At 71.3% G+C, this 111,319-nt stretch carries 107 protein-coding genes, 1 tRNA gene and 2 pseudogenes (1 of these 110 cut by a window edge); 69 read left to right on the top strand and 41 right to left on the bottom strand.

Going from position 1 to position 111,319, the window contains the following annotated elements; all coding sequences use genetic code 11:
• Nucleotides 1-354: 354 nt before the first annotated feature.
• Nucleotides 355-1,071 carry an IclR family transcriptional regulator gene (locus FLX08_RS06775; protein WP_142617350.1) on the bottom strand — a complete coding sequence of 239 codons (717 nt, stop codon included), beginning with the start codon at nt 1,069-1,071 and terminating at the stop codon, nt 355-357.
• 140 nt (nt 1,072-1,211) lie between these two features.
• Between FLX08_RS06775 and leuC the strand changes: the two genes are divergently transcribed.
• The 7 genes from leuC to FLX08_RS06810 all read left to right on the top strand — a co-directional run bounded on the left by leuC (nt 1,212) and on the right by FLX08_RS06810 (nt 7,968).
• A complete protein-coding gene (leuC, locus tag FLX08_RS06780) occupies nt 1,212-2,597 on the top strand; it encodes a 3-isopropylmalate dehydratase large subunit (RefSeq protein WP_142617351.1) in 1,386 nt (461 codons plus the stop codon).
• Between the two features lie 32 nt (nt 2,598-2,629).
• Nucleotides 2,630-3,217 carry a 3-isopropylmalate dehydratase small subunit gene (gene leuD, locus FLX08_RS06785; protein ID WP_142617352.1) on the top strand — a complete coding sequence of 196 codons (588 nt, stop codon included), beginning with the start codon at nt 2,630-2,632 and terminating at the stop codon, nt 3,215-3,217.
• A complete protein-coding gene (locus FLX08_RS06790; RefSeq protein WP_142617353.1) occupies nt 3,196-3,456 on the top strand; it encodes an SCO5555 family protein in 261 nt (86 codons plus the stop codon). Before leuD ends, FLX08_RS06790 begins: the two co-directional genes overlap by 22 nt.
• Before the next feature lie 53 nt (nt 3,457-3,509).
• Nucleotides 3,510-3,806 carry an HU family DNA-binding protein gene (locus FLX08_RS06795; RefSeq protein WP_142617354.1) on the top strand — a complete coding sequence of 99 codons (297 nt, stop codon included), beginning with the start codon at nt 3,510-3,512 and terminating at the stop codon, nt 3,804-3,806.
• A 286-nt stretch (nt 3,807-4,092) separates the two neighbouring features.
• A complete protein-coding gene (locus tag FLX08_RS06800) occupies nt 4,093-6,117 on the top strand; it encodes a SpoIIE family protein phosphatase (protein WP_244312463.1) in 2,025 nt (674 codons plus the stop codon).
• 268 nt (nt 6,118-6,385) lie between these two features.
• Nucleotides 6,386-6,757: a YciI family protein gene (locus FLX08_RS06805; protein ID WP_142617356.1), complete on the top strand. Its 372-nt coding sequence runs from the start codon at nt 6,386-6,388 to the stop codon at nt 6,755-6,757.
• Nucleotides 6,754-7,968 (top strand): RNA polymerase sigma factor, encoded by a 1,215-nt coding sequence (locus FLX08_RS06810; protein WP_142617357.1) that lies wholly within the window; start codon nt 6,754-6,756, stop codon nt 7,966-7,968. Before FLX08_RS06805 ends, FLX08_RS06810 begins: the two co-directional genes overlap by 4 nt.
• A gap of 10 nt (nt 7,969-7,978) precedes the next feature.
• Here FLX08_RS06810 and FLX08_RS06815 read toward each other — a convergent pair whose 3' ends face one another.
• On the bottom strand, nt 7,979-8,161 hold the full coding sequence (locus tag FLX08_RS06815) for a hypothetical protein (RefSeq protein ID WP_142617358.1): 183 nt from the start codon (nt 8,159-8,161) through the stop codon (nt 7,979-7,981).
• A gap of 486 nt (nt 8,162-8,647) precedes the next feature.
• Here FLX08_RS06815 and FLX08_RS43220 point away from each other — a divergent pair, with 486 nt between their 5' ends.
• Nucleotides 8,648-8,980 (top strand): SDR family NAD(P)-dependent oxidoreductase, encoded by a 333-nt coding sequence (locus tag FLX08_RS43220; protein WP_341874313.1) that lies wholly within the window; start codon nt 8,648-8,650, stop codon nt 8,978-8,980.
• A pseudogene (locus tag FLX08_RS43225) lies at nt 8,929-9,369 on the top strand (SDR family oxidoreductase); the annotation flags it as partial. The gene FLX08_RS43220 and the pseudogene FLX08_RS43225, both read left to right, overlap by 52 nt.
• A 27-nt stretch (nt 9,370-9,396) precedes the next feature.
• Here the strand turns inward: FLX08_RS43225 and FLX08_RS06825 are convergent.
• A complete protein-coding gene (locus FLX08_RS06825; RefSeq protein ID WP_142617359.1) occupies nt 9,397-9,597 on the bottom strand; it encodes a hypothetical protein in 201 nt (66 codons plus the stop codon).
• 71 nt (nt 9,598-9,668) lie between these two features.
• Here FLX08_RS06825 and FLX08_RS06830 point away from each other — a divergent pair, with 71 nt between their 5' ends.
• Nucleotides 9,669-10,928: an MFS transporter gene (locus FLX08_RS06830; RefSeq protein WP_142617360.1), complete on the top strand. Its 1,260-nt coding sequence runs from the start codon at nt 9,669-9,671 to the stop codon at nt 10,926-10,928.
• On the opposite strand, the gene FLX08_RS06835 is transcribed toward FLX08_RS06830, so the two are convergent.
• Entirely contained in the window at nt 10,925-11,668 is a 744-nt protein-coding gene (locus FLX08_RS06835) for a TetR/AcrR family transcriptional regulator (RefSeq protein WP_142617361.1), read from the bottom strand. The genes FLX08_RS06830 and FLX08_RS06835 overlap by 4 nt on opposite strands.
• Nucleotides 11,669-11,867: 199 nt before the next feature.
• Here FLX08_RS06835 and FLX08_RS06840 point away from each other — a divergent pair, with 199 nt between their 5' ends.
• A complete protein-coding gene (locus FLX08_RS06840; RefSeq protein ID WP_142617362.1) occupies nt 11,868-13,331 on the top strand; it encodes an MFS transporter in 1,464 nt (487 codons plus the stop codon).
• 150 nt (nt 13,332-13,481) lie between these two features.
• Here FLX08_RS06840 and cofC read toward each other — a convergent pair whose 3' ends face one another.
• Nucleotides 13,482-14,120 (bottom strand): 2-phospho-L-lactate guanylyltransferase, encoded by a 639-nt coding sequence (gene cofC, locus FLX08_RS06845; RefSeq protein WP_142617363.1) that lies wholly within the window; start codon nt 14,118-14,120, stop codon nt 13,482-13,484.
• 78 nt (nt 14,121-14,198) lie between these two features.
• Here cofC and FLX08_RS06850 point away from each other — a divergent pair, with 78 nt between their 5' ends.
• The 3 genes from FLX08_RS06850 (at nt 14,199) to FLX08_RS06860 (ending at nt 17,282) form a co-directional block, all read left to right on the top strand.
• A complete protein-coding gene (locus tag FLX08_RS06850; protein ID WP_244312464.1) occupies nt 14,199-14,996 on the top strand; it encodes a lysophospholipid acyltransferase family protein in 798 nt (265 codons plus the stop codon).
• 53 nt (nt 14,997-15,049) lie between these two features.
• Nucleotides 15,050-16,057, top strand: a complete 1,008-nt coding sequence (locus FLX08_RS06855) for an NAD(P)H-dependent glycerol-3-phosphate dehydrogenase (protein ID WP_142617364.1) — start codon at nt 15,050-15,052, stop codon at nt 16,055-16,057.
• Nucleotides 16,058-16,166: 109 nt separating this feature from the next.
• A complete protein-coding gene (locus FLX08_RS06860; RefSeq protein ID WP_142617365.1) occupies nt 16,167-17,282 on the top strand; it encodes a D-alanine--D-alanine ligase family protein in 1,116 nt (371 codons plus the stop codon).
• On the opposite strand, the gene FLX08_RS06865 is transcribed toward FLX08_RS06860, so the two are convergent.
• Together FLX08_RS06865 and FLX08_RS06870 are read right to left on the bottom strand one after the other, a co-directional pair.
• On the bottom strand, nt 17,283-17,738 hold the full coding sequence (locus FLX08_RS06865; protein ID WP_142617366.1) for a DUF3515 domain-containing protein: 456 nt from the start codon (nt 17,736-17,738) through the stop codon (nt 17,283-17,285).
• Nucleotides 17,739-17,761: 23 nt separating this feature from the next.
• The gene (locus tag FLX08_RS06870; RefSeq protein WP_142617367.1) at nt 17,762-17,995 is read right to left on the bottom strand and encodes an Lrp/AsnC family transcriptional regulator; all 234 of its coding nucleotides are present in this window, start codon (nt 17,993-17,995) and stop codon (nt 17,762-17,764) included.
• A gap of 47 nt (nt 17,996-18,042) precedes the next feature.
• On the opposite strand from FLX08_RS06870, the gene FLX08_RS06875 reads away from it, so the two are divergent.
• From FLX08_RS06875 to thiD, 3 genes are all read left to right on the top strand, one after another.
• Nucleotides 18,043-19,011, top strand: a complete 969-nt coding sequence (locus FLX08_RS06875) for a thiamine-phosphate kinase (protein WP_142617368.1) — start codon at nt 18,043-18,045, stop codon at nt 19,009-19,011.
• Between the two features lie 344 nt (nt 19,012-19,355).
• The gene (locus tag FLX08_RS06880) at nt 19,356-20,579 is read left to right on the top strand and encodes a hypothetical protein (protein WP_142617369.1); all 1,224 of its coding nucleotides are present in this window, start codon (nt 19,356-19,358) and stop codon (nt 20,577-20,579) included.
• Nucleotides 20,580-20,788: 209 nt separating this feature from the next.
• Complete coding sequence (thiD, locus tag FLX08_RS06885; protein ID WP_142617370.1) at nt 20,789-21,586, top strand: bifunctional hydroxymethylpyrimidine kinase/phosphomethylpyrimidine kinase; 798 nt, start codon at nt 20,789-20,791, stop codon at nt 21,584-21,586.
• A gap of 150 nt (nt 21,587-21,736) precedes the next feature.
• Here thiD and FLX08_RS06890 read toward each other — a convergent pair whose 3' ends face one another.
• Nucleotides 21,737-22,579: an NAD(P)H-binding protein gene (locus FLX08_RS06890; protein WP_142617371.1), complete on the bottom strand. Its 843-nt coding sequence runs from the start codon at nt 22,577-22,579 to the stop codon at nt 21,737-21,739.
• 122 nt (nt 22,580-22,701) lie between these two features.
• The gene (rpmB, locus tag FLX08_RS06895) at nt 22,702-22,887 is read right to left on the bottom strand and encodes a 50S ribosomal protein L28 (protein ID WP_030506042.1); all 186 of its coding nucleotides are present in this window, start codon (nt 22,885-22,887) and stop codon (nt 22,702-22,704) included.
• Nucleotides 22,888-23,094: 207 nt separating this feature from the next.
• Between rpmB and FLX08_RS06900 the strand changes: the two genes are divergently transcribed.
• The 12 genes from FLX08_RS06900 to ftsY all read left to right on the top strand — a co-directional run bounded on the left by FLX08_RS06900 (nt 23,095) and on the right by ftsY (nt 36,905).
• Entirely contained in the window at nt 23,095-24,663 is a 1,569-nt protein-coding gene (locus tag FLX08_RS06900) for a DAK2 domain-containing protein (protein ID WP_142617372.1), read from the top strand.
• Between the two features lie 36 nt (nt 24,664-24,699).
• Nucleotides 24,700-26,862 carry an ATP-dependent DNA helicase RecG gene (recG, locus tag FLX08_RS06905; protein WP_142617373.1) on the top strand — a complete coding sequence of 721 codons (2,163 nt, stop codon included), beginning with the start codon at nt 24,700-24,702 and terminating at the stop codon, nt 26,860-26,862.
• Nucleotides 26,863-27,186: 324 nt separating this feature from the next.
• Nucleotides 27,187-27,756: a 16S rRNA (guanine(966)-N(2))-methyltransferase RsmD gene (gene rsmD / locus FLX08_RS06910; protein WP_142617374.1), complete on the top strand. Its 570-nt coding sequence runs from the start codon at nt 27,187-27,189 to the stop codon at nt 27,754-27,756.
• 17 nt (nt 27,757-27,773) lie between these two features.
• Entirely contained in the window at nt 27,774-28,250 is a 477-nt protein-coding gene (gene coaD, locus FLX08_RS06915; protein ID WP_142617375.1) for a pantetheine-phosphate adenylyltransferase, read from the top strand.
• A 70-nt stretch (nt 28,251-28,320) separates the two neighbouring features.
• Nucleotides 28,321-28,875: a YceD family protein gene (locus tag FLX08_RS06920; RefSeq protein WP_142617533.1), complete on the top strand. Its 555-nt coding sequence runs from the start codon at nt 28,321-28,323 to the stop codon at nt 28,873-28,875.
• A 1-nt stretch (nt 28,876) separates the two neighbouring features.
• Nucleotides 28,877-29,056 (top strand): 50S ribosomal protein L32, encoded by a 180-nt coding sequence (rpmF, locus tag FLX08_RS06925; protein WP_030506036.1) that lies wholly within the window; start codon nt 28,877-28,879, stop codon nt 29,054-29,056.
• A 269-nt stretch (nt 29,057-29,325) separates the two neighbouring features.
• Nucleotides 29,326-30,075: a ribonuclease III gene (gene rnc, locus FLX08_RS06930; protein WP_142617376.1), complete on the top strand. Its 750-nt coding sequence runs from the start codon at nt 29,326-29,328 to the stop codon at nt 30,073-30,075.
• Between the two features lie 16 nt (nt 30,076-30,091).
• Nucleotides 30,092-30,973 (top strand): bifunctional DNA-formamidopyrimidine glycosylase/DNA-(apurinic or apyrimidinic site) lyase, encoded by an 882-nt coding sequence (gene mutM / locus FLX08_RS06935; RefSeq protein WP_142617377.1) that lies wholly within the window; start codon nt 30,092-30,094, stop codon nt 30,971-30,973.
• A 47-nt stretch (nt 30,974-31,020) separates the two neighbouring features.
• The gene (locus FLX08_RS06940; protein ID WP_142617378.1) at nt 31,021-31,290 is read left to right on the top strand and encodes an acylphosphatase; all 270 of its coding nucleotides are present in this window, start codon (nt 31,021-31,023) and stop codon (nt 31,288-31,290) included.
• A 188-nt stretch (nt 31,291-31,478) separates the two neighbouring features.
• Nucleotides 31,479-31,673 carry a hypothetical protein gene (locus tag FLX08_RS06945; RefSeq protein ID WP_142617379.1) on the top strand — a complete coding sequence of 65 codons (195 nt, stop codon included), beginning with the start codon at nt 31,479-31,481 and terminating at the stop codon, nt 31,671-31,673.
• 257 nt (nt 31,674-31,930) lie between these two features.
• On the top strand, nt 31,931-35,653 hold the full coding sequence (smc, locus tag FLX08_RS06950) for a chromosome segregation protein SMC (protein WP_142617380.1): 3,723 nt from the start codon (nt 31,931-31,933) through the stop codon (nt 35,651-35,653).
• 70 nt (nt 35,654-35,723) lie between these two features.
• The gene (gene ftsY / locus FLX08_RS06955) at nt 35,724-36,905 is read left to right on the top strand and encodes a signal recognition particle-docking protein FtsY (protein ID WP_142617381.1); all 1,182 of its coding nucleotides are present in this window, start codon (nt 35,724-35,726) and stop codon (nt 36,903-36,905) included.
• 127 nt (nt 36,906-37,032) lie between these two features.
• Here ftsY and FLX08_RS06960 read toward each other — a convergent pair whose 3' ends face one another.
• Nucleotides 37,033-38,103 (bottom strand): PLP-dependent cysteine synthase family protein, encoded by a 1,071-nt coding sequence (locus tag FLX08_RS06960; protein WP_142617382.1) that lies wholly within the window; start codon nt 38,101-38,103, stop codon nt 37,033-37,035.
• 329 nt (nt 38,104-38,432) lie between these two features.
• Between FLX08_RS06960 and FLX08_RS06965 the strand changes: the two genes are divergently transcribed.
• Nucleotides 38,433-39,026, top strand: a complete 594-nt coding sequence (locus FLX08_RS06965) for a sigma-70 family RNA polymerase sigma factor (protein ID WP_142617383.1) — start codon at nt 38,433-38,435, stop codon at nt 39,024-39,026.
• 27 nt (nt 39,027-39,053) lie between these two features.
• Here FLX08_RS06965 and FLX08_RS06970 read toward each other — a convergent pair whose 3' ends face one another.
• Entirely contained in the window at nt 39,054-39,893 is an 840-nt protein-coding gene (locus FLX08_RS06970) for a DMT family transporter (protein ID WP_142617384.1), read from the bottom strand.
• Nucleotides 39,894-39,958: 65 nt separating this feature from the next.
• On the opposite strand from FLX08_RS06970, the gene FLX08_RS06975 reads away from it, so the two are divergent.
• The 5 genes from FLX08_RS06975 (at nt 39,959) to FLX08_RS06995 (ending at nt 44,200) form a co-directional block, all read left to right on the top strand.
• Nucleotides 39,959-40,642 (top strand): helix-turn-helix domain-containing protein, encoded by a 684-nt coding sequence (locus FLX08_RS06975; RefSeq protein WP_142617385.1) that lies wholly within the window; start codon nt 39,959-39,961, stop codon nt 40,640-40,642.
• Nucleotides 40,643-40,788: 146 nt separating this feature from the next.
• The gene (locus FLX08_RS06980) at nt 40,789-41,094 is read left to right on the top strand and encodes a hypothetical protein (protein WP_142617386.1); all 306 of its coding nucleotides are present in this window, start codon (nt 40,789-40,791) and stop codon (nt 41,092-41,094) included.
• 34 nt (nt 41,095-41,128) lie between these two features.
• Nucleotides 41,129-41,953 carry a polysaccharide deacetylase family protein gene (locus tag FLX08_RS06985; RefSeq protein WP_142617387.1) on the top strand — a complete coding sequence of 275 codons (825 nt, stop codon included), beginning with the start codon at nt 41,129-41,131 and terminating at the stop codon, nt 41,951-41,953.
• Nucleotides 41,950-43,491: a helicase HerA-like domain-containing protein gene (locus FLX08_RS06990; protein WP_142617388.1), complete on the top strand. Its 1,542-nt coding sequence runs from the start codon at nt 41,950-41,952 to the stop codon at nt 43,489-43,491. The genes FLX08_RS06985 and FLX08_RS06990 overlap by 4 nt, the downstream gene beginning before the upstream one ends.
• 82 nt (nt 43,492-43,573) lie before the next feature.
• Nucleotides 43,574-44,200 carry a DUF2461 domain-containing protein gene (locus FLX08_RS06995; RefSeq protein ID WP_142617389.1) on the top strand — a complete coding sequence of 209 codons (627 nt, stop codon included), beginning with the start codon at nt 43,574-43,576 and terminating at the stop codon, nt 44,198-44,200.
• Between the two features lie 27 nt (nt 44,201-44,227).
• Here the strand turns inward: FLX08_RS06995 and FLX08_RS07000 are convergent, their stop codons facing one another.
• A complete protein-coding gene (locus FLX08_RS07000) occupies nt 44,228-44,911 on the bottom strand; it encodes a superoxide dismutase family protein (RefSeq protein ID WP_142617390.1) in 684 nt (227 codons plus the stop codon).
• A gap of 296 nt (nt 44,912-45,207) precedes the next feature.
• On the opposite strand from FLX08_RS07000, the gene FLX08_RS07005 reads away from it, so the two are divergent.
• The 5 genes from FLX08_RS07005 (at nt 45,208) to FLX08_RS07025 (ending at nt 50,078) form a co-directional block, all read left to right on the top strand.
• Nucleotides 45,208-45,741 carry a 2,4'-dihydroxyacetophenone dioxygenase family protein gene (locus tag FLX08_RS07005; RefSeq protein ID WP_142617391.1) on the top strand — a complete coding sequence of 178 codons (534 nt, stop codon included), beginning with the start codon at nt 45,208-45,210 and terminating at the stop codon, nt 45,739-45,741.
• A 30-nt stretch (nt 45,742-45,771) separates the two neighbouring features.
• Entirely contained in the window at nt 45,772-47,055 is a 1,284-nt protein-coding gene (locus FLX08_RS07010; protein ID WP_142617392.1) for an MFS transporter, read from the top strand.
• The gene (locus FLX08_RS07015; RefSeq protein ID WP_208761298.1) at nt 47,052-48,239 is read left to right on the top strand and encodes a 2,3-butanediol dehydrogenase; all 1,188 of its coding nucleotides are present in this window, start codon (nt 47,052-47,054) and stop codon (nt 48,237-48,239) included. The genes FLX08_RS07010 and FLX08_RS07015 overlap by 4 nt, the downstream gene beginning before the upstream one ends.
• Nucleotides 48,236-48,985: an SDR family NAD(P)-dependent oxidoreductase gene (locus tag FLX08_RS07020; protein WP_208761299.1), complete on the top strand. Its 750-nt coding sequence runs from the start codon at nt 48,236-48,238 to the stop codon at nt 48,983-48,985. The genes FLX08_RS07015 and FLX08_RS07020 overlap by 4 nt, the downstream gene beginning before the upstream one ends.
• Nucleotides 48,986-49,103: 118 nt before the next feature.
• Nucleotides 49,104-50,078: a helix-turn-helix domain-containing protein gene (locus tag FLX08_RS07025; protein WP_142617394.1), complete on the top strand. Its 975-nt coding sequence runs from the start codon at nt 49,104-49,106 to the stop codon at nt 50,076-50,078.
• An 83-nt stretch (nt 50,079-50,161) separates the two neighbouring features.
• Here FLX08_RS07025 and FLX08_RS07030 read toward each other — a convergent pair whose 3' ends face one another.
• On the bottom strand, nt 50,162-51,322 hold the full coding sequence (locus tag FLX08_RS07030; RefSeq protein ID WP_142617395.1) for an FAD-dependent monooxygenase: 1,161 nt from the start codon (nt 51,320-51,322) through the stop codon (nt 50,162-50,164).
• Nucleotides 51,323-51,428: 106 nt separating this feature from the next.
• Between FLX08_RS07030 and FLX08_RS07035 the strand changes: the two genes are divergently transcribed.
• Nucleotides 51,429-52,007: a PadR family transcriptional regulator gene (locus FLX08_RS07035; RefSeq protein WP_142617396.1), complete on the top strand. Its 579-nt coding sequence runs from the start codon at nt 51,429-51,431 to the stop codon at nt 52,005-52,007.
• A gap of 202 nt (nt 52,008-52,209) precedes the next feature.
• Here the strand turns inward: FLX08_RS07035 and typA are convergent, their stop codons facing one another.
• Nucleotides 52,210-54,063 (bottom strand): translational GTPase TypA, encoded by a 1,854-nt coding sequence (typA, locus tag FLX08_RS07040; RefSeq protein ID WP_142617397.1) that lies wholly within the window; start codon nt 54,061-54,063, stop codon nt 52,210-52,212.
• A 277-nt stretch (nt 54,064-54,340) separates the two neighbouring features.
• Between typA and FLX08_RS07045 the strand changes: the two genes are divergently transcribed.
• Nucleotides 54,341-55,096 carry an alpha/beta hydrolase gene (locus tag FLX08_RS07045; protein WP_244312466.1) on the top strand — a complete coding sequence of 252 codons (756 nt, stop codon included), beginning with the start codon at nt 54,341-54,343 and terminating at the stop codon, nt 55,094-55,096.
• 166 nt (nt 55,097-55,262) lie between these two features.
• Here FLX08_RS07045 and FLX08_RS07050 read toward each other — a convergent pair whose 3' ends face one another.
• Both FLX08_RS07050 and FLX08_RS07055 read right to left on the bottom strand, forming a co-directional pair.
• Nucleotides 55,263-56,699, bottom strand: a complete 1,437-nt coding sequence (locus tag FLX08_RS07050; protein WP_142617398.1) for an aldehyde dehydrogenase — start codon at nt 56,697-56,699, stop codon at nt 55,263-55,265.
• Nucleotides 56,700-56,821: 122 nt separating this feature from the next.
• A complete protein-coding gene (locus tag FLX08_RS07055; RefSeq protein ID WP_142617399.1) occupies nt 56,822-59,884 on the bottom strand; it encodes a M14 family metallopeptidase in 3,063 nt (1,020 codons plus the stop codon).
• Nucleotides 59,885-60,096: 212 nt separating this feature from the next.
• Between FLX08_RS07055 and FLX08_RS07060 the strand changes: the two genes are divergently transcribed.
• Entirely contained in the window at nt 60,097-60,999 is a 903-nt protein-coding gene (locus tag FLX08_RS07060) for a coiled-coil domain-containing protein (protein ID WP_142617400.1), read from the top strand.
• On the opposite strand, the gene FLX08_RS07065 is transcribed toward FLX08_RS07060, so the two are convergent.
• Nucleotides 60,981-62,261 (bottom strand): GH1 family beta-glucosidase, encoded by a 1,281-nt coding sequence (locus FLX08_RS07065; protein ID WP_142617401.1) that lies wholly within the window; start codon nt 62,259-62,261, stop codon nt 60,981-60,983. The genes FLX08_RS07060 and FLX08_RS07065 overlap by 19 nt on opposite strands.
• A 76-nt stretch (nt 62,262-62,337) precedes the next feature.
• Between FLX08_RS07065 and FLX08_RS07070 the strand changes: the two genes are divergently transcribed.
• On the top strand, nt 62,338-62,982 hold the full coding sequence (locus tag FLX08_RS07070) for a TetR/AcrR family transcriptional regulator (RefSeq protein ID WP_142617402.1): 645 nt from the start codon (nt 62,338-62,340) through the stop codon (nt 62,980-62,982).
• 509 nt (nt 62,983-63,491) lie between these two features.
• Here FLX08_RS07070 and FLX08_RS07075 read toward each other — a convergent pair.
• Both FLX08_RS07075 and wrbA read right to left on the bottom strand, forming a co-directional pair.
• Nucleotides 63,492-63,806: a YciI family protein gene (locus FLX08_RS07075; RefSeq protein WP_142617403.1), complete on the bottom strand. Its 315-nt coding sequence runs from the start codon at nt 63,804-63,806 to the stop codon at nt 63,492-63,494.
• Nucleotides 63,807-63,814: 8 nt separating this feature from the next.
• Nucleotides 63,815-64,423: an NAD(P)H:quinone oxidoreductase gene (gene wrbA, locus FLX08_RS07080; RefSeq protein WP_142617404.1), complete on the bottom strand. Its 609-nt coding sequence runs from the start codon at nt 64,421-64,423 to the stop codon at nt 63,815-63,817.
• 120 nt (nt 64,424-64,543) lie between these two features.
• Here wrbA and FLX08_RS07085 point away from each other — a divergent pair, with 120 nt between their 5' ends.
• Entirely contained in the window at nt 64,544-65,179 is a 636-nt protein-coding gene (locus FLX08_RS07085) for a TetR/AcrR family transcriptional regulator (protein ID WP_142617405.1), read from the top strand.
• Here FLX08_RS07085 and FLX08_RS07090 read toward each other — a convergent pair.
• The 5 genes from FLX08_RS07090 to FLX08_RS41945 form a co-directional block, all read right to left on the bottom strand.
• Nucleotides 65,100-66,902: a hypothetical protein gene (locus FLX08_RS07090; protein ID WP_142617406.1), complete on the bottom strand. Its 1,803-nt coding sequence runs from the start codon at nt 66,900-66,902 to the stop codon at nt 65,100-65,102. The genes FLX08_RS07085 and FLX08_RS07090 overlap by 80 nt on opposite strands.
• Complete coding sequence (locus tag FLX08_RS07095; protein WP_142617407.1) at nt 66,887-67,642, bottom strand: ABC transporter ATP-binding protein; 756 nt, start codon at nt 67,640-67,642, stop codon at nt 66,887-66,889. The genes FLX08_RS07090 and FLX08_RS07095 overlap by 16 nt, the downstream gene beginning before the upstream one ends.
• Nucleotides 67,639-67,797: a hypothetical protein gene (locus FLX08_RS40450; RefSeq protein ID WP_167530301.1), complete on the bottom strand. Its 159-nt coding sequence runs from the start codon at nt 67,795-67,797 to the stop codon at nt 67,639-67,641. Before FLX08_RS40450 ends, FLX08_RS07095 begins: the two co-directional genes overlap by 4 nt.
• A 162-nt stretch (nt 67,798-67,959) precedes the next feature.
• Entirely contained in the window at nt 67,960-68,871 is a 912-nt protein-coding gene (locus FLX08_RS07100) for an aldo/keto reductase (protein ID WP_142617408.1), read from the bottom strand.
• 45 nt (nt 68,872-68,916) lie between these two features.
• Nucleotides 68,917-70,632: a pentapeptide repeat-containing protein gene (locus FLX08_RS41945; protein WP_142617409.1), complete on the bottom strand. Its 1,716-nt coding sequence runs from the start codon at nt 70,630-70,632 to the stop codon at nt 68,917-68,919.
• A gap of 150 nt (nt 70,633-70,782) precedes the next feature.
• Between FLX08_RS41945 and FLX08_RS07110 the strand changes: the two genes are divergently transcribed.
• The gene (locus tag FLX08_RS07110; protein ID WP_142617410.1) at nt 70,783-71,181 is read left to right on the top strand and encodes a MerR family transcriptional regulator; all 399 of its coding nucleotides are present in this window, start codon (nt 70,783-70,785) and stop codon (nt 71,179-71,181) included.
• Nucleotides 71,182-71,342: 161 nt separating this feature from the next.
• Here FLX08_RS07110 and FLX08_RS07115 read toward each other — a convergent pair whose 3' ends face one another.
• On the bottom strand, nt 71,343-73,247 hold the full coding sequence (locus FLX08_RS07115; protein ID WP_142617411.1) for an ABC transporter ATP-binding protein: 1,905 nt from the start codon (nt 73,245-73,247) through the stop codon (nt 71,343-71,345).
• Between the two features lie 230 nt (nt 73,248-73,477).
• On the opposite strand from FLX08_RS07115, the gene FLX08_RS07120 reads away from it, so the two are divergent.
• The 3 genes from FLX08_RS07120 to FLX08_RS07130 all read left to right on the top strand — a co-directional run bounded on the left by FLX08_RS07120 (nt 73,478) and on the right by FLX08_RS07130 (nt 76,616).
• On the top strand, nt 73,478-74,761 hold the full coding sequence (locus FLX08_RS07120; RefSeq protein WP_142617412.1) for an ABC transporter substrate-binding protein: 1,284 nt from the start codon (nt 73,478-73,480) through the stop codon (nt 74,759-74,761).
• An 80-nt stretch (nt 74,762-74,841) separates the two neighbouring features.
• Nucleotides 74,842-75,726: a carbohydrate ABC transporter permease gene (locus FLX08_RS07125; protein ID WP_341874316.1), complete on the top strand. Its 885-nt coding sequence runs from the start codon at nt 74,842-74,844 to the stop codon at nt 75,724-75,726.
• The gene (locus tag FLX08_RS07130; protein ID WP_142617414.1) at nt 75,723-76,616 is read left to right on the top strand and encodes a carbohydrate ABC transporter permease; all 894 of its coding nucleotides are present in this window, start codon (nt 75,723-75,725) and stop codon (nt 76,614-76,616) included. Before FLX08_RS07125 ends, FLX08_RS07130 begins: the two co-directional genes overlap by 4 nt.
• A gap of 47 nt (nt 76,617-76,663) precedes the next feature.
• Here the strand turns inward: FLX08_RS07130 and FLX08_RS07135 are convergent, their stop codons facing one another.
• Nucleotides 76,664-77,659 carry an ArsR/SmtB family transcription factor gene (locus FLX08_RS07135; RefSeq protein ID WP_244312467.1) on the bottom strand — a complete coding sequence of 332 codons (996 nt, stop codon included), beginning with the start codon at nt 77,657-77,659 and terminating at the stop codon, nt 76,664-76,666.
• Between the two features lie 80 nt (nt 77,660-77,739).
• Here FLX08_RS07135 and FLX08_RS07140 point away from each other — a divergent pair, with 80 nt between their 5' ends.
• On the top strand, nt 77,740-79,323 hold the full coding sequence (locus tag FLX08_RS07140; RefSeq protein ID WP_244312468.1) for an MFS transporter: 1,584 nt from the start codon (nt 77,740-77,742) through the stop codon (nt 79,321-79,323).
• On the opposite strand, the gene FLX08_RS07145 is transcribed toward FLX08_RS07140, so the two are convergent.
• Both FLX08_RS07145 and FLX08_RS07150 read right to left on the bottom strand, forming a co-directional pair.
• The gene (locus tag FLX08_RS07145; protein WP_244312469.1) at nt 79,265-80,311 is read right to left on the bottom strand and encodes a LacI family DNA-binding transcriptional regulator; all 1,047 of its coding nucleotides are present in this window, start codon (nt 80,309-80,311) and stop codon (nt 79,265-79,267) included. The two genes, FLX08_RS07140 and FLX08_RS07145, sit on opposite strands and share 59 nt — an antisense overlap.
• A 193-nt stretch (nt 80,312-80,504) precedes the next feature.
• Nucleotides 80,505-81,296: an IclR family transcriptional regulator gene (locus tag FLX08_RS07150; protein WP_142617416.1), complete on the bottom strand. Its 792-nt coding sequence runs from the start codon at nt 81,294-81,296 to the stop codon at nt 80,505-80,507.
• 141 nt (nt 81,297-81,437) lie between these two features.
• On the opposite strand from FLX08_RS07150, the gene FLX08_RS07155 reads away from it, so the two are divergent.
• Entirely contained in the window at nt 81,438-82,802 is a 1,365-nt protein-coding gene (locus FLX08_RS07155) for an MFS transporter (RefSeq protein ID WP_142617417.1), read from the top strand.
• On the opposite strand, the gene FLX08_RS07160 is transcribed toward FLX08_RS07155, so the two are convergent.
• The 4 genes from FLX08_RS07160 to FLX08_RS07175 form a co-directional block, all read right to left on the bottom strand.
• Nucleotides 82,803-83,540, bottom strand: coding sequence for a Uma2 family endonuclease (locus tag FLX08_RS07160; RefSeq protein WP_142617418.1), 738 nt, complete (start codon nt 83,538-83,540; stop codon nt 82,803-82,805). It lies immediately after the preceding gene.
• Nucleotides 83,541-83,590: 50 nt separating this feature from the next.
• Nucleotides 83,591-84,151, bottom strand: coding sequence for a cysteine dioxygenase (locus FLX08_RS07165; protein WP_142617419.1), 561 nt, complete (start codon nt 84,149-84,151; stop codon nt 83,591-83,593).
• On the bottom strand, nt 84,148-85,056 hold the full coding sequence (locus FLX08_RS07170) for an amidohydrolase family protein (protein ID WP_142617420.1): 909 nt from the start codon (nt 85,054-85,056) through the stop codon (nt 84,148-84,150). The genes FLX08_RS07165 and FLX08_RS07170 overlap by 4 nt, the downstream gene beginning before the upstream one ends.
• Before the next feature lie 99 nt (nt 85,057-85,155).
• Nucleotides 85,156-85,527 (bottom strand): phage holin family protein, encoded by a 372-nt coding sequence (locus FLX08_RS07175; RefSeq protein ID WP_142617421.1) that lies wholly within the window; start codon nt 85,525-85,527, stop codon nt 85,156-85,158.
• A gap of 200 nt (nt 85,528-85,727) precedes the next feature.
• On the opposite strand from FLX08_RS07175, the gene FLX08_RS07180 reads away from it, so the two are divergent.
• The 8 genes from FLX08_RS07180 (at nt 85,728) to nhaA (ending at nt 96,133) form a co-directional block, all read left to right on the top strand.
• Nucleotides 85,728-86,003 carry a hypothetical protein gene (locus FLX08_RS07180; RefSeq protein ID WP_030505988.1) on the top strand — a complete coding sequence of 92 codons (276 nt, stop codon included), beginning with the start codon at nt 85,728-85,730 and terminating at the stop codon, nt 86,001-86,003.
• 53 nt (nt 86,004-86,056) lie between these two features.
• Nucleotides 86,057-86,803, top strand: coding sequence for a response regulator transcription factor (locus tag FLX08_RS07185; protein ID WP_142617422.1), 747 nt, complete (start codon nt 86,057-86,059; stop codon nt 86,801-86,803).
• Complete coding sequence (locus tag FLX08_RS07190; RefSeq protein ID WP_142617423.1) at nt 86,800-87,873, top strand: sensor histidine kinase; 1,074 nt, start codon at nt 86,800-86,802, stop codon at nt 87,871-87,873. Before FLX08_RS07185 ends, FLX08_RS07190 begins: the two co-directional genes overlap by 4 nt.
• Before the next feature lie 4 nt (nt 87,874-87,877).
• Nucleotides 87,878-88,264, top strand: coding sequence for an OsmC family protein (locus tag FLX08_RS07195; protein WP_142617424.1), 387 nt, complete (start codon nt 87,878-87,880; stop codon nt 88,262-88,264).
• 1,203 nt (nt 88,265-89,467) lie between these two features.
• Nucleotides 89,468-90,067 carry a hypothetical protein gene (locus FLX08_RS43230; protein WP_142617425.1) on the top strand — a complete coding sequence of 200 codons (600 nt, stop codon included), beginning with the start codon at nt 89,468-89,470 and terminating at the stop codon, nt 90,065-90,067.
• A 70-nt stretch (nt 90,068-90,137) separates the two neighbouring features.
• A tRNA-Lys gene (locus tag FLX08_RS07205) sits at nt 90,138-90,214 on the top strand.
• A 1,222-nt stretch (nt 90,215-91,436) separates the two neighbouring features.
• A complete protein-coding gene (locus FLX08_RS07210) occupies nt 91,437-94,511 on the top strand; it encodes an HNH endonuclease signature motif containing protein (protein WP_142617426.1) in 3,075 nt (1,024 codons plus the stop codon).
• 320 nt (nt 94,512-94,831) lie between these two features.
• A complete protein-coding gene (gene nhaA, locus FLX08_RS07215) occupies nt 94,832-96,133 on the top strand; it encodes a Na+/H+ antiporter NhaA (RefSeq protein ID WP_142617427.1) in 1,302 nt (433 codons plus the stop codon).
• Between the two features lie 247 nt (nt 96,134-96,380).
• Here nhaA and FLX08_RS07220 read toward each other — a convergent pair whose 3' ends face one another.
• On the bottom strand, nt 96,381-97,556 hold the full coding sequence (locus FLX08_RS07220) for a cytochrome P450 (RefSeq protein ID WP_142617428.1): 1,176 nt from the start codon (nt 97,554-97,556) through the stop codon (nt 96,381-96,383).
• A gap of 371 nt (nt 97,557-97,927) precedes the next feature.
• On the opposite strand from FLX08_RS07220, the gene FLX08_RS07225 reads away from it, so the two are divergent.
• The 3 genes from FLX08_RS07225 (at nt 97,928) to FLX08_RS07235 (ending at nt 100,044) form a co-directional block, all read left to right on the top strand.
• Nucleotides 97,928-98,164, top strand: a complete 237-nt coding sequence (locus tag FLX08_RS07225; protein ID WP_142617429.1) for a hypothetical protein — start codon at nt 97,928-97,930, stop codon at nt 98,162-98,164.
• Nucleotides 98,165-98,287: 123 nt separating this feature from the next.
• Nucleotides 98,288-99,226, top strand: a complete 939-nt coding sequence (locus FLX08_RS07230; RefSeq protein ID WP_142617430.1) for an aldose 1-epimerase family protein — start codon at nt 98,288-98,290, stop codon at nt 99,224-99,226.
• A 350-nt stretch (nt 99,227-99,576) separates the two neighbouring features.
• A complete protein-coding gene (locus FLX08_RS07235; RefSeq protein WP_167530302.1) occupies nt 99,577-100,044 on the top strand; it encodes an ATP-binding protein in 468 nt (155 codons plus the stop codon).
• Nucleotides 100,045-100,148: 104 nt separating this feature from the next.
• Here the strand turns inward: FLX08_RS07235 and FLX08_RS07240 are convergent, their stop codons facing one another.
• The gene (locus FLX08_RS07240; protein ID WP_208761301.1) at nt 100,149-100,667 is read right to left on the bottom strand and encodes a shikimate kinase; all 519 of its coding nucleotides are present in this window, start codon (nt 100,665-100,667) and stop codon (nt 100,149-100,151) included.
• Nucleotides 100,668-100,754: 87 nt separating this feature from the next.
• On the opposite strand from FLX08_RS07240, the gene FLX08_RS07245 reads away from it, so the two are divergent.
• The 4 genes and pseudogenes from FLX08_RS07245 (at nt 100,755) to FLX08_RS43345 (ending at nt 101,992) form a co-directional block, all read left to right on the top strand.
• Nucleotides 100,755-101,012 (top strand): DUF6458 family protein, encoded by a 258-nt coding sequence (locus FLX08_RS07245; protein ID WP_142617432.1) that lies wholly within the window; start codon nt 100,755-100,757, stop codon nt 101,010-101,012.
• 44 nt (nt 101,013-101,056) lie between these two features.
• Complete coding sequence (locus tag FLX08_RS07250) at nt 101,057-101,449, top strand: ChaB family protein (protein ID WP_142617433.1); 393 nt, start codon at nt 101,057-101,059, stop codon at nt 101,447-101,449.
• Nucleotides 101,449-101,679 (top strand): annotated as a pseudogene (locus FLX08_RS43340) (hypothetical protein); the annotation flags it as partial. The gene FLX08_RS07250 and the pseudogene FLX08_RS43340, both read left to right, overlap by 1 nt.
• Before the next feature lie 145 nt (nt 101,680-101,824).
• Nucleotides 101,825-101,992 (top strand): hypothetical protein, encoded by a 168-nt coding sequence (locus FLX08_RS43345; RefSeq protein ID WP_208761302.1) that lies wholly within the window; start codon nt 101,825-101,827, stop codon nt 101,990-101,992.
• Between the two features lie 12 nt (nt 101,993-102,004).
• On the opposite strand, the gene FLX08_RS07260 is transcribed toward FLX08_RS43345, so the two are convergent.
• The 5 genes from FLX08_RS07260 to rfaE2 form a co-directional block, all read right to left on the bottom strand.
• Nucleotides 102,005-103,843: a transketolase gene (locus tag FLX08_RS07260; protein WP_142617434.1), complete on the bottom strand. Its 1,839-nt coding sequence runs from the start codon at nt 103,841-103,843 to the stop codon at nt 102,005-102,007.
• Between the two features lie 135 nt (nt 103,844-103,978).
• Nucleotides 103,979-104,254, bottom strand: a complete 276-nt coding sequence (locus FLX08_RS07265; RefSeq protein ID WP_244312470.1) for a hypothetical protein — start codon at nt 104,252-104,254, stop codon at nt 103,979-103,981.
• Between the two features lie 33 nt (nt 104,255-104,287).
• Nucleotides 104,288-105,280: an SDR family oxidoreductase gene (locus FLX08_RS07270; protein WP_142617540.1), complete on the bottom strand. Its 993-nt coding sequence runs from the start codon at nt 105,278-105,280 to the stop codon at nt 104,288-104,290.
• Nucleotides 105,281-105,290: 10 nt separating this feature from the next.
• Nucleotides 105,291-105,539 (bottom strand): hypothetical protein, encoded by a 249-nt coding sequence (locus tag FLX08_RS07275; RefSeq protein ID WP_142617435.1) that lies wholly within the window; start codon nt 105,537-105,539, stop codon nt 105,291-105,293.
• Nucleotides 105,540-105,549: 10 nt separating this feature from the next.
• Complete coding sequence (gene rfaE2 / locus FLX08_RS07280) at nt 105,550-106,995, bottom strand: D-glycero-beta-D-manno-heptose 1-phosphate adenylyltransferase (protein ID WP_142617436.1); 1,446 nt, start codon at nt 106,993-106,995, stop codon at nt 105,550-105,552.
• Between the two features lie 187 nt (nt 106,996-107,182).
• Here rfaE2 and FLX08_RS07285 point away from each other — a divergent pair, with 187 nt between their 5' ends.
• Entirely contained in the window at nt 107,183-108,244 is a 1,062-nt protein-coding gene (locus FLX08_RS07285; RefSeq protein WP_142617437.1) for a glycosyltransferase family 9 protein, read from the top strand.
• Nucleotides 108,241-109,383, top strand: coding sequence for a DNA topoisomerase IB (locus tag FLX08_RS07290; RefSeq protein ID WP_142617438.1), 1,143 nt, complete (start codon nt 108,241-108,243; stop codon nt 109,381-109,383). Before FLX08_RS07285 ends, FLX08_RS07290 begins: the two co-directional genes overlap by 4 nt.
• A 165-nt stretch (nt 109,384-109,548) precedes the next feature.
• Here FLX08_RS07290 and FLX08_RS07295 read toward each other — a convergent pair whose 3' ends face one another.
• Both FLX08_RS07295 and FLX08_RS07300 read right to left on the bottom strand, forming a co-directional pair.
• Nucleotides 109,549-110,757 carry a glycosyltransferase gene (locus FLX08_RS07295; RefSeq protein ID WP_142617439.1) on the bottom strand — a complete coding sequence of 403 codons (1,209 nt, stop codon included), beginning with the start codon at nt 110,755-110,757 and terminating at the stop codon, nt 109,549-109,551.
• A gap of 46 nt (nt 110,758-110,803) precedes the next feature.
• Nucleotides 110,804-111,139 carry a hypothetical protein gene (locus tag FLX08_RS07300; protein ID WP_142617440.1) on the bottom strand — a complete coding sequence of 112 codons (336 nt, stop codon included), beginning with the start codon at nt 111,137-111,139 and terminating at the stop codon, nt 110,804-110,806.
• Between the two features lie 165 nt (nt 111,140-111,304).
• On the opposite strand from FLX08_RS07300, the gene FLX08_RS07305 reads away from it, so the two are divergent.
• On the top strand, nt 111,305-111,319 hold the 5' portion of the coding sequence (locus FLX08_RS07305) for a BON domain-containing protein (protein ID WP_142617441.1). It continues 231 nt past the right edge of the window; the window shows 15 of its 246 coding nt (coding positions 1-15); its start codon is at nt 111,305-111,307; its stop codon lies off the right edge, out of view.

Here is a 111,319-nt window from a genome sequence, read left to right on the forward strand (position 1 = left end):
TTAATGTCGGCTCCTGCGTGAGTCGATCAAGAACAGGGGCGGCGTTCGCTGCCCTCATCCCCGATCGGCGCGCTCTCCCGCCACCTGAAGCGCGTCACCATCTCCGATCCGCTGTCCGACCTGCCCGCTCTAAGGCGCGTATCGTGTTGTGATCAAGTTTTGGGATTCGCCCTTACAGCCGGCCTGATCCGGTTCGGCGCCTGGCCGGCCGTGCACAACCGCTTCCGCCGATGCAGGGCCGCCGACTTCTTCGAAGCCCTGCTGAAGGACGTGATTGCTTAGGCCGCCAGGGGCGGGGAGTCTGGATCAGAGACCTGACCTGGACCACCCCTTGATCACAACCACCTACGCGCCCTAGTTCGCGCGGCGCATGGCTTCGGTGATCCGCTCGGCGGCGGCGACGACGGGGGCGGCGTGCATCCGGCCGGGCGTACGGGTCAGCCGCTCGATGGGACCGGACACGGAGACCGCCGCGATCACCTTGCCGCCGGCGCCGCGGATGGGCGCGGAGACGCTCGCCACGCCCTGCTCGCGCTCGCCGACGCTGTGGGCCCAGCCCCTCCTGCGTACGCTCGCGAGCGTGGCGGCGGTGAACTTGGCCCCCCGCAGGCCGCGGTGCAGCCGGTCGGGCTCCTCCCAGGCGAGCAGGATCTGCGCGGCGGAGCCCGCGGTCATGGGGAGCGCGGAGCCGACCGGAACCGTGTCGCGCAGCCCGCTGGCGCGCTCGGCGGCCGCCACGCAGACCCGCTCGTCGCCCTGGCGCCGGTAAAGTTGAGCACTCTCCCCGGTGAGGTCGCGAAGCTGGGTGAGCACCGGGCCGGCGACGGCGAGCAGCCGGTCTTCGCCCGCGGCTGTGGACAGTTCCGACAGGCGGGGGCCGAGGACGAACCGGCCCTGCGTGTCGCGGGAGACGATGCGGTGGTGCTCCAGCGCGACGGCCAGCCGGTGGGCCGTCGGCCGGGCCAGGCCGGTCGCCTGGACGAGCTGTGCCAGGGAAGCCGGGCCCGCCTCCAGGGCGTTGAGTACGAGAACCGCCTTGTCGAGTACTCCGACCCCGCTAGAGTTGTCCATACCCCGATACTGCCGTCTCGCCATACGAGATGCAAACGCAATGTTGGGAAACTCCAGATACAGTGTCCATATCCCGATATTTCCGTCTCATCATGAGAGACACGACCGCGGGGGTCTGAACGCGAGGAGGCGTCACAACCATGGGTCGCACACTGGCTGAGAAAGTCTGGGAGCAGCACGTCGTACGGCGTGCCGAAGGCGAACCCGACCTGCTCTACATCGACCTGCACCTCATCCACGAGGTGACCAGCCCGCAGGCGTTCGACGGCCTTCGCATGGCCGGCCGCACCGTGCGTCGCCCCGAGCTCACGATCGCCACCGAGGACCACAACGTCCCGACCGTGCTCGGGCCGATCTCCGACCCGGTGTCGCGCACGCAGGTCGAGACGCTGCGCAAGAACGCCGCGGAGTTCGGCATCCGCCTGCACCCGATGGGCGACGCGGGTCAGGGCGTCGTGCACATCATCGGCCCGCAGTTCGGGCTGACCCAGCCCGGCATGACGATCGTCTGCGGCGACTCGCACACCTCGACGCACGGGGCGTTCGGCGCCATCGCGTTCGGCATCGGGACCTCCGAGGTCGAGCACGTGCTGGCCACGCAGACGCTGCCCGCCTACCGGCCCAAGACGATGGCCATCGAGGTCAAGGGCGAGCTGCCGGTCGGCGTGACCGCCAAGGACCTGATCCTCGCGATCATCGCGAAGATCGGCACCGGCGGCGGCCAGGGCCACATCGTCGAGTATCGCGGCGAGGCCGTGCGCAAGCTCTCCATGGAGGGCCGCATGACCGTCTGCAACATGTCGATCGAGGCCGGCGCGCGGGCGGGCCTGATCGCCCCCGACGAGACCACGTTCGAGTACCTGCGCGGCCGTCCGCACGCGCCCTCCGGCGAGGACTGGGACCGGGCCGTCGACTACTGGAAGACGCTGCGCACCGACGACGACGCCGTGTTCGACAAGGTCGTGGAGATCGACGCCGCGACCCTCACGCCGTTCGTCACATGGGGCACCAACCCGGGCCAGGGCGCGCCGCTCGGCTCCGCCGTGCCGTCGCCCGAGCAGTTCGCCGACCCGGTCGAGCGGTCCGCCGCCGAGCGGGCGCTGGAGTACATGGGCCTGACTGCGGGCACGCCGCTGCGCGACATCCAGGTGGACACCGTCTTCGTCGGCTCCTGCACCAACGGCCGCATCGAGGACCTGCGCGCCGCCGCCGAGATCCTGCGGGGCCGCAAGGTCGTCACCCGTACGCTGATCGTCCCGGGCTCCATGGGGGTCAAGAAGGCGGCCGAGGAGGAGGGCCTCCACGAGGTCTTCAAGGCGGCCGGGGCCGAGTGGCGCGAGGCCGGCTGTTCGATGTGCCTGGGCATGAACCCCGACACCCTGAAGCCGGGCGAGCGCAGCGCCTCGACCTCCAACCGCAACTTCGAGGGCCGCCAGGGCAAGGGCGGGCGCACCCACCTGGTCTCGCCGCAGGTGGCGGCCGCGACCGCGGTGACCGGCCGGCTGACCGCCCCCGCCGACCTCTAGTCCGCCCGCCCCAGTCCCAGGAAGAGATCATCATGGATGCCTTCACCACTCACACCGGCCGGGCCGTGCCGCTGCGCCGCAGCAATGTGGACACCGACCAGATCATCCCGGCGGTCTGGCTGAAGCAGGTCAGCCGTACGGGCTTCGAGAAGGGCCTGTTCGCCGCCTGGCGCGAGGACCCGTCCTTCGTGCTGAACGACCCGGCGTACGAGGGCGCGTCGATCCTGGTGTCCGGGCCCGACTTCGGCACCGGCTCCTCGCGCGAGCACGCCGTCTGGGCCCTCCAGCAGTACGGCTTCCGCGTCGTGATCGCCTCGCGCTTCGGCGACATCTTCCGCAACAACTCCACGAAGATGGGCCTGCTGCCGGTCGTCCTGCCCGAGGACGTCGTCAAGCGGCTGCAGGACGCGGCCGAGGCCGACCCGAAGACGGAGATCACCGTCGACCTGGTGGAACGCCAGGTGCGTTCGGGCGACCTGGTGGCCTCGTTCGAGATCGACGACTACACCCGCTGGCGGCTGCTGGAGGGCCTCGACGACATCGGGCTGACCCTGCGTCACGCGGACGCCATCGAGGAGTACGAGAATGGACGGCAGCCATGGCTGCCGACGACCGTCTGAACGATCCTCAGACCGTAGATGAGCTGCTGGCGCGGCGACTGCGTGATGCGCATCGCCGCGTCAGAGCGTTAGCCTTACCACAGGAGGAGCAGGCCCGCCTGGCGCGACGGCTGCTTGCTATCTGTGACGTGGCAAAGCGGGACATAGCCCATGCGGCCGCCCGGCTGGACGCCTTCATCGCCTATCTGGACGGCACATTCGACACGCCGAGCAGGCGAAACATGCCCCCCGGTGATTGAAGTCCCGCGACCTCGTCCCCTAATTTCAAGCGCGTAAGGGGGAGGAAACCGAAATGAACAAGAAAGAACTCGTCGACGCGATCACGGATCGTGTCGGCGACAAGAAGACGGCTACCGAAGCCGTCAACGCTGTCCTCGAGGCCATCCAGAACGCTGTCGCGAGCGGGGACAAGGTCTCGATCACCGGCTTCGGCGCCTTCGAGATGGTGCACAAGCCGGCTCGTACGGCCCGCAACCCTTCCACCGGGGATCCGATCAAGGTGGAGGAGAGCTGGATGCCCAGGTTCCGGCCCGGGGCAGATTTCAAGGAGCAGGTCAACGCGGGTGGCAAGGCTGCCAAGAAGAAGTAGCCGGCCCCACCCCGCACCAGTGGACGGCGCTCGGAGCCCCCGGGCGCCGTTCGTCGTTTCCGGACCCGCTGCGCCGCATGAGGTCCCTGTGGCGCAGCGGTGCGAGGACCACGCCTTCCTCCCTCTCTGACCTGGGTAAACGTGTGTAATCTCAGGTAAGCGGGTCGTAGGGCGGGTATGCGGGGGAGCCCTCGATCGCGTGCACACGGTCGGACCGGGGGAACAGGCAGTGCAAGTCGGTCAAAAGTTTGAGACGGCGGCAGCGCGAAAACGCGGGTCCAGCCGGGTGCCGCTGGACGTGTTCGACCGGGCGCCGGTCGCGGTTCTGGTGACCGGCGGAGACGAGCATCGACTGCGCTACACGAACGACGCCTTCCTGGCGATGTTCGGGCACCGGCCGATCGGGGCGCCGGTGTCGGAGGCCCTCCACGACCTCGTGGGGCACGACACCCTCGCCGCGTTCGACGAGGCGCTGGCGACCGGGGAGACGGTGCGCCTCGACGAGGTCTCCGCGACCGCGGACAGCGGCGACGGACCGCACGAGCGCCTCTTCCGGGTGAGCCTTTCCCGAGTGCCCCTCCAGGGTGACGAGCGGGGACTGCTGGCGCTGGTCCAGGAGGTCACGGCACAGGCCGCCGCCACGCGGCGGTTGCAGGCCATGGAGAAGGAGCTGCACCGCCTCCGGCGCCGTTACGAGAGCATCATGTGGGCGGGTGTGCACGGCGTGTGGGTGACCGGCCCGCATGGCGAGTCCAAAGAGAGCCAGGGATGGCAGCGGCTGACGGGACAGACGCTGGAGGAGAGCCTCGGCCGCGGCTGGATGGAGGCCCTGCACCCGGAAGACCGCGTGCACGCCGGAGAGTGGTGGGACAAGGCCCCCGAACAGGAGGCCTCGTTCTACGAGGCGATCCACCGCGTCCGCACCCGCTACGGCGTCTACCGGCACATCCGGTTCCGGGCCGTGCCGGTGCGCGAGAACGGCGAGGTGGTGGAGTGGGTGGGCACCTCCACCGACGTCGAGCAGGAGTGGCAGGAGGAGCGCCGCGGCCGGTTGCTGGAGCGCGCCGCGGACGCCGTGAGCGACATCACCAACCTGGAGGAGATGTGCCAGGCGCTCGCCGAGGTGGTCGTGCCCGAGCTCGCCGACACCTGCGACGTCCACCTGCTGCGTGAGCCGAACGGCGGCCTTCCGTACGCGCACGCCATCGTCGCCGAGCGCCTCGGCTGCGCCGTACGTGAGGGAATACCGAGGCTGCCGATGCTGCAGGAGCACTACTGCGCCGAGGTGCTGCGGCAGGCGGTGGGGCAGCGCCGCCCCGCGTACCTGTCCTTCCCCCACGGACGTCCTCCGTTCCTCTACCCGGAGGCGATCAGCACGTGGCTCGCCGAGATCGAGGCGCACAACGTGGTCATCCTCCCGATCGTCGTCGAAGGCGAGGTCGCGGCTGTGGTCACGGCCTGCGCCTGCGGGGACCGGCCTCCGATCAGCCAGGCCGACATCGACCTGATGGGGCAGATCCTCGACCACACGCACGCCGCCATCAGCAATGCCCTGCGCTTCCGGCGCACCCAGCGGGTGGCGCTGGCCCTGCAGCACAGCCTGCTGGCCGATCCGCCCCATGTCCCCGGTCTGGAGCTCGCCGCGCGCTACCAGGCGAGCCCGACCGCCGCCGAGATCGGCGGAGACTGGTATGACGCGTTCCTGCTGCCCGGCGGCGCGGTCGAGCTGGTGATCGGCGACGTGGCCGGGCACGACCTGGCGGCCGCCGTCCGCATGAGCCAGGTGCGCAACATGCTGCGGGCGCTCGCCGTCGACCGCGACGAGTGCCCCGGCGACGTCCTGCGGCGGCTGAACTGCGCCCTGGAGGCCCTGAACGGCGAGACCACCGCCACCTGCGTCCTGACCAGCGTGGAACGGGACGTGGAGGGCGTGTGGCGGCTCGCCTACTCGGCGGCCGGGCACCCGCCGCCGTTGCTGGTGACCGGCGAGGGGGAGGCCCGCTTCCTCCAGGACGCGGGCAACCCGCTTCTCGGCCTCCGCTACGAGCAGCCGTGGATCAGCGCCATCGAACCGTTGCCGCCGCACAGCACGCTGCTGCTCTACACCGACGGCCTCGTCGAGCGGCGCGGAGAGGATCTCGGCGACGGACTCGAACGGCTGCGGCGACGCGTGGAGCCGCTCGCTCGCGAACCGCTGGGCCGGTTCTGCGACCAAGTGCTCACCGGGATGCCGGTGACGGGAGAGGACGACGTCGCCATGATCGCGCTGCGGGTGCCGCAGGAAGGCCGCTATCAGGGAGTCACCCCATGACGCGGGAAGGTGCCGGCCGGCGGCGACCGCGCCGGCCGGCGAGCCGGACGTGCCGTCCATCCGGCCGCGGTAGACCACCGCGGCCACCACACCGAGCAGCCACGCCCGGTTGACGCGCACGTCGGAGCTCCCTGTTCTCTCGATGTCCCGCCGGTTGGCCGGAGCGGCCGGGAGTTTTCGACGCGGGTGTGTGTCAAGACGGCCGAGTCGGCTCCGACCACCCGGTGGAAGTGCCCCGAGGGGGCTCGCGAACGACGAGGAGAACACGATGAAGTTCCTGATCGGCCTGCACATCAACCCGGCCGTGCTCGACGCGCTCACCGACGAGGAGAGGGCGGCGATCGGCGAGGGCCACGGCAGGTTCATCGAGGCGCTGAAGCGGTCCGGGGAGCTGATCACGACACAGGCGCTGGTCGACCCGTCGCAGGCCGCGGTGGTGTCCGTGCGCAACGGCCAGCCGGTGGTCACCGACGGCCCCTTCCTGGAGGCCAAGGAATATCTGGGCGGCTTCTACCTGATCGACTGCGAGAGCAGGGAGCGGGCGATCGAGCTGGCGGCGCAGATCCCGGACACCGCGATCGAGGGTCTCGGCGTCGAGGTGCGGCAGGTCATGTTCGCCGACGGACAATTGGAGGCATGACAGCACCGGTCATCGAGGACCTGCTGCGTGAGCTCACGCCGCAGGTCCTCGGCGCGCTGGTACGGCGGTACGGCCGGTTCGAGGGGTGCGAGGACGCCGTGCAGGAGGCCGTTCTCGCCGCCGCCGTGCAGTGGCCGGCCGAGGGAGTGCCGGACAACCCCCGTGGCTGGCTGTCGACCGTCGCGTCCCGGCGGCTCATCGACCAGATGCGCAGCGATCATGCGCGCCGTGAGCGGGAGTCGGCGACGGCGGCCGTCGAGGTGACGCCCGAGGACGTGCCGGACACCGACGACACGCTCGTCCTGCTCTTCCTGTGCTGCCATCCCACGCTGACCGCGGCCTCCCAGGTCGCCCTGACGCTGAGGGCGGTCGGCGGCCTGACCACCGCCGAGATCGCCCGCGCGTTCCTGGTGCCGGAGGCCACGATGGCGGCCAGGATCAGCCGGGCCAAGCAGCGCATCAAGGCCGCCGGCAGTTCGTTCGGCATGCCGGACGGCGCGGAGCTCCAGGAACGGCTCCGGGTCGTCCTGCACGTGCTCTATCTGATCTTCAACGAGGGCTACACCGCCTCCTCGGGAAGCGCGCTGCACCGCGCCGACCTCGCGCACGAGGCGATCCGGCTGACCCGGACGGTGCACGCCCAGTTGCCCGGCGACGGCGAGGTGACCGGGCTGCTCGCGCTGATGCTGCTGACCCATGCCCGCCGGGAGACCCGTACGACCCCGGCCGGCGACCTGGTGCCGCTGGACGAGCAGGACCGCACGAAGTGGGACCGCGGGCTGATCGACGAGGGCATCGAGCTGATCAAGTCGGCGCTCGCCGGCCCGGCGCTGGGGCCCTACCAGTTGCAGGCCGCCATCGCGGCCACGCACGCCGACGCGGCGACGGCCGACGAGACCGACTGGCCGCAGGTGCACGCCCTCTATCTGATCCTGGAGCGGATCGCGCCCAACCCGATGGTCACCCTCAACCGGGCGATCGCGCTCGCCGAGATCGAGGGTCCGCAGGCCGGGCTGGCCCTGCTGTCCACGCTGGACGGGGACGAGCGGCTGGCCGGGCATCACCGGCTGCTGTCCGTGCGCGCGCATCTGCTGGAGAAGACCGGCGACACGGCCGCGGCGTACGAGCACTACCGGCGCGCCGCGAAGGCCACGGCCAGCATGGCCGAGCAGCGCTACCTGGAGTCCCGGGCCCGGAGGGTGCGGCCGTAGCCGCGTCCCCTCAGGCCCCCAGGAGGTGCCGGAGGACCAGCAGCCCGATCTCCAGCCCCACCTGCAGGCCGATGCCGGCCTCGGCGGAGCCCAGCAGGGCGAGGGCGAGAGGCATCAGGACGGGGAACAGGACACGAGCCGTCCGGCGCAGGATCTGCGGCAGCGCGAACGGAACGGAAATCGTGATCGTCATGACGGACCTCCTGTCTCGTGCCGGGAGTGCGGCACGGATGAGAACCCGTCACCTCGCGTGACAGCGGGCGGCGACCGCCTCGACGACGCCGGGGCTTCGCGTCGCGCCGGGGAAGGCGCCGGGGAAGGCGACGGGATGGGATGGTTCTGGACTACTGCCGGACGTCATCCCGACCACCTCCTCGAAGTCGTACGGCGGCGCGTAGAGCCTCTCCAGTAGAACCCCGGCCGGCTGATCCGGTCAAACCCGCCCAGGTCAGGAGGATGGAGACGGGGAGAGCGTCTCGCGCCTGAGCGGTCAGGCGATGACCGGCGTGCCGGGGGAGCCGAACCCGCGCAGCAGGGTGTCCACGACCCGGGTCGCGAGGGCCTCGGCCTCCCCGCCTCCGAACGTGTCCCCGGACCCGCCCCCGGCCGCGCCCTCAGGCCCGCCTCCGGACGAACGGCGCTGGTCACGGGTGCCAGCCGGGGCATCGGGCTGGCGGTCGTGGCGGCGCTCGCCGCGGAGGGCGTCCGCGTGGTGGCGGCGGCGCGGAACGTCGGCGCGGAGCTGAAGGAGACCGGTGCGATCGCCGTTCAGGTGGACCTCTCGACGCCCGAGGGCCCGGCGCACCTGGTCGAGCGCGCGGTCGCCGAGCTGGGGGAGGACCTCGACCTGCTGGTCAACAACGTGGGCGGCGGGGATCCCGGGGTGAACGGCGTCCGGGATTCCTCGGCTTCGCGGACGACGAGTGGCTCTCGTGGTTCGACCTCAACTTCTTCGCCGCCGTCCGCACGACCCGCGCCGCGCTGCCCGGGGTCGTGCGCCGCCGCGGCGTGATCGTGAACATCTCCTCGAACGGCGCCCGCATGCCGCATGTGGGCCCGCTGCCGTACACCACGGCGAAGGCGGCGATCACGGCGTTCGGCAAGGCCCTGGCGGAGGAGTTCGGGCCGCAGGGGGTGCGGGTGAACACGGTCTCACCCGGTGCGGTCCGCACCGCGATGTGGGAGGCGCCCGACGGATACGGCGCCGAGCTGGCGGCGGCGCTGGGAGTGTCACACGAGCAGTTGCTGGCCGGGCTGCCGGGCCGGGCGGGCATGACCACGGGACGGCTGGTCGAACCGGCGGAGGTGGCGGCCCTCGTGACCTACCTCGCCTCACCGCACGCGGCGAGCGTCAACGGCGCCGACCTGGTGATCGACGGAGGAGCGATCAAAACGGTCTGACGCGCCGACACCGGAAACGCAGGTAGCTCAGGGCGTCGGGAACGTGGAGAGCGTCACGTAGGTCACGCGGTCGTCCGCCATGACGAGGGCGACCCGCTGGCCGGGGCGCAGGTGCCGCAGCGGCCCGGCGTCGAACGCCTCGCCGTCGAACGGGATCCGGGTGCCGTCGTCGAGGAAGACCCAGCCCGAGCGGGTCGCGGGGTCGAAGCTCTGCACCGTCGCCTGCACGCCGCAAGCCTACCGCCGGGTGCGGAAAATCCTTTGACCGGTCATTCCACCGGCTGCCAGCATGGCCCGCCATGACCGAGGCAGTGGTGAGGAGCCTGTGGCGCGTGCGTGACTTCCGGCGATACGCCGGGGCCGACGCGATCAGCAAGCTCGGCAGCGAGGTCTCCCTGGTCGCCCTGCCGCTCACGGCGGCGCTCACCCTGCACGCGAGCCCGTTCCAGGTGGGGCTGCTCACCGCCGCCGAGATGGTGGCGTTCCTGGTGGTCGGCCTGCCCGCCGGAGCGTGGGTGGACCGCATGCGGCGTCGTCCGGTGCTGGTCGCCGCCGACGCGGTCCGCGCGCTGGCGCTGCTGTCGATCCCGGCCGCGGCAGTGCTCGGCGTGCTCGGCCTGCCGCAGATGTACGCCGTGGCCTTGGTGAACGGGCTGTGCACGGTCTTCTTCGACGTCGCCCACCAGAGCTATCTCCCGTCCATCGTCGGACGGGAGGATCTCGCCCGCGGTCACGGCACGCTCGCCGCGAACCAGTCGCTCGCCCAGCTCTCCGGTCCGGGGATCGGCGGCTGGCTGGTGCAGGCGCTCACCGCCCCGATCGCGGTGGTCGCCGACGCCCTCAGTTACGCGGGGTCCGCGCTGCTGCTCCTCGGCGTACGCGCGGACGAGAAGCCCGGCAGAGACGCCAGTGAGAGAGACCTCAGGGGCAGGGGTGCCGGGGGCGGTGCCCGGCTGTGGCCGGAGATCGCCGAGGGGCTCCTGTTCGTCGCCGGGCAGCCCGTCCTGCGCCGGGTCGCCGCGGTCGGGGCGCTGATGATGCTGTCGTTCGGCCTGTGGTCGGCCACGGTGCCGCTCTACCTGGTCCGCGAGGTCGGCGTCGGCCCCGGCACGTACGGCATGCTGCTGTCGGCCGGCGCGGTGGGCGGGGTGGCCGGCGCCTGGCTGGCTCCGCGGATCGCGGCCCGCCTGGGCACGGGCCGGGCCATGTACGCCGCGGCGTGGGCGGCCACGGTCTGCACCGCCCCGCTGGCGCTGACGGCGGCGGGCCCGCGCCTGCTGATCCTGCCGGCGGCCCTGGCGGCCAGTGGGGTGGCGACCACCGTGTTCAGCGTGGCGCAGGGGGCCTACCGCCAGTCGATCTGCCCGCCGCACCTGCTCGGCCGGCTGAGCGCCACCATGCGGTTCCTGATGTGGGGCCCGATGCCGCTCGGGGGCCTGCTGGCGGGCACGCTGGGGCAGCTGGCCGGGGTGCGCGTCGCGTTCTGGACCGCCTGCGGGGCCTACACGCTCGCCCACCTGCCGGTTCTGCTCGCCCCGCGGATCCGCGCGGTCTCCTAACCCTCCTCGCGCTCCTCGCCGGGGTCCGGCTCGCCGATGTAGGACGCGAGGCCGCGCAGGATGATCTCCAGGCCGAGCTCGAACCGGTGGTCGGTCGACTCCTCCATCATGATGTCGGCGAGCGCGACCAGGTGCGGGAACCGGTCGGGCGGCAGCGAGGCGAAATATCCGTTGATCTCCTCGCGCAGCTTGTCCCACGAGCCCTGCGACTCGCGGTAACGCTCCTGCCAGACGCTCTCCTCCAGCGCGAACCCGTTGATGTACGTGGACAGCAGGTCGCCGGAGACGGCCAGCACGTGCCGCGGCATCCCGGAGGAGGCGAAGACGGCCAGCAGCCGTTCGACGTAGGGGAGCAGCTCCGGGGTGAACGGGACATGGCCCATCGCGAGCTTCGGCAGGTCGCGATGGCTCAGCATCCGCTCACGCGCCTGGCGGGCGAAGTCCTTGACCTGCTCCCGCCAGTGCTCGGGGTCGGGCTCGGGAACGTCGTAGCCCTCGAACATGCGGGTGTACATGAGCTGCAGCAGGTCGTCCTTGTCGCGTACGTGGACGTACAAGGCCGAGACGGCGACGCCGAGCTCGGCGGCCACCTGCCGCATGCTCAGCCGGTCGTAGCCCTCCCTGTCGAGGACCGTGAAGGCGGCGTCGACGATCCGCTCGCGGGTGAGGGGCACCCTGGCCGGCGTACGTCGCCTGGGCGGACGCTCCCACGGCGGTGTGGGCATGTCCGGCTGCGTCATGAAGGACCTCCCGCTGTTCCGCCCATGCTAATGAACACCGCTCCGCTTCCACGAACACCGCTCTCTCAACGAGATATATCTTGTGTGCCGGGAAAACGAGATATATCGTGGTGAACATCGAACTTGGCGCTGAACACTGATCGGTGGTAGAACAGCGCTCACTTTACTATGAACACTGTTCAGTTTTCAGGGAGGGATGATGTCGGAACCCAGCACGGCTACCGCGCCGGCGTCGCCGGTGGCGGGGGCGCCGTACCGCTGGCGTTGGGCGGCGCTCTTCGTGATCCTCGCCGGAGAGGTCATGGACCTTCTCGACGCGATGGTCACCAACATCGCGGCGCCCGAGATGCGCGCCGACCTCGGCGGCTCCGAGGCCGTCATCCAGTGGCTCGGCGCCGCCTACACGCTCTCGATGGCCGTGGGGCTGATCACCGGCGGGCGGCTCGGGGACATCTTCGGCCGCAGGCGCATGTTCCTGATCGGAGCCGCCGGGTTCACCGTGGGTTCCCTGCTGTGCGCCGTCGCCCAGTCGCCCGAGGTGCTGATCGGCGCCCGGGTGATCCAGGGCCTGTTCGGCTCGGTCATGCTGCCCCAGGGCCTCGGCATGATCAAGGAGATGTTCCCGCCCGCCGAGATGGGCCGGGCGTTCGGGATGTTCGGGCCGGTCATGGGGCTGTCGGCCGTCGGCGGCCCGATCCTCGCCGGCTGGCTCGTGACGGCCGACTTCTGGGGCACGAGCTGGCGGATGATCTTCCTCATCAACCTGCCGCTCGGCCTGGCCGCGCTGCTCGCCGGGATGCGCTTCCTGCCCGAGTCGCGCTCGCCGCGGCCGCCGCGGCTCGACCTGGCCGGGGTCGCGCTCGCGTCCGTGGGCGCCTTCCTGGTGATCTACCCGCTGGTGCAGGGCCGCGAGAACGACTGGCCCGCGTGGGCGTTCGTCATGCTCGCCGCCTCGGTGCTCGTGTTCGCCGTCTTCGGCTGGTTCCAGTCCCGCCGCAGCCGCGCGGGCGGCGACCCCCTGATCGTGCCGAGCCTGTTCCGCAAGCGCGCGTTCACCGGGGGCCTGTTCACCGGCATGGTGTTCTTCTCCGGCATGGCCGGGTTCATGCTGGCCTTCAACCTCTACTGCCAGCTGGGGCTCGGCTACTCGCCGCTCAAGGCGGGGCTCGCGATGGTGCCCTGGTCGGGCGGCATGATCCTCGGGTTCGGCCTCGCGCAGGGGCTGCAGAAGTTCGGGCGCAGGCTGCTTCAGGGCGGCACCCTGATCATGACGCTGGGCGTGCTCGGCGTCCTGCTCACGCTGAACCTCGCGGGCATGCACGTCACCCCGTGGCAGCTCACCCCCGCGCTGATCGTCAGCGGCATCGGAATGGGCCTGCTGATGTCGCCCTTCTTCGACATCGTGCTCGCCGGGGTGGAGGAGCACGAGACGGGCTCGGCGTCCGGCACGCTGACGGCGGTGCAGCAGCTCGGCAACGCGTTCGGCGTGGCCCTGCTCGGCACGGTCTTCTTCGACCTGCTCGGCGACGTTCCCACCGCCGGGAGCTTCGACCAGGCCATGAAGATCACCCTGTGGGTGGTCGCCGGAATGCTCCTGCTGACCTTCGTCGTGGCCTTCCTCCTGCCCAAGCAGGCCCGCGAGAACGCGGAGGCGGCGCACTGACACGAGATCACGGGTGGCCACGCCGGAGCGGGGGCTCGGCGTGGCCGCCCTTTTGCCGTCCGGGCCGCGGGGCCGTCAGGGGCGCGGTGTTTCAGGGCACCGGTGTCTCAGGGGCGCCGGGACGTCCGGGGCGTGGGGCCGTGAGGGTTGCTAAGCCGTGCCGAGGATCAGGGCCGCGACCTCGGCGGTCGCGGGGCCGACGCCCAGGGCGAGGGCGTCGCGCAGGTCCTCCACGGTGTCCACGTCCCTGCGTACGGACGTGATCCCCGGCGGGGTCAGCTCCTTGGCCCCCCGGGACAGGTGCCTGGCCCGGGACTCGCCGCCGAACCCCGGCCGGAAGGGCACGCCCGGCCGCACGCCGTAGAAGGTCGTCCCCACCTCGGCGGCGTCCGGGACGAACGCCTGGTCGAACTCCAGCGCCGCCGCGAGCACCGTCTCCAGCTCCGCGGGCCGCAGGGCGGGCAGGTCGGCCTGCAGGGCGCCGACGGCGTCGCCGGGCGCGAGCCGTACGGCCTCCTCCGCCCCGGTCCGCAGGGCGGTGTTCAGCCCCCGGTCGGGGTCGGCCACCACGTGGGCCCCGAGCGCGGCCAGCCGCCGCGCGGGCAGCGGGTCGGCCGTCACGACCACCACGCGCGCCACCAGCGGGCACCGCAGCGCCGCCGCCACGGTGTCGGAGGCCACCGCGACGGCCAGATCGGCCCGGTGCGGCCCGGCCGCCGCCGCCAGCCGTGTCTTGGCCCGGATCAGGGTCTTCACCGGGACCACTATTGACCATCGCGCGAGGTGCATGCCTGTAGCATCCCGCCTCGACATCGCCCATGGCCAACCGGGAGACTTGTCCCGGATCCCGGTGATTTTGGAGACCCTGTGAGCCACCCCAGTGAACCCTCGTCCGACCCGACCACCCCCGCGCCCACACCCGCGGCGCCCGCTGCCGCGAGGGTGAACCGTCGCGCGGGCCGGCCGCCGCGTTTCTGGGAGGCGCTCGCGGTCGTCGTCGTCAAGCCGATCTCACGGCTGTTCGTACGGCGGAGGTGGCGGGGCGGCGAGAACATCCCCCGCACCGGCGGGCTGATCATCGCGGCCAACCACCTGTCGTGGTCCGACCCGGTGCTGCTCTCGCACTACCTGTACAACAACGGGCGGTGGCCGACGATCCTGGCCAAGGCGGGTCTCTTCCGGATCCGCGGGCTCGGTCACGCCATCGCCCAGCTCCAGGCCATCCCGGTCGAACGCAACAGCACCGAGGCCACCAAGTCGCTGAAGATCGCCGAGGAGCGGCTGCGGAACGGCGCCTGCATCCTGTTCTATCCCGAGGGCACGATCACCCGCGATCCCGACCTGTGGCCCATGGTCGGCAAGACCGGCGTCGCCCGGCTGGCCCTCGCGACCGGCGTGCCGGTCATCCCGATCGCCCACTGGGGCGCCCAGGAGCTGCTGCCGTACGGGGCGACGAAGCCGCGCCTGCTGCCGCGCAAGCCCTTCCACGTGCTCGCCGGGCCGCCGGTCGACCTGTCCAAGTACGCCGGGAAGCCCATGCGCGGCTCGGTGCTGCGCGACGCGACCGCCGACATCACCGCCGCCATCACCGGCCTGCTGGCCGAGATCCGGAACGAGAAGGCGCCAGAGGTCCCTTATGACCCCAAGAATGCGGCCGAGGGCTGAGCGGAGCGTACGGTGAGGGGGGAGCGCGCGGAGCAAGAGGAGTGGTGCGGCCAGTGAGCAGGGCGGCTGTTTTCGGAACGGGCTCGTGGGGCACCACGTTCGCGATGATCCTCGCCGAGGCCGGCACCTCCACGACCCTGTGGGGCAGGCGGGCGGAGATCGTCGACGCGATCAACGAGACCCGGGAGAACCCCGAGTATCTGCCGGGGACGCGGCTGCCCGACACCATCCGCGCCACGACGGACCCCGCCGAGGCCATGGCGGGCGCCGACTTCGTGGTGCTCGCGGTGCCATCCCAGACGCTGCGCGCCAACCTCCGCGTGTGGAAGCCGCACATCCCGCCGGACGCCGTGCTGGTCAGCCTGATGAAGGGCGTCGAGCTCGGCACCTGCAAGCGGATGAGCGAGGTCATCTGCGAGGTGGCCGAGGTGCCGGAGCGCCGGGTGGCCGTGGTCTCCGGGCCCAACCTGGTCCCCGAGCTGGCCCGGCGGCAGCCCGCCGCGGCCGTCGTCGCCTGCTCCGACGAGGAGGTGGCCGCCCGGCTGCAGGAGGCGTGCCACCTGCCGTGGTTCCGGACCTACACCAATCCGGACGTGGTGGGCGTCGAACTCGGCGGCGCGGTCAAGAACGTCATCGCGCTGGCCGTCGGCGTCGCGGCCGGCATGGGCCTGGGCGACAACGTGCGGGCGACGCTCATGACGCGGGGGCTGGCCGAGATCGCCCGCCTGGGCGCGGTGCTCGGGGCCGACCAGCACACCTTCGCCGGCCTCGCCGGGATGGGCGACCTCGTCGCCACCTGCACCTCGCCGCTGTCGCGCAACCGCACCTTCGGCGAGAACCTGGGCCGGGGCATGACGATGGCCGAGGTCGTCGCCGCCACGAAACAGACGGCCGAGGGGGTCAAGTCGTGCGAGTCGGTGCTCGAACTCGCCAAGAAGCACGACGTGGAGATGCCCATCACCGAGGTGGTCGTCGGCGTCGTCCACGACGGCATGACCCCCGGTGAGGCCGCCGTCCTGCTGATGTCGCGCACGCCCAAGCCGGAGCGCTACGGCGTCTGACCGGGGTCTGATGGGGTTCTTACCGGAGTCTCATCGGGGATAACGGACTCCCACGACGGGCGTGGCTGACAAGCCGTTTTGCGTCTCGAACACGGTAGATTCGGGCATCATGAACGAGGAGCGCGAGTCCCCGTCACGCGTACGCGTGGCAGTCGTCTTCGGTGGCCGCAACTCCGAGCACGCCGTCTCCCTGATGGGCGCGGGCAGTGTGCTGGAGGCCATCGACCGGACGAAGTACGAGGTCATCCCCATCGGCATCGCCCAGGACGGGCGCTGGGTGCTGGCGTCGGACGGCCAGTCCTACGCGATCGAGTCCGGCCGCCTGCCCGTCGTGGACGACTCCGGCACCGCGCTCGCACTCCCGGGGGACTCCGGCGCCCTCGTGGCCCTCGACTCGGGGGAGATCCCGCGTGCGCTCGGCCGCGTGGACGTCGTGTTCCCGATGCTGCACGGGCCGTTCGGTGAGGACGGGACGATCCAGGGCCTGCTGGAGATGGCCGGGGTCCGCTACGTGGGCTCGGGCGTGCTGGCCAGCGCGGTCGGCATGGACAAGGCGTACATGAAGCTCGTGCTGCGCGCCGCCGGGCTGCCGGTCGGCCCGTTCGTGGTCGTACGCGACCGCGACTGGCGGCTCGACCGCGGCCGGGTGCTCAAGGAGATCGAGGAACTGGGCTGGCCGGTGTTCGTGAAGCCGTCCAGGGCCGGGTCGTCGCAGGGCATCACCAAGGCGCACGACCCCGAGTCGCTGGAGGCGGCGATCGAGCTCGCTCGCGAGCACGACCCGAAGGTGCTGGTCGAGGCCGCCATCGTCGGCCGGGAGGTCGAGTGCGCGGTGCTGGAGTCGCTCGGCGACGCCGCCCCCGAGGCGAGCGTCCCCGGCGAGGTGCTCGTGCGGGGCGAGCGCGAGTTCTTCGACTTCGAGGCCAAGTACTACCCCGACCAGATGGAGCTTCAGGCGCCGGCCGACATCCCCGGTGAGGTGGCCGAGACGCTGCGATCCATGGCCGTGCGCGCGTTCGAGGCGCTCGGCTGCGAGGGCCTGTCGCGGGTCGACTTCTTCTACACGCCGTCCGGCGAGCTGATCGTCAACGAGATCAACACGATGCCGGGCTTCACGTCGCTGTCGGTCGCGCCGCAGCTGTGGGCCGCCACCGGCCTGCCGTACGCCGACCTGGTCGAGCGGCTGATCCAGCTCGCGCTGCGCCGGCCCGCGGGCCTGCGGTAGTCACTCCGGGATGGTCGACTTGATCGGCTCGGCGAGGTCGACCAGCACGGCCCCGGCCTGGTGCTGCTGCCCGATCGTCACCTCCACGTACGCCACCCTGTTGGTGGACGTGAACAGCGTCGGGCGGCGCGGGTCCTGGAACCAGCCGACGCCGTTGATGTCGGCGACCTCGGCCGTCGGCTCCATCGCGGCGGGCCGGGGCACGCCGCAGCGCAGGGCGATCTGGCCGTCGCCCCAGACGGCGACGTACGGCGAGGGCGGTTCGGAGGCGGTCCGGTCGAGCCCTTCGAGCGTCTTCGGCAGCGCCGCGTCGAGCCTGCGGCAGGCCGCCGCCGCCTCGCCGGTCGGCGTGGGCGGCTCCACGCGGACGGTCGTCGAGCAGGCGGCGAGCAGGGTGAGCGCCGCCAGGATCAGGCCTGCCGGTGTGGCGTGCAGGGGCCTCCTCGCCTCTCGCATCGTCTCCTCGGCTCGTGCTCCGCTCAGATGTGGACGATCGGACACGTCAGTGTACGGGTGATGCCGTGCACGGCCTGAATCTGGGCCACCACGAGCTTGCCGAGCTCGTCCACGTTGCTGGCCTGGGCGCGGACGATCACGTCGTAGGGCCCGGTGACATCCTCGGCCTGTGTCACCCCGGGAATGGAGGAGATCTCCTCGGCCACGTTGGCGGCCCTGCCGACCTCAGTCTGGATAAGGATGTAGGCCTGCACCATGACGCCCTCCGGGTAGAGATCAGTGCCGGAGCGTAACCGTACCTCGAATGCACAAGGGGTGTGCTATCACAGTCGGAGATCTCGGCGAATTCGGAGTAATCCAGCGGATATCGGGACGCCTTCCGCGGACTGCGGCCGTACTGCTTGGCCCCGGCGACGACGCCGCGGTCCTGAAGGCGCCCGACGGGCGGGTCGTCGTCAGCACGGACCTCCTGATCGAGGGTAGGCACTTCCGCCGCGACTGGTCGAGTGGCTACGACATCGGCCGGAAGGCGGCGGCACAGAACCTTTCCGACATTGTTGCCATGGGGGCCGATCCCACCGCTCTCGTGGTCGGCCTGGGGCTGCCCGCGGACGTCGGCACCGACTGGGTGGACGCCCTGACCGACGGCTTCCGCGACGAGTGCGACCTGGTCGGGGCGACCGTGGCGGGGGGCGACATCGCCCGCTCGGAGACCGTCGTGCTCGGCGTGACCGCGCTGGGCGACCTCGGCGGCAGAGCCCCGGTGACCCGCTCGGGCGCGCGTCCGGGCGACGTGGTCGCGGTGGCGGGCCGCCTCGGTTACGCCGCGGCCGGCCTGGCCCTGTTCGGGGCGGGGGTGACCGGCGGTTCCCCCGATCTCGTGACCCTGCTGGAGGCGCACCGCCGTCCCCGGCCGCCGTATCCCTGTGGTCCGGGGGCCGCGCTGCTCGGCGCGACGGCGATGCTCGACGTCAGCGACGGCCTGCTGCAGGACCTCGGTCACGTCGCCGACGCGAGCCGCGTGGCCGTGGAACTGGACGCCGCCGCCCTGCCCGTGCCGGAGGCACTGTCCGCGGCGGCGCGCGAGCTCGGGGCCGATCCCCTGGAGTGGGTGCTCACCGGCGGTGACGACCACGCTCTGGCCGCGACGTTCCCTCCCGGCGTACGGCTGCCGCCCGAATGGACGCGTGTGGGAGTCGTCACGGAGGGACACGGAGTGCAGGTCAACGGGCAGACCTGGACCAAAGGGGGATGGGATCACTTCCGTGCGTGATGTGAAATTTGTGACATAGGCGTATTAAATCTGTTATTAAGTATGGCGGTCAGGCAACAGGAAGGACCGTCATGGGCCGTCATACGGCAGGACGCAAGGCACGAGAGGGTCAGCCCTCCCCGGTTCAGGACGACCCCGCAGAGAGGGGTGCCGGTCGCGATCACCTGGCCTTCCGTCCGCCGGCGACGCCCGACGAGCAGCCCCTTGCCAGGCCCGGCCGGTCCGGGCAGTGGCCGGGCGGCGGTGCCGTCCCCTGGCCCGTGCCGCTCTCGGAGGCCGCCGGTGGCCCCGCGACCGGCCCCATGACGGGCCCCATGACGGGCCCTGTGACGAGCAGTGGTCCTGTGACGAGCAGCGGTGCCGTGCCGTGGCCGGTGCCGCCCTCGGAGTCGACGACCCGGATGTTCGCGGCCCTGTCGCCCGAGCGGCTGGAGTCCGAGAGCCTGTCGCCGGTGTCGTTGTCGTCTTCGGAGCGGCCGGCCTCGTCCGAGCTCCTGACGGCATCGTTGGGCGCCGGGGAGGGCGGCCTGCCGCAGGACGGGGACGACCATGCGAAGCCGCCGAGACGCATGCGGCGGCTGGCGCTCGTGTCGGGGCTGTCGGTGATCCTGGCCGTGGGCGTCACGGCCGGTGGAGCACGGCTGCTCGCCGGGCGGACCTCCCTGGCCCTGGATCAGCCGACGACGGCCTGCCCGACCTCGGAGAACTGCGCCGCCGACGCCGGGCCGTACGGAGCCGGGTCCGGCCAGTCCCTCGACGCGACCCCCACTTCCGGTGATCCGACCGGCGACCCGGCCGGGAACGGCCAGGACCGGCCGGGCAAGGAGCACTCCGGCACGTCCGGCTCCGGCCAGGAGGACAGCGGGGCGGGCACCGGGGAGGACACATCCGCGGCTCCCCGGGCCACACCGGTCGCGACGGCCGCCTCGAAGGGCCGGGATCGCGACCACACGTCCGCCCGCACGCGTGCCTCGTCCACCGCCGCCCCGCGTGCGTCGGCCCACCCATCGGGGCAGGTGGACGATGCTCCCGCCGCCGTCACGGCCGACCCGGACGACACGACGGGCACCGGGTCCGGCGACGGCGCGACGCCCGGTGAGACCCCGCTGGACGACCCACGCGGCGAGGACACCGGAAACGGCGAGGACACCGGCGACGCGGACGCGTCTGACGCCGGTGCGAACCGCACGACCGGCGCGCACCCGGTGCGGACGAGGTCCGCCCTCGTCGCCGGAGCCCCCGCGGTGCAGGTGCGGTTCACGGTGACCGACCGTGACGCGAGCGGCTACACGGCCCGGCTCGCCGTACGCAACGAGGGGCCGGACCTGCCCGCATGGACCATCCGGCTGGCCGTCGGCGGGCAGGTGACCGCCGTCGAGGGGGCCGGCTGGCGGCAGCAGGGGGACACCCTGACCCTGACCTCGCAGACCGCGACCTCGCAGACCTCGTTGCACGAGGGTGGCACGCTGACGCTGACCATCCACGCCGAGGGCGCGCCGGCCGCACCCGCCGACTGCGTGCTCTCCGAGGGGCGCTGCGAAATCACCGGCCCGTCCCAGCGCGGCTGACCCGCCCTCTGCGGCGTCGGTGGCCAGGCGGAACGCCCCGGGGCGGCCGGGCGCCGCGTACGCCTGCGCTTCACGGGTGTGCGGCATCGCCATGAGTCTCGGCGTGTGAGTCTCGGCGTGGCCGTGACCCGCTGCCGCCCGGCCCCTGGACCACGGCCGGAGACGGGGCGTTTTCGAGGGAACGGCGGGGGTTTTGGTTGGATGGTCGCATGACCACCCCACCACGTGTCCTGACCATCGCGGGCTCGGACTCCGGCGGCGGCGCCGGCATCCAGGCCGACCTGAAGACCATGCTGACCCTCGGCGTCCACGGCATGAGCGTCATCGCGGCCGTGACGGCGCAGAACTCACTGGGCGTGCAGGGCTACTGGGAACTGCCTCCCGAGGCGGTGCGGGCACAGCTCGACTCGGTCCTCGGCGACATCGGAGCCCAGGCGATCAAGACGGGCATGCTGGCGTCGTCCGTGCTGGTGAAGACCGTCGCGGAGGTCCTCGCGGGCGTGACCGTGCCCGTCGTGGTCGACCCGGTCGGGGTGTCCAAGCACGGCGACAGCCTGCTCGCGCCGGAGGCCGTGGAGACCGTCAAGAGCCTGCTGCTGCCGGCCGCGACCGTGGTCACCCCCAACCTGTGGGAGGTCGAGCAGCTCACGGGCGTCAAGGTCGAGGACACTGGCGACATGCGCCGCGCCGCCGAGGCCGTGCTGGCCCTCGGCCCGAAATGGGCGCTGATCAAGGGCGGCCACCTCCCCGGGGAGCCCGTGGACCTGCTCACCGACGGGTCGAGCGAGCACCGCTTCACCGCCGAGCGGCACGACAACCGGCACACCCACGGCACCGGCTGCACGCTCGCCTCCGCGATCGCGTCGTATCTCGCTCTCGGCGAGGACGTGCCCGGCGCCGTACGGCGGGCCAAGGAGTACGTCACGGGCGCCATCGCACATGGATTCCCCCTGGGCGCGGGCATCGGGCCCGTGGACCACGCCTGGCGGATGCGGACGGACGCCTGAGCCGAGGCGCCCAGGCGCGCCCGCGTCGCCGTCCGGCGCTCGCCCGGAAGCCGCCCCCCGATTGAGGCACGGTCGGCGCAGTGCCTCAGCGCAGTGCCTCAGCGCAGTGCCTCGGCGTAATCCCTCGGCGGAAGCCGTCAGCGGAAGCCGTCAGCGGAAGGCGTCGGCATGGTCGGCGGCCCACTGCCGGAATGTCCGCGCGGGACTGCCGGTGATCTGCTCCACGGTCGAGGTGACCAGGTCGGAGCGGGGACGCCGGGTGCTCGCGAGCAGTGCTTCGACCAGCGCGGGCGGCCTTCCGTCCGCGAGCATCCGCTCCCGTGCCGCCTCCACGGAGACCTCTTCGAAGCGCAGCGGACGGCCGATCGCCTCGCCGATCAAGCGGACCTGGTCGGCCCTGCTCACCACCTGTGGTCCGGTCAGCACGTGCGTGGCGCCCACGTGCCCGTCGCCGGTCAGCACGCGTGCCGCCACCGCCGCGACGTCGGCCTGGTGCACCACCGCCGTGGGAGCGATGCCGGGGCCGCGTACGACACCGTCCTGCCGGATCTGCCCGGCCCACCCCAGGGCGTTGGACGCGATCGTGCCGGCCCGCAGGATGCTCCACTCCAGGCCCGACGCCTTGATGAGGCGCTCCATGTCGGCGTGGAGCCGGTTGATCGGATCGGTCTGCCGTTCGGCCTCGTCGTCCACGCCCGACGACGACAGGTAGACGAGGCGCCGGGCGGAGCCCGCGATCGCGGAGAGGACGGCCGGCGCGCCCTCGGACGTGAGGAAGGGCCAGACCAGGAACACCGTCGTGATCCCGCTCAGCGCACTTTCCAGGGTTTCCGGCCGGGACAGGTCTCCTGTCGCGATCTCCACCTCGTGCGGCAGGCGGGTCGTCCGGGCGTCGCGGACGAACGCGCGCACCGGGACACCGGCGGATATGAGCTGGGCGGCGACTTCCCGGCCGACGTTGCCGGTCGCGCCCGTCACGAGAATCCGGACCATGACCGTGATCGACCACGCCGTGCCACGAATATTCCGGTGCGGCGGATTCTCGCGTTCCCGGTCACGACAGCGCGAGAGCCCGCCACCGGTTCCGGTGGCGGGCTCTCGCGGATGTCAGACGGTCAGCGCGTGACCTTGCCCGCCTTGATGCAGGAGGTGCAGACGTTCATCCGCTTCGGCGTCCCGTTGACCACCGCGCGCACGGTCTGGATGTTGGGGTTCCAGCGGCGGCGGGTGCGGCGGTGCGAGTGGGAGATGTTGTTGCCGAAAATCGGCTTCTTGGCGCAGACGTCGCAGACGGAAGCCACGGTAATCGCTCCTTTGAATCAGTCGATCGGCCCGGCGCCGGTGCAGCGGCTCGTCCGAGCAATGCCGGGACAACCGGCTGGCCACACGAGGATATCCGATGTTCACCAGTGCACGCCAAACGGGACTCCGGCGAACGGGGGATAGTCTCGTACCCGCCAACGGTAGCGCATCGGGGGGCTGGATCGCGCGGAAGGAAGGTCGGCCGGATGCTCAAGGTGCTCGATCCCCCCGCCGTACGCCGCTGGTCGCGCCACTGCGCGGCGGCCCTCGGCCGGGCCAGGGCGGAGATCGACGCGCTCAACGTGTTCCCCGTGCCCGACGGGGACACCGGCACGAACCTGCACCTCACGATCCTGTCGGCGGCCGAGGCGGTGGACGCGCTGCCCGGCGGCGCGGACGCGGACGCCACCTGGCAGGCCCTGACGCGCGGGGCCCTGCTCGGCGCGCGGGGCAACTCCGGAGTGATCGTCAGCCAGGCCGTCAGGGGCATGGCCGAGGTGCTCGGGCGCGCGCCGGGAGGCGGCGCCGACCTGCGCGACGGCCTGACGAGGGCGGCCGAGATGGCCAGGGCGGCGGTGGTCCGCCCGGTGGAGGGCACGGTGCTGAGCGTGCTGTCGGCGGCGGCGCAGGCCGTGCGCGACGCGCCCGACGACCTGGCCGAGGTGGCCCGCCGGGCGGCGGACGAGGCACGGCGGGCCCTGCGCCGTACGACCGATCAGCTCGGCGTGCTGTCCCGCAACGGCGTGGTGGACGCGGGCGCGGCCGGGCTGGTGATCATGCTGGAGAGCCTGGCCGAGGTGGTGACCGAGGCGTACAGCGAGCGGCACGAGGTGCCCGCCCCGGCCGCGCGGATCGCACCCGGGCAGGCGCAGAACACGGGCGGCCCCGGTTACGAGGTCATGTACCTCCTCGACGCGGGCGCCCACGAGGTGGACCGGCTGAGGGGCGAGCTCGACGCGCTGGGGGACAGCCTGGTGATCGTCGGCGGGGAGGGCCTGTGGAACGTCCACGTCCACGTGGACGACGCGGGCGCGGCGATCGAGGCCGGGCTGCGCGCGGGACGGCCCCACCGGATCAAGGTGACCTACCTCGGGGGACGGCCGCACGAGCCCGGTCCGGCGCGGGGCGTCGTCGCGGTCGCCGCGGGGGACGGCCTGGCGGCCCTGTTCCGGGAGGCCGGAGCGGTGGTCGTGCGGCGCGAACCGGGCTCGGCCCCGACGGCGGCGGCCCTGCTGCGGGCCGTACGCGAGGCCGGCACCGAGGTCGCGGTGCTGCCCAACGACGCCGTCGTGCACGACGTCGCCGTGGCCGCCGCGGAGATCGCCAGGGAGGAGGGCGTGACGGTCAGCGTCCTGCCCACCCGGGCGTCGGTGCAGGGCCTGGCCGCGCTGGCCGTGCACGACCCGCTGCGCCGCTTCGACGACGACATCGTGGCGATGACCGACGCGGCCGGGCACACCCGCCACGGGCACGTGTGGGTGGCCGACCGCGAGGCGATGACCAGCGCCGGGATCTGCCGCCCCGGCGACGTGCTCGGGGTGGTGGACGGCGACGTCGCGCTGATCGGCGCGGACCTCACCGAGACCGCGATCGAGGTCGTCCGGCGCCTGGTCTCCGGCGGCAGCGAGATGGTCACGCTCGTCGCCGGCGCGTGCGCGCCCGAGCCGCTCCTGCCCGCCGTACGCGACCACCTGGAGCGGGCCCGCCCGGACCTGGAGATCGTCGTGTACGAGGGCGGGCAGGGCGGTTATCCCCTCCTGATCGGCGTCGAGTAGCCGGATTGTCGGCCCGTGCGGGTAGTAATTGGTGTCGTGACGAGCTTCGACGAGCCGCTCAAGAAGGTGGTCGGCAGGTCGGCCGCCTCGCTGGAGAGCGCCCTGGGCATCAGCACGGTCGGTGAGCTGCTGCGCCACTATCCGCGGCGATACGCGCAGCGCGGGGAGCTGACGCCCATCGCGTCGCTGGAGCACGACGAGCACGTCACCGTGGTCGCCAAGGTGTCGTCGGCCGTGCGCAGGCCGATGAAGAACCGGCAGGGCACCTGGCTCGACATCGAGGTGACCGACGGCAAGGAGAAGCTCCACCTGGCCTTCTTCGGCAAGGGCGCCTACGTGGCGGAGCAGCGGCTCACGCCGGGCACCGAGGCGATGTTCTCCGGCAAGGTCGGCGTCTTCGTCGGCGGGAGGACCAGGCGTGTCTCGCTCACCCATCCCGAATACGAGTCGTTCGACGAGACGGAGGAGACGGCCGAGGAGTTCGCCTCCGCGCTGGTGCCGATCTACCCCTCCGCGCAGGGGCTGCCGAGCTGGAAGATCCGGCGGGCCGTGCGCACGGTGCTCGACGTGCTCAGCCTGGACGACCCGGTGCCCGCCGAGATCCGGGAGCGGCTGGGGCTGCTGCCGATCGAGGAGGCGCTGCGGCGGGTCCACCGGCCCCGCAGCCAGGCCGACGTCGCCCGGTCGCACGACCGGCTGAAGTTCGACGAGGCGTTCGTGCTGCAGGCCGTCCTGGTGCGGCGGCGCATGGCCGCGTCCGCCTGGCTCGCCAGGGCCCGCCCCGGGCGCGACGACGGGCTGCTGCGCGAGTTCGACAAGCGGCTGCCGTTCCAGCTCACCGAGGGGCAGCGGCAGGTCGGCGAGGAGATCGCGGCCGACCTAGCCCGCGAACACCCCATGCACCGGCTCCTGCAGGGCGAGGTCGGCGCGGGCAAGACCGTGGTCGCGCTGCGCGCGATGCTCCAGGTGGTCGACTCCGGCGGGCAGGCCGTGCTGCTCGCGCCCACCGAGGTCCTCGCCCAGCAGCACCACCGGTCGATCGTGAACATGCTGGGCGATCTCGCGGCCGGCGGGATGTTCGGCGGGACGACGGTCGCGCTGCTCACCGGCTCGATGGGGGCCTCCGCGCGGCGGAGCGCGCTGCTCGACGCGGCCTCCGGTGCGGCCGGCATCGTGATCGGCACCCACGCCGTGCTCCAGGAGCACGTGCAGTTCGCCGACCTCGGGCTCGTCGTGGTGGACGAGCAGCACAGGTTCGGCGTCGAGCAGCGCGACGCGCTGCGCGAGAAGGGCGGGGGCGGACGCCCCCACGTGCTGGTCATGACGGCGACGCCGATCCCGCGCACGGTCGCGATGACGGTGTTCGGCGACCTGGAGGTCTCCACGCTGTCCCAGCTCCCCTCAGGACGGGCCCCGATCACCACCCACGTGGTGCCCGCCGCGGAGAAGCCCCACTTCCTCGACCGCGCCTGGCAGCGGGTGCGCGAGGAGGTGGGCCTGGGCCGCCAGGCCTACGTGGTGTGCCCGCGCATCGGCGACCAGGAGGGCGACGAGGGCGACCTGGCGAAGGACGACGACGAGCGCAGGCCGCCCCTGGCGGTGCTCGACGTCGCGCGCATGCTCGCCGAGGGCCCCCTGCTCGGCCTGCGGATCGAGGCGCTGCACGGCAAGCTCGCGCCCGAGGACAAGGACGCCACGATGCGGGCCTTCGCCCGGGGCGAGATCGACGTCCTGGTCGCGACCACGGTCATCGAGGTCGGCGTCGACGTCCCCAACTCGTCGGTGATGGTCATCATGGACGCCGACCGCTTCGGCGTCTCCCAGCTCCACCAGTTGCGCGGCCGGGTGGGCCGGGGCGGGCTGCCCGGGCTGTGCCTGCTCGTGAGCGAGGCCCCGGAGGGCAGCCAGGCCCGCCGCAGGCTCGACGCGGTGGCGGCGACCCTCGACGGGTTCGAGTTGTCCCGTGTCGACCTGGAGCAGCGCAGGGAGGGCGACGTGCTCGGCGCCGCCCAGTCGGGGCGCAAGTCCTCGCTCAAGCTGCTGCAGCTTCTGCGCGACGAGGACGTGATCGAGACCGCCAGGACCGAGGCGACCGCCCTGCTGTCCGCCGACTCCGAGCTGTCGGCCCACCCGGCCCTGCGCGCCGAGATCGACACCATGGTCACCGACGAACGCGCCGAATATCTCGAAAAGGCGTGAGAGCGGGAAATGAAACGGGCGCCGTGTGAACACGACGCCCGTTAAGCGACCCAGGGCCCAGCCTTGGGACGGCCTCCCCCCGAATGCCGTCCCCGGCTGGGCCCGCCCTCGGGTCAGGTGCCGAGGGCGCCGGCGTGCGGAAGGGCTCACGACCACGCCGGCCGGCCTTCCCCTGGGTCACCGCGAAGGCCGCAGAACTCATGATGCGCATGTGACCGACCCCGCGATACGGCTCTTACCCATTCGTCGCCGCGGCTTGCCCACTCTTGACTCCGAGCCCCTCGGCTGTGCCGGGACGGCCGTCGGGGGCGGGACAATGAAGGCGTGACGCGGGTGATCGCAGGGACGGCGGGGGGACGCAGGCTTGCCGTTCCACCGGGGAGATCGACCAGGCCGACGAGCGACCGCACGCGGGAGGGCCTGTTCGCCACCGTGGGCTCCACGCTCGGCCCACTGGACGGGGTCCGGGTGCTCGACCTGTACGCCGGGTCGGGCGCCGTCGGGCTGGAGGCGCTGAGCCGGGGGGCCGGCCACGCACTGCTGGTGGAGTCGGACGCCAGGGCCGCACGCACGATCAGGGAGAACATCGCGTCCCTCGGGCTGCCGGGTGCGGCCCTGCGGGCCGAGAAGGTCGAGCGGGTGGTGGCCCGGCCGTGCGAGGAGCCGTACGACTTCGTCTTCGCCGATCCGCCCTACGCCGTCTCCGACGAGGCGGTCACCCGGGTGCTGACGGCGCTGCGCGACAACGGCTGGCTGGCCGAGGGCGCGCTCGTGGCCGTGGAGCGGGAGTCGAGGGGTAAGGACCTGGTGTGGCCCGCGGGCTTCACGGAAGACAGGGTCCGTCGATACGGCGAAGCGGCCGTTTGGTACGGTCGCGCAGCCGGGAACCCGTGAATCTATGGGGGTGCGCCTTGCGTCGTGTCGTCTGCCCGGGGTCGTTCGATCCCGTGACCAACGGTCATCTGGACATCATCGGCCGGACGTCACGGCTGTATGACGAGGTGGTCGTGGCCGTGCTCATCAACATCGAGAAGCGCAGCCTGTTCACCGTCGACGAGCGCATCGAGATGCTCCAGGCGGTGACGAAGGAGTACGGGAACGTCCGCGTGGAGAAGTTCCACGGTCTGCTGGTCGACTTCTGCAGGCAGCAGGGCATCCCGTCCATCGTGAAGGGCCTGCGCGCGGTCAGCGACTTCGACTACGAGCTGCAGATGGCGCAGCTCAACTATCGGATGTCGGGCGTCGAGACGCTGTTCATGTCCACCAACCCGGAATACTCCTTCCTGTCGTCGAGCAGGCTCAAGGAGATCGCCCGGTATGGCGGGGACGTGTCCGGCCTGGTCCCCGACCTCGTCCACCAGCTGCTGGTGGAGCGGCTCAGAGGCTGAACCGGGCCTGGTATTCTTGCTTTTCAGCCTTGCACGACGGCGGTGATTCGCCATGCCTAACGAGAGCAGGATGAGTCTGCACAGCCTCGATCCCCGAGCCCCCTGGGTGATCTCCACCCATGACCTTGGGCGCCGACCGGGATCGATGCGCACGCTCAGCCCGGTTCTCCCGGCACCGGTGGATCTCGCGGTCGGAATGATCGGCGTTCCCAAGGACGCCGACGTCGAGCTGGACATCCGGCTCGAGGCGGTGATGGAGGGCGTGCTCGTGACGGGCACGGCGCAGGCTCCCCTGACGGGGGAGTGCTCGCGCTGCCTGGAGCCGTTGACCTCGGAGATCGAGGTCGACTTCCAGGAGCTCTACTTCTACTCGGCGGAGGACGCCGGAGAGGACGATCTGCTCCTCGACGGCGAACTGCTCGATCTCGAGCCGGTATTCCGTGACGCGGTGGTGCTCGCACTGCCGCTGAGCCCGGTGTGCGGTGATGACTGCCCCGGTCTCTGTGCGGAGTGCGGGATCAGGCTGGCGGAGGCCGGCCCTGACCACCGGCACGAAGCGATCGACGCCCGCTGGGCGGCGCTGCAGGGTTTGGTTGTGGAACAGGAAGACGATCAGGAGGGTTGACGTGGCCGTCCCCAAGCGGAAGATGTCGCGGAGCAACACCCGCGCCCGCAGGTCCCAGTGGAAGGCGGCGGCGGTCGCACTCGTGAGCTGCCCGCAGTGCCGCTCGCCCAAGCGCCCGCACGTGGCGTGCCCGACCTGCGGCACCTACAACCGCCGTCAGGTCGTCGAGCCGTCGGCCTGATCGCGCGCGCGGTAAGGGACGTCGGGACGCCGGCCGGATCGTCAAAGCGAGCCGGTCGGCGTTACCGTGCTTCAAAGGGTTACCGTGCTCCATAGGAACGTGCGGTGGCGGTTGGACGGTACGCACCGACATGCACGCCCGCGGCCGTGGTGGACGCCGGGGCCATCGGCTCCCGGCGGACCGGCGTCCACCACGCCTTCGGGCCTTCGGCCGGCCCGCCTGCCTCCCGTGCACGGCCCTGCCTGCACCTAGGAGTTGGGGAGGATTTCATGGCCGCGCCGTCTGTCAAGCCCGTGCCCGTCGAGGTCGCGAGAGACGAGCTGTTCCAGACCCTGGATGTCCGGCTCAGCGCCGGCATCCTCGAGCGGGCGCTGACGCACCGCTCGTACGCGTACGAGAACGGCGGACTGCCGACGAACGAGCGCCTGGAGTTCCTGGGCGACTCGGTGCTGGGTCTCGTGGTGACGGACACGTTGTTCCGCAACCACCCCGACCTGCCGGAGGGCCAGCTCGCCAAGCTGCGCGCCGCGGTGGTCAACATGCGGGCGCTCGCCGACGTCGCCAGGACGCTCGACCTCGGCAAATACCTGCGGCTCGGCCGCGGCGAGGAGGGCACCGGCGGCCGCGACAAGTCGTCGATCCTGGCCGACACGCTGGAGGCCCTGATCGGCACGGTGTACGTCGACAAGGGCCTCGACGAGGCGTTCCGCGTCGTCCACCTGCTGTTCGACCCGCTCATCACGCGGTCGGCGTCGCTCGGCGCCGGGCTCGACTGGAAGACGTCCCTGCAGGAGCTCACCGCCGCCGAGATGCTCGGCGTGCCGGAGTATCACGTGGACGAAAGCGGGCCCGACCACGCCAAGTCGTTCTCCGCGGTCGTGCGCGTGGGCGGCAAGGAGTATGGCAAGGGCTCAGGGCGCAGCAAGAAGGAGGCCGAGCAGCAGGCGGCCGAGGCGGCCTGGACCGCGATCCGCGCGGTGCGCGACGCCCGCGAGGGCGCCGGTCCCGTACGCGCCTGAGCACGGGAGACGGCACATGCCCGAGCTGCCCGAGGTCGAGGTCGTCCGCAGGGGCCTGGAGAGCTGGGTCGCCGGCCGGACGGTGGCCGCGGCCGAGGTCCTGCACCCCCGGGCGGTCCGGCGCAACGTCGGCGATCTGCCCGCCCAGCTCAAGGGCCGCACGCCGGCTTCTGCCGAGCGGCGCGGAAAATACCTGTGGCTGCCCCTGCGGGACGACGCCTCCGGCGAGGAGGAGCCCGGTGAGGCGCTGATCGCCCATCTCGGCATGAGCGGTCAGCTTCTGGTCGTGGACCCGCTGTCGCCGATCGAGAAGCACCTGCGCGTGCGCATGGGCTTCGCCGACGGCGGCCTGGAGTTACGCTTCGTCGACCAGCGCACCTTCGGGCACCTCCTAGTGGCGCCCATGACCTCCGGTCTCGGCCGGCCGGTGCCCGAGCCGATCGCGCACATCGCCGCCGACCCGCTTGAGGACGCCTTCGACGACGCCGAGTTCGCCGTACGGCTGCGGCTGCGCCGTACGGGGATCAAGCGGGCGCTGCTCGACCAGTCGCTGATCAGCGGGGTCGGCAACATCTACGCGGACGAGGCGTTGTGGCGTGCCCGCCTGCACTGGGCGCGGCCGACCGAGACGCTGACCCGGCCGAAGATCGCCGAACTGCTCACGGCGGTCCGCGCGGTCATGACCGAGGCGCTGGGGCAGGGCGGCACCTCCTTCGACAGTCTCTACGTCAACGTGAACGGCGAGAGCGGCTACTTCGACCGCTCGCTCGCGGTGTACGGCAGGCGGGACGAGCCCTGCCGCCGCTGCGGGACGCCCATCAGGCGGGAGGCGTTCATGAACAGGTCCTCCTACAGCTGCCCGAAGTGCCAGCCCCGCCCGAGGAGTGCCCGTCCTTAGACCACCCCCCGCTGTGCCTGCCGGAGTCGATCTGGATACTTGTAGGCGTGGTTCGGTTGACGGCATGGGTCCGTGGACGGGTGCAGGGTGTGGGGTTCCGCTGGTGGACCCGCGCCCGCGCACTGGAGCTCGGGCTCGTCGGGTGGGCCTCGAACCTGGCCGACGGGAGGGTCGAGGTCGTCGCCGAGGGCCCGAGGGAGTCGTGCGAGAAACTCCTGTCGTTGTTACGCACCGGAGACACGCCCGGCCATGTCGAGGGGGTGGTCGAGCGCTGGAGCGATGCGAAGAGAGGTATCGCCGGGTTTGTCGAGAAGTAGGGCTTCCCTCAAACCTCCTAAATCCGGTATATTTATCTAGCGAGAGTGCCCACCGGCACGTCTGTGCGGAGCGTTCAGCTTGACCGTCTCCATTGCCGGTGCGACTCTTGAGAGGAACCACGCGCACCCCTCCCGCGGCATGAAGTGCGCGAACCAGTCTGGTCACTCAGCGTGGAGGACCCTTTACTATGGCGAAGGCTCTACTCGGCCACGTCGGCGGTCCTGATCCTCGGATGATCTCGGAAATGCGCCGTCTCCAGCAGCGCATCCGCGACCTCGAGGCAGAACTCACCCGGCTCCAGGCCCAGAACGACGCGCTCGCAGCGCAAACTCGTGACGAGGCCCTGGCCCGGCTGCAGGATCGCGAGCCGGCTCTCACCTGAGGTCCGGCGGGAACGGGAAAGGATTGTAGGGACGCCCCGCAAAGGCGTCCCTTGCCATTTGCGCCGTCGTTCCCCGGCAATTGATTCGACGGTTAACTGATCATTAATAACCGGGCACGGGCGGGATGGGCGAACCGCCCGTCTTGCCTTACCCGAATTCATTTCCCAATCGGCACGTAGGCGCCTATCCCCGCATCCCCGGCCGCCGGAGCTGTAGTCTTCCCCCCAAACGCCAGGCGGCACCGAGGGGGGCGGACGTGTATCTGAAGACGCTCACCTTACGCGGCTTCAAGTCCTTCGCCTCGGCCACCACCCTCCGCTTCGAGCCGGGCATCACCGCCGTGGTGGGCCCCAACGGCTCCGGCAAGTCCAACGTCGTGGACGCCCTCGCCTGGGTGATGGGCGAGCACAGCGCCAAGTCGCTGCGCGGCGGCAAGATGGAGGACGTCATCTTCGCGGGCACCTCCAGCCGCCCGCCGCTCGGCCGGGCCGAGGTCACCCTGACGATCGACAACAGCGACGGTGCGCTCCCGATCGACTACACCGAGGTGACGATCAGCCGGCTGATGTTCCGCTCCGGCCAGAGCGAGTACGCCATCAACGGCGACACCTGCCGCCTGCTCGACATCCAGGAGCTGCTGTCCGACTCCGGCATCGGCCGGGAGATGCACGTCATCGTCGGCCAGGGCCAGCTCGACCAGGTGCTGCACGCGGGGCCGGAGGAACGCCGGGCGTTCATCGAGGAGGCCGCCGGCGTCCTCAAGCACCGCAAGCGCAAGGAGAAGGCCCTCCGCAAGCTCGACGCGATGCAGGCCAACCTGACCCGCGTCCAGGACCTCGTGGCCGAGCTGCGCCGCCAGCTCAAACCGCTGGGCCGGCAGGCCGAGATCGCCCGCAAGGCGGCCGTCATCCAGGCCGACCTGCGCGACGCGCGGCTGCGCCTGCTCGCCGACGACGTGATCACCCTCCGCGACAGGCTGCAGCGCGAGGAGGCCGACGAGGCGGCCGTACAGGCGCGGCGCACCCACGTGGAGGCGGAGCTGGCCGAAGGCCAGCGGCGGGAGGCCGAGCTGGAGGCGGCCGAGAACGAGGCCCAGCCCCGCCTCAAGGCCGCACAGGAGACCTACTACCGCCTTTCCGCTCTGCGGGAGCGGTTGCGCGGTGTGGAGAGCCTCGCGGCCGAACGGCGGCGGCACGCCGCGGACGCCGCCTCCATCGAGCGGCGCGGGCGCGACCCGGAGGACCTGGAGCGCGAGGCCGCCGAGGTGCGCGAGCAGGAACGGGTGCTGGCGGAGGAGCTGGACGAGGCGCGCGAGCGGCTCGACGCCGCCGTCGAGGTCCGCGCCGAGGCCGAGGAGGCGCTGGCCGCCGAGGAGCGGCGCCTGACCGCCGCCTCCCGCGCCGCGGCCGACCGCCGGGAGGCCCTCGCCCGCCTCCGCGGCCAGGTCGAGTCGGCCAGGAGCCGGGCCAGGGCCGCCGGAGACGAGATCGGCAGGCTCACCAAGGCCGTCGAGGACGCCACCCGGCGCGCGGAGCAGGCCCAGGACGAGCTCGACGCGCAGGCACTCGACGAGGCGCCGGCCGACCCCGGGCTCGCGGCCGAGCTGGAGGCCGCGCAGGAGGGCGTCGACCTCGCCCGCGCCGCGGTGGAGGAGGCCAGGGCCGTGGCCGAGGAGGCCGAGGCCGTCGTGGAGCGGGTGCGGGCCGACCTGGCCGCGCCCAGGGACGCGCTGGCCGCCGCCAAGACCGCGGTGAGCACGGCCAGGGCCGCCGACCAGGCGTCGCAGCGTGCGGTCGCCGCCCTCCAGGCGCGGTGCGAGGCCCTGGAGATGAGCCTGGCCGGGGGCGCGGACGGGGCCGCCGCGCTGCTCGGCGCGGGGCTGCCCGGCCTGCTCGGCCCGATCGCCACGCTGCTCGCCGTACGCCCGGGGGCGGAGGCGGCCATCGCGGCCGTGCTGGCCGTGGACGGCGTGGCCGTGGCCTCGCTCACCGCCGCCGTCGCGGCCGTGGAGCACCTGCGTGAGGCCGGCGCCGGCCGCGCCGCCCTGCTGATCGCGGGCGACCGCCAGAGTGATGGCGACCAGAGGGCGCGGCCGGAGACGCCGGTCGCGGGCGCGGAGTGGGCCGCCGATCTGGTGACCGTGCCCGACGAGCTGCGCCCCGCCGTGGAGGCGCTGCTGTCCGACGTGGTCGTGGTGCCCGACCTGCTCACCGCGCGCAAGGTCGTGGACGCCCATCCGGAGCTGCGGGCCGTCACGACGTCCGGCGACCTGCTCGGCGTCAACGCCGCGCACGGCGGCTCGGGCGGCGGATCCTCGCTGCTGCAGATGCGGACCGCCCTCGACGAGGCCGCCGCCGATCTCGCCACCGCCGGAGCCGAGGCCGAACGGCACGCGGAGGCGCTGGCCGAGGCCGTGGCCGCCGAGCGGGAGTGCCAGCTCGCGCTGGAGGCGGCGCAGGCGCGGGTGGCGGAGGCGCAGAGCGGCGTGAGCGCCGCCCAGAGCGGCGTCAACGCGGCGCAGAACGGGCTGAACGCCGCGCAGGCCGGGCTCGACCGCCTGCGCGGCAGGCAGCGGGAGGCCGACCAGCGGGCCGCGGCGGCGGCCAAGCAGTTCGCCCGGCTGGAGGCCGCCGTCAAGGCCGCCCAGGACGAGGCGGCCCGGCTGAGCCGGTCGGTGGTGGACGCCCAGGAGGCGCGCGAGCAGGCCCAGGCCGCGGTCGTGGAGCTGGAGGAGCAGCTCGCCGAGGCGGAGTACGCCGCCGAGCTGGAGGCGGAGCCCACCACCGACACCCGCGACGAGCTGGCCGCCGCCTGCGGCGTCACCCGGCAGGCCGAGATGGAGGCCCGGCTGACCGTCCGTACGGCCGAGGAGCGGGTGCGGGGCATCGCGGGCCGGGCCGACGCGCTGCTGCGTGCGGCGCAGCGCGAGCGGCAGGACCGGGCCAGGGCCGCGGCCGACCGCGAGCGCCGCCGCAGGCAGGCGGAGATCGCCGCGGCGGTGGCCGACGGCGCGCGTGCCGCCCTGAACGCCCTGGAGGGCTCGCTCGCGCGGGCCGCCGAGGAGCGCGACGAGGCCGAGCGGGCCCGCGGGCAGATCGACGCCGAGCTCAAGCAGGTGCGCCTGCGCGTGCGGGAGCTCAGCTCCGAGCTGGACGCCCTGGTCAACCGGGTCCACGGCAGCGAGATGGCCAGGACCGAGCGGCGGCTGCGCCTGGAGCAGATGGAGCAGCGTGCCCTGGAGGAGTACGGCATCGAGCTCGAACCGCTGATCGCGGAATACGGGCCGGGCGTGCCGGTGCCGGGCGACCCGCCCGTGCCGTACGTCAGGGAGGAGCAGGAGAAGCGGGCCAGGACGGCCGAACGGCAGATGACCCAGCTCGGCAAGGTCAACCCGCTGGCGCTGGAGGAGTTCGCGGCCCTTGAGGAGCGGCACGCCTTCCTCACCTCGCAGCTCGAAGACCTCAAGAAGACCCGGCGCGACCTGCTGCTCGTGGTCAAGGAGGTCGACGACCGGGTCGAGCAGGTCTTCGCGGCGGCGTACGAGGACGTGGCCCGCGAGTTCCAGGGGATCTTCCAGCGGGTCTTCCCCGGCGGCGAGGGCCGCCTGCTGCTGACCGACCCGGAGGACATGCTGACGACCGGCGTCGAGGTCGAGGCCCGGCCGCCCGGCAAGAAGGTCAAGCGCCTGTCGCTGCTGTCGGGCGGCGAGCGGTCGCTGACCGCGGTGGCGTTCCTCATCTCGATCTTCAAGGCGCGCCCGTCGCCGTTCTATGTGATGGACGAGGTGGAGGCGGCCCTCGACGACACCAACACGCAGCGGTTGCTCACCCTGTTCGAGGAACTGAGACAGACCTCACAGCTCATCGTGATCACGCACCAGAAGCGCACGATGGAGATCGCCGACGCGTTGTATGGCGTGTCGATGCGCGGCGACGGCGTCACCCAGGTCGTCAGCCAGCGCCTCCGCGAAAAGGTGTGAGGAGAGCGTGGATCGCCCGATCGGGTCGCCCTGTCCGGAGTAATGCGGGCGATCTGGGAAACTGCATGGTGTGGACGGTTACCTCGGCATCATCGTGATCGTGGCCATCGTCGCCATATTGGCGGTGGGTGGCCTGTGGCTGCTGTTCCGGCCGAAGGCGAAGGACCTGCCGCCCGCCCCGCCGGCCCCGCCCGAGCCGAAGGCTCCCGTCGCGGAGGAGCCCGCGAAGACGGGGCTGGGCGAAGAGGACGGCGGCACGACGACCACACTGCCGCCGCCCGCGCCCCCGATCGAAGAGCTGATCAAGGCTCCCGAGATCGAGGTCCCGCCGCCCTCGGCCGGCCGGATGGTGCGGCTGCGCGGCAGGCTCGCCCGTTCCCAGAACGTCCTCGGCCGGGGCCTGCTCGAACTGCTGTCGCGTGACCGGCTCGACGACGAGGTCTGGGACGAGATCGAGGAGACTCTGATCACGGCCGACGTCGGCGTCGCCCCCACCCGGGTGATGGTGGAGGAACTGCGGACGAAGGTGAAGGTGCTCGGCACCCGCACCCCCGAGGAGGTGCGCAGGCTGCTGCGCGAGGAGCTGCTCACGCAGATCGCGCCGGACCTCGACCGCACCCTGCACACCCAGCCGCACGGGGAGCGGCCGGCCGTCGTCCTCGTCGTCGGGGTCAACGGCACCGGCAAGACCACGACCTCGGGCAAGCTCGCCCGGGTCCTGGTCGGCGATGGCAGGAAGGTCGTGCTCGGCGCCGCCGACACCTTCCGCGCGGCGGCCACCGACCAGCTCCAGACGTGGGGTGACCGCGTCGGCGCGGGTGTGGTGCGCGGCCCGGAGGGCGGCGACCCGGCGTCCGTGGCGTTCGACGCCGTGGCCAAGGGCATCGAGGACAAGGCGGACACCGTCATCATCGACACCGCCGGACGGCTGCACACCAAGACCGGCCTCATGGACGAGCTGGGCAAGGTCAAGCGGGTCATCGAGAAGAAGGCGGCGGTGGACGAGGTGCTCCTCGTCCTCGACGCGACCACCGGGCAGAACGGCATGCGCCAGGCGCAGGTCTTCGCCGAGGTGGTCAACGTCACCGGCATCGCGCTGACCAAGCTGGACGGCACGGCCAAGGGCGGCATCGTGATCTCGGTCCAGCGTGAGCTGGGCGTGCCGGTGAAGCTGGTGGGCCTCGGTGAGGGGCCGGACGACCTCGCGCCGTTCGACCCCGAGGTCTTCGTCGACGCCCTGCTGGGCGACTGACACACGCGAGACGGCGACCGGCGCACGCGAGAAGTGCGGGCGGGCCGGGATCCCCCCGGCCCGCTACCCGCCGGCCCTGCTCGGCTCCGCCGGCCCTGCTCGGCTCCGCCGGCCCTGCTCGGCTCCGTCAGCTCCCGAGGAAGGCGCGCAGCTCTTCGAGGTGGGGGGCGATGTCGATGCCCCGCTCCGACAGCCAGTGCGGATCGCCGTAGGTGTCGCGGTAGCGCTCGGCGCCGTCGCAGATCAGCGTGACCACGCTGCCGCGCTCGCCCCGCTCCCGCATCTCCCTGATGATCTGCACCGCCGCCGCGATGTTGGTGCCGGTCGAGCCGCCGACCTCCCTGCGGGTGACCTCCCTGACCCAGTGCATGGCCGCGATCGACAGGGCGTCCGGCACCTGGGTCATCCGGTCGATGACCGTCGGCAGGAACGACGGCTCGACCCGCGGCCGGCCGATGCCCTCGATCCGTGAACCGCCGCCGCCGTGCTCCTCACCGGAGACCCAGGACGGATAGAACGCCGAGCCTTCGGGGTCGGCCACGCACAGCCGGGTCTGGTGGCGGCGGTAGCGGATGTAGCGGCCGATGGTGGCGGAGGTGCCGCCGGTGCCCGCGCCGACCACGATCCACGCCGGCTCCGCGTGCCGTTCGAGCGCCATCTGCTGGAAGATGCTCTCGGCGATGTTGTTGTTGCCCCGCCAGTCCGTCGCCCGCTCGGCGTAGGTGAACTGGTCCATGTAGTGCCCGCCGGTCTCTGCGGCGAGCCGGTGCGACTCGTCGTAGATCGCTCTCGGGTCGTCCACCAGGTGGCACTTGCCGCCGTAGAACTCGATGATCTCCCGCTTCTCCGGAGAGGTGCTCGCCGGGATCACCGCGATGAACGGCAGGCCGAGCAGCCGGGCGAAGTACGCCTCGCTCACGGCCGTGGACCCGCTCGACGCCTCGATGATCGTGGTGGTCGGCCCGATCCAGCCGTTCGCCAGGCCGTACAGGAAAAGGGACCGGGCGAGGCGGTGCTTGAGTGAACCGGTGGGGTGGACCGACTCGTCTTTCAGATAGAGGTCGACACCCCAGTGCGAGGGGAGCGGGAACACATGCAGGTGCGTGTCGCAGCTTCGGTTGGCGTCGGCCTCGACGGCCTGGATGGCGTCGGCCACCCATGCCCTCGTGACCGGATCGTGCCGATCCAGGTGGTTCATGCCCGCAACTCTGACACGTCACGTGGCATGAACACCAAAGGCGCATATCAGGCTCCACCCGGCCGCATCCGGCGGTGGCCAGTGAGATCTGCCACATTTTACTCCGGATTGAGGCTTCGATGTTACTCTAACGAGACTTGTTCGGCTTGCGCGTGACCTGGCCGCGCGAGCCTGGTCTCTACAGCGATGGCGCTGACCAGGCGGAACGACATTAACACCGTGCTTAGGCCCCAAGCGGCACGATGTTCCTTGGCACAACGATGAACGAGTGACCTCGCATGTGTTCCGGCCGGACGGGTAACGGGGGAGAAGTTCCGTAGGGGGAAGAGATGATCTCGACCGACGAGCAGCGGCAGGCATGGTTCGAGCGTGAGGTCGTGCCGGTGACGAGCCAGCTCTACGCGTCCGCCATGCGTTTGACGCGCAACCCCGCCGACGCCGAGGACCTGGTCCAGGAGACCGTCGCGAAGGCGTTCACGTCATATCACCAGTTCCGTGAGGGCACGAACCTCAAGGCGTGGCTGCACCGCATCCTCACCAACAACTTCATCAACGACTACCGGAAGAAGCAGCGTTCGCCCAAGCTGTCGGCCGCCGAGGAGATCGAGGACTGGCAGCTCGCCGCGGCCGAGTCGCACATGTCGACCGGGCTGCGCTCGGCCGAGAGCGAGGCACTCGACCAGATCCCGGACAACGTCGTGATGAACGCCCTGCGGGCCCTTCCGGAGGAATTCCGGGTGGCCGTCTATCTGGCCGACGTCGAGGGCTTCGCATACAAGGAGATCGCCGACCGGATGGGCACTCCGATCGGCACCGTCATGTCCAGGCTGCACCGGGGCCGCCGCCAGCTCCGGGGGATGCTGGAGGACTACGCCCGCGAGGAGGGCGTCGTACGCGTCCCCGAGCAGGCCTGCGCGGCCTGACCCCGGTCCGGCGCCAGGGGTCGGGATTCAGGCGGCGGCGATGAGCGCGATCGCGCCGAGCGCGAACCCGACCCCGGTGATCTGCACGGGGCTCAGCCGCTCGCCGAGGACGTAGCGCGCGAGCAGCAGCGTGCTCGCCGGGTAGAGCGACACCAGGACGGCCACCAGGGTGAGCATCCCCCGCTGCGCCGCGAAGAGATAGAGCACGTTGGCGGCCATGTCGAGCACCCCGGCCGCGATCGTCACCGTGAGACTGCCGGGCACCGGGCGCAGGCTCCTGCGCGTCACGAGGGCCAGCAGCGCGACCAGCGCGATCGACGCGATCCTCGCCCCGAGCAGCGGCCAGGTGCCGGAGTCGGCCGGGGCCAGCTTGAGCAGCACGAAGAACCCGCCGAAACCCGCCCCCGACACCAGGGCGGCGAGGATCGGCCCGGCCTTCGGGCCGCTCGCCCCGCCGTTGTCCGGCTCGCGGCTGACCAGCAGGACGGCGAACAGGCCGAGCACGACGCCCACGAGCGCCAGAGGGGAGGGCCGGTCGCCGGTGAGAAGCCCGAACACCACGGGGACCGCCATCGCGGTCGTGGCCGTGGTCGGGGCGATCACCGACATCATGCCGGTGGCCAGGCCGCGATAGAAGAGCACGATGCCGAAGGCGCCGGCCACTCCGGAGGCCATCCCCCAGGCCAGCGCGGCCGTGCTCGGGTGGCCCGGCAGCACCGGCAGCAGGGCGGCGACCAGCAGCAGGCCGCCGAGCTGGGAGAGCACGACGACGGCCAGCACCTTCGACCGTCTGGTGGCGAGCCCTCCGAAGAAGTCGGCCGTGCCGAAGATCACCGCGCATGCCGTAGCGAGGGCCACCGCCGTCACAGATCCCCCAAGAGATTGCCTTGATAGTGCAATGGATTGTAGTAGCAGATCACTAGGCTGTACTCATGGCTGATCCTGCGACGATCACCGCGGCCATCGCCGCGAACGTACGCGGCCAGCGGGCCCATCGGGGGCTGACCCTCGACGAGCTCGCGGCCAGGTCGAACGTGAGCCGCGGCATGCTCATTCAGATCGAGCAGGGCCGCACCAACCCGAGTGTCAACACGCTCACCCGGATCGCCGACGCGCTGGGCGTGACCCTCGCGCGGCTGGTGGAGGTCGCCGACACCCCGGTCGTCCGGGTCGTGCACGAGTCGGAGGTGGTGACCTTCCGGCATCCCGGGGGAGGATCGGCCCGCCTGCTCGTGGGGACGGACGCGCCCGCGATCCTGGAGCTGTGGGACTGGCGGCTTGAGCCGGGCGAGCACCACGACGGCGACGCGCACCCCGCCGGCACCCGAGAGATGCTCACCGTGCTGGAGGGACGGCTCACACTGACCGTGTACGGCCGGAGCCACCTCGTGGGCCCCGGCGACGCCGTCGTGTTCAGCGCCGACCGGCCGCACCGATACGCCAACGAGCACGACGAACCGTTGCGGTTCGTGATGGTGGTCACCGAGCCTCCCGTACCTCCCGACGGGACAGTGTCTCCCGACGGGACAGTGTCTCCCGACGGGACAGTGCCTCCCGACGGGACGGGGGCTTCCGAGGTGATCGAGAGTGCCGACGGCGGCCGTGAGGCCTCCTGATCTCGGAGAACCCGCACATGACTGACGAGTAAGGGCTGCGTGGTGACGCTTAGTAGCCGATGATTACAGAATGAATCCGCAAGCGCCGCTCCAAGGTTGGGTACATCCCTTTTTGTGCGTGTCTGCTGTGCAGGGGGCGATGGCCGGTGAGTGAGTCGCGAGTCGCGGTGGAAAAACTTCGCGCGGAACTCGCCGCGCTCGGGGTGGCCGACGCCTACGAGATCGGCGACGAGGCTACTCTCTCCGTCTGGATAGGCCTGGTCGTGACCTTTCGTGAGGGCTTTTACCGTTGGCGCGAGGGTGCCGTGAAGTGCCGGCACCTGGGTACGGACCCCGCAGGATGCGCCATCCGGGTGGCTCGCAGATATGCCGAGCTCAAGGCGGATGTGCCGCCCTGGTGGGAGGAGCTGGAAAAGGTTCTGCGGGGGGGAGCGGCCGGAGACTATCCGTAGCGTTCGTGGCCCCCCGCCTGCTCCGGGGGGTCGTATGCGGGTCGGATCCGTTCTGCTGTCGTTGCTGCTGCTCGGCGGGTGTGGGCAGGTCAGGACCGTGCCGGTCTCGGGGGAACGGCCCGGTCCCGCGGCGCCCCATCCGCGCTTCGGCACGCCGCGGCATTTCGACGCCGACCTGCTGCGCTTCCGGCTCGCGGGCACACAACGGGGAGCACCGGGGCCGCGCCTGCCCGCGGTCCCACCGCCCCGGAACGTCGACTGCAAGCGGCACAAATGCGTGGCGCTGACGTTCGACGACGGGCCGGGCGAACAGACCGGGCACGTCCTCGACCTGCTCGCGGCCCACCACGCTCGGGCCACGTTCTTCCTGCTCGGGCAGATGATCACGGATGAGACGCGGGACTTCGTGCGGCGGATGGCCGCCGAGGGCCACGAGATCGGCAACCACTCCTGGGACCACGCCTCGCTGCCGGGGCTGTCGTCCGATGCCCTGCGCCGGGAGCTCGACCGTACGCAGAATGCCGTGCGGAAGGCGACCGGCGTGACGATGCGGCTCATGCGCCCGCCGTACGGCGCGACGAACCAGGCGGTGGACCACGAGACGAAGCAGACCGGGCTCGCGCAGATCCTGTGGGCCGTCGACACCCTCGACTGGCTCAACCGCAACCCCAAGGTGATCGCGCAGCGCAGCGTCGCGGCCAAACCGGGCGACATCGTGCTCATGCACGACATCCACCCCACCACCGTGGAGGCAGTGCCCCGGCTGCTCGACGAGCTCGACCGCAAGGGCTTCACGTACGTGACCGTCTCGGAGCTGCTCGGCGGCACCACGCCCGGGAAGAAGTACACGAACCGGTGAAGGGCTACGACTTCGAGGGACCGGCGCTGGAGCTGGGCGCGCTCGTCCGCGAGGACGGGACGGCCGACGCCTCCGAGCGCATCCGCATCCCGGTGTGCATGATGAACCGGCACGGCCTGGTGGCCGGGGCGACCGGCACGGGGAAGACCAAGACCCTGCAGCTCATGGCCGAGCAGCTCGCCGGTCACGGCGTGCCGGTGTTCCTCGCGGACGTCAAGGGCGACCTGTCCGGCCTGGCCTCGCCCGGCAAGCCGGGTGACCGGATCGCCCGCCGGGCCGCCGAGGTGGGCCAGGACTGGACGCCCGAGGGCTGCGTGACGGAGTTCTTCTCCCTCGGCGGTGTGGGGGACGGCATCCCGCTGCGTGCCACCATGAGCGCGTTCGGGCCGACGCTGCTGTCGCGGGTGCTCGAACTCAACGAGACCCAGGAGTCGTCGCTCGGGCTGATCTTCTACTTCGCCGACAAGCACGGACTGCCGCTGCTGGACCTCAAGGACCTGATCGCGGTCATCCGCTATCTGACCGAGACGCCGGAGGCGCTGAGCGGCATCGGCGGGCTGTCGGCGTCCACCGCGGGCGTCATCCTGCGCGCCCTGGTGAACTTCCAGGCCCAGGGGGCGGAGGCGTTCTTCGGCGAGCCCGAGTTCGACGTACGCGACCTGCTGCGGACCACGCCGGACGGCCGCGGCGTGATCTCCATCCTGGAACTGCCCGCGGTGCAGGAGCGGCCACAGCTGTTCTCCACGTTCCTGATGTGGCTGCTCGCGGACCTCTTCGAGACGCTGCCCGAGGTGGGCGACCCCGACAAGCCGTCGCTGGTGTTCTTCTTCGACGAGGCGCACCTGCTGTTCGAGGGCGCGTCCAAGGCGTTCCTCAGGTCGATCACCCAGACCGTGCGGCTGATCCGGTCGAAGGGGGTCGGGGTCTTCTTCGTCACCCAGACGCCCAAGGACGTGCCGGCCGACGTCCTCGCCCAGCTCGGCGCGCGCGTGCAGCACGCCCTGCGCGCCTTCACCCCGCAGGACGCCAAGGCGCTGAAGGCGACCGTCTCGACCTTCCCCGCCTCCTCCTACGACCTCGAACGGCTGCTCACCGAGCTCGGCATCGGGGAGGCGGTCGTCACGGTCCTGTCCGAGACGGGGGCACCGACGCCGGTCGCCTGGACACGGCTGCGGGCGCCGCGGTCGCTCATGGCGCCGTCCGACCCGGCGGTCGTCCACAGGGTGATCGCCGCGTCCCCGCTCCTGCCCAAGTACGGCACGGCCGTGGACCGGCAGTCGGCGTACGAGATCCTCACGGCGCGGCTGGCCCGGCAGCAGGAGCCCGAGCGGGAGGCGCCGGCCGAGAGACCGGCGGAGCGACCTGCGGAAAGGCCTGCGGAAAGACCGGCGGACCGGCCGTCCGGGGCGCGCCGGCAGTCGGCGCTCGAAGAGATGCTCGCCTCGAAGGAGTTCCGGTCGCTGGCCCGCACGGCGGCGACCGCGCTCGGCCGGGAGATCACCAGGTCGATCTTCGGCACCGCGAGACGGCGGCGCTGAGCGCGCCCGCGTGATCCCGGTCCGGGTCTCGGTCGTGATCCCGGTCTCGGGACTGTCGGTGGGGCGTGCGAAGGTGGGTGGCATGGGTTTCAGCGGCTTCCCTGACGAGGCGCTCATCTTCTACGAGGGCCTCGTCGCCGACAATTCGAAGGCGTACTGGGCGGCCCACAAGGGGTTCTACGAGAGCGGTGTCCGCGAGCCGATGCTCGCGCTCATGGACGAGCTGGAGCCGGAGTTCGGACCGGCCCACCTGTTCCGGCCGTACCGCGACGTCCGCTTCTCCAAGGACAAGTCGCCGTACAAGACGCATCAGGGGGCCTACTGCGGAGTGGGCGTGGAGGGCGTCGGCTACTACGTCCAGGTGGACGCCGAAGGCCTCTACGTGGCGGCGGGCTGGTGGGCGTCGGGCGACCAGGTGGCACGTTTCCGCGAGGCCGTGGACGACGACACCGCCGGGCCCCTGCTGGAGGAGATCCTCGCGGCCCTGCCCGGTGATCTCGCGATCGGCGGCGACCGGCTCAAGACCCGTCCCCGCGGCGCGCCGGAGGACCATCCCCGGCTCGACCTCCTCCGGCACAAGACGCTGCACGCCGGGCGGCGGTTCGAGCCGGAGCCGTGGCTGCACACCCCCGAGACCCTCGACCGGGTCCGCTCGACCTGGCGGGCACTGGTCCCGCTGGTCGACTGGCTGCGCCGCCATATCTCCTGACACCATTCTCGAGGCGACGGACCCGGATCAGGCGTGGACCTTGACGACGCCGCAGCCCACCCGGGCACCGGCGTCGCCGGTCTTGCGCGTGGTCGCGTCCGGGCCCGTGGCACCGTCGGCGTCGGGCCGGTGGAAGTACCGGTCCGGGATGTGCGCGAAGTTGTCCGGCGCGGCGTGCACCACGAACGCGCTGCCGTTGGCGTCGCCGAGCTGCTCCAGGGTGAACCGGTCGGTCACGAACGACGCGGAGGCGGTGCCGTCGGCGGACGCCAGCAGCGGCGGCATGTCTCCGGCTCCGCCGCCATGCTGCCCAGGGCCGAGGTGGCTTCCCGCGCTGGAGAAGGCGCTGCCCGTCGCCCGGTCGACGGAGTGCGCGTCGCACACGCCGGTGGCGTGGACGTGGAAGCCGTGGAACCCGGGAGTGAGGCCCCGCACGCTGACGCTGACCCGCGACTTCTTCGCGTCGTATCGCTCGACCCGGACGGTGCCGAGGGTCCGTCCGGTGGCGTTCTTGACGACGGCGGTCGCCGACCCGCCCGCCGGCTCGACCGCCGGCTCCTTCGCCGACGCACCCGTCGAGTCACCGGGGCCGGCCTGGGGGGCCGAGGCGGCCGTCATCCCGGCGGCCAGCACCGGTACGGCCGGGGCGGTAGCGGCGGTGAGTCCCAGGGCGAGCCCGGCGGCCAGGGCGATACGGGTTGTGCGGGGCATGGTCGCTCCTCCTCAGACACTCGTTGCCTGCGACAGCAGAGCACGCCCGGCGGGCTGGCGAGCGGCACACGACGCCATCCGTACCGGCCGTTTACCCGCTCTTGCCGTCAGAGCCCCGTGCCCCGTCGCCCGCCCCGAGGGCACGCCGTCGCCGAAAGGGCGACGGGCCTCTGAGCCGTGCGGGCACAAGCGCTGCGGCACGTCCGGAATAGGCAAGCGACGATGTCCGAGACAGGAAAGACGACCGACGCTACGAGGGGTTCACTCTCCAACAACACACGTAAGGAGATGGAAACATGCCCGAAACCCCCACGTCGGAGTTCTGGAAGAACCTCAAGCCGATCGAGAACTCGCAGAAGCCGGACGCACTGCCGGAAGTTTACCTTTCCAAGGTCGCCACCGATGACGACCGTTACTACGTGCCGTTCAGCGAGACCGTCGGGTCACGCCCCCTCTGGATCAACGTCAAGGACAACAGCTGGGCCGACATCCTCCGGGCGAAGGAGGCGGGACTGGTCAATCGGCACTACCACCCGCACGAGGTGTTCGCCTACACCATCTCGGGAAAGTGGGGCTATCTGGAGCGTCCCTGGACCGCCACGGCGGGCGACTTCGTCTACGAGGCTCCGGGCGAGGGCCACACGCTGGTGGCCTACGACAGCGGCGAGCCGATGAAGACGTTCTTCATCGTCAAGGGGCCCCTCGTGTGGCTCGACGAGAACGGCGACGCCCAGGGCATCTTCGACGTCCACGACTACATCGCGATGTGCCGTGAGCACTACGAGAAGGTGGGCATCGGCGCCGACTACGTCAACTCGCTGTTCCGCTGATCGCCGGCCGGCCCCCCAACGAGGAACGCGATGACCGACATCACGACGTCCACCCCCCACGGAGTGGAACGCGAAGCGAGGCGGTATGAGAACCGCCTTCTCCTCCTTCTCTTCCTGGCCTTCGGGTTCGTCTTCTTCGACCGGCAGGCCCTGGCCTTCCTCGCCCCGTACATGGACGCGGACTTCGGGCTGTCCAACGGCGAGTTGGGCACGTTGTCCGGCGTGCTGGCACTCACCTGGGCGGTGGCCGGGATGGTGGCCGGCCGGTTGTCCGACAGGCTCGGCCGGCGCAAGCCGATCCTCATCGCCGCCGTGGTGCTCTTCTCGGTCTTCTCGTCGGCGTCGGGTCTGATGGCGGGCTTCGCCGGGTTGCTCGCCGCGCGTGCCCTCATGGGGACGGCCGAGGGGGCGGTGCTCCCGATGGCGCAGTCCCTGATGGTGGAGGCGTCCCGGGAAAGCCGGCGCGGGTTGAACATGGGCCTGCTGCAGGGCTCGTCCGCCGGTCTGCTCGGTGGCATCGTGGCCCCGGGCGTCGTGGTGTGGATCGCCGAGTCCTACGGCTGGCGCACCGCGTTCTACGTCACCATCGTCCCCGGGTTGGTGATCGCCGTGCTGATCGCCAGGTTCGTCCGGGAGCGGCCGCCGCTGATCAGGACCGCATCGGAGACCGCACGGGACAGCGCCGCCGGACAGCCCAAGCTCGCGCTGAAGGACGTGCTCAGGCTGCGCAACGTGGTGATCTGCATGCTGATCGCCTGCTGCTACCTGACGTGGTTCGTCACCCTCATCACGTTCACCCCGACGTACCTGACGGAGGTCAAGGGGTTCACACCGGGCACCATGAGCGGTGTCATGACCTGCCTCGGCGTGGCCTGGGTGCTCTGGGGCTTCGCCACCCCCGGCATCTCCGACCGGATCGGCCGCAAGCCGGCACTCATCGGCTTCACCGCCCTCGCGGTGCTCTGCCCCATCGCGATCGTCTACGTCTCCAGCCCGGCGCTGCTCGGCCTGATCATGATCTTCACCTACACCGGGCTGGGGTGCTTCACACTGTTCATGGCCACGATCCCGGCAGAGACCGTGCCGCCCGGCACGCTGGCCACGGCCCTCGGCCTGATCATGGGCGTGGGCGAGCTGGCCGGCGGGTTCCTCGGCCCGATGATCTCCGGGTGGGCCTCCGACCTGTGGGGCCTGCAGACCGCGATGTTCATCGCGGCAGGCGGCGCGCTGATCGTCGTCCTGCTCTCGTTCGCCCTGCGGGAGACGGCTCCGGCCGTGCTGCGCCGCAGGGCGGCCGCGGAGGCGACCCGGTGAACGGCCCCGTGAACGGTCCAGGGAACGGCCCGGTGAACGGCGGGGCGGGCGCCGAGGCGGGCGTCCGGGCGGGGGATCGCGGGCCGGGCCGGGCGGGGAGCCGGCCGGACGACCTCGTGCGGGCTGCCGTCTGGTACGGGGCGCGGGACGTCCGGGTCGTCGACGTTGCCGTCCGCGCCCCCGGCACCGGGGAGGTCACCCTCGCGGTCGCCTACTGCGGCATCTGCGGTAGCGACCTGCACGAGTACGCCGACGGGCCGCACGCCATCCCGGTGACCCACCCCCATCCCGAGTCGGGGGTGACCGCGCCGCTCGTCCTCGGCCACGAGTTCTGCGGCACGATCACCGAGGTCGGCCCGGGAGTGCGGGGCCTGGCGCCCGGCGACCGGGTCGCGGTGGAGCCGCACTACCGCTGCGGCACCTGCCCTCGCTGCCGGAACGGCGAGTACAACATCTGCCGCCACTTCGGCTTCGCCGGGCTCATGGGCGACGGCGGAATGGCGGAGCGGGCGACCGTACCCGCCTACATGCTGCACCGCCTGCCCGACACGGTCTCCCTGGAGCATGCGGCCGTGTTCGAACCGGCGGCCGTCGCCCTGCACGCGCTGCGCCGGTCGGGCCTGCGGGCGGGCGAGACGGTCGCGGTGGTCGGCCTCGGCCCGATCGGCCTGCTCATCGTGATGCTGGCGGTGCGGGAGGGTGCCGGCCGGGTGATCGTCGCCGATCTCTCCCCCGCGCGGCTCGACCTGGCCCGCCGGCTCGGCGCGACCGACCTGGTACGAGCGGCTGACCGCGATGCCCTGCCCGGCCTGACGCGGCGGGCGACCGGAGGCGAGGGCGTGGACGTGGCGTTCGAGGTGGTCGGCTCCGAAGGCACCCTGCGCACCTGCCTGGACGCGACCAGGAGCGGTGGCAGGGTCGTGCTGGTCGGGCTCGCCGGGACGGTGAGCGTCGACGCGTTCGCGCTGGTCAACAGGGAGCAGTCGATCATCGCCACGGTCGGTTATCGGGACGTCTATCCCGACCTGATCCGGTTGGCCGAGGAGGGCGTGGACCTCACGGCGATCGTCACCTCCACCGTCCCCCTCCGAGACGTCGTCGGTGACGGGTTCGAGGCCCTGCTGGGCGGCGGCGATCAGATCAAGGTTCTGGTACGGCCAGGCGAAGGGAGCGCATGCACGTGACCGATCAGTCCACGTCCACCGGATTCCGCGGTGACCTGTTCGCCGGCCGTACGGCGTTCGTCACCGGGGGGACGTCGGGGATCGGGGCGGCGACGGCCACCCTGCTCGCCGAGCTCGGCGCCGACGTCGTGGCCCTCGGCCTGGCGCCCGGGGTCGCCGGCGAGCGACCGGCCCATCCGCGCGTCCGCGTGGTCGAGCACGACGTCCTCGACCGGGACGGTCTGGCCCGGCTCGTCCGCGCGGAGCCGGAGATCGGAATACTGGTGAACTGCGCGGGCGTCAGCCACGACCGCGAGGAGTATGACCTGGACCGGTGGCGGCGCGTGATCGACGTCAACCTGACCGCCACCATGGTCGCCTGCGAGGCCGCCCGGCCGCACCTGGCGAAGACGGGCGGTTGTGTCGTCAACGTCTCCTCCATGTTCGCGTTCTTCGGCAGCAGGGACAGGCCGGCGTACAGCGCGAGCAAGGGAGGGGTCTCCCAGCTCACCCGGTCGCTGGCGGCGGAGTACGCGGCCGAGGGCGTCCGCGTGAACGCGGTCGCGCCGGGGTTCGTGGAGACCCCGCTCGCCCGGGGCCTGCTCGACGACTCGCGGGCCGCGGCGGAGGTGCTGGCCCGCATCCCTCTGGGACGGTACGGCAGGCCGGGCGACGTCGCCCAGGTGATCGCGTTCCTGTGCTCGCCCGCCGCGTCGTACATCACGGGGACGGTGCTTCCAGTGGACGGGGGTTACCTTTGCGTCTGATTCCGGACATACTGCTGCGCTAAGGAGGGTCCAGCAAATGCCGACGTGAGCTAGGCCACGCGCAGCAGGGCTTGATTTGTCAGGCAACCCAGGGCATGAAGCGGTAAGGAGATCTGTGATGCCCGCGAACGCCGTCTCCGTGATCTCCCGGGCGACGACGGAGAACGTCGCGCCCGCGGAGCGGATCGACTACTGGGAAGAGTACAACCGCAAGACGCTGGTGGGCCTTTCCTGCCGGTCCTACTCCGACCGCGGCCTCCTGGCCAGGCAGATCAACATGCGGCTCGGCGACGTACGGCTCGCGGACATCGCAGGCAACGCGCACGTGATCGAGCGGACCCCGCAGATGGCGAGGTCCACGCCGAAGGACTCGGTCTTCGCCAGCCTGCTGCTCAGGGGCGAGGCGGTCTTCCTGCACGAGAACGGCTGCGTGTCCGCGTCGGCCGGCGACCTACTGGTCTACGACACGCGCAAGCCGTACCTCTTCGGCTTCTCCTCGTCGATGCGGCAGATCCTGGTGGACATCCCGCACGACCTGTTCGCCGAGGCGTGCCGGCCCGACGGCGTTCCGGTGCCGATGCTCTTCGGCCGGGGTGGCGCGCACGAGGGCGCGCTCGTGTCGAGCCTGCGGTCGCTGCTCGGCGAGCTCGCCGGGATGCGCGGCGGCGACGGCCCGGAGGAGACGCAGCGAGGCGTGCTCGGGCTGATCCGCCTGCTCACCCTGGAGCGTTCCGGGGGATCGACTCCCTCCGCGGCTCAGCTCGTCATCGCCAAGGAGCACATCGAGCGACACCTGCACGACCCGCGACTGAACGCCGCGGAGGTCGCCCGCGTCCTCGGGATCTCGGTGCGGCAGCTCGCCCGGATCTTCGATGCGGCCGGCACGACCCCGGCCCGTTACATCCTGGAACGTCGGCTGGAGCGGGCCGGCGCCGAGCTCGGCGAGCCCCGGGCGGGGGAGACGCGGATCGCCGACGTCGCCTACCGGTGGGGGTTCTCCAGCCAGGCCCACTTCGCCCGGGTCTTCCGCAACCGGTTCGGTCGCACTCCGAGCGAGGTGCGGGAGGCCGCCCGAGAGCGTCTCGCCGGCTGACCGGAATCGGCACACGACGCCATCCCCACCGGCCGTTCACCCCCTCCGGCCGTTCACCCCTCCTGCCGGTGCCGCCCCGCTGGTCAGGCGGTGACGGGCACGTCCCAGTCGATGTGGTGCCGGTGGACGGGGGCGAACATCTGCTCGGGGGTCGGCATGGCGGGCCTGGCGCCGGCCTGCCCGGCCTTGGCCTTGTTCTTGGCCGCGGCGTCGCCGCCGACCATCTCCACACGGGGGCGCCGGAGGCGCTCGAACGCCGCGAACGCCTCGGTCAACGGCAGGTCGCGCAGGCAGCGGGCCAGTTCGACGGCGCTCTCCGCTGCCAGAGAGGCGCCCTGGCCGGAGCTGGACGACGGGGCGTGGGCCGCGTCGCCGACGAGGACCATGCGGCCGCGGTGCCAGCGCGGCACCGACGGCATGCGCTCCATCGGGCCGGTGATCATGAGGTCGGCCGGGTCGGTGTCCGCCAGCAGCTTCTCGCCGGGCATGTGACCGGCGTAGAGGTCGCGCAGGCGGGCCAGCCAGTCCGCGGCGGGGGTGCGGACGACCTCGGCGTAGGTGAGGGGTTCGGTGCGGGGCAGGCTCGCGAACCAGCAGATCCGGCCGTCGGGCAGCCGCCAGTAGCCGATGAAGGTGCGCCCGAAGGCGAAGTGCATGACACCCTCATCGGCCCGGAGACCGTCGGCGCCGGCGTAGCCGCCGAAGCTGAGGACCCCGCCATACTCGGGGCCGGGAGCGCCAGGGTCGATCAGCGTGCGGACGGTGGACCGGATCCCGTCGGCGCCGATCAGCACGTCGGCGGTGGCGGTGCTGCCGTCCGCGAACATGGCGGTCACCCCCTCGGGGCTCTCCTCGGCGGAGACGAGCGGCTTGCCGTACTCGATCCGCACGCCCGCCGCCTCCGCGTGATCGGCCAGGGCACAGAAGAGGGCGGCACGCGGCATCGCCAGCGTGGGCGGCAGGCCGGGGAACCCGCCGAACTCGGCGAGCCGGTTCCCGGCGCCGTCGGCCATCACGACGCCGGGCACCGGCTGTCCCACGGCCCGTACGGCCTTGTCCGCTCCCACGATCCGCAGTGCGTCGATCCCGTTCGGGGCCAGGCTGAGCATCGCCCCGACGCCGTCGGCGGCGCTGTCGTGGGCCTCGTACACGGTCGCCCGGATGCCCGCCTTGGCCAGAGCGAGCGCCGTCACCGGCCCGGCGATGCCGCCGCCGATCACCAACGCGCTGGTCACCTTGCTCATGCTCACCACTCCTCGTCTGCAGCGAGCCGTTGATCGCTCGCAAGGAGATAGTCGCATTGCAACTAGTGCCTCGTCAACTAGTTCGTTTGAGGCTAGGATGCGAGACATGAGCGCTTCCCTTCGCAGTTCCCCGCTCGCGCTGACCGTGCTGGCGCTGCTGCACCACGAGCCGATGCATCCGTACGCCGTGCAGCGGCTGATCAAGCAGTGGGGCAAGGACCAGGTCGTCAACGTGAGCCAGCGGGCCGGGCTCTACCGCACGATCGAGCGGCTGCACGCCGAGGGGCTGATCGCGGTCCGCGAGACCACCCGTGACCCGGCTTATCCGGAGCGGACCGTGTACGAACTCACCGAGGCGGGACGGCGCGTCGCCCGCGAGTGGCTGGACCAGATGCTGGCCGTGCCGAAGCAGGAGTTCCCGCAGTTCCCCGCAGCGCTGTCACACCTGATGATGATCCCGCCCGCGGACGCGCTGCGGCTGCTGGAACGCCGGGCCGAGCGGCTGGCGGAGACGAAGGCGGGCCTGGAGGCCGCCCTGGCGGCGCAGACGGACGACCTGCCCAGGGTGACCGCCATCGAGAGCGAGTATCTGCTCGCGGTCACCGACGCGGAGGAGCGCTGGCTGCGGTCGATCGTGGACGACCTGCGCGCGGGCCGCCTGACCTGGCCCACGGCAGACTCCTGACCGCTCGTCGCGGCAGGTGCCGCAGCGGGCCGTGGGCGGCCCGGACGGCGGGCGGGCCAGTAGGGCCGGCGCGGGGCGGCAATGGGGCGGCGCGGGGCGGCATGGGGGTGGAGCAGGCCGGCGTGGTCCGGCGCGGGTGGGCGGGGGGCGGAAAGCCGAAGCCCCCGCCGATCGGATCGGCGGGGGCTCGGGATTGCGGAGCTCAGCTGCCGCGCTTGGCGCGGGCGGCGGCGCGGCCCCGGCTGGCCGAGTCGAGGACGGTCTTGCGGATGCGCACGGTCTCCGAGGTGATCTCCACGCACTCGTCGTCGCGGATGAACTCCAGGGCCTGCTCCAGGGACAGCACGCGCGGCGGGATCACCTTCTCGGTCTCCTCGCTGGTGGAGGAGCGCATGTTGGTGAGCTTCTTCTCCTTGGTGATGTTCACGTCCATGTCGTCGGAGCGGGAGTTCTCCCCGATGATCATGCCCTCGTACACCTCGGTGCCGGGGGAGACGAACAGCGTGCCGCGCTCCTGCAGGTTGAGCATGGCGAAGGCGGTGACCTGGCCCGCGCGGTCGGCCACCAGCGAGCCGTTGTTGCGGGTGCGCAGCTCGCCGAACCACGGCTCGTACGTCTCGAACACGTGGTGCACGAGACCGGTGCCGCGGGTCTCGGTGAGGAACTCGGTGCGGAAGCCGATCAGGCCGCGCGCCGGCACCAGGAACTCCATGCGGATCCAGCCGGTGCCGTGGTTGGTCATGTGCTCCATGCGGCCCTTGCGCACGGCCAGGAGCTGGGTGACGGCGCCCAGGTATTCCTCGGGGCAGTCGACCGTGAGGCGCTCGACCGGCTCGTGCACCTTGCCGTCGACGACCTTGGTCACGACCTGCGGCTTGCCGACCGTCAGCTCGTAGCCCTCGCGGCGCATCTGCTCCACGAGGATCGCCAGGGCCAGCTCGCCACGGCCCTGCACCTCCCAGGCGTCCGGGGTCTCGGTGGGCAGCACGCGCAGCGAGACGTTGCCGACCAACTCCTTGTCGAGGCGGTCCTTCACGAGGCGGGCGGTGACCTTGGCGCCCTTGACCTTGCCGACCAGCGGGCTGGTGTTGGTGCCGATCGTCATGGAGATCGCCGGCTCGTCGACCGTGATCAGCGGCAGCGGGCGCGGGTCGTCGGGGTCGGCCAGCGTCTCGCCGATCATGATGTCGGGGATGCCGGCGATCGCGATGATGTCGCCCGGCCCCGCCTCCTCGGCGGGCTTGCGCTCCAGCGCCTCGGTCATCAGCAGCTCGGAGATCTTGACGCGCTGCACGCTGCCGTCCGTGCGGCACCACGCGACCTGCTGGCCCTTGCGGATCGTGCCCTGATGGACGCGGCACAGCGCGATCCGGCCCAGATAGCTGGAGGCGTCGAGGTTGGTGACGTGGGCCTGGAGCGGCGCGGACGGGTCGTAGACCGGCGCCGGGATCGTGTTCTTGATCGTCTCGAACAGCGGCTCCAGGTCGGAGGAGTCGGGCATCCCGCCGTCGGCGGGACGCTCCAGCGAGGCCCGCCCGGCCTTGGCCGAGGCGTACACGATCGGGAAGTCGATCTGCTCCTCGGTCGCGTCGAGGTCGATGAACAGCTCGTAGACCTCGTCGACGACCTCGGCGATCCGGGCGTCCGGCCGGTCGACCTTGTTGATGCACAAGATCACCGGCATCTTCGCGGCGAGCGCCTTGCGCAGCACGAAGCGAGTCTGCGGCAGCGGGCCCTCGGAGGCGTCCACCAGCAGGACCACGCCGTCCACCATCGACAGGCCGCGCTCGACCTCGCCGCCGAAGTCGGCGTGGCCGGGCGTGTCGATGATGTTCAGGGTCATGCCGCCGTGCCTGACCGCGGTGTTCTTCGCGAGAATGGTGATCCCCTTCTCGCGCTCCAGGTCGTTGGAGTCCATGACCCGCTCGTCGACGTCCTGGTTGGCCCGGAACGCGCCGGACTGCCACAGCATCGCGTCGACCAGCGTGGTCTTGCCGTGGTCGACGTGCGCGATGATTGCGATGTTCCGCAGGTCGTCGCGGGTGTTCATAGGCATAGTGAAAGTTCTCGCTCTGGTTCGTCGGGGTGTCGTCCGCGTCCCGGGACCGAAGCGAGACGCACATCCGCCGCATACACGGCCTACCCATTTTAGTTGATCCCCGTCGCCGCCACACGCCGCCGCCGTACGGGACCCTCGATGCCAACGTCGTCGCCGCGAGCCGCATTCCATCCGCAACCCGCTGGGAAGTTTCCAGATGGTGCTGTTTCTTGGCGCGGCTGGACGAGATCCCCGTCGCACAGGGGGTGAAGAGGTGGGAAATAAGGTCGGGGGCATGGCTCTCGCTGCTGCTTTCGGAGCGATGCTGCGCACGGCGGACGGTGTCCGCATCGACGCGGCGCACACGCCCAACAGTTCACTCGATCTCGGCATCGTCGTCGCGCACGGCTTCACCGGCACCTGGAGGGGGCCGGACACCCGGCGCATCGTGCACGTCCTGTCGCGCTTCGGCGGCGTGGTGTCGTTCGACTTCCGGGGGCACGGCCGCTCCGGCGGCCAGTCCACGGTGGGGGACCTCGAGGTCCTCGACGTGGACGCGGCGGTCAAGCACGCCCGCGCGATCGGCTACCGGCGCGTCGCGACCGTCGGCTTCTCCATGGGCGCCGCCGTGGTCGTACGGCACGCCGCGCTGCACGGCGGCGTGGACGGGGTGGTGTCGGTGAGCGGCCCGGCCCGTTGGTACTACCGCGGGACCAAGCCCATGCGGCAGGTTCACTGGGCGATCGAACGCTGGCACGGCCGGTTGGCGGCCCGGCTGGTCAAGCGCACCAGGATCGCGGGCGGCGGGTGGAACCCCGTGCCGCTTCCGCCGTACGAGGCGGCGGCCCTCATCGCGCCCACGCCGCTGCTGATCGTGCACGGCGACAGCGACCCGTTCTTCCCCACCGAACACGCCCACGAGTTGTACGAGCACGCCGCCGAGCCGAAGGAGCTGTGGATCGAGCCCGGCTACGGCCACGCGGAGGCGGCGGCCACCCCCGACCTCGTACGGAAAATTGGTCAGTGGATTTCTCGAACCAAAACCCCATAAGGGTCGTCTATACGGGTTGTGCGGATCCTGGGCCTCCCCTGCCCGCACAGCCGATTGGGGGATCGGCGCACACCCTCACACGGTGTGGCCCAGCGTCGCGGGGGCGCGCTGGGCGGTTTCACCGGCCCGGTGCGGCACGCACGCCGCACCGGGCCGGAGGGACGCGTCAGCCCAGGCGGGCGATGGACTTGGTCTCCAGGTAGGCCGACAGGCCCTCGGGTCCGAGCTCGCGGCCGAGGCCGCTGGCCTTGAAGCCGCCGAACGGCGTGTTCGGGTCGAGCGTGTGCATCATGTTGACGCCGTAGGTGCCGGTGCGCACCCGGCGGGCGACGTCCATCCCGTGCTCGGTGTCGGCGGTCCAGACCGAGCCCGACAGGCCGTAGTCGCTGTCGTTGGCGATCCGCACCGCGTCCGCCTCGTCCTCGTACGGGATCACCGTGAGCACCGGGCCGAAGATCTCCTCGCGGGCGATGCGCATGTCGTTGGTGGCCCCGGCGAAGACGGTCGGGGCGACGTACCAGCCCCGGTCGTACGGCCGGTCGAGACCGCCGACGACGGGCTTGGCGCCCTCCTCGATGCCGGCCCTGATGTAGCCCTCGACCCGCTCCTGCTGCCGCCTGGCCACCAGTGGCCCGATCCCGGTGGCCGGGTCGGCGGGGTCGCCCACCGGCTGGCCCGTCACCATCTCGGCGACGGCCTGGACCACCTCGTCGTACCGGTTGCGGGAGGCGAGGATGCGGGTCTGCGCGACGCACGCCTGGCCGTTGTTCATCAGCGAGGCCATCGACAGGAAGCCCATGGCCGAGGGCAGGTCGCAGTCGTCGAGGATGATCGCCGCCGACTTGCCGCCGAGTTCGAGCGTGCAGCGCTTGAGCTGCTCGCCGCAGATCGACGCGATCCTGCGGCCCGCCGCGGTCGAGCCGGTGAAGGCGACCTTGTCGACCCCGGGGTGGGAGACCAGGTGCTCGCCCGCCTCGCGACCGGCCGCGACGATGTTGACGACCCCGGCGGGAATGCCGGACTCCTGGATCATCTCGGCGAGCAGGTAGGAGTCGAGCGGCGTCTCGGGGGCCGGCTTGACCACGACGGTGCAGCCGGCGACGAGGGCCGGAGCCAGCTTGGTCATGAGCACGAACTGGGGGACGTTCCAGGGAACGACGGCCGCCACCACGCCGACCGGCTCGCGGCGGACGACGATCGGGCCGAACAGGCCGGGCCGCTCCTCCTCGACGGGGAACGTCGCGCCGAGACCGGCGAAGTACTTGAGCATGCCCAGCGGCTGCGGGGCCTGGGCGAGCTGGGAGAACGTGATGGGGGAGCCCATCTCGGTCGTGATGATCTCGGCCATTTCGGCCTGGCGGGCCTCGTAGATCTCCGCCAGCCGGCCCACGATCGCCGCGCGCTCGGCCATCGTCATCCGCGGCCAGGGCCCGTTGTCGAAGGCGTCCCTGGCGGCCGCGACGGCCCGGTCCATGTCGGCGGCGGTGCCGTCCGGGACCCGGCCGACGACCTCCTCGGTGTGCGGGGAGATCACCTCGATCGTGTCGGTGCCCGCGGGGGCCACCCAGTCGCCCCCGATGAACAGCGTGTCGTGCTGCAGCATGGCCTGCCTCCTGCTCGGGCGCGTCTTCGCGCACTCACTGAGACCGAACCATGTTCTGCTCGGCCTTGGCAAGAGCCGCCGGGGCCCGGCCCGCGCCGGGTGGCACGGGCCGGGCCGCGGTTCTACCGATGCGGCTTGCCGAGCAGGTGCGTCATGGCCCGGCGGACCAGGTCCGTCCGCATGGCCTGGGTCGTCGCGCCCTCCGCGCCGAAGCCGAAGTAGACCGTGTCCTTCGTGGTGATGCCCGCACCGTCGTCGAGCGTGCTGTCGCTGCGCGCCCAGTCGTTCAGCGCGGGCTCCGTCCCGGGAGGCGGCCCGGAGACGGTCCAGCCGCCCAGGTCGTCCTCGAACGAGGTCTCCGCGACGGTCGCGCCGTCGGCCTTGACGGTCACGTCGTCCAGCCACACGCCGAGGCCCTGGGTGCCCCAGTCGCTGATGTAGGAGATCGACACCTCGACCTGCTTGCCCGCGTACGCCGTCAGGTCGGCCGACCACTGCTGCCAGCCGTTCGACGAGCCGGAGGCGGCGTGCCACGCGCCGGTCGTGCCGGTGGCGGTGCAGGTCACCGCGCCGTCGTACGTCTGGTAGTGGGCGGTGAACGGATGGATGTCCACCCAGCCGTTGGCGCAGCTGTCGCCCACCTCCTGGGAGGTGTGGCCGTTGGCGTCGGGCAGCGTCGTCCAGTCGTCCTGGCCGGCCGTGTGCGCCTCGACGGTCATGAAGTCCCAGCCCGGCTCGGTGTTGTACGACGTCCAGAACGACAGCTCGCCACTGGTCTTGCCGGTGAGGTCGATCGTCCTGGTCAGGCGCTTGTAGGACACGTCCGCCTGACCGCTCTGCACGTCCCAGGAGCCGGTGCGCGGGCTGAACGGCGAGCCCGCGCCGTACTGCCACTTGAGCGGGGCCGAGCCGGCGAACTGCGGGAACCGGTCGGCCGGCAGGACCGAGGACGTCGTGACGAACGCGGAGGTGTGGTCCTGGTTGCCGGGCGAGTCGCCGCCGTTGAGCGTGCCCGTGAAGCCGGCGAAGGCGCCGCCGGCGCCCTTCAGCGGCAGCGTGTTCCCGTCGGCGTCCTGGCCGCCGCCCTCCACGAAGGTGTAGGCGCCGAGGTAGTACTGCACGAAGTCGTTGCTCAGCGACAGGCAGGGGGGCTTGCTGAGGGTCGTGCACTCCGGTTGCGCCGGGTAGTCGGGCTCATACCAGTAGGCGCCGTTCACGTTCTGGGCGTACAACGCGTACTTGCCGGTGGCGAGCAGCTTGCCGCCCTCGTTGAGGTAGTCGCGGAACGCCAGCTCCAGGGCCTCGCCCAGGTTGGCGGCGCTGCCGGCGGGCTGGCCGGAGGCGCGGGGGATGATGTCGTCGCCGGTCTCCCAGACGACGGCCTTGTAGTGGCTGAGGACCCCGAGCGGATGGGGCGCCTTGCGGCCGTTCTTGTCCACGTCGTACACGTCGGAGGAGTAGCCGGCGCCCGCGAGCGCCTTGGCGTAGTCGTCGGCGTACTTCGCCTCGGTGACGCCCTGGGCCGGGCTGATGCCCGTGACGTCCTCCGCCGCGACGATCAGGACCTTGCCGCCGATGTCCTTGGAGACCTTGTAGGTGAACTCCCCGCTCTTCTTGGTGAGCGAGCGGAACCACACCTTCACGGTGTCACCGGGTTTCGCGCCCTTGACCGTGCCTCTGAGCTGGTGGAAGTAGGTGTCGTAGCCGTCGCCGTAGCGCTCGCCGCCCTTCCACTCGGAGGTCCCGACGGTCTTGGTGCGGCCGCCGTTGATCTGGTAGTCGAGGAAGACCGGCCCGAGCCTGCGCTTGGCGTTCACCTGTACGACCTGGTCGGTGCCGTAGCCGACGTCGAACGGGTCCAGGACGAAGTCGGGCACGGTGTTGCCGAGGTGGCTGACCGGGTCGCTCATGTCGAGCGCCGACTTCGCGACGTCGAGCGCGAAGGGAAGCTGCTTTTCGAACTCGGCCTGCACCAGCGCCTCGTCGTCGGGGAAGACGAAGCCGCAGCCGTCGCAGCCCTCCTCAAGCTCCGGCGTCCAGGCGAGCGTGCCGTACGCCTTGTGCGCGTGGTCGGTGGTCTCGCCGTTCGTCGTGTAGAGCTCAGCGCCGACCCCCGGGTCGAAGCCGGGGACGGCCGGGTTCTCGTCGGTGCCGGTCAGCGCCAGGTAGACGGGGTCGTCGGCGGTCTTCGTCGCGACCTGCCAGCCCTCGGGATACAGCAGCAGCGGGCCGTACGAGTGGTAGTTGACCTGAGCCTTGAAACGCAGCCGCTTGAGCAGGCCGTCCATGGCCCGGACCTCGGGCTCCGACACCGGGGCGGTGCCGCGGTAGGTCTCGCTGCTGAAGACGCCGGACGAGCCCTCCTCGTCGTATCCCCACCGCGTGGGGAAGTTGCGGTTGAGGTCGACGCCGTCGTTGCCGGTGATCCGGCCGTCGCGGTCGTTGTCCCGCAGGTTCTTGCGCCAGAGCCGGTTGCCCTCGGTGAAGGTGAAGTCGTAGCCGTCGGGGTTGGAGACCGGCACGAACCAGACCTCGGTGGTGGTCAGCAGCCGGCTGATGTCGGATTTGCCCTTATTGGCCACCAGGTATTTCAGCAGCCGCATGTCGACCTCGGCCGCGATCCACTCACGGGCGTGCTGGGTGGCCGAGTAGAGCACCGCAGGCTTGACGCCGTCGGGCAGCACCTGGGCCGGCTTTGTGAGCTTCAGCGCGAGGATGTCCTTCCCCTGGAGGGTCTTGCCGATCGTCTCCAGCTTCGCGATGTCCTTGTTGGCGTTCGCGATGGAGCGGAGCTGGTCGGCGATGCCGCCCTTCTCCGAGTAGGACTTCCAGACGGTGTATCCGCCGGCCGCCTGCGCCTTCGCGGCCTGCAACTGCGTCTGGCCCTGTGGATTGCGCACCGGCTGCGGCCGATAACCGAGGATCTGGAGCTTCTTCAGCTCGGCGGGGGTCGCCGTCAGTTCGACGTGCTCCTTGTCGCCCGAGAGGTGCCGTTGGACGACGTCGAAGCCCTTCTGGGTCAGCGTGCCCGAGGTGCCGGGCGCGCTGTCGAGCTGGTAGAGGTCGGCTTGGTCCGCTGGGGGGAGCGGGTCGCCCTGGTCGGCCTGCGCCGGGGAGCCCGGCACCAGGAGCGCCGCGCCGAGAACCGCGGCGGCCAGAGTCGAGACGATCTCTCGTCGGGACATCGGTGAGCCCTTCGTGAGGGGTGACGATCTCCCGAATCTCTGTCGGGGTCAAACCGCGTTCAAGTGCGGTAAGGCGACGCGTAAGTCTCGAATTGGTCACAAAACGGAGAACTCGACGATTGTCCGCTTTAGGCGCAAGAGTTTCACCTGTTCCGGTAGCAGACGTAAAGATCGTCTCCTATAGTTTCAGGCCGAATCCGAGTGGAGGTCGCGTGCGGCGCTGGGCCAGGCTTGCGGTGGTCGCCACCGTGTTGCTCGTCGCGCCGTCCGTCTCGGGCGCCATCTCGGGTGGGCTCACCGCCGAGGCGGAGCCGGACCAGCAGGCCAAGCTCCGCAAGCTCACCCAGGAGGCCGCCGCGCTCCAGAAGGAGTATCGCGGCGAGATCCTCAGCCTGGACGACGCGAAGAGGGCCGCGCAGAAGGCGTCCAGCAACGTCAAGAAGCTGAAGTCGGACCTGCTCGCGGCCCAGCGGCAGGTGGCGGCGTTCGCCCAGACCTCGTACATGAGCGGGGGCGCGGACGCCTCCCGGATCTTCTCCCTGTCGGCCGACCCCAGCTCGCTGGCGACGCTGGCCTATCTGGGCACCGCCAGGACCGAGCGGCTCAACGGCGTCAAGGATCTCGTCGCCAAGCAGAAGAAGGCTGCCGCCGCGGCCGCCAAGGAGATCGACAAGCTGCAGGACCACATCAAGGAGCTCAAGGCGAAGCGCGGCGAGATCGAGCGCCTGATGGCCAAGTTCGGCTTCCAGACACCCGACGCCGGCAGCGGCCTGACGCAGCGCATGATCTCGACGCGCAACGCGATCATGTCGCAGTTCCCGATGCCTTTCGGCGTCGGCTGCCTCCGCGCCGGCGACCCGGGAGAGCACGGCAAGGGCCGGGCCTGCGACTTCATGATGAGCGGCGGCGGCCGTATGCCCGACGCCGTGGCCAAGGAGCGCGGCGACGCCCTCGCCCAGTGGTGCATCCAGCACGCGAGCGAGTACGGGATCATGTACATCATCTGGCAGCAGCGCTTCTACGACATGCGCACGGGCGCCGGATGGCGGATGATGTCCGACCGCGGCGGCATCACCGCCAACCACTACGACCACGTTCACGTGTCGGTGCTCTGAACCTCCAGGAACTTCCGCAGCCAGTGGTAGGACGCCTTCGGCGTGCGCTCCTGGGTCTCGAAATCGACGTGCACCAGGCCGAACCGCTGGTGGTAGCCCTCGGCCCACTCGAAGTTGTCCAGCAGCGACCAGACGAAGTAGCCCCGCAGGTCCACGTCCGCCCGGCGCATGGCCGTGATGTGGCCGTCGAGGTAGGCGATCCGCTCCTGGTCGTCCAGGCCGTCGTACGAGCAGCCGTTCTCGGTGATGTAGACGGGCGGCAGCGCGTCGCCGTACCTGGCCTTGAGGGAGTCGAGCAGTTCGCGCAGGCCGTCGGGCACGACGGGCCAGCCGAACGCGGTGGTGGGGACGCCGGAGATCTCCGCGAACCGGAACGGCAGGCCGTCGCCGCCGGGGCCGCCGATCCGGGTGGGGTTGTAGTAGTTGATCCCCAGCCCGTCGAGGGGCCGGCCGATCGCCTCCAGGTCGCCGGGCCGTACGGGGATCTCGACGCCGAACGCCGTCAGGTCGGGGTAGGCGCCGGTGAGGACCGGGTCGTTGAACAGCCGGTTGTGCAGGATGTCGTACGTCTCGGCGGCAAGCAGGTCCTCCGGTGAGTCCGAGGCGGGCCAGACCGGGGTGCAGTTGTTGGTGATCAGCACCTGCTCCGCCCCGGCCGCCCGCAGGGCCTGCGCGGCCAGGCCGTGCCCGAGCAGCTGGTGGTGGGCCACCGGCAGCGCGCCGAACATGAGCGCCCTGCCCGGGGCGTGGATGCCCAGGCCGTATCCCTCCACCATGTGGACGAACGGCTCGTTGAGCGTGATCCACATGCGTACGCGGTCGGTCAGCCGTTCGGCCACGACGGCGGCGTAGTCGGCGAAACGGCGGGAGGTGTCACGGCTGAGCCAGCCGCCCTCGTCCTCCAGCGCCTGCGGCAGGTCCCAGTGGAAGAGCGTCGGCACGGGGGTGATGCCGCGCTCGCACAGCGCGTCGACCAGGCGGTCGTAGAAGTCGAGACCGGCCTGGTTGACCGGGCCGGCGCCGGTGGGCATCACCCGCGGCCAGGCGATCGAGAAGCGGTAGGCGTTGACGCCCAGGCCGGCCATCAGCGCCACGTCCTCGGCGTAGCGGTGGTAGTGGTCGCAGGCCAGGTCTCCCGTGTGGCCGTCGCGGACCTTGCCCGGCGTGTGCGAGAAGGTGTCCCAGACGGAGGGCCCTCTGCCGTCCTCGTTCACCGCGCCTTCGATCTGGTAGGACGCGGTGGCCGTGCCCCAGAGGAACATAGTGCCGCCTCTCTCAGCTAATATGAGGGAAACTCATGTTAGCCCGGCCGGTCGAAAAGCGGGAGAGAATGGCGGAATGACGACAGGGGGAGCGCTGCGCCGACGGCCCGCACAACGTCGCAGTCAGGAGCGGGTCGAGCGCATGCTGGACGAATGCGCCCTGCTGCTCGACGAGGTGGGGTACGCCGCCCTGACCACCAAGGAGGTCGCCCGCCGGGCCGAGGTGCCGATCGGGACCTTCTACCAGTTCTTCACCGACAAGCAGAGCCTGGTCCGCGCGCTCGCGCTGCGGAACCTGGAGGCCTACCTCGACCGGATCGCCTCCCGGCTGGCCGCCGCGCCGCTGTCCGACTGGACCGACGCCGTGGACCTGGTCGTCGACGAGTTCGTCCGCATGAAACGGACCACGCCGGGCTTCGGGGTGGTGGACTTCGGCGAGGTGCTCGCCGCTCCCGGCGGCCCCGCCCTGCCCGGCACCCAGCGGATGCTCGACGAGGCGCTGGAGAACAACGTGATCGTCGCCGACCGGCTGCGCTCCCTCATCGTCGACCGGCTCGGCGTGGCGCCGGGCGACGGCCTGTCGCGCGCCTTCGTCGTCGCCGTGGAGGCCGCCGACGCCGTGCTCAAACTGGCCTTCCGCGTCCACCCCGACGGCGACCCCGACCTCATCGCCGAATGCAAACGCCTCGTCCGCCGCTACCTCTCCGACCACCTGGCCTGAATGAACCCCATGGTGACTGGCGGAAGGGATTGAGTCCGGAGCCGGAGTGGCAGGGCTATACACGAATGCTGGTCTGTACGCGATCGGACTCGTGCTCGCCCCGCCTGCTCTGAGCGAAGAAGCCCGCCGGCGGTTGTGCTCTGTGATCCCAACAGCACGGATGCACTGGTCCCAGGAGGACGACCGGACCCGCATCGCGATGATCCGCGAGGTCCGGTCTTTACCCGTCGAGGCGAGGGTGTACCGCTGTCGCTTTGATCGACCCAAGCGTAAGGAGGCGGCACGTGCCAGGGCTCTCGCCTGGCTGGTGCAGGAACTGCCGTATCAGGTTCGCTCTGTCGTGCTTGCCGAGCGCGAGGCGAACCAGGAGCCAAGGCCAGGTCTCACTGCAGCGGGATCAAGGACGTGCTCTGGGTCGCGGTCGCCGGAGATCCTCCCGCGGCGTCAGGACATAGGTGAGCGTTGAGGATAGCTGTGACGGCAGGGAACGGGCATGACTCCTGAGCGGGTCAGTTTTGCGATGCCGGTGCGGCGCTCAGTGGCGCTGCCAGGGCCGGATGAACCCGCCCCGGCTCGATTGTCGTGATCGTGTGGGTCGCGACGCCGTTCACGACGAAAGGGTCCTCGGCGCTGATCCGCTCGATGGTCTCGCGGTCCACGCCGTACGCGACGATGGCCCCGCCCTGGGAGGACGGCACGGTCTGCCCCGAGACGAGGAAGACGCCGTCCGCGTGGTGCCGTTCGAGATATTCGACGTGATCGCGAACGAAGGGAGCGGCGTCTTCCTCGGAGCCGGTGTAGGAGACGATCAGCACGTGCAGCATGCCGTCATTCAAGCAGCCCGGCCGGCCAGGAGGCTGGCGGTGATGGTCGCCAGGCGCTCGCCCTGGTAGCGGGCGGCCGCGAGGGTCTCCTCCGAGGGAGCGCCCGCGCCGCCCCGGTGAGCGGTGCCGTACGGGTTGCCGCCCGCGGGGTACACCACCGGGTCGGTGTAACCGGGCGACACGATGATCGAACCCCAGTGGTGGAAGGTGTTGTAGAGGGCGAGGATCGTCGACTCGTTGCCGCCGTTGGCGTTGTGAGCGCTGGCGAAACCCGTGGCGGGCTTGTTGGCCATGACGCCCTGCTGCCAGATGGGGCCGGTGGTGTCGATGAACTGCTTGAGCTGCGAGGCGATGTTGCCATAACGGGTCGGCGAGCCGAAGGCGTAGGCGTCCGCCCAGACCAGATCGTCCAGCGTGGCGACCTCCACGTGCTTGGTGGCCTCGACGTGTTCGCGCCAGGCCGGGTTGGCGTCGATGGCGGGGTCGGGGGCCAGCTCGGGGACTCGGCGCAACCGGACCTCGGCGCCGGCCTTCTCCGCGCCCTCGGCGATCGCCGTGGCGAGCTGGTGGACGTTGCCGGTGGCCGAGTAGTAGATGACGGCGATCTTGGCACTCATGGTGACGTCTCCTCCGAAGCGACGATCAACCGGATAGCTATCCGGTTCGAAGGCAGTAAATCGGATAACAATCCGGTTCGCAACCCGGGGATTGGATCTCCCGTCCGGTAGCCTCGGGACATGCCCCGCACCGAGCTTCCCGTCACCGGACAGGCCCCGCCGGAGCGCGCGGACGCCGCCCGGAACCGGCGGAAGATCCTCGACGCGACCGCTCGCCTGATCGCGGAGCAGGGCCCGGCGGCCGTCACCATGAACGCCGTGGCGCACGCCGCGGGCATGGGCGTCGGCACCGTCTATCGCCGGTTCGGTGACGTGAGCCGCCTCCTGTTCGCGGTGCTCGACGACGGCGAGCAGCGCTTCCAGCAGGCGTTCATGACCGGTCCGCCGCCCCTCGGCCCCGGCGCCCCGCCCGCCGAGCGGCTGCGCGCGTTCCTCCACACGGTCGCCGACCGGGTCATCGAGCAGGGCGAGATCATGGCGGCGGCGGAGAGCGCCTCACCAGGGGCCCGCTATGAGAGCGGCGCCTATCGCACCATGCACACGCACGTGTCCATGCTGCTGCGCGAGATGAAACCCGAAGCGGACCCCGCGATCCTGGCCCATCTGCTGCTCGCGCCGTTCGTGCCGAGCCTGTTCGCGCACCTCACCGCGGAACGCGGAGTGACGAAGGAACAGATCAAGGCCGGCATCGACAGCCTGCTCGGACTGGCTCCCCCGGGGACGGCCGCCCGCGCTGTCGAGACGACCGGGGCGTGACGAACCACAGGCCGGTGCCGTACATGGCCAGCCCGAGCACGACGAAGGCGGCGGCTACCGGATAGCGCAGCCCGGGCGGCATGTACGTCGCCAGGAACCACGAGTGGCGGACCGTGTCGTTGGCCACGAAGACGGCGGCGATGATGCCCTGGGGGACCAGCGGGATGGCGCCGAAGCCGAAGCACAACCCGGCGATCGTCTTCTGCGTCGTGGACAGATGCTCGAAGCGGGACGCCATCGTCGTCTGCGGCTTGCGGCCGGTGCGCATCACGTTCAGCAGTTCCGGGCCCTGCGAACGGAGACGCCCCTCGGCGAGCAGGCCGAATCCCCAGTAGCACAGCGCGCCGGTCACGACCCCGGCGGCCACGCCGGCCCAGCCGAACCGGAGCGCCACCAGGCCTGCGGGCACGCCCGTCAGGAGCACGAGCGCCAGCATCAGATAGGCCAGCCCGGTCAGGCCGCCGTCGTCCTCACTGGTGCGCAGCGGGTTGCCCGCGCGGCGATGGGGATCGGTGCCGGGCACCAGCCCGTACACCGAGACCAGCGGCACCAGCCCGGCCGCGCCGCCCAGCAGGGCGGGCAGCAGCGCCAGGATCAGGGGCCACGGCCCGCCGGTGACAGCGGTGAACGCCACGGTCAGCACGACCGCCACCGGCGCGTGTGCCGACAGCCAGGCCAGCTGCCTGCCGCGCACGTCGCTCGCGTTCGGTGTCATCAGCGTCAGCCACAGCGCGGTGCCGTCGGTGCCGTACAGGTTGGAGGTCATGGCCGCGGCCATCACGATGAAGATCAGACCCGCGTACGGCAGCATGCCGTCCCACCCGAGGATCAGCGGGCTGGCGGCGAAGCAGACGCCGTACGACAACGCGAAGGTCAGCTGGTGGTTGCGCACCAGATCGCGCGACCAGGTGCGCAGCTCCTTTGCGACGATCGCGCCGTTGGCGGTCGCCGGCCGCATCGGCCGCCTGCCCCTCGTGGAGAGCCGCGCGGCGCCCGTACGCAGGCCGAGCAGGGCGGCCCACGCGCCCAGGAGCAGCAGCACCAGGAAGGCCAGCGCCGCGAGCGCCCACCACTGGCCCCGTACGGCCAGCAGGCCCCAGCCGGAGGGCAGATACCAGACCGCGGCGGGCACGCCGGTCTGGCCGAAGACCACGAAGAAGACCCAGACCTGGCCGAGCGCCGCCAAGATCGCGCCGTTGAGCACGCCCGAGGCGATCGCACCCGGCCGGGTGCGCAGCGCCAGCCCGACCAGCGCTACGGAAACCTTCGACAGCAGCACGAAAACCGCCAGCTGCAGCACCATCGCCGGCGCCGCCACCAGGGTGTTGACGACGCCGAGCCGGACCCCCGCGACCAGCAGCCCGAGCAGGGCGGTCAGGCTCACCAGCGGCGCCACGCCGACGAAGGCCGAGACCAGCAGCCCGGCCGCCATCCGGCGTGGTGACAGGCCCAGCAGCGAGAAGTACTCCGGACGCAGCGTCTCGTCGCCGCCGCCCATGAAGATCGGGCCGAGGATCCAGCCCAGCAGCCAGACCGCGTACCCGGCCGCCAGCGGGTCCGGGCCGATGAAGGCCAGATAGATCGTGCCCGCCGCGAGCAGCGCGCCGAGCGCCGCGCCCGTGCCCGCGGTCTGCGCCCGCGTGCCGTGAAAGGCGTGGCGCAGCATTGCGACCTTCATCCGGGCCATGGTGAGCATGGTGACCGTGGTCAGCGCGACAGCCACGACAGCTCCTTGACGCCGTTGTCCTGCTCGCCGACGAGCGCGACGAAGGTCTCCTCAAGGGAGCTCGCGCCGCGCACCTCGTCGAGCGTGCCGGCGGCGGCCACCGTCCCCTTGTCGATCACCGCGACGCGGTCGCACAACTGCTCGACCAGAGCCATGACGTGGCTGGACAGCACGATCGAGCCGCCGCCCGCGACGAAGCCGCGCAGGATCGTCTTGATCGTGGCGGCCGACACCGGGTCGACCGCTTCGAACGGCTCGTCCAGCACCAGCAGCCGCGGCGCGTGCAGCAGCGCGGTGGCCAGCCCGATCTTCTTTCGCATGCCGGTCGAATATTCGACGACGAGCGTCTTCTCCGCGCTGTCCAGCTCCAGCACGGCCAGCAGTTCCCCGGCCCGTCGCGCCACCACGTCCTTGTCCAGGCCCCGCAGCAGGCCCAGATAGGTGAGCACCTCGCGCCCCGTCAGCCGTTCGGGCATGGCCAGCCCGTCGGGCAGCACCCCGACCATGGCCTTGGCCCGCCCTGGGGCGGACCAGACGTCCTCGCCGAAGATCCTGGCGCTGCCGCCGTCGGGTCGCAGCATGCCGACGGCCATGGACAGGGTGGTGGTCTTGCCGGCGCCGTTCTGACCGACGAGCCCGAAGAAGGAGCCCTGGGGGACGCTGAGATCGATGGCGTCGGCGGCGAGTTTGTCGCCGAAACGTTTGGTCAGCCCGCTGATCTCCAGCGCTGGCGTCATGGTGTGCTCCGGGGGGCGAGGGAGAAGGTCGTGGCCGGCTCGGCGATCCGCGCGATCGACGGCTGCCGGTAGCCGAGCGTCGCGAGGGCCGTGACGGCGAGGTCGACGATCTGCGCCCTGCGGGCGTTCTCCGTGAACGTCCGCCCCGATGCCACCTTCAGGACGCTAAACGATCAATCAAGACTCCACAAGATCTAACGGCTGAAGGGCGCCCGCGGCGGGGCCGGGTTCGGCTCCCCGCCGCAGGCGCTCTTCACAGGCGCCCTTCGCGGGCGCCCTTCGGAGCTGTCCGGGCCAGGCGTATGCGGGGCCCGGCGTCAGGCGGGGGCGTCGAGGCGGGCGATCTGCTCGTCGTCGAGCTTGACGTCGGCGAGCAGCTCCTCAAGCTGGGCGACCGAGCTGACACCGACGATCGGGACGATGTCCTGCGCCCGCAGCCAGGCCAGCACGACCTGGTTGCGCGTCGCGCCGAGCTCGCCGGCCACCTCGTCCAGCACGGCCAGCCGCCGCGTGGTGCCCGGGTGGTCGTAGTGCTCGGGCAGCGGCTTGCCGGCGTACGCGCCCGCGAGCAGCGAGGTGTAGACCCACAGCGTCAGGTCGCCCTCGGAACGCACGTAGTCGAGTAGTTCCTCGGTGACCAGCGTGTGCCCGCCCTCGGGCAGCCGCACCCCGGGCCGGGGGCGGAGGTAGGAGTGGCGCAGCTGCACCTGGCTGTAGCGCGTGGCGCCACGGGCCGCCGCCAGTGAGCGGGCCCGATCCAGCCGCCACACCGCGTGGTTGCTCGCGCCCACCTCCTTGGCCTTGCCGGCGAGCACCAGTTCGTCGAAGGCGGCGACCGTCTCCTCAAGCGGCGCGGACCTGTCGTCGATGTGCGCCCAGTAAACGTCCACGTGATCGGTGCCGAGCCGCCGCAGGCTGCCGTCGATCGCGGCCCGTACCACGCCGGCGGACAGGCCCTCGGCGGCGTCGAGCGTACGGGCGCCGGGCACGGACGGGCGGGCGCCGCACTTGGTGCTGATCACCACCTGGTCCCGGTTGCGCCGGGAGGCGAGCCACCGGCCGATGGTGGTCTCGCTCTCGTCGCCGGTCGCGCCGTCCAGCCAGAACGGGTAGTTGTTGGCCGTGTCGAGGATCGTTCCGCCGCTTTCGACGAAGCGGTCGAGGATGGCGAACGACGTCGCCTCGTCCACGGTGGTCCCGAAGGGGATCGTCCCCAGAGCGATTCTCATGCCGACCACCTTGCCGCCTGGAGCGCACTCCAGCACAAGCGGCTTTCAGCGGCGGCGGGTGAGGGCCTTGCGGCCGCGCGCCACGATGGTCTCGACGTCCGTCAGGTCGCTCATGTCGTGGGCCCTTGCCAGCGCCTCCTTCGCGGCGTCGTAGGCGTCCAGGACCGCGTTCCAGTCCACCTCGCCGTTCCAGTTGACCTCGCCGTTCCGGTCCGACAGGCTGTCGATCTCCTCGCCCAGCCGGGTCACGTTCTCCTCCTGGATCCGTCTGGCCTCCTCGAACCGGACCGCTCTCTCGGCGGCCCGCTCCCTCACGGCTCTCCTCCGCCGCACCTTCGCAGCGGTCAGCCCGGCGGCGATCCAGAAGACGGCCAGCCCGGCGATGCCGAAGAAGATCAGCCAGCCGATGGACATGCGGCTGGAGGACCCCGACAGGTCGATGTCCTCGGCGAAGTCCTGGTTCAGCCCGGTGACCTCGGCGCCCTCGAAGGTGGCGCCCCGCAGCTCCGCGTCGCTGAGATCGGCGTCGGTCAACACGGCATTGCGGAAGACCGCGTCCCGATATGTGCCGTGGTGGAGGTACGCCCGGTCCATCCTGGCGCCGGTGAAGTCGGCCTGGTCGGCCGTGACGCTGTTCATCTCCGCATCACGGAGATCGGCGCCTGCGAATACGGCCTGGGTCAGGGTGGCGCTGCCGAGCGCCGCGCCCGACAGGCCGGCCCCGGACAGGTTCGCCCCCGCGAGGTCGGCGCTGCCCAGCTTGGCCCGCCACAGGCGCGCGCCCCGCAGGTCCGCGCCCTTCGCCGAACGGAGGCTCGCCCCGGCGGCGGAAACGTCACGGAGGATCGCCCGGTCGAGCCTGACCCCCGTCAGGTCGACGCCGTCCAGCGTGGCGCCGGTCAGGTCGGCGCAGCTCAGGTCGTCGGGGAAGTCCGCCACCGAGGTCAGGTCCCAGCCCCGGTAGTCCTGACCGCTGCCGGGCCTGCACGCGCGGTCCGGCGCCGGCAGGAACCGGGGGACGCCCTTGCTCCCGGTGAGCCGGGCGTCCCTGACGTCCCGCAGGTCGGCCCCGGTGAGGTCAGCCCCTCTGAAGTCCGCCCCGGTCATCACCGACTCGTACAACTGCGCGCCGCTGAGATCCGCCTGCCGCAGGACGGTCCTGACGAAGGTGGCGCCGTAGAGCCTGGCCTTCGCCGCCTTGACCCGGGTGAGGTCGGCCCGGCGCATGTCCGCGCCGTAGGCGGCGGCGTCGGTCAGATCGACGCCGACCAGCTTCGCGTCGTCGAACTGCGCGTCGTACGTCTTGGCCCGCGCCATCGTGGCCCCGCTCAGGTCGGCCCCCTCGAAGTGCGCGTAGTAGGGCAAGGAGTCGTCCATCGTCGCCCCGCGCAGGTCGCTGCCGCGCAGGTCCGCGTAGTAGAGCTCGGCCTCGGACAGGTCGGCCTTGCGCAGCCTGGCCCCGGCCATCTGCGCGTACCCGAGGTGGGCCCCCTTGAGTGAGGCACCGGTCAGATCGGCCCCGATGAGCGGGACCCGCACGGTCAGGCCGTCGAGCCTGGCGCGCCGCAGGTCCGCGCAGGACAGGTCGGCGGGCAGCGTCATCCGGGTGAGGTCCTTGCCGGCGAGGTGCGGGCCGCTTCCCGGACGGCAGGGGAGGTGGTCGCCGGGCGTCGCCGCGGCCGCGGGGACCGTCGGGGCCGACAACAGAACCGCGGCGGAGAGGGTCACCGAAACGGCGATCGAGCGGGGGATGCCGGGCATTTCTCACTGGCTCCATCGGGGACGCCGCCCGGACGCTCCCCGGGGAGACGCGGGCAAAGGATCGTAGGTGGCACGACCCGTTATAAATCCCCGGGTTGCGATCCACTTGCGAAGCGCCTACAGAAGGCGCGATGTGACAGGATCAAAGGCGTGGCCGAGTACACACCTGGACAAGTCGTCGAGGAGACCGGTTTCAGCCTCGACACCCTTCGGTACTACGAGCGGATCGGTTTGCTGGAGCCGGTGGGCCGCAACGCGGCGGGTCAGCGGCGGTTCAGCGAGGACGACGTGAGCTGGCTCGGCATGGTCCGCTGCCTGCGCGACACCGGCATGCCGATCGCCGAGATGCTGCGCTTCGCCCAGCTCGTACGGCAGGGCGAGCACACCGTCGCGGATCGGATCGCACTGCTGGAGGAGCACGACCGGAAGGTCGAGGCCCAGATCGCCGACCTGAGCCAGAAGCAGGGCGCGATCCAGCGGAAGATCCAGTACTACAAGGACGTGCTCACCATGCGCGACATGCTCCCCGGCCGCGAGCCGGCCTCCTGACCACCCGCGCTCGACCATCCGGGTCTGCCCGGCCCGCGCCTGACCACATGCGCCTGCCCGGCCGCGCCTGCCCGGCCCGCGCGTCGTGAGCGGGCCCGGCAGGGCGGATCGAGCAGGCGGCTCGGGCCGGCGGGTCGAGTAGGTGGCTTGGGCCTGGTGGCTCAGGCCGAGCGGTAGGCCTCGGCCTGGAGGTTGTAGAGCTCGGCGTAGAGGCCGTCGAGGGCCATCAGCTCCTCATGCGTGCCGTGCTCGTGGACCTTGCCGTGGTCGAGCACATAGATGCGGTCGGCGTAGCGGACGCTGGCGAGACGGTGGGTGATGAGCAGCACGGTCCGGCCGTCGGCGTGCTGCCTGATCCGCTCGAACAACGCGTGCTCCGCCCTGGCGTCGAGGGCGGCCGTCGGCTCGTCGCAGATCAGCAGGGGCGCGTCCCGGTAGAACCCGCGGGCCACCGCGATCCGCTGCCACTGCCCGCCCGACAGCTCGTGGCCGTTCTTGAACCGCCGGTCGAGCAGCGTGCGGTAGCCGTACGGGAGCTCGGCGATGACCTGGTCGGCGCCGGCGACCTCGGCGGCGCGGGTCACCGCGGTCTCGCCCTTCTCCATGCCCATCGTGATGTTGTGGCGGGCGGTCAGCGGCCACCGCGTGTGGTCCTGCGCGATGACCGCGATCCTGCGGCGCAGGCTGTCGGGATCGACCTCGGCGAGGTCGACGTCATCCCACCGGACGCGGCCGCCGTCCGGCTCGTAGAGCCCGGCGAGGATCTTGGCGAGGGTCGTCTTGCCCGAGCCGTTCTCGCCGACGAGGGCCACGACCTCCCCGCGCTCGATGCGGACCGACACCCCGCGCAGGGCGGGGGCCGGCGCGGCGGGATAGGAGAAGGTGACCTCCTCGACCGTGATGCGGCCGAAGTCGTCGGGGGCCGTCCGGTCGCGGGGCGGCCGCATGCGGCCCTCGGCGTGCTCCACGAAGTCCAGGAAGTCGGTGAAGTAGAGGCCCTCCTCGTAGAGCCGGTTCGTCGCGAACATGAAGTTCGACAGCGAGGTCTGCCCGGACCTGATGGCCAGCACCGCGGTGCCGGCCACCGCGAGGGGCACCGCGCCCGCCGCGAGCAGCAGGCCGAGCGCGACGTAGACCATGCCCTGTCCGAGGCCGCCCAGCGCCTCGCCGAGGACGCGGGCGACGGTCTGCCGCCGCGCGAGGTCGAGCATGACCCGCTGCTCGCCCCGGGCGACCGCGTCGAACATCCGCAGCAGGAAGCCGCGCATGGTGAACGTGCGGACCTCGGCCGCGGTGTCCTTGTCCGCCAGCAGTTCCTCGATGATCCACTTGCGCCGTCTGGCGGGGACGAGCACCAGGGCGGTCGTGTAGCGCATCCGCGCGGCCCGGACGGCCGCCCAGGCGTCGGGGACGACCGCGAGCAGCAGCAGCGGCAGCAGCACGGGATGCAGCACGCCCAGCACACCCGCCGCGGCAACGATGCCGACCAGGCCCGCCAGCGTGTCGATGGCGGTGCTCACGACCATCTCGGCCATCTGCATGCCGCGCATGCGGGCCCGCTGCAGCGCGTCGTGAAACTCGGGATCGTCGAAGCAGACGAGGTCGACCTGGCTGGTCAGGGTGTAGAGGCGCTCTTCCGTGATCCGGCTGACCTGCGGTTCGAGCCTGGACTGGGCCCAGCCCGCGCCTGCCTGCAGGGCCGTGCGCGCGGTGGCGGCCAGGCCCACGAGCAGCAGGCTGGGCAGCGCGGCGCGGATCCGATCCGGAGTCGGGCCCGACTGGAAGAGGGCGGTCAGCACGCCCGTCGTGGCGAGCAGGCCGAAGGCGGTGAAGACGCCGCCGAGAGTGCTGAGCGTGACCGTGGCCACCGTGTCGCGGGGACTCGCCTCCCAGGCGATGCCCAGCGCCTGCCGGATCAGCCGGGGCAGCCGCCGCGCGACCGTGAGGAAGCCCAGCCCCGCCATCGTGCCGTAGTGTCGTGCCCATTGCGGAGACTCGACGTCCGCCATGTCCGGCAGGTCGTCCTCCGACAGATGATCAGATCCCCCCTGGTGTGTGACCGTCATGTCAGCAGTGTGAGCGGGCGGGGCGACAATTTCGCGGGCCCCGATCACGCCGATCGCTTTGACGCACGTCCCTAACACCTCGCCATGGCCCGTATGCAGAGACGTTATCTGCACAAACTTGACGACGTGCCGGTGAAAGTGGGTTGATTGGGGCCTGCTGACAACGTTGTCAGCCATATGTGTCTTCGGGGGCCCGAAATCCTCGTGAATAGCCTGAAGGGAATGTTGCGATGAGACGACGGTGGATGGCGGCCGTCGCGGTCTCTGTTGCAGGTCTGCTCACTCTTTCCGCCTGTGGCGGCGGTGACAAGCAGGAGAGCGGAGGCGGTCAGGCCGCGCATAAGGTCGAGGTCTTCTCGTGGTGGACGGGCCCCGGTGAGGCCGACGGCCTCAAGGCGATGCGTGAGATCTTCGCCAAGCAGAACCCGAACTTCGAGTTCTTCGACGCCGCCGTGGCAGGTGGCTCAGGCGACCAGGCCCGCGCGCTGCTGTCGAGCAAGCTGCAGGCCAACCAGCCCCCGGACACCTTCCAGGGCCACGCCGGCGCCGAGCTCCAGGGCTACATCAAGAGCGGCAAGCTTGAGTCGCTGAACTTCCTGTACGACGAGCTGAAGCTCAAGGAAGTCTTCCCGCAGCAGCTCATCGACCAGATCTCGGTGCAGGGCCAGGTCTACTCCGTGCCGGTGAACATCCACCGGTCGAACGTGCTGTGGTTCAACCCCTCGGTCCTCAAGGGCGCCGGCATCGACGGCGCGCCGAAGACCATCGAGGAGTTCATCACCGACCTCGACAAGGTCAAGAAGTCCGGGAAGATCCCGCTGTCGATCGGCTCGCAGTGGACCCTGGTGCACCTGCTCGAGTCCGTGCTGCTCGGCTCGCTCGGCACCGACGCCTACAACGCCCTGTGGACCGCCAACGCCGACTGGTCCAACGCGAACGTGACCAAGGCGCTGGAGAACTTCAAGACCATCCTGTCGTACGCCGGCAGCCCGCAGGACGACTGGCAGCCGGCGGCCAAGCAGGTCGCCGACGGCGAGGCGGCCTTCAACATCATGGGCGACTGGGCCTACGGCTACTTCCACAACCCGCCGGAGGGCGGCCTCGGCAAGGAGTCGCACAAGGACTTCGACTGGGCCGCGTCGCCGGGCACGGACGGCACCTTCATGTGGCTGTCCGACAGCTTCACCCTGCCGAAGGGCGCGCCCAACCGCGACGGCGCGATCGCGTGGCTGAAGGTGGCCGCCGGCAAGGAGGGCCAGGACGCCTTCAACCCGCTGAAGGGCTCGATCCCGGCCCGCAAGGACGCCGACCAGTCCCTCTACAAGGACTACCTGTCGTGGGACCTGGAGCAGTGGGCGAGCGACAAGCTGGCCGGCTCGATCCAGCACGGCGTCGTCGCCAACGACCAGTGGCGTCAGGCCATCACCGACGCGGTCGGCCTGTTCCAGCAGGACAACGACGTCGCCAAGTTCCAGCAGGCGCTGGTCGCGGCGGCCAAGAACAGCGGCCAGTGAGCTGATCTCCTCGTACGGCCCACGCTGGGTCCACAACGGCGTGGGCCGTACTTGACTTCTGAGAGGTACAAGTGACGCGGGTGCGCAGATGGCTGCCCGGGCTACTCCTGGTGTCGCCGTCGATCATCCTCATCGCGGTCTTCGTGTACGGCCTGCTGGGCTGGAACTTCAAGCTCGCCATGACCGACAAGCACGACGAGATCGCGGAGATCCCCGGCAACTTCGTCGGGCTGGAGAACTTCACCGGCATCTGGAGCGAGGAGCGCTGGGGCCTTTCGGTCCGGCACGCGATCGTCTTCACCCTGGTCTTCGTCGGCGGCGCCCTCGTCCTCGGCTGGTTCCTCGCCTTCCTGATGGAGAAGGGCATCCGGGCGGAGAGCGGCTTCCGCGCCGTTTATCTGTTCCCGATGGCCGTCTCCTTCATCGCCACCGGCGTGGTCTGGCGGTGGCTGATGAACAGCGCGACGGGTGAGCAGGCGGTCGGGCTCAACCGGCTCTTCCACTATGTGGGGCTCGATTTCCTGCAGTGGCAGTGGTTCCGCGATCCCGGCTGGGGAATGGCCGCCATGGCGATCCCGGCGATCTGGCAGATGTCCGGATACATCATGGCGTTGTTCCTCGCCGGGTTCCGGGGCGTACCGGAAGAGCTGCGCGAGGCCGCCCGGGTGGACGGCTGCAGCGAGTGGGGGGTCTACCGCCACGTGGTGCTGCCGATGCTGCGCCCGGTGACGCTGTCCGCGCTGATCATCCTCGGCCACATCTCGCTCAAGGTCTTCGACCTCGTCGTCGCGGTGTCGGGCAAGCAGATCATCACCGACGTGCCCGCGACGTTCATGTGGACGGCGGTCTACGACTCGCACGACCCGGCGAAGGGCGCGACGATCGCCTCCTACATCGTGCTGTCCGTCGCCGTCTTCGTCGTTCCCTACCTGATCTGGGACGCCCGTAAGGGGAAGCGCTCATGACCGCGCACGTCGCCGAGAAGGCCCCGCGTACGGCGCCCGCCGCCCCGGCCCGCGACAAGGGCCGGGCGGGCAAGTGGGTGCGGCTCGTCCTGTTGCTGCTGTTCGTCCTGGTCTTCCTGATCCCGGTCTACGTGCTGCTGGTCACGAGCTTCAAGCCGCTGACCGAGGCCGACCCCACCCAGGCGTGGAACCTCCCCAAGGTGTGGACGACCGAGGCGTGGAGCGTCGCCTGGGAGAAGCTCGAACCCGGCATCGTCAACAGCTTCCTGCTCGCGGTGCCCGGTTCGCTGATCTCCGCCGCCCTCGGGGCGCTGAACGGGTACGTGCTGTCGAAGTGGCGTTTCCCCGGCGCCGACGTGCTGTTCACGCTGTTCCTGTTCGGCATGTTCATCCCCTACCAGGGCGTGATGATCCCGCTGGTGCAGCTCATGGTGAACGTGGGCGACACCCTCGGCGTCCAGCTGTACGGCGGCATCCCGGGCCTGGTCCTCGCCCACGTGGTGTACGGCATCCCGATCTGCACGCTGATCTTCCGCAACTACTACGTCACGATCCCGGACGAGCTGATCGAGGCGTCCCGCGTCGACGGCGCGGGGATGCTGCGGACGCTCTGGTCGATCGTGCTGCCGGTCTCCGGCCCGGCGTTCGCCGTGGTGATCATCTGGCAGTTCACCTCGATGTGGAACGACTTCCTGTTCGCGGTCTTCCTCACCGGGCCGAGCTCCTGGCCGACCACGGTCATGCTCAACAACATCGCGGGCGCCGTGACCACGCCGTACAGCCAGCAGATGGCGGCGGCCATCCTGGCGTCCATCCCCACGATGATCATCTACGTGCTGCTCGGCAGGTTCTTCATGCGCGGCCTCATGGCAGGCGCGCTCAAGGGCTGAGTTCAGGAGGTTCAGGAGGCTCAGGAGGCTCAGGAGGCTCAGGAGTTTCAGGAGTCGAGGCGGCCGGCCACCAGCGCGTCCCCGAGAGGGGTGCGCCGATAGAGGACCTGCCGCCCGACCCGGGCGCCGGCGACGAGCCCGGCCGCGCGCAGCGCGGTCAGGTGGCCGCCGGCCGTGCCGAGCGCCAGCCCGAGGCGGGCGGCGAGCTGCGTGGTGGTCGCCGGGGTCTCCAGCTCGGTCAGGATCCGGGCCCGCGACCTGCCGACCAGCCCGGCGAGCGCCGCCGCGCCGCCCGCCCGCGGCTGCGCCGCCGCCACTCCGCGCGCCGGATACACCAGCGCGTACGGCCACGCCTCGTCGAGGTAGGCGATGACCTTGCGGACGAAGAGGCTGGGCAGGAACAGCAGGCCACGGCCGCCGAGCCGGTGCCGTTCGTCCCGGCCGCCGGGGGCCGCCACGTCGATGCGGGCCGCCGCCGGCCGCCAGCGGACCCGCGGGCCGAGGTCGTCGAGCGCCGCCGCCCAGCCGTACGTCGCCAGCCGCCCGGCCCGCTGGATCACGTCGCGCTCCAGGATCGCCCGGAAGCGGGGCCACTGCGGCGCGACCAGCTCGGCCCAGGTGCGTTCGAGCCCGTCGGCCAGCAACGCGACCACGTCGTCGTCCTCCAGCACCTTCATGATCTCGGCGGACGGCGGCGGCCGCCCGTCCAGTGACATCGCGATCTCGGCCCGGGCCCGCTCCAGGGGCGTGGCCCGCATCGCCGCGATCTCCTCGGCGAAGGCGACGTCGGGCCCGGTGGGCGGCGGCGCGATGAAGTCGGCGATGTAGGCGCCGTGCCGGAACAGCGCGACCATCGCGCGCGCTCCCGGGCTGCCGGAGAGCAGCCGCGCGAACCGGGGGCGCGCCGTCGCGGCCCAGGACGCATGCGCGCCCGCCTGCATCCGCCCCGACAGCATCCACATCGCGTGCATGGTCTCGTTGAGCGGGGAGATCGCGAAGCGGCTGGCGGCGATGTCCTGCGGGCTCACCTCGATCCGATACACATCCGCCACCCTTCGGCCATTCCCGAAACGTTAGCGCCCCCGCAGGCCGTGCGCCGAGCATGGGCGCCGGGAGGTGGGCCGTGACCGAGGCCGCGAACCAGTCTGTGAGCCAGGCTGCGAACGAGACCGCGAACGAGACCGCGAACGAGACCGCGAACCGGGCCGCGCATCAGGAGAGGTCGACGTTCCGGGCGTGCTTCGGCGTCGCGGAGTTCCGTGTGCTGTTCGGCAGCCAGCTTCTGCTGGTCCTGGGCGACACGGTGAAGATGCTCGCGTTCTCCGTGCTCGTCTACGCGCGTACGGGGTCGCCCGGGCTGGCCGCGCTGGCGTACATGATCGGGTTCCTGCCGCAGGTGGCGGGCGGGATGCTCCTGCTGTCGCTCGCCGACCGGTGGCGGCCACGGGCCCTCATGGTCGCGGGCGACCTCCTGCGGGTGGCCACGTGCCTGGTGCTCAGCGTCGGCGACCTGCCTATCGCGGTCATGCTGGCGCTGGTGTTCGCGGCGGGCGTGCCCACGCCGCTGTTCTCGGCCGCTCGGGCAGCCGTGCTGCCCGATGTGCTCGCAGGGGACGCGTACGTGCTCGGCCGCGCCGTGTTCACCACGACCTCGGCGGGCGCGCAGGTCGCCGGCCTGGCCGTCGGCGGGGGCCTGCTCGCCGTGACCGGCGCGCACCGGGCGCTGCTGATCACCGCCGCGCTCTCGCTGGGCAGTGCGGCGCTGACCCGGTGGGGCCTGCGCGACCGCCCGGCACGCTCCGCCCGCGCCGCTGGCGCCGGTGGTCCGGCCGGCCCCGCTGGTCCGGCTGGTCCCAGGGGTTCGGCCGGCGCCGCCGGTCCCGCTCGCACCGGCCGCCCCGCGCGTCGGGATCGCGCCGGCTCCGCGCCACAGGCGGGCGCCGTACGGACGACGCTGCGGGTCAACCGGGCGCTGCTGGCCGACCGGGCCGTCCGGGGGTTGCTGCTGGCCGGGTGGCTGCCGCCGATGCTCTCGGTTGGCGCGGAGGCCGTCTACGTGCCCTATCTCACTGGTGAGGGATCGGCGTGGGGCGCGGGGGTCGTGCTGGCCGCCGCGGCGGCGGGCATGGGCGTGGGGGAGTTCGCGGTCGGCAGGTTCGCCCCGCCCGCCGTCCGGGAACGGCTGACCGTCCCGCTGGCGCTCCTGCTGGGCGCCCCGCTGCTCGGGTTCGCGGCCCGCCCGGGGGTCGCCGGGGCTGCGGCGCTGGCCGCCCTGGCCGCGGCGGGGCTCGCCTACAACCTGGGGCTCCAGCAACGGTTCCTCGATGCGGTTCCCGAGAGCGTGCGCGGGCAGGCGTTCGGCCTGCAGACCTCCGGGTTGATGACCGCCCAGGCGCTGGGCGCCGCCGCCGTGGGCGCCGTCGCCGAGCTCGTGCCCGCCCATCTCGCCATCGCGCTGTCGGGCTGCGGCGTGATCGCCGTCGTGCTCGCGCTGCGCGGTGACCTCCGTCGTGACCTGCCTGGTGACCTGCCTGGTGACCTGCCTGGTGACCTGCCTGGTGATCGGCCTGGTGACCTGCCTGGTGATCGGCAGGGTGATCCGCGCGGTGCTGTGGGCGCTGATCTGCGCGACGGTCCGTCCGGGCGGGTCAGCCCACCGCGCGGAGAGGAGGGCGCTCGCCCGAGCCCCGCGGAACCAGCCGCGTAGCCAGCTCGATCCTGCTGGTCGGCTCCTCGTTCCCGGCCAGGCGCATGAACAGCAGGTCGGCGGCCGTACGGCCGAGCCGGGCGGGATCCTGGGCCACCACGGTGATGCCCAGCAGGTCGGCCAGTTCGAAGTCGTCGAACCCCACCAGGGCGAGGCCGCCCGCGGCGCCCGCGTCGGCGGCGTGGGTGAGCGACGCCAGCGCACGCAGGATCTCCACGGTGGCGCGGCCGTTGCCGGCGAACAACGCGGTCGGCGGGTCGGACGCCGTGAGCAGCCGCGTCAGGTCGGCCCGCATCCGCGCCGGGTCCGGCGGCCCCATGACGACCAGGCCCTCGTCGTACGGCAGGCCCGCGGCGGCCAGCGCCTGCCGGTAGCCGCGCAACCGTTCGCCGGCCGTGAAGATGCCGGGGGCGTCGCCGAGGAAGGCGATGCGGCGGTGGCCGTGCGCGATCAGGTGGGCCGTGCCCGTCCGGGCCCCGCCCACGTTGTCGCACAGGACGGTGTCCGCCTCGCATCCCGCGCCCGGCGGCCGATCGGCGAAGACCGCCTTGATCCCGGCGTCGAACTCGGGCGCGAGATAGCCGTGGTCGTTCCCCGCCGGCACGATGATCAGCCCGTCCACGCGGCGGGCGCAGAAGGCGAGCACGAGATCGCGCTCGCGGTCGGCGTCCTCTTGGGACGAGCCGGTGAACAGCAGATAGCCGTGGTGCAGCGCGGCGTCCTCGACGGCGCGGTTGAGGCTGGAATAGAAGGCGTCGGCCACGTCCTCGATCACCAGGCCGATGCTCGCCGTACGGCCCCGGCGCAGGATCCGCGCGCTGTCGTTGCGGCGGTAGCCGAGGCGCTCGATCGCCGCCTGCACGCGGCTCGCGGTCGCGGCGTTGACGCCGGGCTCGTTGTTGACGACGCGGGAGACGGTCTTGAGTGCCACACCGGCCGCGGCGGCCACGTCGTTCATGGTCGGACGGCCGCGTCTCGTCTCTACCACGCAGGGATCATCTCCCATTTCACGGCCCTAGACAACGTTGTCAGTATTCTGGTGAGAGTTGGTCGCTTTTGTGGGGATGTGGGGGCGGTTCGGGGGCCTTGGGAACGCAGGGCACGTGGGGGCATGTGTCCCTGGTGTGCCCCGTCACGGGCTGCCGGGCTGTGCCCCCTTGCTGTGCCCTTGCTGTGCCCTGTCATGGGCTGCCGGGCTGTGCGCGGCTCGCGCCTCCGGTGGCGCGCAGGTCGGCCTCGATCCTGGCGGCGGTGGCGAGCAGCGGGGGGAGCAGGTCGCGGCGGGCCGACTCCACGGTGGTGCGGCTGGCGTGTGAGGAGATGTTCACCGCCGCCACCACCCGCCCGCCGTGGTCCCTGATCGGCGCGGCGATGGAGCGCAGCCCCTCTTCCAGTTCCTGGTCCACCATGGCCCAGCCCTGGGTCCGTACCCGGTCCAGCGCGGCGCGCAGGGCGACCGGCGAGGTGGTGGTGTGCGGGGTCAGCCGCTCAAGCCCGGCGCGGCCGAGGTAGGCGTCGAGTTCCTCGGGAGGGAGCCCCGCGAGCAGCACCCGGCCCATCGAGGTGCAGTAGGCGGGGAAGCGGGTGCCGATCGCGATCGTCACGCGCATGATCCGGGCCGTCGGCACGCGGGCCACATAGACGATGTCGGTGTCGTCCAGCACGGAGACCGACGCCGACTCGTGTACCTCGGCGACGAGCCGTTCCAGGTGCGGCAGCGCGACCTCGGGCAGGGAGAGGCTCGACAGGTAGGCGTAGCCCAGCTCCAGCACCCGGGGCGACAGCGAGAAGAGCCGCCCGTCGGTCCGCACGTAGCCCAGGTCCGCGAGCGTCAGCAGAAACCTGCGCGCCGCGGCGCGGGTGAGACCGGTCTTGCGGGCCACGTCGCTGAGCGTCAGCTCCGGGCTCGCGACGTCGAACGCCCGGATCACGGCCAGACCCCGGGCCAGCGACTGGACGTGCTCCTCCGCCATGACCGCCCACCTCCCGACCGCACCCTAGCGCCGCCCGGCTGCGGCGGGGAGGACGGGCCGGGAGAACGGGCCGGGAGAACGAGCCGGGGGACAGGTGGGAAACGGGTGGGGCGTGCGACACCGGCCGGTAGGGTTTGGCGAATGATGAGCGGGATCAAGGCCAATCGGGGAAATTTGCTGCTGGTGGGCGGTTTCGTCGTGGCGGCGCTCAACCTGAGGCCCGCTCTCGCGGGCGTGTCACCGCTCCTCCCGGCCATCATGCGGGACCTCGGCCTCAGCCCCGCCGGTGGCGGCGCCATCACCACGGTGATGGTGGTGTGCCTCGGCCTGCTCGCCCCGGTCGCGCCCGCGCTGGCCACCCGGATCGGGCTGGACCGCACGCTGCTGGCCGGTCTGCTCGTTCTCGCCGCCGGTGTCGCGCTGCGTAGCGCGGACGGCGTGCCCGCCCTGTATTGCGGCGCCGCCCTGGCAGGCACGGCCATCGCCGTCATGAACGTCGTCATGCCCGGCCTCGTCAAGCAGCACTTCCCCGGCAGGGTCGGGCTCTTCACCGGCCTGTACGTCTCGGTCATGGTCAGCGGGGCCGCGATGGCCTCGGCGGCGATGGTCCCGCTCGCCGGGCAGGTCGGCTGGCGGGTGGCGGCGGGGTCGCCGGCCCTGCTCGCGCTGGTGGCGGCGGCCCTGTGGTGGGTGGCGCGCGTGAGGACGACCGGGCAGGACGCGGCGACGGCCGGGAAGGACGCGCCGGGGACGACCGGGCAGGACCCGGCGACGGCGATGGCAGGGACCGGCCGTCCTCGGCCCGGCGACCCCGACCGTTCCCGGCCCGGTGAGCTCGGCGGTTCCCGGCCCGGCGACCCCGGCGGTTCTCGCTCCGGTGAGCCCGGCGCCCCCGGCCACCGGCCGTACGCGACCCTGCTCCGGGCGCCGGCGACGTGGGCGGTCATGGCGTTCATGGGCCTGCAGTCGCTGACCTTCTATGTCGTGCTGGCCTGGCTGCCCACCGTGTTCCAGGCCGCCGGCCTGCCCGCGGACGAGGCGGGATATCTGCTGGGCCTGACGAACCTCGTGCAGATCGCCGCCGCGCTGGTCGTCCCCCTGCACGCGGGCCGGGTCCGATCCCAGGCGCCGCACGTGGCCCTGGCCGCGCTGCTGACCGTCGGCGGCTATCTGGGCGTGCTGCTCGCGCCCACCACCACGCCGTGGCTGTGGATGGTGGTCCTCGGGCTCGGCCAGGGGGCCTCGATCGCCCTCGCCCTGCTGATCATCACGTTGCGGGCGCCCGATCCTGCCTCGGTGACCGCGCTGTCGGCGGTCGCCCAGTCGAGCGGCTACGTGCTGGCCGCGATCGGGCCGCTCGCGTTCGGCCTGCTGCACGAGCTGTCCGGCGGCTGGACCGTGCCCCTGCTCGCCGGGCTGGGGGCCTGCGTCCTCCAGTTGGCGTCGGGCGTGCTGGCCGCCCGCCCTGCGCCTCTGCAGACGGGAGAGCCGGAACGGGCGGGATAGTCAACGCGGCAGCCGTTCGAGGTCGATGGCGATGGGGAAGGGAGAGCCCACCGAGAGGCGGCCGTGGTGGACCCCGGTCATCTGATAGCCGGTGCGGTCGGCGTCGAGCTCGAAGGAGTAGACGAAAGGCCGGAAGCCGGTGCTCTCGACCCGCCAGAAGTGGGGGATGCCGGCCGCCGCGTAGTGCCGCGGCCGCATGTCGCGGTCGGATTCGGCCGCGTCGGGGCCGATGACCTCGATGACCAGGCGCACCTCTTCGGCGAGGTAGCAGGTCCTCCGGTCGTCGGAGGCGGCGAGGTCGTCCACCAGGGACACGTCGGGACGGGCGCGCCGATCGGGCCCCAGCAGGACGTCCATCCGGCTGACCGCCACCAGGTCGCCCGGGACCTGCGCGTTCAGGGCCGTGCGCAGGCCGTACGTCATGCGCTCACGGAATCGGGTCTGGGGGCCCGAGGAGATGAGGCCGGCGTCGAGATGATCGTCCTCAGGGCGATCGGCGTCGAGATGATCCGCGCCGGGGCGGCCGGCGCCGGAGTGATCGGCGTCGGGGTGGCCGGCGTCGAGATGATCCGCGCCGGGGCGGCCGGCGCCGGAGTGATCGGCGTCGGGGTGGCCGGCGTCGTCCTTCCCGTCCCGCCGCTCGTCGGCGAGGGGCCGGAGCCGGGAGAGCCGATCGGAGACGCCCCCGGCCCCGCCTCCCGGGCGGGGCTGGAGCCAGTCATCGAGCACGCTGGTCATGGCAGAAGCCTAGCGTCACCGTCTGTGATGAACGAACTACTCACCCCGCCCTAAGCCGGGTCGAGCGGGCGCAATTCGTCGGCGTACCCGACCGAAAGACGCCGCATGGTCCCGTCATCGGTGATGGAGTACTGCCCCATGCGCCACAGTGGTGGCGAGTACGCGTGGATCGAGACCGAGCCCGGCGCCTCACCGGTCAGCCGGTGGATGTGATCGGGCCCGAACGAGAAGGCGTCGCCCTCCGCGACTCGCGTCTCCAGGTGGACGCCGCCGATGCGCGGGTTGCACTCCTTCAGCTCGCCGGCCACCACCTTGACCGCGCCGGAGGAGACGTCGTGGTCGTGCCAGCCGGTGTCGTCCCCGGGCCGCCAGCACAGCAGCCACACGTCCACGTACGAGTCGCGGTGCAGCGAGACGTAGTGGCGTCCCCCGTCCTCCGCGCCCTCGAAGCTGAGGTGGTGACGCCACAGCTCGGGCCGGCTGGCCAGGTCCTCGACCAGGGCGAGCAGCTCACGGCGGTCGAGCGCGCGGGCGGGCAGATCGCCGAAGGGGGCTGTGGGATCGGCCGGGGAGGCGCACAGTGCGCCTTCCTGGATCGTGGGCGTGCTCATTGGTGCGACTCCTTCCGGGACAGCAGGCGGCCGGGATTGGCCACGCGTACGGCATGATCGATGGCTCGTTGTGCGGGGTCGCCGGGGTCCGGCCACGCCGATTCGGCGTACGGCTGGTCGCTTCCGGCGACGAGGACGTCGATCCCGAGTTCGCGGATCACCGCGTCGGCGGCCCGGGGGCCGTAGGACGACGTCTCGAGGAACAGATCGGGGTCCACCAGGCCGCGTCCGGTGGCGCCCCGGGCCAGCTGGCGCTCCCGATGCAGCGGGGCCAGCCCGGCCAGCAGCGCGAAGCACACCTTCAGCCGGGGATGCCGGGCCCGGCCGAACGCCTCGAACGCGTACCAGGCGGCGTGCATCTGCTGCACGTACGGCACGACGGCGGCCCACCAGGCGGGGCCGGACGCGGCGGTGGCGGGGCCGGGGTGGACGAACAACGGCAGGCCGCGCTCTTCCAGCACGTCGAGCAGCGGAGCGGCCTGGGTCAGCCCTCGGGCATCGCCGAGCGCGGTCGCCGGAAGCTGCAGCCCGGCCATGCCGTCATCGAGGTCGAGGGTGTGCGAGAGCCGTAAAGGATCGGGGTCGGTCACCGGGGCGGCGGCCCAGGCCCCGAACGGCGCGGGCAGCGCGCGGGCGTCGGCGTGATAGGCGTCGATGAGCGGCCACGCCTCCTCCGGCGGCAGGTGCTCGATCCCGAGCGGGCTCGACAGGGAGACGAGGGCCAGGTCGAGGTGGGCGTTGCGCTTGCGCCGGAGCTCCACGTCGTGGTCGGCCGGATCCACCTCGTACGGCGGCTCGCCGTCGAGGACGAGCGTCCATTCGTCCAGGAACGGCGGGCGGGTGCGGCGGCGCAGCGCGTCGACGAGGGACGGCGTCCACAGGTGCTGGTGCACGTCCACGCTCATCGGCCGGTCCTTTCAGGAAGTCCTAATTCCCTACTCAGAATACATGCTTTCCGGACGGGTGTGGCCCAGGGGCGGATGACGCACCCGCCCCTGAGCTGGTCAGTCGTCGCCGAGGATCATGTTGAGGACCCAACTGATCACGCCGACGACGATGGCGCCCCAGAAGGCGGCCACGAACCCGTCGACATGGAAGGGGAGTTCGAACTGCTCGGCGAGCCAGCTCGTGAGCAGCAGCAGCGCGGCGTTCACCACCAGGGCGAACAGGCCGAGCGTGAGCACGTAGAACGCGCAGCCGATCGTCTTGATGATCGGCTTGATGACGGCGTTCACGAGGCCGAAGATCAGCGCGACCGCGAGGAGGGTGCCGATCTGCTTGGCGGTGGAGCCGGCGCTGACGGTGATGCCGTCCACCAGCTTGGTGGACGCCCACAGGGCCGCGGCCACCACGATGATCTTGAGTATGACCTTCACCTCAAGAATCCTTCCACGGCGCGGCAAAGAGTGCGCGGTTCACGTGTGGCCGGAATGGGCGGCCCCCGCCGATGGCGGGAAGGAGCTGCGCCGATGCCGGGGGGCGGCAAAAAGCGTGTCCGGGTTTGGCGGTCTTTCTTCCACTTCGTGGGTATGAGCGGCAAACCTGGGGGAAACCGACGAGTTGGGGGTGAGGTCGGATGGACGTCGAAGAGCTCGAGTCGCTCCCCGCGAAGGAGCTTCACGACCGCGCCGTGCGCTACGCCGTACGGCACGGCGACCTGGGATTCCTGTGGGATCTGCTGAAGGTCATCCCGGCGGCCGAGGCCGCCAGCGGCAACAGCGACGAGACCGCGAACGACCTCAGCAGAGTCTCGGCGCTGCTCAGCGACGCGATCGGGGCGGGCGAGGGCGAGCTCGGCGACGCGCTCCGGCCGGTGTATGTCGAGTATCTGTCCAAACACCCCGACGCCTGAGCATCGGGACAAACGCTCAGCAACTTCTCATCTCCGCACGTCACAATGATGGCGTGGTCAAGACACAGGTGCTGGTCGTCGACGACGAACCCGAGGTCCGTGACGCGATCGCGCGGGCGCTGCGCGTGGAGGGGTACGGCGTGGCGACAGCAGGGGACGGCATGGGCGCCCTCGACGCCATCGACGGCGCGGCGCCCGACCTCGTGGTGCTCGACGTGCTCATGCCGGGCATGAACGGCATCGAGGTCTGCCGCACCCTCCGTGGAGACGGCAACCGGCTGCCCGTGCTCATGCTGACGGCCCTGGACGGCATCGGCGACAAGGTGGCCGGTCTCGACGCGGGTGCCGACGACTACCTGGTGAAGCCGTTCGCGCTGGAGGAGCTGTTCGCCCGGGTGCGCGCCCTGCTGCGCCGCGCCGCGCCGCCCCCGGAGGCCGGGTTCGCCGACCTGGTCCTGCTGCCCGACAGCAGGCAGGCCCGTCGCGGCCGGCGGCTCATCGACCTGACCAGAACCGAATATGCCCTGCTCGACCTCCTGATCCGCAACGGCGGCCAGGTGCTGACCCGGCAGCTCATCCTCGAACGCATCTGGGGCTACGGCTTCCGGCCCGGGTCCAACCCGCTGGAGGTCTACATCGGTTATCTCCGCAAGAAGACCGAGGCAGGGGGCGAACCGCGGCTGATCCACACCGTCCACGGTCTCGGATACGCGCTCAGGGAGCCCGTCACCGGGGAGGGCTCTTCCGCCGGGGAGGTCCATGGGGAGGTCCATGGGGAGGCTCATGGGGAGGCTCCGTGAAGCTTCGCTGGCGGCTCGCGATGGCCTCCGCGCTGGCCGGCGCGGTGAGCGTGATCGTCGTGATCGTGGCCGCCTACGTCATCACCTGCCGCCGGGTCGACTGGGCGATGGACCATTACGGGACGTACGAGCGCTACGGAGGCTACGGCGATCCACCTCCCAACGGCGTGCTGGCCGCCCTCGCCGACGTGGACGACCTGGGCTGGCCGTTCTTCGCCGTGGCACTCGGCGGCCTGGTGCTGTCGGGGGCGCTCGGCTGGCTGGCCGCCCGGGCGGCGCTGCGGCCGGTCAACGCGCTCAAGGACGCGGCGGGACGGGTGGCGACCACCCGCGACCTGACCACCAGGATCGACGTGACGGGGGACGACGAGCTCAGCAGCCTCGCCCGCAGCTTCAACACCATGCTCGACGCCCTGGAACGCTCCGCTAAGTCGCAGAAGCGCCTCGTCGCCGACGCCTCCCATGAGCTGCGCACCCCGCTCACCGCGCTGCGGACCAATATCGAGCTGCTGATGAGAGGCGACCTGCCGAAGGAGGTCCACGACGAGGTGAGCCGGGCCGTGATGAGCGGCCTGGAGGAGCTCACGGCGCTCGTCTCCGACGTGGTCGAGCTGGCCCGCGACGAGGAGCCCGCCGTACTCGTGGAGAACGTGCACCTCGACGAGCTCGTGGAGCGGGAGGTCGCCAGGGCGGCCAGGCACTGGCCGTCGACCGCATACTCCGTGTCGGCGGAGCCGACGGTGGTGCGGGGAGTGCCCGACCGGCTCGCCCGGGCCGTCGCCAACCTGCTCGACAACGCGGCCAAGTACAGCCCGGCCGGCGGCCTGGTCGAGGTGTCGCTGCGGGGCGGCGTGCTGACGGTGCGCGACCACGGCCCCGGCATCTCCCCGGACGACCTGCCGCACATCTTCGACCGCTTCTACCGCGCGCCCTCCGCGCGGGCGCTGCCCGGATCGGGGCTGGGCCTGGCCATCGTGGGCCAGGTCGTGGACAGCCACGGCGGCAACGTGTCGGCCAGTGCCGCCCCCGGCGGCGGGACGCTCGTACGGCTGGCGCTGCCAGTAGGGTGAGGTCATGGCCTCTGTACGCGTCGAGCGGACCGACAACGGGTTCGTCGCCCGCAACGAGCGCGGCGCCGAGATCATGTTGGGCACCGACGACGGCCTGTTCAGCCCGGTGGAGCTGCTGCTGGCCGCCGTCGGCGGGTGCAACGTCATGACGGTCGAGCCGCTCACCGCCAAGCGCGGCCACCGGCTCGTACGGCTGGCCGTCGAGGTCTCCGCCGAGAAGGAGAGCCCGACGCTGCTGCGCTCGGTCACCGTGACCTACGACGTCGAGCTGCCTGCGGGAGACTCCGACGAGGTCTTCAAGGCCGTCGCCGAGCGGGTCCACGAGCGCCACTGCACGGTGAGCCGCTCGCTCCAGAAGGGCACCGAGGTCAAGCTGGATCTCGGGGGGTAGCACGGGCCGGCGGGGCCCGCCCGGATGTAGGCCGGAAATCAACCTGCCTATGACGACTTCATGAAGGGCCCCCTTGTAGTGTTGAAGCAAGTCCTCCGGGAGAGGACGACAGACTTTCTCGATAAAGGACGCGGATGGGGGAACCGTGTCCGGAAAGCGGGGGACCCGCCGGTGCCTTTGGGGAGGGCATTCCTGGCGGAACCGCTTTGATCCGGAGCCGGGCAGTTGGGGGACTGCCCGGCTCCGGCATTTCCTGGGTTCTGTACCCGTTCTCCTCCCGTCCGTCCCGTCCCCTTTCCGCTGCTCCCGCCGGTCACCGTCCCGCTGCTCCCGCCGTCGCGGTCGCCGCGAGCGGGCCTCGCCCCGGCCGCCCCTGGGGGAGCCCGGAGTCCTCTTGTCGTCTTGGGTGTCCCAGGAACGTCGGCCAAGTCGGTCACTGCGCCGGAAGCGACCTCCGGTCCTCGCGAAGCCCGCTCCGCTGGGCCTTCGCCGCGGTCCTCGCTCCCTTCCGCTCCGCTCCCTCCACGAAAATGCCTGGCAAGCCCGGAACTTCACGGGCCCGTGCTGGGCCTTCGCTCCCTCTATCCCTGTGAACGTTGAGGGACACCGCAGCAGCCTGAGACCGGGCGTCGTCCCGGCCGTCCCGGGAAATGGCCTTTGCCTTGGTATACCGGCGGTCTTCCTCTCGCTCAGCGGTTCCGCCTTTGCGGCGGGTTGCTCTATCGCGCCGTCCCTGGTGATTTTCTTTGTGGTCTCTTGCCGTACGGGCCTCGCGCTTTGCCGTGCATGGATGGCGCACTCCGTCACGTACCGTCAACATCACAAAGGCGGGGCGGCGAGCCGCAGACGCTCTTGGGGTAAACGGGGTCAGAGGTAGATCTTCTGGGCCCTACGCGACTTATGCTTTGCTCTGTCCTGACTCGTCCTGTAGTGTCCTATTTGCCGCCGACCGGTGGCTGGATTGGACTTGGAGAGGAGATCACCGTGGGTGACCCCACACCGACCTCTGAGCCAAGGCATCTCGGATCACACGTCTGACTTACGACGGCCTTCCGGCCGATCGCCATAGCTTCAGCGCACACGCCTCCGGGTGAACGACTTCTCATGCCCGGACACGTGGCCCGTCTTCGCGGTCTGCCGCATGCAGGTCCCTAGATGACGCATGGCCATTTTCTGTCGTCTCACGAAAGATCCCCAGCCCTGATGAAGACTCTGTTTGACCTGCGTGGCAACCGACGCCTCACCGCCGCGGCGACGCTCGTCGGTGCGGCGGCCGTCACCGCGTCCCTCGTGGCCGCCGTGCCCGCGCCCGTCGAGCAGCCGGTCAAGGAGGCCGCGAAGGTGACCGCCGCCCTGCCGGCGGGCCAGCCCTCCCTCGCCATCCCGGCGCACGAAGAGGTCCTGCTCCAGGGCAGCACCACCGGCTCCTACTTCTGGGACGACTCCTCAGGCCGCCAGGGCGACACCGGTCTCCCGGCCATTGGCAAGCCCATGCAGCAGGGGTTGTTCGCCAGCCCGAGCTGGCCGCTCGGCACCGAGGGCTACATCTTCTACAAGGGCAAGATGGCCAAGTTCTTCATCGGCGACCGGGGCCCGGGCGTCCCGTCGGACAGCGGCGTCATGCTCGACATCGACGGCAAGACCTTCGCCGAGCTCACCGGCACCGCCTGGAACGAGGACACGCTGACCATCAGCGGCGACCAGGGTCACATCCCGATCCAGTACGTCGTCACCAAGTGGGGCGACGGACCGGGTCTGCGCGGCGAGCCGATGCCCTTCTCCAGCGGTGCCTGGCGGAGCTGAGCCACGACATTCCGATCACCGAGCGATGTGCGCGACCTTCGCGGGACTGCTAAGGTTACGGACATCGCGGGCGCCGCTAGCTCAGTTGGTTAGAGCAGCTGACTCTTAATCAGCGGGTCCGGGGTTCGAGTCCCTGGCGGCGCACCAGACGAAAGCCCAGGTCGGCACTGCCGACCTGGGCTTTCTCCATCTCTGCGGCATTTTCCCTGTCTCTGTGGTGCTTGGGGCCCCGCCTTCCCGTCCGCCGGCCCGTGACCGGCAAAGCGCAGGGCCCGCCCGGACCGTCCAAGGCGAACGTCGTGCTGGAAAGCCCGGCCGGAGGCGCCTGCCTGCCGTTGCCGTTGCCGTTGCCGGTGTCGCTGGCCGCTGCCTGGTGCCCTGCCTGGTACCGCTGCCCGTGTCCGAGCGTGCCCGCTGGCTGTCCATAACCGGTCGCCGGGCCGCCCACCGCCCGCCGCCGCCTGCCGCCGCGCGTCCACCGCGTCGCGCGCCGACTGTCCGCTGAGCGGTGCGCCGCCGGGCTGTTCACCGAGCGGCACGCCGTAGGGCGCCGCCTGTCCGCCGGGTCGCACCCCGCCGGGTGCGGCCTGTTCCGCCGAGTGGCACGCCGCCGGCGCCAGCTGTCCGTCCAGTCGCGCGCCGCCGGGCACGGGTCTGTTCACCGAGTGGTATTGCCGCCGCGCGTCGCCTGTCCACCAAGTTGCGCGCTGCCGCGCGCCACCTGTCCACCAACGCGCCACCTGTCCACCACGTTGTGCGCAGGTAGCAGCAGGCGGGGGCCCGGTTGTCGCCTGTCGCCCCGTTCCTGATCTCGCGCCGCTCGCGGGCGCCGAGGGTGCCCTGCACCAGCCGGATGGCCGGGGTCGAGGGCGAGCTCGGCGGCGCCTGCGATGTCCGTCTCGTGGCCGGGGTCGGGCTCCCGGAGGCAGGGTGCGACCCGCTCGTGGTCAGCACTCCGCTCTCTCGATCCCGGAGGCAGCGCGTTAGGTTGTGACCCCACATTTCCGCTGGTCAGACTTGTTTTCGAGCACGTGTTCGGTTAATCTCTGAGGTAGTTGATACGGGTGAGCTTGTTTGGCGTTCTGGTCTGTGGCCTCTGTGCCGGTTGAGAAGTAGCCGAGTCTGTGTGAGTAAGTCCCGGTCCAGGTGACCGGGAGCCCATAGTCCTTTCGTCTCCGGCCCGTGAAGGAGGTTCCCGCCAATGCCAGGTCTGTACGCGTCCGCCTTGTTCCGGGCGCACTCCGCGCCAGCCAGGGCTCAGGGACGGCCCGGGCAGTCCGTACCGTCCGTGGCTCGCATGCCTGGCACGCCCTCTTCGTCGCGTGTGCCGTCTGCTTCTGATCGTGCCCGCTCCTCCTCTCCTCCCAGGGTGAGCGGGGCCGGCTCGTTCGCGCCGCGGCGAACCGCGGTTCCGATTCCGGACGGGCTCACGATGACACCTCCGGGCGCCGAGCTGGCCGGGCTGCTCGCCGAGGTGAATGTGGAGCGCGTGTCGGGGTTCGACACGGTGGAGGTGCTCAAGGCGGCCTACCGGCAGGTCTGCCATGACCGGGCGTGGTTCTTGCGGGCTTTGCTGGAGGTGGGACTGCGGGACTCGTTCTCCGGCGACGAGGTGGTGCGGTTGGAGGTGCCGGATGAGTTCGGCCCGGATGAGGCACGGGCAGCGCTGGTGTGGTCACGCCGCCGCGCCGATTCAACCTTCGAGCTGGCCTGGAATATTCATCGCCGGTTGCCGATCCTGGGCGAGGCGATGCTGGCCGGGACCCTCGACGAACCCCGGGCGGTGGCTTTCGTCCGCTGGACCGTGGGGTTGACCGACGAGCAAGCCGCGCTGGTATGCGACCAACTAGTGCCCCAGGCGTCGTCCTGGACGGTGGGAGAGTTGATCGAGCGGATCCAGCGCCTTGCGCTGGCGATAGATCCCGCCTGGGCCGAGCGCCGATACACCGAGGCGGTACGCCGCCGTCGCGTGGTGGGAACCCGCAGCGAGGACGGCACCGCGACCGTGTCCGGGCTGGATCTGCCGCTGGACCGGGCGGCGGCCGGGTGCGACCGAATCGACGAATTGGCCCGGGCGTGCAAGCGGGCCGGTGACCGTCGTCCGATCGATCACATCCGGGTGGACCTCTTCCTCGGAAGCCTGGACGGCACGTTCGAGGGGATGTCGGATGAGGAGATCGTCACCCACGTCCTTTGCCATCCCTTCCACGACACCCTCCCCACTATGGAAGACGATGACGGTAGCGCCCCCGGTGATGACTACAGCGGCGAGAGCAGCGGTGACGGTGACGACTCTGACCGCCCCGGAGGCGGTGGCGGGGTGCCCCCCGGTGCGGATCCCAATCTTCCTGGCGGTGACAACCGCGTCGATGGCCATGGCGGGGTCGGTAGCAGCGAGGGCGCCGGAGGTACCTGGGGCACCGGGAGCAGCGATGACGCCCCTGACCGCCCCGGCGGCGGCATGCGTCCTGACGCTGACCTCGATCAGCCGGACGGCGGTCGCATCAGCGGGTCCAGCGACACGGACGACACCGGCGGCACCGGCGCCATTGACAGCACTGGCGGCACTGATGGCACTGATGGCACTGACGGCTCGGCTGATGCCGACAGCGGCGCGGCCGAGCGCGACCATGACGCCGAGCCGTGTAGCCAGCCGGGGGATGGGCCCGGCGGACTGTCGCCCGCGAGCGGCTCACACTCTACGGAGTCGCACCCGGCAGGGTCGGAGGAAACAGCGCCTCGTGCGCCCACACCGGATCACGAAACCGGGCAGGGTAGGGCCGAATCTGACAAGCGAGTGCCCAGCCGGCCAGCGCCGGACACGCTCGTGCCTGACAAGGCTGAGCTCGACCGGCCAGGGCCCGACGGGCCAGCCCCCGACATGGCTGGGCTCCACAGGCCAGCGCCGGACCCGCTCGTGCCCGACAAGGCTGAGCTCGACCGGCCAGGGCCCGACGGGCCAGCCCCCGACATGGCTGGGCTCCACAGGCCAGCGCCGGACCCGCTCGTGCCTGACAAGGTTGGGCCTGGGCCAGCGTTCGGCAAAGCCGGACCCGACAGGCCGACGCTCAATAGGGCTGGGCTTGCCAGGCCTGCGCCCGATGAAGCTGGGGCAGACCGGGCGGGGTTCCAGCATGCCCAAGCTCAGGCACAGGCGGATGCTGATCTCCAGGTGGGCACCGCAGGGTGGACGGTGCGGGAGATCCGGGTAGAGCTCACCACGCTGCTAAGCCTGGACGAGCATCCCGCCCATCTGCCCGGCTGGGGAGTCATCCACCCCTTCCTGGCCCGGCGCATCGTCGCGGGCATGCTCGGCGGGCAGTGGCGGTACGCCATCTGCTACGACAACGGTCACCTGGCGTTGACCGGGCTCATCCGGGCTCGCCCTGACACCCCCGGCCGGAAACGCCCCGCCCGTGACCGGCGGCGAGGCGGCCTCGTCGAACTGCAGATCACCCTCAGGCACCTGCGGATGTTGGCAGCCCGGCCCGCCTGCGACCTCGGAGCGTGGGCGCCGGTCGTCGCCGAGTTGTCCGCCCACGCAGTCTCCCTCCTGGCGACTGGCGAGGGGGCAACCGCTTCTGACGGCGCTGCCCCTGTGAGCGCCGCCCCTGTCGGCACTGCGCCCGCTGGCACTGCGCCCGCTGGCACTGCGCCCGCCGGCACTGCGCCCGCCGACACTGGGCCTGATAGCGCCGCCCTTGCCGGCCGGAGCTGCACCGTGCAGAGCAGTCCCACACAGGGCAGTCCCACACAGGGCAGTCCCACACAGAGCAGTCCCACGCAGAGCGGTCATGTACAGGACCGCGATGAAATCGGCGCCCGGAACGAGAGCCGGCGCGAGGACCGGCACATGAACGGCATGGCGGACGGGGGAGCAGAGGGGGTGGCGGGCGGCGCGGCCGATTCGGAGCGGCGGCGTCAAGCCGGAGCAGCCTTACGACGCTATGTGCAAATACGGGGCCGGGTCTGCTCCTGGCCCGGCTGCCGCACGCCCGCCACCCGGACTGACCAGGACCACATCCTTCCGTGGGCGGAGCAGGGGCCTACGAAGGCGGAGAACCTGCACCTGGCTTGCCGCCACGACCACCGCGCCCGGCACCACGGCGGCTGGCGCGTCAGCACCGCGGGCCCTCACCTGGTCGTCTGGACCAGCCCGCTTGGGCACAGGTACCCCAGTCCTCTTCCTAAGATCATCATTCCCGCCTGCAGTCCCCATCCCCGCAGTCAGCCCAGCCCGACGTCCTACCGGTACCTCGACGACCTCCCCGAGACCCCCACCATGGCCCCGGCCACTGAGCCGTCACTCCCGCAGGAGGCTTCCGAGCCGGAGACGGGAGCCGCCACGCCGCCGATGCCGGACGGCGAGGCCGGGACACACGGATCCGAGGCCGGGGCGTATGGATCGCTGCTCGGAGGCGAACGTGACGAACCACCCTTCTGACACCTCCCGCGCCCGACAGGACAGGGCGGACACGGAGGGGGCCGGACACGGAGGGGGCCGGACACAGAGGGGCTGGACACAGAGCGGGCGGCAGGGATGAGGCGTGGATCGAGAACCTGCCGTCTCCGGCGCCTGCGAGCAGGCACCCGCCGAGGGGAATCCGCGGGCCGACCGGGGAGAGTCCATGGGACGAAAGGCGCAGCGGGGGTGCGCGAATAATGACGCGGACAATGACCGAGTCCGATGCGCTCATAGGATGGGCGTGGGGTGCCGGGAAGTCTGGTCGGCGGTCGTCGAACCGAACCCGGAAACGGAGCGTCATGGCCCCGACCCGCCGCCTGTCTGTCCTCGGTCCCACTTCCCGGGCCGAGACCCATCGCATCGCCGACATCCTGCGCAAGGAGACGATCGGCGGCGCGTTGCTCCTGATCGCCGCCGTCGCGGCCCTCCTCTGCGCAAACTCGCCGTGGTCCGAGGCGTACGAGGGGCTTCGCTCGGCGACGATCGGGCCGGCCGCATGGCACTTGGACCTCAGCCTGGCCAAGTGGGCCTCGGACGGGCTGCTGGCGATCTTCTTCTTCGTCGCCGGCCTGGAACTCAAGCGCGAGTTCGTGGCCGGGGACCTGCGCGATCCTCGCCGGGCCGTCGTTCCCGTCGCGGCGGCCGTCGGCGGTGTGGTCGTCCCGGCCCTGCTCTACCTGTTGGTCAACTCGCTCATGGACGGCGAGATGCGGGGGTGGGCGACCCCGACGGCCACCGACATCGCGTTCGCACTGGCGGTGCTCGCCGTGGTGGGGCGGCGGCTGCCCGCAGCGCTGCGCACGTTCCTGCTCACGCTGGCCGTTGTGGACGACCTGCTGGCCATTGTGATCATCGCGGTGTTCTACACGTCGCATCTGTCGGTGCTGCCGCTGCTGGCGGCGCTCGTGCCGCTCGGTGTCTTCGCCGTGCTGGTGCAGCGGCGGGTGCGCTCGTGGTGGTCGCTGCTCCCACTGGCCGCGCTGACCTGGGGGCTGGTCCATGCCTCGGGTGTGCACGCGACGGTGGCCGGGGTGCTGCTCGCCTTCGCCGTCCCGGTCCTGCGCAGTGAGAAGGCCGGTGGTCCGGAGGCGGGGCCTGGGCTCGCCGAGCACTTCGAGCACCGGTTCCGCCCGATCTCGGCCGGAGTGGCCGTGCCGCTGTTCGCGTTCCTGTCCGCCGGGGTGCCGCTCGGCGGGCTGGGCGGTGTGACGAACCTGCTCGCCGACCCGGTGTCGCTGGGCGTCGTCGTCGGGCTCGTCGTGGGCAAGCCGCTGGGGATCATGGCGGCTACCTGGCTGACCGCCCGCTTCACCCGTGCGGACATCGACGAGGGACTGGAGTGGGTGGACGTTGGCGGGCTGGCCATCCTCTCCGGCATCGGGTTCACGGTGGCCCTGCTCATCGGCGAGCTGGCGTTCGGCCTCGGCACGGCACGCGACGCCCAGGTGAAGCTGGCGGTTCTGACCGGCTCGCTGGTCGCCGCGCTATTGGCGACGGTGGTGCTGCGGCTGCGCGACCGGGCGTACCGGCGGGCCGCCGACGCCGACGCCGAAACCGGCACCGGCACCGAAGCCGCCGGGTTCGCGGCCGAGTCGGCTTGATCGGCGACCCGGTCCTGACCGCCGTCGCTGTCGACGTGCGGTTGCCGCGCGCCCCCGCCGTGCGCCCCCGCCGTGCGCCCCCGCCGTGCGCTTCCGCCGCGCGCCCCCGCCGTGCGCTTCCGCCGCGTGCGGCAGTCGTCCGGCTCACCGGGCTTGGCACACTACCCGGGCCGGGCGTGAGCGGGGGCACGAGCATCCGATCCACGCCGACCTGCCAGGAGAGCCGGCCGCGTTCACCTCCTGACGATCACCAGGTGACGGGCAGCGCCTGGAACCCTCCGGCCAGCCTGTCGGTGTGCGCCCTCAGCTCCTCGTACGGCACCGCGAGCGCCAGCGTGGGGAAGCGCGTGAAGAGGGTGCCGAAGACCGCACGCAGCTCGATCCGGGCCAGGGACGCCCCGAGGCAGTGGTGCGGCCCGTGGCCGAACCCGACGTGCGGCTGGGGATCGCGCCGGCGGATGTCGAACGTGTCGGGGGCGGGATAGACGCGCTCGTCCCTGTTGGCCGCCGGGGTGGACAGCATGACCAGTTCACCCGCGCGGATCCGCACCCCCGCGACCTCGACGTCCTCGTGCGCGTAACGCACCAGCCCGTGTTCGCTCGGCGAGGCCACCCGCATGATCTCCTCGACCGCGCCGTCCACGAGGGTGGGGTCGTGCAGCAGCGCGTCGCGCTGGGCGGGGTTGCGCAGGAACAGCAGCACGCCGTAGTCGATCTGGTTGACCGTGGTCTCGTGGCCGGCGAACAGCAGACCGCCCGCGATCCTGGCCACGTCGTCCTCCGGCAGCGAGGCCTCCGCCAGGTCGGAGTAGACGTCCTCGCCGGGCTCGTCCCGCTTCGCCTTCACGATCTCGTAGGTGTAGGTGTTCATCTCCAGCTGGGCCGTGGCGGACCGCTCGGGATCGGTCAGGTCGGTCATCGCCTCGGCCATGGCCCGGAACCTGGCCCTGTCCTCGTACGGCACGCCGAGGAGCTCGCAGATCACCTGGATCGGCAGCGGGAGCGACAGGCCGGCGTGCAGGTCCGCGGGCGGGCCCTGCTCGGCGAGCCCGTCGAGCAGGTTCCCGACCAGCGACCCGATCCGGTCCGACAACCTTCGCATACGGCGCGCCGAGAACGCGGGGGTGAGCAGGCGCCGCATCTGCTTGTGGACCGACCGCTCCGTGGCGTACTGGCCGGTCGGGCCGCCGAGGAGGGCGTTGTTCGACAGGCGGGCCGCGGTCTCGGGGGTGGGGTGGGAGCGGCCGAACCTGTCGTCGGCGAACACCTGCCGTATCTCCTCGTAGCCCGTGATCAGCCACGCCTCGTCGCCCATCGCGGTCGTGACCTTGGCGATCGGCGCTCTGGCGCGTAGTTCGCCGAAGCCGGGGGATATCCCCAGGACGTCCGGCCGCTCGAACGGCAGCCGCGGGAGTCCGGGCATAAGTGACCTTCCCTTCGTTTTCGATGTAGGCCCTCTCGAATCTCTCCCCTGACTCTCTGTCCGGCAAGGTAGTAAAACCATGTCCGGCATGACCCGAGAGGCGACATTTGCCACACGCCACATGGCCGCGCCTGTTCGTGCCCGGGCAGCCGTGCCCCGCGAACACCAGCGTCGTTCCCGCGGCCCGGCATGAGACGGGTGGTACGGGAGGAACGGGGATCAAGTCGTGGTGAAGTCCCCGCAACCGGCGGGAGATCTTCGTCGGTGCCGGGGTGGCGGCGCCGCCGGAGGGGGGAGACCGCTTCTCACTACCAATCGTGTCCGGATGAGCACCCGTTGTCTCCCGGCACAGAGCCTGGAGGTGGTGACGAGTGCGGTTCTCAGCCGAGGACGCTGCCTGGAGACAACTGAGCAGCGAGTACGCCGGTCGCTGGTCGATCTGGAGGAGCGACGCCGGCCGCTGGTACGCGACCCGGCTGACCAGGTCGCTGTCCCGTATCGAGATGGACCGGGGCCTGATCATGACCGCATGCGGCGAAAGCGCGGAGGAACTGCGCGCCTTGCTCGCCGCGCAGGAGGGCCTGACGGGCAAGACGCTCTCCACGTGACGCCCAGGACGTGGGCCCGGTCCGTTGCCGGGCTCACGACCCTGGAACCCGCCGCGGCTCGGCCCTGAGGCTCCCCGCAGGGCCCCCTGCGGACGTCGTGGGACGGATGGGAAAATCCCTCTCATGACAGAACCAGTGGTTCGTGAAGCCGTTTTCCCGACCGGCACGCAGCACACGATCGCGGCGCACGGATATGCGGCGACCGTCACCGAGGTGGGCGGGGGCCTGCGCGCCCTGACGTACAACGAGCGGCCGCTGGTCATGTCGTTCCCCGCGGACGCGCAGCCGGTGGGCGGCGCCGGGCAGTTGCTGCTGCCCTGGCCCAATCGGGTGCGTGACGGCAGGTACGACTTCGACGGCGAGACCAGGCAGCTCGCGATCACCGAGCCCAGGACCGGCAACGCCGCGCACGGCTTCGCCCGCCTGATGCCCTGGACGGTCCTCGACCGCGACGACGCCTCGATCCGGCTCGGGCTGCGGCTGTTCCCCCAGCTCGGCTATCCCCACGTGCTCGACCTGACCGCGTCGTACGCCCTGGGGGAGGCGGGCCTGGAGGTCGAGGTGACGGCCGTCAACGTGGGGGAGGGCGTCGCGCCGTACGGCATGGGCGCGCATCCCTACCTCACCCTCGGCGAGGAGACGGTGGACGACGCCGTGCTCGAGCTGCCCGCGGCCGAGTGGACCCCGGTGGACGAGCAGAAGATCCCTGCCGGCCGTCGCTCGGTCGAAGGCACGGAGTATGACTTCCGTGAGGGACGCCGCATCGGCGGCACGGTGCTCGACACCCCCTACACGTCTCTGCGGCGCGACGGCGACGGGCTGGTGCGGGCCCGGCTCCGGACGGCCGACGGATTCCGGGGCGTGGAGTTGTGGGCCGGGCCCGGCGTCGAATGGCTCCAGGTCTTCACGGGGGACACGCTGGCCGAGCCCTACCGGCGGGCCGGAGTGGCGGTCGAGCCGATGAGCTGCCCGCCGAACGCCTTCGCGACCGGCGAGTGCCTGGTGCGCCTGGCCCCGGGGGAGCGGGTCGCCCACCGCTGGGGGATCACCGCGCTCGGCTGAGAGAGCAGGCCGGACGAAATGGGCCTTATGCGTCACAGTGGACATGCGAGATGATTCGGTCTGCGCGCATCGCACACCAAGGATGGTCGTATTTCAGCTATTTTCATGGCGAAGCCGGTCGTGTGGGCACGTTCCGCGGTCACGGTGGCGGGGCCGGGTGTGCCGGATGGGGCGCCGCTGACGTGCGCACTCCCGGCGCCCGTACGGAAGAGCGACGGCCTTTCCTCTTTCCCGTGCATCACGGAACGGGCATTGACCGGAAACAATCTTGTTTCTTTGAATTCACATGACTGCGTTGAGTGCCGTATCTTGAGCCGTGGGAGCGCTCCCATGAGCCTAAGGAGGCGCGCGTGACTCTCCCCTTCGGTACGGCGCCGGTCGACCCGGCCCCCGTCTGGACCGCGGAATGCCTCCTGCCCGCCGTCGGCGCGAGTGTCGCGGAGGCGCGCGCTCTCGTCCGCCGTGAGCTCGGCCGGTGGGGCCTGGGCGAGCTCGTGGACGACTGCTGCCTCATCGTGAGCGAACTCGCCTCCAACGTCGTACGGCACGGCGGGAACGTCTTCACCCTCCGGCTCGGCAGCAACGGCACCTGGGTGTACGGGGAGGTCTTCGACCAGGGCGAGGGTGTGCCGCTCCAGCGCGAGGCGGACATCGATTCGATCGGCGGCCGTGGCCTGCTCATCGTGGACGAACTCGCCGACGACTGGGGAGTGGCCAGCTCGGGCCGGAGCGGCAAGACCGTCTGGTTCCTGGCCGGCGCGGGCAGCCCGTCGCCGTTGCCCGTCGTCCCGCACCAGATGCGCATCGCCGTCGGCTGACCGGGCCACCTGATCCCTCCGAACCAACGCGCCCTAACCGACGCGCCCAGCCGGTCCGCCCGGCCGATCCGGCCTAACCGACGTGCCCGGCTGACCTGCCCGGCTCAGGTTTTCGCGCCGTCGAGACGCGCGAGCACCGTGGCCGCGATCTCCTCGGGCGTGTGGGTGGAGGGGTCGACCGTCAGATCCGCGACCTCGCGGAACCACGGCAGCCGCAGGTCGCGCTGTTCAGTCAGCATGCGTACGAGGTCGGGCTTGAAGTGCGGGCGGTGGGGGCTCGACTTCATCCGCTCGGCCAGCACCTCGGGCGGGCCGTCGAGGAAGACCACGAAGGCGGGGGCCAGCGCACGGCGCGTCTCCGGGTCCTCGACCGTGCTGGCGGCGGCCGCGACGACAGGGGCGGGACGGGCCTCCAGGGCGTCCCGCAGCACCAGCGCCTCCCGGGCGTGCAGCTCGTCCGCGCCCACACCGGCGGCCATCGCGGCGGCGTTCGTGCCGTACCTGGCCTCCAGATCGGCATCGCTGTCGCGCATGGGACGGCCGAGCGCGTCGGCGAGCAGCCGGGCGACGGTGCTCTTCCCCGCGCCCATGAGTCCCATCACCACGATGGGGGTATCGGTCATAACTCGCAATGCTGCCCTATGCGGGCAGTCGCATGCGACGTTTGGAATCCGTGGAGGGGATAGAGCAGAAGGCGAAGGAGGAAAGCCATGACCATCGCCGGAAGCATCATCCTCATCATGCTGGGGGCCATCCTCACCTGGGCGGTCGACTTCACCATCGCGGGCCTCGACATCCAGGTGATCGGGGTGATCCTCATGGTGGGCGGTCTGGCCGGGCTGCTCTTCGGTATCTGGCGCCTGACGACGGTCCGCCGCAGGACCACCGTCACCGCCGCCCCCGTGGACGCCACCGCCACCCGCCGCCAGGTGTACGAGGAGCGGCGCTACGACGACCCCACCATCTGACCCCCTCCGACCGACTTCCGACGGTTCAAAGGGAGGCATGGACCATGCCAGGACGTAAGGAACTGCCCTCGACCCTGGAGCGCTCGCCCAAGGAGGCCCAGGAGACGTGGATCAAGGCGCACGACTCCGCCGTCAAGACGTACGGCGAGGGCCAGCGCGCCCACCGTACGGCGTTCGCCGCGCTCAAGCACTCCTTCGAGAAGGTGGGCGACCACTGGGAGAAGAAGGCGGGGCGCGGACCGTCGGACGAGCAGGCGAAGAAGGGCACGCCGGAGCAGGGCAAGACGGCCGAGGGCGTCGACGCGAACGCCTCCAAGCAGCATCTCTACGACGTCGCCGGCCGCCTTGGCATCCAGGGCAGGTCGAAGATGACCAAGGAAGAGCTCGTGGAAGCCATCAAGAAGGCCAATCGCAGGGCGACCGCCAAGGCTCGCTGATCTTCCGTCACGCCGCCGCCGGCCGCCCCCGTGAGGGCTGCCGGCGGCGCTCTCACGCGACGGCGGCGGCGAGGCAACGACCTCCTGTCCATCGACCAGGCCGGGCACCGGCTGCCGACAAGGCCGTCGACCGGGCGCCGCGGCACCTGTCGCAGGCCGGTCTCGGCCATCTCCGGCTGGGCCAGCCGCTCACCACGTTGTCCGGAGGGGAGTGCCAGCGGCTCAAGATCGCCAAGGAGCTGCGCGACGCCGAGCGGCCCACGACGTACGTGCTCGACGAACCGACCACGGGCCTGCACATGAGCGACATCGACGGACTGCTCCGGGTCCTGGACGCCCTCGTCGACCGGGGGCACACCGTCATGGTCATCGAGCGTGGTCATCGAGCACAACCTGGACGTCATCCGGCAGGCCGACTGGCTGATCGACCTCGGGCCCGGCCCCGGCAGGCACGGCGGGAACGTCCTCTACCAGGGGCACGTCGCGGACTACCCGCCGGACGCGGGGACGCCGACGGCCCGCGCCCTCGCCGCCCACCGGTAGGCTCAGCGGGTCTCAGTGGAGCAGGGACAGCACGGCCTCGCGGATGGCGCCCCTGTCGATGCCGGCGTCCTCCAACTGCTCCCGGGGGGTCGCGCTGCCCGGCATTCCCGACACGGCTAGCTTGCGTACGGGCACCAGCACCGGCACAGGCGCGCCGGCCAGCGCGGAGAGCACGGCGTCGCCCAGCCCGCCCTCCGGCCAGTGGTCCTCCACGGTGACGACCCTCCCGGTCGCCCTGGCCACCTCGAGCAGCTCGGACGAGTCGAGCGGCTTGATCGAGTACGCGTCGACGACGGTGACGGAGACGCCGTCCTCGGCGAGCAGGTCGGCGGCGGCCAGGGCCTCGTGCACGGTGATGCCGGCGGCCACGACGGTCGCCTGGCCGCCGGTGCGCAGGATCTTGCAGCCGCCCACCGGGAACTCCTCGTCGGGGCCGTAGATCACCGGCGTCTCGCCCCGCGTCGTCCGCAGATAGCGGATGCCCTCCAGACCGGCCATGTCCGCGACCAGCCGGGCCGTCTGGTTGGCGTCACAGGGGTAGAGCACGGTGCTGCCGTGCACCGCGCGGAACGCCGCGAGGTCCTCCAGGCCCATCTGGGAGGGCCCGTCCTCGCCGATCGACACCCCGCCGTGCGAACCCACCAGGCAGATGCCGGCCCGGCTCACCGCCGCCATCCGGACGAAGTCGTACGCCCTGGTGAGAAAGGCGGCGAACGTCGCGGCGTAGGGGGTCCAGCCGCGGGCGGCCATGCCGACGGCGGCGGCCACCATCTGCTGCTCGGCGATGTAGAACTCGAAGAACCGCTCGGGGTGCGCCTTGGCGAAGGTCTCCAGCCTCGTCGAGTCGGCCACCTCGCCGTCGAGCGCGACGACGTCGCCCCGCGCCGTGCCGAGCGCGGCCAGCGCCTCGCCGAAGGCGGTCCGCGTGGCCACCTGCTCGCCCACCTCGTATTCCGGCAGGTCGAGCGTGCCGTCGGCGTACCGGTACGGCGTGGCCGGGGCGTCCGGCGGGGTGACCTCGACGGTGAGGGAACGCGGCCCGCCCAGCTCGTCGAGCGCCCGCTCGACATCCTCAAGCGGCTTGCCGTGCTTGCCCTCGCGGTTCTCCACGGCCGAAACGCCGCGGCCCTTGCAGGTCCTGGCGATGATCGCCGTCGGGCGGCGCCGGGCCGTCCGGGCGTCGGCGAGCGCGTAGTCGATCTGGCCGGGATCGTGGCCGTCGATCTCGATGGTGTGCCAGCCGAAGGCGCCGAGCCTGGCGGCGTACGCGCCGAGGTCCCAGCCGTGCCGGGTCGGGCCGCGCTGGCCGAGCCGGTTCACGTCGATGATCGCCGTGAGGTTGTTCAGCCCCTCGTGCCCGGCGTGCTCGAACGCCTCCCACATCGAGCCCTCGGCGAGCTCGCTGTCGCCGCACAACACCCAGACGTGGTAGGGCAGGCGGTCCAGACTGCGCCCGGTCAGCGCCAGCCCCACCGCGGCGGGCAGGCCGAAGCCCAGCGAGCCGGTGGCCACGTCGACGAACGGCACCCGGGGCGTGGGATGGCCCTCCAGGCGGCTGCCGCGCCTCCGGAAGGTCAGCAGCTCCTCGTCGGTGATGACCCCGGCGGCCTTGAGCATCGCGTACAGGAGGGGCGAGGCATGGCCCTTCGAGAAGACGAGATGGTCGTTGGCCGGGTTGGCCGGATCCGCGACGTCCACGCGCAGGTGACGCGCGAGCAGTACGGCCATCAGCTCGGCCGCCGACATCGAGGACGTGGGATGTCCCGAGCCGGCGGCCGCGGAGGCGCGCACCGAGTCCACCCGGAGCTGGGCCGCGAGTTCACACAGGAAGCGGTAGTCAAGCTCGTCCATCGCCCTCGACTACCCCGGTATGCCTCGAGGTATCAGCAGGAAAGGGTCGTGACTGGATATAGCGGGATATTCGCCACCCGCGCTCACTGCCGGCCGCGACGGCAGGGCCGGGCCGCGTCACCGCGCCGGGCGGCGTCAGGAAATGTCGTCGAGCAGCTTGTCGGAGGAGTCGACCGTGGCGGCGGCCCGGAGCCAGGCAGTCAAGCGATCGAAGTCATGGCATTTCCGGATCCGCTCGGAAAAGTCGTCGGACACCTCGATGCCCCGGGCCGACAGGACGGTCAGGATCCCCTCGGCCTGACCCTCCGCCTTGCCTTCGGCTTTGCCCTTGGCGATGTTCTCAGCGTGCATACCCCCCAGGTTCTTGCCCGGGTCCTGGCCACGCTGGACCTCGACGATCACGGCGAGCACGGGCGGCGGGGGAGAAGAGCGCGGGCCTGAGCCTCAGCGGCGGCGCAGGCCGAGTCCGGCGAGGGCGGCGAGCCCGAGACCGGCGGCGGTGACGAGGCGGCGGTGCTGCGACATCCACAATTGCACGCTGCGACCGTGCGACCGCCGGTCGAAGCTGCCGTGCGCGCCGTAGTCCTTGTCCTCGTCCGCCGGTTCCCACAGGTTGGACACCCCAGTGGGCGCCTTCTCGCCGGTGAGCTGCGACTTCACGCCGGTCCTCGCGAGGTAGCGGTCGAGCAGCGCGGGCGCCAGCCGCTGGCCGATGATGGTGGCCGCGGTCATCCCGCCGACCCAATACTCCTTGCGCTCCGGATGCTCCGCGGCGTAGACGAGCGCGTCGGCGGCCACCTCCGGCTGGTAGATCGGCGGCACCGGCTGCGCGTGCCGCCGCATCCGGTTCAGTCCCCAGTCGAACTGCGGGGTGTTCAAAGCCGGAAGCTGCACCACCGTGATCTTCACGCCCGAGTCCTCGGCGAGCAGCTCGGTCCGCACCGACTCGGTGAACCCGACGATCGCGTGCTTGGCGCCGCAGTACGCCGACTGCAGCGGGATCGACCGGTAGGCCAGGGCAGAGCCCGCCTGCACGATGGCGCCCTTGTCGCGCGGCTTCATCATCTCCAGGGCCACGCGGGTGCCCCAGACGTAGCCGAGATAGGTCACCTTGGTCTCGCGCTCGTACTCCTCGGGAGTGATCTCCAGGAACGGCGCGAACACCGTCGTGAACGCGATGTTGATCCACACGTCGATCGGGCCCAGCTCGGCCTCGGCGCGCTGGGCGGCCTGGCGGACCTGGTCATAGTCGGAGACGTCCGCGGCGAAGGTCTTCCCGGTGCCTCCCTCGGCCCCGACGTCCACGGCCGCGCCCGCGAGGCCCGCCTCTCCCCGTGCGATGAGCGCGACCTTCGCGCCCTCCGCTCCGAGCTGCCGGACCACCGCGCGGCCCACGCCGCCGCTCGCGCCGGTCACCACGACGACCTTGTCCTTCAGGCTCACCTCGTCATCCTCTCGATCGCGGCCCGCCGCCCAGCCTCTTCTGCTTGCGTACGGCGAGGGCCATGTAGAGGCCGATGGCCGCCATGATCACCACGACGACCCCTGTCAGCCACCACAGGCGGCCGACGAAGGAAAGCACCAGTACGGCGACGCAGAAGACCAGTGCGAACGACCCAATGCGGATGCGGATCACATCCATCGGGGTCCCCTCCACCATGGGCTTGCCGGTCGGAGAGCGTTGTTCTTCGGTCATGGGGCCCCCTCTACCCTCGAATCCGGTTCACTATCGCCGTGGTCGAGCGGTCCGGGACGTATCCGAGCACCCGCACCTCTCCGCCGAGCTCCCTGACCAGCGCCGCCTCGGGCAGCAGGTCGGGGTGGTAGTCGCCGCCCTTGACGTACACGTCCGGCCGCACGAGCCGCAGCAGCTCGGTCGGGCTGTCCTCGTCGAAGACGGTGATGTAGTCCACGCAGCCCAGCGCCGCGAGCACCGCCACCCGGTCCTCGCACCGGTTGATCGGGCGCTGCGGTCCCTTCAGCCGGGCCACGCCGTCGTCGCCGTTGACGGCGACGACCAGCACGTCGCCGAGCCGTGCGGCCTCCTCCAGGCAGGCGACGTGGCCGCGGTGCAGCACGTCGAAGCAGCCGTTGGTGAAGACGATCCGCCTGCCCTCGGCGCGGTCGCGCTCCAGGCACGCGGCCAGCCGTTCGGGCGGCAGCGCGGTGCCGGGGCGCAGCGCCTGCAGCAGGTCCTCGTGGGAGCAGGCGGCCGTCCCCTGGCGGCGCACCACCACGCTCGCCGCCGCCTGGCCGATGTCGGCGGCGTGCTCGGGTTCGGCGCCCGCCGCCAGGGCGAGCGAGAACGCCGCGGTGAAGGTGTCGCCCGCGCCGATGCTCATCGTGTCGGGCGCGGGGGTCGCGTACGTGCGATGCGGCGGCCTGCCGCGCCGGTGCAGCAGCGTGCCCTCGCCGTCCAGCGTGGTGACCACGAGGTCGGCGCCGGTGGCCGCGATGAGGTCGTCCGAGCGCGCGGACAGGAACGCCACCCGGTCGTGGTCGTGCCCCTCGCCCAGCAGCCGCCGCACCTCGGCATAGTTGGGCAGCACGGCAGTCGGCCGGCAGTCGCGCCAGGCGGCCACGTCGTGGGCGTCCACCACGAGGATCGGCGCGCCGCGCGAGCCCTCGCTGCGGTCGATGCTCAGGTCGCACAGCACCCGGCGGACGTCCGGGGTGCACACCCCGCCGCCGTAGTCGCAGGCGATGACGACGTCGGCGTCCGCCGCGAGCCGGATGATCTGCTCGATGAGGTCGCGCTCGGCCGCCTCCGCCAGCGGCGCCTCGTCCTCCTCGTCGTATCGCGCGACGATCTGGCCCTCGGTCAGCACCCGGCGCTTGACCGAGGTCCGCCGGCTCCGCACGATGACCAGGCCCTCGATGTCGAGCCGTCCCAGTGTCGCGTTGAGCGTCGCCCCGGCGGGGTCGGCGCCGGTGACGCCCACCATGTGGACCCGTGCGCCGAGGGCGGCCAGGTTGACCGCCGTGTTGGCGGCGCCGCCCGGCTGGTCCTCGATCCGCTCGACGGTCACCACCGGCACCGGGGCCTCCTGCGCCATGCGCTTGGAGCGGCCCCGCAGCCATGAGTCGAGCATCACGTCCCCGACCACGACGGCTGTGACATCACCGAAACGGCTGAGCGTCTCTTCCGTCATATCTCGGCGGCTACCCCCGCAGACGCAGGGGAAACAACAGGCACCGCAGACCTGCCCGCCCGGTTTGGGGCCGTCGCACCGGGGTAACCGGGATCAGACGTCGCTCCACACGAGTGCTCCGCCGGGCGTCAGCCGGCGGGCCGGACGAATGGGGGTGTCCGATGCACGAGGGGACGGGGCGGGTGGCATGAGCGCCCTGCTCGTGGAAGGAGTCGAGCGGATCGCGGTGCTGAGGGCCAACGCCCTCGGCGATCTGCTGCTGGCGCTGCCCGCCATCGGGGCGCTCAGGCGGGCCTATCCGGCCGCGAGGATCACCCTGCTCGGGAGTGAATGGCACGCGCGGTTCCTGCGCGATCGCCCGGGTCCGGTGGACGAGGTGGTGGCGTTGCCGCCCATCTCCGGCGTCTCCTCCCCGGCCGACGGGTCCGCAGGGCCGGCCGCGCCCGAGGAGCTGTACGAGGACCTGCGGCGGCGCAGGTTCGACCTGGCCGTCCAGATGCACGGCGGCGGGCGCAACTCCAATCCGTTCATCCGCCGTCTCGGCGCACGGGTGACCGCCGGCCTGCGCACCCCCGACGCCGAGCCGCTCGACCGCTGGGTGCCGTACGTCCACTACCAGCACGAGACCCTGCGCTACCTGGAGGTGGCGGGGCTGCTCGGCGCGACCGCCACCGAGATCGAGCCGCGGATCGCGGTCGTGAGGAAGGACTGGGCCGAGCTCAACCGCACGCTCGGCAAGGTGCCCCGGGGACTGGTGGCGATCCACCCGGGCGCGGGCGACCGGCGCAGGAGATGGCCGCCGGAACGCTTCGCCGAGGTCGCCGACCGCCTCGGACGGCCGGTGGTGGTGACCGGCGTCGAGGAGGAGCGGGACGTCGTCGAGAAGGTCGTCGCGCAGATGCAGACCCCGGCGAGGGCCGTCGTCGGAGAGCTGTCCCTCGGCGGGCTCACGGCGCTGTACGCCGCCTGCGACCTGCTCGTCTCCAACGACACGGGGCCGCGTCACCTGGCGGCGGCGACCGGCACCCCCACGGTGGGCGTCTACTGGTGCGGCAACATGATCAACTGGGGTCCGCTGAGCAGGGGGCACCAGCGGCCACTGATCTCCTGGACGTCCGGCTGCCCGGTCTGCGGAATGCCCGCCGACCCCAGGCTGGGCATGCCGGAGTGCGGTCACCAGGACATCTCCTGGGTGGGTGACGTGAGCCTGGACGACGTGCTCGAACAGGCGTGGGAGCTGCTGCGATGAGCACCGTCACCGAGAAGTCGGCCACCCGGAAGTCGGCCACCCGGAAGTCGGCCACCCGGAAGTCGGCCACCCGGAAGGGCCCCACCCAGGAGACCCTCGCGGAAACGGCCAAGGTCTTCGAGACTCCGCCCGTCGAGCTGCGGCCGAGCGACCCCGGCGAGCCGGGCATCCGGCGCAGGCGCCGCGGGCGCGGGTTCAGCTACACCTGGGCCTCCGGCCGTACGGTGAAGGACCGCGCCACCCTGCGCCGCATCAGGTCCCTCGCGATCCCGCCGGCCTGGACGGACGTGTGGATCTGCGCCCACCCGAACGGTCACCTTCAGGCCGTGGGCACCGACTCGGCGGGCCGGCGGCAGTATCGCTATCACGACGAGTGGCGCAGGCAGCAGGACGAGGCCAAGTTCGACCACGTGCTGGAGATCGCCCGGCGGCTGCCGGCGTTCCGCGAGCGGGTCGCGCGCGACCTGCGCGGCGACGAGCTGAGCCGCGAGCGCGTGCTGGCCACCGCCGCGCGCATGCTCGACATCGGCTTCTTCCGCGTCGGCGGGGAGGAGTACACCGACTCGTACGGCCTGGCCACGCTGAAGACCTCGCACGTCAAATGCGGCGACGGCGAGGTCGTGTGCCGCTACCTGGCCAAGGGCCGCAAGGAGCGGGAGCAGGTGCTGTCCGACGCCGACGTGTGCGAGGTGCTGTCGGCGCTGTCGAAGGGCCGAAAGGGCGAGCTGCTGCGCTACCGCACCGACGAGGGATGGGTGGACGTGCGGAGCGCCGACATCAACGCCTACCTGAAGGAGGCGTTCGGCACCGAGGTCTCGGCCAAGGACTTCCGCACCTGGCACGCCACCGTCCTGGCGGCGGTCGGGCTCGCCGTCTCCCGCCCCGTACGCAGCGGCGCGGGGCACAAGCGGGCCGTCTCCCGGGTGATGAAGGAGGTGTCGGAATACCTGGGCAACACGCCGTCGGTCTGCCGCGCCTCCTACGTGGATCCACGCGTCATCGCGCTGTACGAGAAGGGCCGTACGGTTCCTCTCGAACGGCTGGGCGAGGACACCGGCGAGGGCCGGCTCGCCACCCACGGGCCGGTGGAGGAGGCCGTCATCGAACTCCTGTGCCGAGCGCCCGCACGGCGCCGGTGACCACCTGCCGTTGACGACCTGGGCGTTTGACCACCTGCGCGTTTGACGACCTGGGCCTTTGACCAGCTGGGCGGCGAAAACCGCGCCGGTGAGCAGGCCCCCGATGCCGCCGGAACGCGGCACGAGGGCCGTCACCTCAGCGGCTCACGTCGGAGATCGGCCGGATCACGAAGCGCTCCTCGCCGGTTCCCGGGCGGACAGCACCCGGTCGTAGGCGGCCAGGCTCTCGGTGGCGATGCGGCTCCAGGCATACCTCGCGCGGGCGCGGTCGGCCCCCGCGATGCCGTACGCCGTGCGCCGCACCCGGTCGTCGAGCAGCCTGCGCAGCGCCTTGGCCAGCACGGCGGGGTTGCGGGGCGGCACGAGAAAGCCGGTCACGGCGTTGACCACCGTCTCCTTCTGGCCGCCGACCGCGGAGGCGACGACCGGGACACCACAGGCCATCGCCTCCAGCGCCACCATCCCGAACGGCTCATACCAGGGCACCGACACGACGGCGGTGGCCGAGCGCAGCAGCGCGGGCAGCGTGTCGCGCTCGACCCGGCCCAGGAAGCGGACCCGGTCGGAGACGCCCGCCCGGGTCGCGAGCCAGCGCAGCCGGGTGACCTCGGGGTCGCGGTGCAGCTCGGCCGCCGGGGGACCGCCCGCGATGACCAGCTCGGCGTCCCGCAGGTGCCGCAGGGCTTCGATGGTGGTCTCCAGGCCCTTGCGCGGCACGAGACGGCCGACCGACAGCAGGCGGGGGCGCTCCGGCCGTTCCAGAGGCTCGACGTGGGGGTGGAAGGCGGCGACGTCCACGCCGCAGGGGACGACCCGGGTCGCGCGGCGCCGCACCCCCATGCGGATCAGCTCGTCGACCTCGTCGTTGCAGGTCGCGATGATGCCGTCGACCCGCCGTCCGATGTCGGCCTCGGCCTGGGCGCGATCCCGGGGGCTGGTGTCCGCCGGGCCCTGGTGCCGACGCTTGACGCTGCCGAGCGCGTGGTAGGTGTGGACGACCGGGATGCGGAGCTTCTCCACCGCGGCGAGCGCGGCCAGCCCGCTCATCCAGAAGTGGCTGTGCACGATGCCCGGGCGGTCGAACAGCCACCGGTCGTGCAGCCACTTAGCGAAGTGGGGGATCCAGGGCAGGATCTCGTCCTTGGGGATCTCGGCGGCGGGGCCCGCGGGGACGTGGACGACGTCCACACCCGGGCCGAAGGCGACGGTTTCCGGCAGGTCCTCCCGGTCTTTGCGGGTGTAGACGGTGACCTCGTGACCGGCGCGGGCGAGCTCCAGGGCGAGGGCGGCGACGTGCACGTTCTGGCCGCCGGAGTCGACACCGCCGAGGGTGGCGAGCGGGCTGGCGTGCTCCGAGACCATGGCGATCTTCACTGGGGGTTCCTCCAGGTGCGGCAGTGGCGAATACCCGGCTCGGGGGTCAGGGAGTCCAGGTGGGCGGGCCCGGCGACCGGAATGGGGACGCCGAGCGGAACGGGGACGGCGGCCGGTCGGTGCGGGAGCCGCGGGCGCGCGCTTGGCGGGCCGCGGCGGGGAGACAGGGGGTGGACAGGCAGGCGGTGGACAGGCAGGCGGTGGACAGGCAGGCGGTGGGCAGGCAGGCGGTGGACAGGCAGGCGGTGGGCAGGCAGGCGGTGGGCAGGCAGGGGGCGGGCAGGCAGGCGGTGGGCAGGCAGGCGGTGGGCAGGCAGGGGGCGGGCGTGCGGCCCGGTGAGGGCGGCGACGCGGCGGGGTGGGGTCCTGTGCCTGTTCCCAAGACGCTCCTCCATCACGGCATGCTCACGCCACGGAGGTACCTGCGTCTTAGGCACCAATATCAACACCCCTATCCACCCTCGCGCCCGTCAAACCACTTGGTTTCGCCCGGGAAGGGCCGGGCAGCGCTAGCCGTACGGAACCGAGGGGGACATGAGGGGAAGATATGGAGACGCCGCAC

The organism is Microbispora hainanensis, assembly GCF_006874475.1.
Lineage (GTDB): Bacteria > Actinomycetota > Actinomycetes > Streptosporangiales > Streptosporangiaceae > Microbispora > Microbispora hainanensis.

What these genes read in the sequence shown, in the direction of transcription:
- FLX08_RS07000 (WP_142617390.1), bottom strand. Translation starts at nt 44,911, where the DNA reads ATGCCCCGCACAACCCGTATCGCCCTGGCCGCCGGGCTCGCCCTGGGA.
- FLX08_RS06775 (WP_142617350.1), bottom strand. Translation starts at nt 1,071, where the DNA reads ATGGACAACTCTAGCGGGGTCGGAGTACTCGACAAGGCGGTTCTCGTA.
- FLX08_RS07230 (WP_142617430.1), top strand. Translation starts at nt 98,288, where the DNA reads ATGACAGAACCAGTGGTTCGTGAAGCCGTTTTCCCGACCGGCACGCAG.
- FLX08_RS07035 (WP_142617396.1), top strand. Translation starts at nt 51,429, where the DNA reads ATGAGCGCTTCCCTTCGCAGTTCCCCGCTCGCGCTGACCGTGCTGGCG.
- rnc (WP_142617376.1), top strand. Translation starts at nt 29,326, where the DNA reads ATGGCCGCGCCGTCTGTCAAGCCCGTGCCCGTCGAGGTCGCGAGAGAC.
- FLX08_RS07005 (WP_142617391.1), top strand. Translation starts at nt 45,208, where the DNA reads ATGCCCGAAACCCCCACGTCGGAGTTCTGGAAGAACCTCAAGCCGATC.
- FLX08_RS06890 (WP_142617371.1), bottom strand. Translation starts at nt 22,579, where the DNA reads ATGGTCCGGATTCTCGTGACGGGCGCGACCGGCAACGTCGGCCGGGAA.
- FLX08_RS07095 (WP_142617407.1), bottom strand. Translation starts at nt 67,642, where the DNA reads ATGACGCCAGCGCTGGAGATCAGCGGGCTGACCAAACGTTTCGGCGAC.
- FLX08_RS06870 (WP_142617367.1), bottom strand. Translation starts at nt 17,995, where the DNA reads ATGGTGCAGGCCTACATCCTTATCCAGACTGAGGTCGGCAGGGCCGCC.
- FLX08_RS07050 (WP_142617398.1), bottom strand. Translation starts at nt 56,699, where the DNA reads ATGCTGCAGCACGACACGCTGTTCATCGGGGGCGACTGGGTGGCCCCC.
- FLX08_RS07285 (WP_142617437.1), top strand. Translation starts at nt 107,183, where the DNA reads ATGAGCGCCCTGCTCGTGGAAGGAGTCGAGCGGATCGCGGTGCTGAGG.
- FLX08_RS06945 (WP_142617379.1), top strand. Translation starts at nt 31,479, where the DNA reads ATGGCGAAGGCTCTACTCGGCCACGTCGGCGGTCCTGATCCTCGGATG.
- FLX08_RS07170 (WP_142617420.1), bottom strand. Translation starts at nt 85,056, where the DNA reads ATGAGCGTGGACGTGCACCAGCACCTGTGGACGCCGTCCCTCGTCGAC.
- FLX08_RS06965 (WP_142617383.1), top strand. Translation starts at nt 38,433, where the DNA reads ATGATCTCGACCGACGAGCAGCGGCAGGCATGGTTCGAGCGTGAGGTC.
- FLX08_RS06815 (WP_142617358.1), bottom strand. Translation starts at nt 8,161, where the DNA reads ATGACGATCACGATTTCCGTTCCGTTCGCGCTGCCGCAGATCCTGCGC.
- FLX08_RS06835 (WP_142617361.1), bottom strand. Translation starts at nt 11,668, where the DNA reads ATGACGCAGCCGGACATGCCCACACCGCCGTGGGAGCGTCCGCCCAGG.
- FLX08_RS07115 (WP_142617411.1), bottom strand. Translation starts at nt 73,247, where the DNA reads ATGACGGTCACACACCAGGGGGGATCTGATCATCTGTCGGAGGACGAC.
- FLX08_RS06985 (WP_142617387.1), top strand. Translation starts at nt 41,129, where the DNA reads ATGCGGGTCGGATCCGTTCTGCTGTCGTTGCTGCTGCTCGGCGGGTGT.
- FLX08_RS07055 (WP_142617399.1), bottom strand. Translation starts at nt 59,884, where the DNA reads ATGTCCCGACGAGAGATCGTCTCGACTCTGGCCGCCGCGGTTCTCGGC.
- FLX08_RS07045 (WP_244312466.1), top strand. Translation starts at nt 54,341, where the DNA reads ATGGCTCTCGCTGCTGCTTTCGGAGCGATGCTGCGCACGGCGGACGGT.
- FLX08_RS06805 (WP_142617356.1), top strand. Translation starts at nt 6,386, where the DNA reads ATGAAGTTCCTGATCGGCCTGCACATCAACCCGGCCGTGCTCGACGCG.
- FLX08_RS07025 (WP_142617394.1), top strand. Translation starts at nt 49,104, where the DNA reads ATGCCCGCGAACGCCGTCTCCGTGATCTCCCGGGCGACGACGGAGAAC.
- FLX08_RS06840 (WP_142617362.1), top strand. Translation starts at nt 11,868, where the DNA reads ATGTCGGAACCCAGCACGGCTACCGCGCCGGCGTCGCCGGTGGCGGGG.
- FLX08_RS07130 (WP_142617414.1), top strand. Translation starts at nt 75,723, where the DNA reads ATGACCGCGCACGTCGCCGAGAAGGCCCCGCGTACGGCGCCCGCCGCC.
- FLX08_RS06865 (WP_142617366.1), bottom strand. Translation starts at nt 17,738, where the DNA reads ATGCGAGAGGCGAGGAGGCCCCTGCACGCCACACCGGCAGGCCTGATC.
- FLX08_RS06960 (WP_142617382.1), bottom strand. Translation starts at nt 38,103, where the DNA reads ATGAACCACCTGGATCGGCACGATCCGGTCACGAGGGCATGGGTGGCC.
- FLX08_RS06860 (WP_142617365.1), top strand. Translation starts at nt 16,167, where the DNA reads ATGAACGAGGAGCGCGAGTCCCCGTCACGCGTACGCGTGGCAGTCGTC.
- leuD (WP_142617352.1), top strand. Translation starts at nt 2,630, where the DNA reads ATGGATGCCTTCACCACTCACACCGGCCGGGCCGTGCCGCTGCGCCGC.
- wrbA (WP_142617404.1), bottom strand. Translation starts at nt 64,423, where the DNA reads ATGAGTGCCAAGATCGCCGTCATCTACTACTCGGCCACCGGCAACGTC.
- FLX08_RS07220 (WP_142617428.1), bottom strand. Translation starts at nt 97,556, where the DNA reads ATGCCCGGACTCCCGCGGCTGCCGTTCGAGCGGCCGGACGTCCTGGGG.
- FLX08_RS07245 (WP_142617432.1), top strand. Translation starts at nt 100,755, where the DNA reads ATGACCATCGCCGGAAGCATCATCCTCATCATGCTGGGGGCCATCCTC.
- FLX08_RS07240 (WP_208761301.1), bottom strand. Translation starts at nt 100,667, where the DNA reads ATGACCGATACCCCCATCGTGGTGATGGGACTCATGGGCGCGGGGAAG.
- FLX08_RS07085 (WP_142617405.1), top strand. Translation starts at nt 64,544, where the DNA reads ATGCCCCGCACCGAGCTTCCCGTCACCGGACAGGCCCCGCCGGAGCGC.
- FLX08_RS07155 (WP_142617417.1), top strand. Translation starts at nt 81,438, where the DNA reads ATGATGAGCGGGATCAAGGCCAATCGGGGAAATTTGCTGCTGGTGGGC.
- FLX08_RS06790 (WP_142617353.1), top strand. Translation starts at nt 3,196, where the DNA reads ATGGCTGCCGACGACCGTCTGAACGATCCTCAGACCGTAGATGAGCTG.
- mutM (WP_142617377.1), top strand. Translation starts at nt 30,092, where the DNA reads ATGCCCGAGCTGCCCGAGGTCGAGGTCGTCCGCAGGGGCCTGGAGAGC.
- FLX08_RS07160 (WP_142617418.1), bottom strand. Translation starts at nt 83,540, where the DNA reads ATGACCAGCGTGCTCGATGACTGGCTCCAGCCCCGCCCGGGAGGCGGG.
- FLX08_RS41945 (WP_142617409.1), bottom strand. Translation starts at nt 70,632, where the DNA reads ATGCCCGGCATCCCCCGCTCGATCGCCGTTTCGGTGACCCTCTCCGCC.
- FLX08_RS07150 (WP_142617416.1), bottom strand. Translation starts at nt 81,296, where the DNA reads ATGGCGGAGGAGCACGTCCAGTCGCTGGCCCGGGGTCTGGCCGTGATC.
- FLX08_RS06875 (WP_142617368.1), top strand. Translation starts at nt 18,043, where the DNA reads ATGCACAAGGGGTGTGCTATCACAGTCGGAGATCTCGGCGAATTCGGA.
- rfaE2 (WP_142617436.1), bottom strand. Translation starts at nt 106,995, where the DNA reads ATGACGGAAGAGACGCTCAGCCGTTTCGGTGATGTCACAGCCGTCGTG.
- FLX08_RS07100 (WP_142617408.1), bottom strand. Translation starts at nt 68,871, where the DNA reads ATGAGAATCGCTCTGGGGACGATCCCCTTCGGGACCACCGTGGACGAG.
- nhaA (WP_142617427.1), top strand. Translation starts at nt 94,832, where the DNA reads ATGGCCCCGACCCGCCGCCTGTCTGTCCTCGGTCCCACTTCCCGGGCC.
- FLX08_RS07260 (WP_142617434.1), bottom strand. Translation starts at nt 103,843, where the DNA reads ATGGACGAGCTTGACTACCGCTTCCTGTGTGAACTCGCGGCCCAGCTC.
- FLX08_RS07180 (WP_030505988.1), top strand. Translation starts at nt 85,728, where the DNA reads ATGGACGTCGAAGAGCTCGAGTCGCTCCCCGCGAAGGAGCTTCACGAC.
- FLX08_RS07250 (WP_142617433.1), top strand. Translation starts at nt 101,057, where the DNA reads ATGCCAGGACGTAAGGAACTGCCCTCGACCCTGGAGCGCTCGCCCAAG.
- FLX08_RS06920 (WP_142617533.1), top strand. Translation starts at nt 28,321, where the DNA reads ATGAGTCTGCACAGCCTCGATCCCCGAGCCCCCTGGGTGATCTCCACC.
- FLX08_RS07290 (WP_142617438.1), top strand. Translation starts at nt 108,241, where the DNA reads ATGAGCACCGTCACCGAGAAGTCGGCCACCCGGAAGTCGGCCACCCGG.
- FLX08_RS07120 (WP_142617412.1), top strand. Translation starts at nt 73,478, where the DNA reads ATGAGACGACGGTGGATGGCGGCCGTCGCGGTCTCTGTTGCAGGTCTG.
- thiD (WP_142617370.1), top strand. Translation starts at nt 20,789, where the DNA reads ATGACCACCCCACCACGTGTCCTGACCATCGCGGGCTCGGACTCCGGC.
- FLX08_RS06795 (WP_142617354.1), top strand. Translation starts at nt 3,510, where the DNA reads ATGAACAAGAAAGAACTCGTCGACGCGATCACGGATCGTGTCGGCGAC.
- FLX08_RS06900 (WP_142617372.1), top strand. Translation starts at nt 23,095, where the DNA reads ATGCTCAAGGTGCTCGATCCCCCCGCCGTACGCCGCTGGTCGCGCCAC.
- typA (WP_142617397.1), bottom strand. Translation starts at nt 54,063, where the DNA reads ATGCCTATGAACACCCGCGACGACCTGCGGAACATCGCAATCATCGCG.
- FLX08_RS06830 (WP_142617360.1), top strand. Translation starts at nt 9,669, where the DNA reads ATGACCGAGGCAGTGGTGAGGAGCCTGTGGCGCGTGCGTGACTTCCGG.
- leuC (WP_142617351.1), top strand. Translation starts at nt 1,212, where the DNA reads ATGGGTCGCACACTGGCTGAGAAAGTCTGGGAGCAGCACGTCGTACGG.
- FLX08_RS07065 (WP_142617401.1), bottom strand. Translation starts at nt 62,261, where the DNA reads ATGTTCCTCTGGGGCACGGCCACCGCGTCCTACCAGATCGAAGGCGCG.
- FLX08_RS06810 (WP_142617357.1), top strand. Translation starts at nt 6,754, where the DNA reads ATGACAGCACCGGTCATCGAGGACCTGCTGCGTGAGCTCACGCCGCAG.
- cofC (WP_142617363.1), bottom strand. Translation starts at nt 14,120, where the DNA reads ATGCACCTCGCGCGATGGTCAATAGTGGTCCCGGTGAAGACCCTGATC.
- FLX08_RS07165 (WP_142617419.1), bottom strand. Translation starts at nt 84,151, where the DNA reads ATGAGCACGCCCACGATCCAGGAAGGCGCACTGTGCGCCTCCCCGGCC.
- FLX08_RS07010 (WP_142617392.1), top strand. Translation starts at nt 45,772, where the DNA reads ATGACCGACATCACGACGTCCACCCCCCACGGAGTGGAACGCGAAGCG.
- FLX08_RS07275 (WP_142617435.1), bottom strand. Translation starts at nt 105,539, where the DNA reads ATGACCGAAGAACAACGCTCTCCGACCGGCAAGCCCATGGTGGAGGGG.
- FLX08_RS06975 (WP_142617385.1), top strand. Translation starts at nt 39,959, where the DNA reads ATGGCTGATCCTGCGACGATCACCGCGGCCATCGCCGCGAACGTACGC.
- FLX08_RS07070 (WP_142617402.1), top strand. Translation starts at nt 62,338, where the DNA reads ATGACGACAGGGGGAGCGCTGCGCCGACGGCCCGCACAACGTCGCAGT.
- FLX08_RS07030 (WP_142617395.1), bottom strand. Translation starts at nt 51,322, where the DNA reads ATGAGCAAGGTGACCAGCGCGTTGGTGATCGGCGGCGGCATCGCCGGG.
- FLX08_RS07195 (WP_142617424.1), top strand. Translation starts at nt 87,878, where the DNA reads ATGGCCTCTGTACGCGTCGAGCGGACCGACAACGGGTTCGTCGCCCGC.
- FLX08_RS43230 (WP_142617425.1), top strand. Translation starts at nt 89,468, where the DNA reads ATGAAGACTCTGTTTGACCTGCGTGGCAACCGACGCCTCACCGCCGCG.
- FLX08_RS06995 (WP_142617389.1), top strand. Translation starts at nt 43,574, where the DNA reads ATGGGTTTCAGCGGCTTCCCTGACGAGGCGCTCATCTTCTACGAGGGC.
- FLX08_RS07075 (WP_142617403.1), bottom strand. Translation starts at nt 63,806, where the DNA reads ATGCTGCACGTGCTGATCGTCTCCTACACCGGCTCCGAGGAAGACGCC.